This is a genomic window from Polaromonas sp. JS666 (assembly GCF_000013865.1).
In the GTDB taxonomy this organism is placed as follows: domain Bacteria; phylum Pseudomonadota; class Gammaproteobacteria; order Burkholderiales; family Burkholderiaceae_C; genus Polaromonas.
The window spans coordinates 115,344-225,994 of sequence record NC_007950.1; the positions used below are offsets into that span (position 1 = coordinate 115,344).

Genomic DNA, 110,651 nt, shown 5'->3' on the forward strand with positions numbered 1-110,651 from the left:
ACAGACCCTTGTTGCGGCATACCGGCGATATGGCTGGGCCCCGCAGAAGACAATGGATGCACTCAAGGCGCTTTATCTGGGGCACAGGCGACCCAAGGTCATCGGGATCGGAAGCAATACCCAAAAGCCTTCGGAAGGTGAAAAGCCATGAGCGGGGTTTCCAGCTACCCACGTACCCGTGGCACCTATGTGTCACCCGAAGTCATTCGGGCACTTCTGGCACAGGGCTATATTTCTGAGGAAGACGTTCAAGGCTACAACGAATCGCTGTTGGGGACACCCGACTCCGGCCGCGAGTTGATCAAAGAAGTCGTTCAGGTCCTGCTCAAGGACCGCCGCGCGGACGTGGCATTTTTGGACAAGATCAACGCTGGCATTTTGCAAAAGCAATTCGCAGCGGCTACGGACGGAAAACCTGCCCCCGTTACGGTGTACCACCATAGTGGCGCTCGCAACCTCAATGGGTTCAGTTACCAGTCCGTGCCCTACACCAAGAAACTGGACCGGGCGCTTTACAAGCGGGAGCGATACGATTTTGACCGAAAGGAACGTGCCCTCTGGTTACGGGATGTCGGCGTAACGCACGCCCAAGCGTTGCGTTCAGCAGGTATACCTCAACGGGAAATTGACAGGATGGTTGAAGTCGGCAAGCCCCCAGACGGGTATCAGGTCCACCACCGCCTGCCCCTGGACGATGGCGGGGACAACAGTCCGGACAACTTCATTCTGATCAAGGACGATGTTGAGCATCGTGCGCTGCACGGTTATTACAACCCGGCAGAGCTGCGCATCCGTCATCTTGCCCTTGGTGAAACAGCTACCGTGGCCCTGGCGGTTCCGCCCAAGGACACCATTATTTACCCTGATCCGTCCAAGGGATACGTGTCAAATTCCGTTGGATTCTCAGTTTTCATGGAGATGTTTGATGAGCATTGAAACCCTGGTGCAGGACATTCAAAAAAGTCGTGGCAGGTACGACCTCTTCAACCCCGCGCCTGCCTCCGCTGAAGCGGTGGCACGGGTTGCACAGGATTTCGAACATGAGTTTGAACACCCATTGCCTGATGCTTATCAGACGCTGTTGCGGCACACTGACGGCTTAATGGAGGATGGTCTTACGATCTGGCCATGCTCGCCCCATTGGAAGTTTAGTGAATCCGTGGTATCCGCCAACCGTGAATTGCGAGAAAACGTATCTGAGGACTATCTGTATTTCGGCATGCGGGATGATTCTGCGTTTGTGATGGAGCTATCGACTGGACGTTTTTTGGCGGTAGAGCTCAATGGCCTGGCTGAATGGGAAGATTTCAAGAACGCAGAGGCCATGATCGAGTTCATGCTGAAACGCGCACTAGACTGACAGGGATGACCATGCATGCACATCCGATGCTCACACCGCTGCTACCCCTGCAACCACCGCCTACGGTCACACAGGGCTATCCAACGGACGCGGCGGCGGCATACACGCTGATTTGGAACAACACGTTGGGTCACTTGCGTGTGCCCCAGGCAGCAATCGAAGGGTTCAACAGTTATCAGTTGGGGAGCCTGTCCATTGGCGTGCGGTGGTTCTCCACAAGCGATCCCGTTCTGTCTACGCAGCTCAAAGAACTCGATACACGACGCGTTGCAAAATCTCCCGTACCAATAGGCTCGGTCGTTGAGGTTCCTGCTGGAGATTTTGTGGTTGAGTCGGTCACTCCATTCTTTGTGCCGACTCCCGGTTGCAACACGGATGCAGCCGCGTTGATTGAGTGGATGGATAAGCTGGAAGTCGCATCCACCGGGCGGATCGCAGAACTATTAGATGAGCTTGTAATTTCTGGCTGGTCCACATTGGAAGGTGACCAATATCGGTTGACACCTACCGGCAAGACTCAACTGGAGGTTTTGCGCAATTCCAGCTTGAGCAACATCGACGGGGCCACGACTGCCATGTGGCGCGATCTGACAGCAGCGTATCTAGAAAATTCGATTGGTCTTGCTGACTTGGTATCTCGGTCCAACCAACTATTTGGCGTTTCTGTAAGCGTGCCAACTAACGCCGTAGAAGCACTGGTACATGGCGAGCACACCGCCGAAGAGACCTATGCACTACGGGAAAATGTTGCACTGAAAGCCAGTTCAGATCTGCAATTTCCTGCCACGATGGATCCGGATCGCCTTCTGCCCGTTGGTGACCCATTGTGGGCGCAGCGAGATCAATTGGAGGCAGGTTTAACCATGGGCAGAGCGCATCGTTGGCTCTGCCTTTCTCCGTCGGAAAAGGCGTCGATTCGGATGGGAGCACTATTGACCAATCTTGTAACGGATGACGAACGGCAACGATTCTGTTCCTCTTGCGTGTTTGATGTTCGCTCGCGATGGTTGATTGGGTTGGGGCCGGACGCTGCCCCACCGTCTGCATCTATCGCGCTTCGGAGTTATGAGGCATGGGCCCACTCGAAAAGCGATTGAATGACTTTGTCTCAGATCTTGCCGATCTGACAGCAAGCAACCCCAGAAACACGAAACCCCCGTGACCTTTACGGTGCGCGGGGGCGTGTTGTTATTGTAAGTCTGACTTTGACTCGCCTTCTGCGGGATCGGCTTGCTGGAGCTTACGTTCAAGGTCCGGCAGGAAAACCTGCACTGTCTCCCACACAAGATCAAGGTTGGTCTCGAAATAGCCGTGGACCATTCTGTTTCGCATCCCCTTCATTTGGTTCCAGGGGATATCAGATCGCTGCTGAGCAAACGTTCCGTGCTCACCCAGAATTTGGGCTGCTGCCTCACCGATCACGAGAATTTTCAGGATGACGGCATCCTGTGTCTTTCGGTCCTGCATGAACACTTCTTTGGTTGTCCCTGCGATGTAACTGTGTACTTGTCGAGTGGCATCCAAAATATGTTCTATGTAGTCAACGTGTCGAAGTTGCCTTTGTTTTGCATTCATACAGGCACGGCCTCGCTGAGAACCTGATTCCTGAATTTCTTCGGCAGGTCACCTGGTGTCAGAACGTCAACAGAAATCCCAAGGGATTCTTCTAACTCGATCTGGATGGCCCCCAGGTCCAGCAACGTAGCACCGGGCAATGGGTCCACCAATAAGTCCAGGTCGCTTGTTTCCGTGTCTTCTCCACGCAAGACCGACCCAAAGACCCGTAGGTTCTCCGTACGATGAAGCAGCGCAACGCTTCGGATTAAATCCCGATTTTGTCGAAGTACCTCGGAAGGTCTGCGATTCATGGATCGTTCCTTTAAGACGTTGACTGAGCCAGATGCCATAGTACCAAAACCAAGGCGGTGGCAGTCTAATTCTTCAGTGTTCATTGAAGGTCCTTTTGGAAATCGGGAGCAGCACCCCCTTGCGGGCATGTTTCATCCCCGAATGGTATTGAAAAATGATTCTCAGACGACGCCAGCATCGACATCAATCCAAGAAAAGATGTGTCGCGGCGCTTCGGTAAAAAAAAGTCCCCCATGGTCGAAACCAAGAGGGAGTTCCAAAAACCTACGCCCGTAGTTGAGGGCACTCATTGGCGGGATTGACGCGCCAGAAGGGTGCTGCGATTGCAGCCTCTACCGTGATCGGTTTTGGCCAACGAAGTTCATTGGCGAACCGTGGCCATGGTCCATCGTAACCATCATTGCTAGGATTCCCATTGGGTGGGAATGCAGGCACCATGTCCAAAAGTCCGCCATCAAAGGGCAGTATCAATTCGAACTGTTGGCCGTTGGCCTTTAGTTCAACGAAATCAGCGACATCCGCTCCAGAAGGAACGCCATCAGGCTGCAACCGTTGGAAAAGGTCTTCTGCAGTTTCTTTACCGTAGCAATTGCAGACCTTTGGCGCTGTCCCGTCACGCTGCTTGGCGATTCGGTGTGCCAAAAGGTTCAATAGCAATTGCCTGGTGGCTCCGTCAATTTCAATTTGCATGTTATCTCCATAAGTCAAAAGAATCTGGAGACGACGCTGCCCCGAGGGGACAAGGGTCCCCAGCGGGTTGAAATGAAAAACGGACTTGATTTCTCAAGCCCGTTTTTACGGTTGACTAGGGTTTTTCACCCTGATGTTGAAGCTTTTTAAGGTTTCAACATATTTTGTTAACGGCTAGCCACGAGGGGCGGCTTTGGAAGATGGCTCAAAGGCTGTTGGTGCGCCTTGCGGCATCCAGCCAGGCCTGCGCCTGTTGCTCCTTGGGGAAGTAGTCCGAGAAGCGCGAATGAGGCGAGGCGAAACCGTCCTCAGTGACGTAGCAGCCGACGTAATAGCCCGCGGCGCTTTGCATCACCTCGGGCTCGCCGACGACCCGGTCCGATTTTTCCGGAACGGCCGTGCCGGGATTGTGGTCAAAACTCATGGTGTGAACCTCAGTAAGAGTTGATGAAAGTAGACCGCGAGGGCCGCACCTGGAACGAAAGAGTTCCAGATGCCCAGGAGCGAGGTCCCGGTGTACGCGAACTGCTGCAGCAGCAGCTTGTGGAACTTGCCCTGGATTGCGAACACGATCCAGCACACGTTCGAGCAGAGAAAGAGCAGCCAGCCGTAGCGGCTGTACTGACTCATGCTGGCGACCAGCAGAGCGCCGGCGATGCCCGTGAGGGCACCGCAGGTCTCCGCATCTAGCCTGAGTTTCACGCGACAGCCTTGACTGGGTTGAAGCGCGATTCCAGGCCACACTTGACCGCGAGAACGCGGGGATTCTTGTGCTGGCCAACTGCCTCCTCCAGCGTAAGGCCGATGGGGATCGGCACCAGTGCGGGAAGGGGCAGATAGGAACCCTCGCGCGGCAAGGTTGTTGCCGGCGCAGGGTCGAAAGCGAAGCCCGCCGGGGGGCAAGCAACCGGCAAGGGACCGCTGGCAGATTTGGGCATAGTGCTCCTCAAATGAGTTGTTGCGCCTGGTGATCAGGTGCAGGGATTGGCCGTTTCAAAGGCGAGAAGTGCGGCGTCGACCTCTTTGGAAACGCCTTGAGGCAGGACCAAATTGATCAACGTGGTGTAGGGCTTGATGCCCGTCACCTGCTGAAGCGAGGCGCCCAATGCAGCTTCGAGCTTTGCACGGAGCACCTCTGTCAGGAGGATTTCGTCGCCAAAGGCGCAAAAGGTGAAGTGCGGGAGATCGCCGAGCTGATGGACGCCATACTTTTCCCGTATCGCCTTGAGGAGATGGAAAAAAAGGACATCCTCCAGCATGAGCGCAGCCAATGCATTTTGGATTTTCATGAAAGATTCCAGAGATGGAATGAAGAAATGGCCCGAAAGCCATGACGAAGGCTGGTGAAAGGTCCAGCTGACCTCGAAACTTGCGTTATCGAACCGGTACTTTAGCTCAAAACAATCGCGCTGGCGAGCGCGCCCGGCTTTGTCACTCTAATAGTTTGATCAGATGGCAATGCCGTAGGCCTTCGCCATGTCCAGCAACGCAGTGTCTTTCATAAACAGCGGCGCAACTGCCACTGGGGCCTTCGCGGGTGGCTGTTTTGGCCACCGGTTCTCGTCGGTGCATTTCTTGACCATGGTGAGGCAGAAGCGGCGATATCTCTCCCCGTCCGCCAATACCTCAGGCGTCATGATGAATGACCTGGTGACATGGGGCTCCTCCTTCTCGACGGAAAACAACGCGAAGTTCGCGTCGACGCCGAACACAGCCTTTACCCCGGCCCGATAGTGCGCGGCTTGGAGGTCGTAGCGGAAGTTGAATACATCCTGGATGAACGCATGCTCCGCAGCGCACCTTGTCGACTTCAGGTCACCAATCAAAGCCGACATGCCCAAAGTCAACGCGTCAGGACGCGCTTTGCAGAGCAGACCGGTTTCCTCGTCAATCCAGAAAAGGCTCCGTTCCTTGATTGCGGGGGCCACATTTGCGACTCCTTCCAGCCAAGCGTCGAGGGGAAAGTCCTCCATCTGGCGCAATGCGGCCGCCATGCCGAGTGCCGTCTCGTACTGGGCTTCGGTGATGTGCGTTTTACCCAAGTGCTGCACTCTGAACAGGTCCCAATTCATTCCCTGCCGACGGCCCTCGGACCACACGACAAATTCTGAGTTCACCAGATGCGGCTCCAGCACCATGGTGTGCAGGAGGCGCCCGAGGCGGAGCGCGTCAGTCTCTATTGGGGGGCGCTGCAGCCTGAGCTGGTATCTCGCCGGCGAGACGAGCATGTGCTTGAGACGCGACGACGAGAGGCCGGGCGAACCATTGTGATACTCGTCCGCGCTCATTTCGCACCAGAACGAACCGGGAGAAACCCCGGGTGTTTGGAGCCCTGGCAGACGCTGTGTAGGCGCGGCGGCGGCCTTGGCCTTGGGGTTGGTGAGGTTGCCAAGGAACCCGAGATCGAATGTGTTGTTCATGGAATGCCAATAGGTCGATTTCAATTCAATCAGGATGGCACATGAGAGAAGAAATTCAACTGCTCTTGTCACTCGGGGTCTGTCACTCCTGCAGGAATCGACAGATTTGCCATCATCGGGCCATATGCACTATTTGACTCATCCAGAAATTGAACACATTGAGCTACTTGACAACTACCGCGGCGGGATCTTCGCGATGCCGGTGCTGCTCAATCCGCAGGGGTTGAGAGCCTACGGCGGAGATGGCCACGATGTGATGGGGGGAGACCCTCTTCGCCGGCTCGACTATGAAGCCGTGGGTACGGTGCTTCACAAGAGCGGGCTGCTTTCTAAGGACGGTCAGAACGCGACCTTTCTGGCGCATGCGGTTGATGCTAGCTTTGTGAGCAGCAGCCGTGGCGAAGCCCAACCAGGTCTGATGAAGGCACTCGTGACATTGCATCAGTCACTGCCCTCGTCAGACGACATCCTCAAGCACTTTCGAATATCGGGGTTTGACCCTAACGGTGGCGGGCTCGTGTTCATCTTTGGCCTCGTTTATCGGCATGCCTCCGACCTTCGTCCGATCTACCTGCCAGAGCCCAATGAGTTTCTCTTTAGCCGCGAGAGGCTGGACATTGAGGTGGCCCTCTGTGGCAATCAGCCTGGCATGTTCCGGCACCAGGTGCTTGCGCCCTACCCGCTCTCTACGGCGATCGCCCAAGGTGTGGCGAGCGCGGTTTCTTGTCACACGGGAATGACGGACCAGCTGCTGTCCTGCAGCATTGGATTCACTCAGCATGGGGACATGATGATGGAATTGCTCGATGACGAGGGAACGGCGGCAGTTTCGGTCAATTTTGCGAGGGATGCTCTGTCGCCGGCGGACATATCGCACATTCACCAGCAAGCACTCCGAAGTGCCGCGATGGGCGCGGCTGCAGCACCAAACTATTTCCGTCACTAGGGGTTGAAGTCTTTGGGAGATATGAGATTCTGAATCAGCAGTTCGATAGCTCAAACAGCCCAAGCAAGATCCATTTTGTTGGAGAAAAGATGACCGAAACCACACAATCCGCACCGACCCCCGCCGTTGTTGCCACAATGCCGCTGCCAACGCTGCGCGGTCTGCTGGGAGGCCTCACCTATCAAACGCCTGTAATCGGCACGATCCGCATTGGCAGCGTGGAGGACCGGCTGGGCATTAAGACGCCCGTACCCGACGACGAATTCAGCGTCCACGCGCGTTTCAGGAATGAGCAAGGAACATGGGAAGAGCATGCCTCCCACGCGAAGCTCAAGGAGGACGCGGGGCACTTGGTGAACGGGAAATTGCGCAAAATACCCGTGCGACTCGTCTACGACTCGCCGAACTTGAACATGGGCGAACAGTACGCGGCGTTTACGAGCAATGGGCGACCAGCGTGCGTAGGAAACGGGTGCACTGCGCGGCAGACGACTGCCGAAGGCGTGGTGGAGGTTCCATGCCCCGGATCTGATGCCTGTGTTTTTGGCTTGGACGAGGCACACCGGTGTGGCACCCTTACTCGGGCCATCTTCCATCTGGAAGGCCAATCGGAGGCTGAGGGGGTGTTTATCTTTCGCACCGGGTCTTACAACTCGGTGAACGACATGCGCTTTCGGTTGGAAACGCTGCACGCTGGTTTTGGGAAGAAGCTTGCCGGTCTTCCGATGTGGCTCACGATGCGTCTAAAAAGTACCGCTCAGTCGTCTGGCCACCCATTTTTCTACGTTTCTCTTGAGCCGCGGTTTGAGACTCTTGCCGAGGCATCGAAGGCGCTGAAAGATCGGATCGGTAAAGAAGAGGAAGCTGGTTTCAATCGCGAGGCCTACGAAGCGGCTGCAGCGTTGCTTCTCGCGAACGGGGCTTTCGCAGACCACGCGGAAGATACGGCCGAGTTTGAGGAGCTGCTTGTCGGGCGAGTTGCGACCACGCCAACCGGTAGCCGTCGTCCGCAGCGGGTGGCGACGGTGGTGCCGGACCTCTCCAACCTTGTCAGTAGCTATGCAGGGGGTAGCGCAAACGAAGCGGCGCCGGTGGCGCATCCTGCTCGCCAGCAAGCCGCGTAGTTGGGCCCGCGGGGCCCGAAGGCCTCGGAATAGCCTCAATGTTGCTGATTTGGGCCTTTTTCTCGCCGGGATACCGGGCCTAAGCTCTTTATTCTGTGACCATGGAAATCCTGGTTGCCAGAACTCGACTTGACTGTGCGTATGCGCTGGAGAACATCGACACCATAGCCGAAGCCATGGTGGCGGCAAAGGCGGCGCCTGGCCATGCTCAATGCCTCTGCACCTCGCCGGCGAGAAAACTGGTTATTCGCACGGTTGGCAACCGGCACTTCTTGGCAGTCTGGCCGCACGATGGACACCACCACCACTATGCCTGCCCTTTCCACCGCGCCGAGGTAGAGGCCGGGGGCGGTGGTTCGCTGGTCGAGCCGGCGGTTAGGGAGACCGAGGATGGATTCGACATTGCGGCGGACTTTCCGCTAAGTCGAATTCTGAAGCGCGAGCCGCCAGATCCAGCCGCGCAATCAACCGCCCTTCACGCACCCGCATATCGCACCCAACGCTCCCGGATGGGCCTCCTAGGCCTCCTGCAGCACCTTTGGACCGTCGGCGGCCTAAATCGGTGGGGAAGGGGCTGGAAGCGCGACTGGTGGCGAGTGACGCAAGAACTTATTGGCGTGATCGAGCAGGGGTCGCTGGGCGCCAAGCCGATGATCGAGCAGCTGTACCTGGTCCCGGAATTCAGCTTGAAGCGCAAGGACCTGATCGACCAGGCTTGGGATGACTTCAAGAGTCGTCTGGTGCCCAGTGAAGAGCAGGTTCGGATGGGCTTGGTCATCGGGGAGATCAAGGACTTCGGAAGCTCAAGCTTTGGGTACAAAACCACTCTACGGCATTTCCCAACGCCTCTATATCTCAAGCAGGAGCTCCGTCAGAAGCTTTCCGAGTCATACCCCAGGGCTTTCCACAAGCTCAACGCCAGCCTGAACCAGCGCAACATCGGAATTTTTCTGGTCGAGCTCGCGCCTAAAGGCTATCTGAACGTGATCGACGGCGCGCTGATGGCCTGCAGCCTTCAGTACATTCCCGTTGATTCGTCCTATGAGGCGCAGGTTGCGCACAAGCTAGTCGATGAGGGCCGGGCCTTCTCGAAGCCGCTTCGTTTGGAGGTGGACGCGTCCAGCTTGCCAGATTTTGTCCTCACGGACACGAATCCGCCTTGCGTCATGGAGGTATACGGCATGACCACCAGCGAGTATCTCGAACGCAAGGCGCAGAAGCAGGCACGGTATCGCGAAGAGGGGAAACCCGTGTGGGCATGGGATGCCGCGGTGGACAAACACATCCCGCGATTCCCTGAGCGGCCGGTGATGGGGAACACTTCGTCGTGAGCAACATCAACCTGGTGCGTGTGGACGGCCTGGGGCTCAGCTACCTGGAGACCGTGGGCATTCCCGACGGAACTGTTCAAGCCGTGGAGGTGCTTGTCAAAAAAGCTCAGGCACCGAATGCCGTTATCAGGCCGGAACTCCTCGGCATTGCCAAGCAGATCACAACAGACTTTTCCCTTTATCGCCGAGTACCGGAGGTCGCTTCAATCTTGCTCGGGAAGAAAAGCATCACCGGCGGGACGAGATCGCGAATTCGCGAAGCGGAGCGGTATGTCGAGACCTTCTGCCTTTCTGAGTGGCGTTCGGACGAGCTGCAGCTTCTCGACAGCCTTCTTTCGACTGCGAACCACCAACCCTTGGCTGGTTGAACTGTGACTTCTACTGATTTACCTCCATTGGGCCTGATGCCGCTCGATCCCCAGGGGCTCATGATCACACGGAGAGCCCTGGTCAATGCGCTGGCGGCCGCGGCGATGTCGACCAGCCTGCCGGCGTTCGCCGTTACGCCCGAGTGGGGGAAGTCCCCGACGGAGATTACAAGCGACTTCTGGACTCAGCCGCGGTGGGTTTGGCTTAAGCGGGCGGGGACGAACGAGGAAATCAAAGTCGTTTATTGGGCCAACGGGCAGTTGATTCCCGAGGCGTATCAGCAGCTGTCTTGGTTTCTGCGCGATCGGCGATTTGCAGAGCTACTGAGCAGTGACAGTCCGATCATTGCAAAGGCCGTCAGCTCCGGTCGCTTGGCGAAAAATCAGATGACGCCATGGGCCCTCATGGATCCAGTCGTCTTGGATATCCTCTACGCCTACAGCGCCTGGCTTCATGTGTACGGGGTGACTCGCCCTTTGATGGTTACGAGCGGCTTCCGGCACTTCATTTCGAACGAGTTGACGGAAGGCGCCGCGCTTGCCAGCTGGCATCCAAAGGCTGGAGCGGTTGATTTTTACGTACCCGGCGTCCCGGTCGAGCAGACTGCGCGGTTTGGCCAATGGCTGGCGGGCGGTGGCGTCGGGCTATACCTGAAAAAGAACTTCACGCACGTCGATCGCGGGCGTGTCAGGAGCTGGCAGTCATAGCTGCTGGCCCTCTTCCAGGACAGGGGCCGTATTCATTGATGAGTGGGCCCGGAGCATTTGCCGGGGCGATTTTCGGAAAGCGCCGGCCCAAGAAAAAACCCCGTGCTAGAAGCGCGCTTCTACACGGGGTTGATTTTTCGGGTTGCTCTTCGAACGAAGAAAGAACCCTTGTAAGACTATCGCAGTTGCGGTGCGATTCTAATCCTTCATGAGGGAGTGCCATTTCGAAATCAGCGTGACCAGGTGATGGGCAAGTGATGTTGCTCGAGGGCTGGCATCGGCGTAGCTGGAAAGCCAGAGCTCCACCTCCCCCTAGGGAGATGGGCTCGGGACGCGATAGGGCCGGCGCCGGCATTACCAACGGCTACGCGAGGCTTCCACCTCCTTCCGACAGGGCTTCATAGTCCTGCAAGAGGGCGTCGTACTCACGTGCCAGGCGTTGGCCACGCTCCTGCCAAAACAGGTGCTTGGCCCGTTCAGGGTAGCCACTCAGCATGCTGCTGACGGCGCCTAGGATGTCGGTCCCCAGTCTCAGCTCAAGGTCGACGAGGCGCATCTGCGGAGTCCTTTCCCACGGCCGCTTGCGGTACTCATTGAAGAGTGCAATTGGCAGTTGGTAGAAGGCGCGCAGCGTGGCAGCGACAAAAAGGAGCAGCGCTTCCAGGTTGGTGACGTAGGGCACATGCGCCGCTTCCATCAGCTCGATCTCATCGAGCTCGGGTTTGGTCCGTTCCCAGACCTTTTGCGCACACAAGGTGCCCTGCTGGATGATGATGTGAGCGATCAGGCCAACCGCTGCGAAGCAGACCATAAGGTCAATGGCGTCCATTTTTTCTCCAAATGAAAAAAGGCACCAATCCCTACGGAGTTGGTGCCCCGTAGGCAAAGAGGAATCGTATTCACGAGTTCCACAGGCTGATTAGCGGTTCAAGCTGACCGTCGCGACTTTCGCCGAGAGCCTCCAGTTTAGCCGCTTCTGCGGCCTCCGGCAAGGCAGTGACAATCGCGCGGGCTTTCAGGGCTGCTCAGGCGCCGCAGGCCCCTCTGGGTAGAACACCAAGGGCACGGCCGGCGGCACCGTGACTGTTTTCCAGTGAACGAGATCAGCCGTTGTCACTCGCTTTACGAGGTGGCCGGGCACCTGCCCTACTTCTGCGAGTAAGCGATCCCGCTGTTCACTGGGCCTGGTCCACACCCGGAGCGTGGTCAGCTCGATCCACGCAGTTCCTTTGTTCACCGCCAGGGAAATCCCGAGCCAGGGCTGCGATGGGAATCGAAATTGTCCCGGGGTGCCATCACTGACATCCGGCGGCTCGGACAGCAACACGCGCATGTACGCGCCGTGAATCGCGAAGTTGACGCCAGGATCGACGCGGCGCTGATGGCCACCGATGAAGGCCACGGTGCAGGCTGATGCACAGAATGCCTGCGCTTTCCGCACCTTTGGCACGCAGGTGTCGTAGCCGTGGTCATCGAGCCAGACCGCCAGCTCCCTCCCACCCGAAGAGTGACCGCCCAAAGACTCAAAACACAGGGTTTTGACGTCCGCCCGACGCTGCAGCTGGGCTAGGATCGGATTGGCGTTTTCGGGAATGGGGCCACGCAGGACGGCGGCAGCGGAGCAGTTCTTGCCTTCACAAACCCTGCCCCATAGAATTGCCGGCTGTTCGCCGGAGCGGAACGGGAAAAGCTGTGCTGCTGCAGCCACAACCAATAACGCGATCAGCACCCATTTCAAATAGTAGAAGATGCGCGGGCGTTTTTGCTTCTGAGAGTTTTGGACAGTCATGTTGTCCAAGGGTACCTGACCTCGATCGGATTTCAAGCCTCGCGCGCCGGGCGGGTGCATCACAAATTCTCGTACGAGATTCGGACGCCATCTTATGACGTGGTTGAGATACCGCCAATCCCATCGGTGTCAGTGATTGTTTTAGCATTCAGGAGGCGAACATCTTTGTCCAGTATTCCTCGCAATTAAAGTCGTAAACAGCACCGTAGCATCCATGCGGGTTAGCGGCGTTTCGATTTAACAACATGACATCATAAAGTCGTAAACAAGTTTAATTTACACGACGTGCCTTCTCTGTCAACAACGCACCAATGCCCGCTTCAGACCCAGAGCGCCTGTTCAAGTTTGCGCTGTCAGTACCCGACACCGACCTTGGTTGGCTGAGGGCTATGACCTATCGCCCAGCTCGAAGATCGAGTCCATCGATCTCTTCAAGAGTTTGAACCACGGACTCCACCAGGTCGGCGTCGAAGTCGTCCCGGTTCGCTTCTTCGTGCGTACCCTTGTTCAGGTAGGTCCACACGAGATTGGCGGCCGGGATGCCGAGAATCCGGCCATAAGCGGCCGCCAGCAGGGGTTTGTTGGCGTGGGCAAAGGTCGCCGCGTCGTTCAGCCGTTTGAGGATCGCCTCGCAGAGGTTGCGCAAGCCAGGCTCGGCGCCGACGCCAGCAAGTTGCAGGTTCAACACACCGAGGTCATGGCTGGCGAGCCAGCGCCAAACTTTTTCAGACAGCATCTCGAGCCCTTGCCGAGATGAGGCCAGGGCTTCGCGGTCGTCCCGCGCGTTCTTTGACGCTCGCGCCTTCACCACGTAGTTCTTGCTTGGGACGTTGCCAGTCACTCTGGGCTGGTAGTTGCCGGAGTGGTTGCGGAACAGGTAGACCTGGCAATCGTTGCGCCGCTGCGCGGGCAAGTGCTGCTGGATGTCCTTGATGAACTCGTTGCTGTGGCAGGTGACGATGAGCTGCGTTTGGGCGAAGTGGTCGCTCTCGAAGATGGTCTCGCGGATGCCGCTGCGGTGGTCGTGGTCGATGGCGTTGATCGCGTCGTCGAAGACGATCAGCGGGCTTTGGATGCTCTGGCCCTTGGCGAGCAGGATCGCGAGGCCCAGGCATCGGATGTGGCCCTCGCTGAGGATGCGCAAGGCGTCCACACGGACCTGCGGATTCCCTCGGAAGGAAATTTCGATCTTCTGGTCGCCAGTCACTGGCAAGTGAAGGGCCACGAGCTTGTCGGGGTCCAAGTCATTCCGGTTGAACTCGTTGTAGAGGTTCATGGCCGTTTCGTTGAGGCCAGCCATGAGGGTTCCGGGAAGCTGGTTGCGGTAGTTCCTGAGCAAGGTCAGGAAGCGGTCGTATGCGGCCTTGATCGGGGCGTCGCGCTCAATGTCCCGCGCTTCTCGGGCGGCCTCGCCGATGAGCGCCGCGTTGGCCGCATCAAATGCCGCGATCCGGCCCCTTGCCGCCGCCACGCCATCGACAAGCTGTTTCCACTTCAAGTCCTGGGCTTGGACAGCCAGGCGGAATGCATTGAGCCCATCGCGTTCGGCAATGTTGCGCTGTCGCTCCTGGCGGGCAAGCAGCGAGGCAGCATCTTGCGCGGCCACGCGGTCGGCAACAGCCAAAATCTGCTCGAGAGTCACAGCGTTGGCCGCAGCGTTGACCCCTTGCTCGGGCCGCGCGGGATAGACAGCCGCCCACCAGTCTCCGGCAGGCTCGGCCGCCAGCCCGGCCAAGTATCGCCCCACGGGCGTCTCTTGTTCCTCATGGGCCGCGACGAACGCGGAGAGGGTCGCGAGCTGCCGGCGAAGCTCGCGCGAAGCCGTGGCGACTTTGTCCTGAACGGTCTTGCGCTCATCTTGGCGTTCGCCAAGTTCCTTCAACTGCGCGAGGCCGGCGGTGGCCTTTTCGTAGGGGTTGGCAGCGACATGGGGCTGACCAGCGAGGGGCGTGTCGCATGCCGGGCAATGGTCGCCTTCAGTGGCCTGCAGCGCGAGGACTGCGGTGTAGAGATCTTTGAATGACACCTGGCTGCTGCGGGCGTCGAGCTTGGCGATGATGCCAGCGAGCTCTTCATGGCCCTTGCGGGCCGCCTCGAAGCCATCGAGCAGCCCTTGGCGCGCCAGGCCAATAGCCGCAGGCGGCACGGCGTTGAGGATGGCTTCGAGCTCGTGCAGGCGGCCGGGGGCCTCGGCGGTGCCAATGAGCGCCTTGAGTCCCGCATACGTCATGCCCGCGGAGTGCGTGAGTGCGAGGGCGTCCTCTTCGTTTGTCAGGCCCAGCAAGGCTTGGGCTTCGCCGTTGACCGTGGTTTGGTCGGCGGCCAGGGCGGTGCGGCGGGCGGTCAAGAGTTGCTGTTTGGCCGCCACCATCACGAGCTGTTGGTCAATCGATTCGTTGAAATGGCCCACGAATTCGTTGAACTTGTCCATGCCGAACAGCGTGGCGATCAGCTCGGTGCGTTGGGCGGGCGGCCGGGCGGCGATTCGGGAGAACGCGTCGATGCGGTTCTTCTCGATGAAGCAGAACCGGTAGGTGTCGGCGCTGGCCGCCACGGGGACTTCCCGGTTCTGGTGGTCGGTCGCCCTCAGGACCGGCGCCTCAAAGCGCCGCGCATGGACGTTGGCGAGATAGGTTCTGCCGTCAATGCGCTTGGTCTCAGCTTCCTCGACTGAGCCCAGCAGGGCGTATTCCAGGCCTTCGCAAAGGCTGGTCTTTCCGCTGCCGTTCGGCCCGTAAAACAGGATGACCCGCTTTTGCAGGTCAAAGGGCTCTGGCGTGCGAAAGCCCCGGAAAGGACCAAGGGTCAGGTGCCGCAGCCGTTGCCATGGCCAGGTGCCGTCGGCTGCCACCGCTTGGATGTTGGGCGGCCCGTCGGGTGTCTGGGCCAAAGACCTGCGAGCGTGGTCCACCAAATAGATAGACCGCTGGCTGTGCTGGCGAGAGGTTCGCGCCAATCCGTCAAAGTGGGCCAGCGCGAGATTCGCGAGGCGCCGCACATCTGGCGGGGCCTGAGTTTCCGGCTGATGCAGCCAGGCCACGAACCGTTCAAAGTCTCGTTTGGAAGATGCCATGTCGCCCTTTCGATGTTTTCTTCTCTTGTTGCCCTGCGACTAGTCTCGCTAGTCACTTACCCCATCCCGGGGCGTCGGCTGCCCGATGACTATTTTCCCGCACAAAGCCATGACCGTGGCCACCGTGCGTTCCGCCAACGCAAAGGCTTGCGGAACGCCCGAAATCGGCCAGAAATGCCGCTAAAGCACTTGCGCAATAATGACCGCACAAGATTGAGGAGAGGGACATGGCAATTCGCTTTCGCAAGTCGATCAAGCTCGCGCCAGGCATCCGCTGGAACATCTCGGGAAGCGGTTCATCCTTCACGCTGGGCCCTCGAGGATTCTCGCTAGGCGTCGGAACGCGCGGCTCCTATTTGAATACCGGCATCCCCGGAAGCGGCCTGTACTCGCGTTCCAGGCTCACCTCCGGCAGCCCGAACGCCAGTGCTCGGCCGTCCGACAGCTTCGCCCCTTCGGACCCGGCTGCGTTCACCGGCACAAGCGTCAAGATGACCTGTGGCGTTTCCGACGACGGAACGCTGTATTTCCAGGACGCATACGGTCAACCCATGCCGGAGCACTGGGTGGAAAAGGCGAAGAAGCAAAACCGGGAGGCCATACAGAACCTGATCCGCACAACCTGCGAGCAGATCAACTCCCAGGTTGAGGCGCTCGGGTGCCTGCATCACGAAACCCCGGACCCAAGAGTGAAGCCTAAGTTCGTGGCGCCCCCATTCGACGTCAAAAAGCCGGTCCGACCCATTCCAGCCGCACCTGGATTCGTGGACAAGGTTCTGGGCAGAGCCAACAAGATCGCGGAGAGCAATTCCGAGGCGCAGCAGCGATTCGAGCGCGAGTTGCAAAGCTGGGACGGCAAGTACTCTGAGTACGAGAAAGCCGTAGCTCAGAGTCGCGATTTCATCGAGCGGGCGATCTACAACGACCCAAAGGCGATGGAACAGCACTTATCCAATGCCCTTGAGGACATCGGTTGGCCGCGGGAAACTGAAGTGACTTTCGACATTCGCGACGAGGGCCAAGCCGTAGCCTTGGATGTGGACCTCCCAGAAGTCGAGCATATGCCCACCAAGCTCGCAGCGGTGCCGTCGCGTGGCCTGAAGCTGTCTGTCAAGCAGATGTCTGGAGCCAAGGTGCAAGAGCTCTATTCGGACCATGTCCACGGCATCGTTTTTCGCCTCATTGGTGAGGTGTTTGCCGCCCTGCCGACCGTCCAGAGCGTCATCACTTCCGGCTACTCCCAGCGGCCCAGCAAGGCTGACGGCCAAATCCGTGACGAGTACTTGCTGTCGGTACAGATCGAGCGGGCACAGTGGGAAGGCATCAACTTCAAGGGGCTAGCCCAGGTCGATCCGAGCGAGGCGCTTGCCCAGTTCGACCTCCGACGCGATATGACCAAGGGCGCTCTGCTCAGGCCGATCCAGCCGCACCTTGCGTGAGTCCCGCCCCGCGCAGGCAAGAGAAGTATAGGCGTCGGTAGCCGTACGTCCGCCGCCCATGGCGGACAGTCGCTGAATGCGGAAGCGGACGCTTAGCGTTGACGACACCGCTGCGGAAACCTTGCCGCTCTAGTACTTTTCGTGGTTCATGAGCGAACGCAGGTGACGAGCTTCATCTGCGTATCTTTTTGCACGACGCACATCGTCCTCGATGGCTTCAATGGCTCGCTGAGACTCGGGCTCGGTCAGCGACTTTTCGACGTGCCGTACTAGCCCAGACAACGTCCAGGCTGCGATGAGCACCAAGTCTTGAAAGGGCTCGTCGATGTACGCATCGCCCACGGGTTTGTTCCGCTTTACGCCGTGCCAACCGGGATTCTTCATGAATGAAGGCGCGCTTTCGCGGCCGAACGACAGGAGGTAGCCGTGGACTAGGCTGTTGCGGTACTCGTTCAAGTCCTCGGCAGCGTGCGCAGCGACCTTCAGGATGGCGTTGCACTTGTCGCTCACCTTGGGGTTGCCCTCACCGAGACGCTTGAACTGGTCTTCTGACTTCATCTTTTCGGTAAACGGCCGTAACCCGTTGACGTCAGTCTCCGTCAGGGTCCAAAGCGCACGCTCCAGCGTAGTCTCGAACAGGCCATAGGTCACGATAAACGCGCCGATGAGCATCAACCGTTCGGGTGTGAGGCCGAGGCTGAGCAAGCGCGCTTGGACATCGAGCGATTTGGCTGGGTAGTTGTATGGTGGCATGTGGCTCCCTTGGGTCTTGTTGTTGTGGACGTCCGAGCGTAACAATACCGGCTCTAAAGCCGGCGGTGCAAGGAAATGGCTCGCCAAGTGAGCTTCCGCGTCACCAGCCCTCCTGTGCTGGCCTACCCCTCTCCCCCGGTTGCAGCAAATAGAGCACCTTGCCGAAGTGTCCTGTATCCTTTTAAAAAATTAGGGAGAGATGCATGAAACCGAACCACTGCCACCATAGTCGTCGTAAAAAATGAAGACAGTCATCCAACATGCTTGGGAGAACCTCGCAAACACGCTCCGTCTTTATGTAGAAAGCCAGATGGGCTTCAATGACCTGTACGCGGTCGACAGACCCGATGCGGTCCGGTAGTGGTGATCGAGGCGATTCGAGAAACAGAGTGACAAAGGATCCATTCAAACCGGCTTGATCAATTGTCACTTTGAGCTAATCTGCATCATCAATAGCACAGAATGTGTCTCATGAAACTCTCAACAGTTTCCCCGTCGGGCACTGAGTACAGTTTGAGTTATTGTCACAGGCGCCTTTCGGCTTAAATTCTTGTCTACAACTTGGAGAACTCTTTTGAAATTTCGTAGCATCCTCGCTTTGTCCGCCCTTTCCGCTGTTGTCGTTCTGAGCACCGGCTGCGCAAGCCAGCTTCTGTCCGATGAGCGCCTTACCAACAACACGGCCCAAACTCTGGGCGTGCCAGCTGGTGATGTGACCGTGAGCAACCGTCAGGAACAAGGTACCAACACGACGTACACCGCCAAAACCAGGGCCGGCGTCGAATACAGCTGTTCGGTCAACGGCGGCGGCATCCTGGCGGCCGGCATGGTTCAAGGTGCCCAATGCGCCAAAAAAGGCGAGGCCCTCAAGCCAAACCGTCCTTTTGGCAAGTAATTTCGGCGCCAGGCCTCGGCATGCTTAAGGTATGCTGGCCGTTATGCTGGCTCGTTTACAAAGATCTGGGCTTTCGCCCTGTCACCGGCTACCTGAATCACAAACCCAAAAGGCCACCGATCCGTGAGGAAAGGTGGCCTTGAGGGTTTCAAATATAGCCAGTGGAGTTCGAATGGAACTCCACTAGCTCATAGCTTCATGTCACGCACTGCTTGCGCCCAGGAACGGCTCCACAGTAGAGACTGGCTGGAACTGCGAACATCCACTTCAGTTCCTGTAACAGCGGTGAAGGCCATGGCCATCACCATGTTGGCATCGACGAAGTCGTGGCTGTGACAGATGCCAGGATCTGTTTCGGCCTTATTGAGCGCAACTATCTGCAGGTACACATCGTCACCGACCTTGCTGCGAAGTGCGGTCACAAACTGTTTTGCGAGGTCGGCGACCGTTTGGTTGTCGAATTCGATTTCGAGGACCGATCGTCCTTCAGGGCCTGAGGCGCCGGCTTCCACTGCAGCGCAGGCGTCGTCGACCGTGGTGCGATCATTCGGCGAAATGGTTGGGAGCAGCTGGTGCCCATCCGAGGTGGCTTTGAATTCCGAACATTCCTGAACGTATCCATCACCATCCTCGCTTCTAGGCCAGCTCAGAGAGCAGCCGCTCAGCTCACCTGGCACATACTGGAAGTTCTTACACGTGGCGCAGAGGTCGTCGTCACTGACGGATTTGACTCCCCCAGAGAACGCGATCGGCCTCAATGGGTTGTTGACCATTTTTCTATCTCCTGATGAATGGAGAGCACCGGCCCGATTGGGCAGTACCCGCCGGGTTGATGAGTTCAGATCCCGTAGTGGGACCTGACAAGGCGTCGCCGTTCGGCGAACGGGCGCCCGTGCGTTACTTCGATTGGTGCCCGTGCAACGAGCTGCCGCAAGGCTGCTGCGCGCACGCGCGGGTGGTAGTCAGCACTTGACCGCGCTATGCGGATCAGGTGGTAGACGGGCAAGACTTCTGTGGCACGGAGGTGGCCAAAGAAGCGCTGTCGTTTTTCGCTCGCGAGAACACGTTGGGTCGACAACATTTCCCTATCTCCTGGTATGGAGAGCACCGGCCCGGTGGGCATCGAGTGCCCGTCCGGGTGGTTTTGGTAGATCTATCGGGTGGACAACACCAAGGTGTTGTGGCCCACGAGTGTGTACACGCCACGACTGTTTTGTGTAATGCGTCCATTTCCGCGACGTACAGCAGCTCGCATCAATCGCAGGCCTGCCGCGGCTTCGCTTCGGGCAATACGATACGGTGCTGATTCGCGTCCGTTGAATGCGTCGTAATGGTCTGGTTTGGAAACGACCGGAAGCCTTTTCTCCAGTTTCCGACCTGCATCGGGCATCGCATTGGTGATGGATGGGCCACCCGCTACAGAACGTGACAGCTGAGATGGGTTCACTGGAAACCACCAGGCATCCTTATCAAGATATACGAACCGACCGTACTCCACCGAGGGCGCGAACCCAGTGACAAGCTTGTTGTGGAATTTCGCGCCGTAATCATTCGTGAAAGTCACCACGTCACCGACATTGAATTCACACGGCACCGGTGGCGTGTCTTGCAAATCCGTCGCTTGTGGGTATTTAGGCTGCTTCATCAGCATTTTCTGATCTCCTATTGAATGGAGAGCACTGCCTGCATGGGCAGATGGTGCCCGTCCGGGTTGGTGTTAGCTTGAACCTCAATCGGTGCAAACTCAGGCGCTATAACGCAGCGCGAGCGGTGTTGAACAGGGTGATTCTAATCCTGGAACGAAGCTGCCAGAAGAATTTCGGAAAAATCAAAAAAACGGCACCGCCAGGGTGTCTGGTGCGCGACCGGGTTTATTCCTCATGGGTCAATATTCAAGCGGCGCCGACACCTTGGCCTTTAATCGATCCAACGCGGGCGCTGCTCACCCGGTTTGACGTCTATGGGCCCTCGGTCGCTCCAAGCCTGACGGTGAACCTCGATCAGGTGCCTTGCCATCGTCTCGCCGTCTTGCGCGCCGACTTGTACGCGCAAACGGTGCTTTGCAGGTACGCCGAAGCGCCGCACATCGATAGTAAAGCTGACATCCCGGTAACCTGGCGCGTTCCCATACGTGATCAAGTCGGCGATCACGTCCACATCTCCGTCCGCTGCAGACAACGTGGATAGCGCGGACTCATCGCGGGCTGTCTTTGCCACGACTGCTAGTGTCGCGTTTGCTTGGTCAATCATCTTGGCTGCTACTGGGACCAGCGCCGCCCACTCAGGCCCGATACGATCAAGCGCCTGGGGAATTGTGTACCCCAAGTTTGCCAGCCAGTCTGAACGATTCAACACAAGTGCGGCGGCAAGGGCTTCCCCCGTGGAAAGCATGTTGATTCCGCCTGCCGCGGCATCGCGTGTCTTCATTAGCAAATGCTCGATTTCCGACATATTGTTTTCCTTGAGGGTTAGCTAGAGAGCAACAAGCTCGGCGATTTTTGCCGCGACCACCGCCATTGAATCTTCTGCAGTGTCCAGGCCGCTTCGGGAGGCGAGCATGGCGCTGACATTGCGGAGATCGTCATACGTCGTGTTGTGCACAATGGGAACGAGCTGGTTACGCGCCAGGAGTGCCGAAAGCTCTTTGTCGGCGATGCCCTCCTGCGGGAGGCGGCGCAGCAGCGCAGGGGTCACCAGCACAAGCCCGATACGCGAATTCGTTAAGCCCTTGTCGATGGCGCGCATCATCGGCACGCCGAGGCCAAGGTCCTTCTCGCTGAACCAGACTTTGACGCCAGCCACCACGAGCAAATCGTGCAGCTCCTTGGCGGCCCCCTGCCGGTCGTCCCACGCGTGGCACAGGAAAACGTCACGAAGGTCAGGTTGCGCCGCTGCACGCGTCTCAATGGTTTGGCGGATTGGCGTGAGCGACTGCACTTGGGCAGACGTGTACGACACGGACGAACCTGCTCTCGACCAGCGCGGCTTTGAGCTACTGCTGGACCTGCCGCCGCCGCTATAGCCACCCCCGGTGCTGCCCGACGAGGAGTAGGACGATCCGTAGCCGCCGCCATAACCGCCATATCTGTAGCTGCTGCGGGAACTGCATGCAGGGCAGGCCGCCGCCGCCGCCGAAGAGTTGTGTCCACGTACTGGTGCTGTGCATCTAGCCATCTCGTTTTCCTCCTGGTGCCGCCTATCTGACGGTCGTTGTGTGCGGAATGCACTGGGAAACTCGGCCCGCCGGGCTTCACGGTGGAATCTACAGGTTTCCTTCATCAATCATCGTTGGGGGTCAGCAGCACAAGTGCATGCCTGTTGGGGTCAACGGATTCACCCAGCATGCCGGCCACACTACCAGTCAACCCCAATGCCTTGAGATTCGCGTCCGTAGGGTCGAGCGGATAAACTGCCTGGGCGAGCCGCATGCCATACGGCTGGTTCTGCATGCCTTCAGTCGGCGTGAACATCAACCCAAGCGCAGAAACCGCCTGCACATAGGCTCTCACTGTCGGATCGCGTGGCGAGTCCATGGGGGTGTTGTGCCAGGAAAGATCGTGCCGCCAGCCACTACGGTCCTCTCCAGACCAATCAGTTGCCGTCAGGATGCTTTCAAGCATCTCATCCGAAACAGGCAGAGGCAGAATATACGCCCGCAGGGTTCCACAGCTCATGCCGTCAACTTGTTCATCAATTTCAAGCCAGTGGTGCTGGGAGCTTGCCGAGGAGGCGGGGACGCTATAAGACAGAAAAGCCAGGATGCCTGACTTGGTAGAACCCGATCCATTGCCGGGGTAGCCGCCACCAAAAAGCCACCCATCAACTGTGCTCAGCGACATGACTCTTTACCTTGAACTGGTCGTGTTAGTGGGTGCGGGTGGCGATGATCGCCGCAGCGTGCGCGTCAGCGCTTTCGCCGGCGCGCCAGGCATCGAGAGCAGCGTCCATCGAATAGCCGTCCTCGATTGGAGTACAACGTTTCCGAGAGCGCGAGCAACAGAATCAGGCACGCCCTTCGGATTCCGAGCCGTTGCGCCTTCGATCCATACTTCCGGCCAAAATCCAGCCATGTTGCTATTCACACTGGGGATGCCGAAATACAGACCGGTTGGTCCAACTCTATCCAGTGCCACACTGCATTCGCGCTGCAACTCATGGGTGCGGCTACGGATGCTGCCGAACTTAGCGACGATATTGTTGGCCTTTGCACGTATAGACTGCCCGGCGATTGGGTCGAGCGCTTCCAAACAGGCAATATGCGCTTCACAGTGACTAACGCAGTCGAAATTCACGTATTCATGAACCAGACCCGGCTTGACGACTTTCATAATGCTTTCCTCGATGTTCAAAGTGATTTCGGACAGGCCGGCTGTCCGCGCGACCGGATCACGACTGCCACCTTGCCTGTTGAGAAGCTGCAGGCGAAGTAGCCGATGTCTTTCGGGCCTGGGGCACCATCTTTGTCAACGGCAACCGTGCTCAGCGTGTTGAGCAGCCGATCCACCGCGTTCGTCATCGAGGTTGCGCCATTCAACTTCGCCGCAGAATTGAGGCCAGCGGCATCCAAGATAGGGAAGTCAGCGGCAGCCTCCCACTTGGCATGCCGACCTTCAGATTGAGCCCAGCGTTCCACCAACGCGGAAAGTGACTTGTCCTGCGAATTAACCGTCCAGGCAGCGTTTTGGGCTTGCGCGATCGCAGAGAGTGACAACATGGCCGCAGCCAAGAATGTGAATTTTGATTTCATTGATTTATCCTTGTTGATGAGTTTTTCTTCTTGGCGCCGCCTCCATGGAGGTCGGTGTGCGGACTGCACTGAAAAGCCCGGCACGCCAGGCTTCTCGGTTCGGTCTACTTCAGCTCGGCCACCACTTTGTTACCTTTGAGCGTGACAACCACCAGAACACTTCGCGTCTGCTCTGCGTTTGCTACCGTGTAGGCCAAGAGGGCAAATTTCATTCTGCCTCTTCAACTGTTTGTTCAGTTGGCTTTAGTATATATCCCCAATGGGGATATATCAAGAACTATTTGAAACTTTCTTTTTAACCCGCTCGTGGACTGCCTTCAACTTCTCATGGGCGAGGATTTCTCGCACCAAATTCCAGATCGTCTCGTCCATCGTGCGGAAGTCCTTGGACTCCCCTGGAAGCAGCCACTTGTCCAGGGTGCGCCTGGCGCACCCCAGGCGAGCGCAGAACGCATCGCGGGTCATTCCAAGCTCACCCATCGCAGACCGAAGAAATTCCTGCTGCGTGCTCATGCGAATTGAGCTGCCATCCGGCGAATCTTCGGGCGCTTCATCTTTCCTGCCTGGTAGAGGTCGTACTGCATCTGCATACCGGCCCACAGTTCAGCACTGGTGCCAAAGGCATCGCCCAGCCGATAAGCCATGTCAGGGGAAATTCCAGACGATCCCGTCACCACGCGGGAGAGCGTGACCCGGTTTACACCCAACTGCAAAGCGGCCTCAGTCACAGTAATTTCACCCAAATACTCCCGAAGGACTTCGCCTGGGTGCGGCGGATTGTGCATGCGAGTCATATCAAACCTCAGTGGTAATCGCGGTAATCAACGAGCACCGCGTCTGTGCCCTCAAAACAAAAGACTAATCGCCAGTTTCCGTTGACGGTCACTGCCCAATGCCCCTTTAAATCGCCTTTCAGCGGGTGCAAAGACCAGGCCGGGGCGGAAAGGTCTTCCGGCTTTATCGCCTGGTCAAGAGCGGCTAATTGGAGGCGCAGTTTGGGCGCATGGGCTGCTTGTATTCCAGCCTTGCTACCGCTCTCGAAAAAGCGCTGCAACCCCTTGTGTCGAAAATTCTTGATCATTTTTGAGTATTGTAGTGCGTAGCGCATCGGGCTACAAGGTCAGAACGGCATTTGCGAACATGTCGCACAAAACATCCGGTTTAACGTCAATGTACCGCTGCGAACAATCCATGCTGGAATGCCCCAGCAGCTGCGCTACGGTATCCATGTCCCCGGTGGCGGCCAGAACCTTGCCAGCGAAAGTCCGCCGCCCAGAGTGGCTGGAGCCACCTTTGATCCCCGCCTTGGCGTACAACCGGGTTAAGTGACTCAGCGAGTCGCATGCACGGTAATCCCGGCGTTCCCCAGTCTCAAGGGTGCGACGTTTGGTGTTCTGGCTCATGCCGGTGCCGCGACTACTGTAGACCAGTGGCTGATGAGGCAACAGCCCACGATACGTAGATGCGCCCAACTCAGTGCCAATACCACGGGCGAGCCGATAGGCCAAATAAGCGTCTAGGGCCGCAATCAGGGGTTGCGTGACCAGATACGCGCAGCGCTGTCGACAGCCCTTGGTGACCGCCTCACGCAAGCTTATTTCGGTACGCAGCTTGCCGGAGGGAAGCATCACGTCTGCGACCGTGATCCTAGAGATTTCGGTGACTCTCAAACCGCAGTGGTGCCCAAGCATGAGCACCAGAACATCCCGCTCGGCGTAACGCGACGTGGCTTGAGTGATTTTTACAAGTCGGGAGAACTGGCCTTGGTGGAGTGGCTGGGCGCGTTTGATTTTTGACATTTGACCTCTGTAATTCGATGCAGACATGGAAAAACAGAGAGAGCCACTGGCAGGCTCTTTTTCGATGATAACTGGCGTGGAATGGGCTCTAAAAGGAAAGTTGGAAGACGTGGCCAGGTCGTGCAATTTCAGCGCAGCTAAAGTTGGATGGCACCGGCTTGGCCTGTCGCCGCAATATCCTTTAGACTTGAATTTGTGCTCCGGTACAAGGCTTCAACGCCAGGTCCAATTTCTGGCATGCGTCTCTAAAAAAATCTCCATGCGAAAACCTCAGCGTCAGTCCAAACAGCCCACCAAAGGCGCGACCTCAACAGCGGAACAGCAACGCAGGGCTTCCTCTCCAATCGCTGCAACCGTTGGCCAGCTCATTCAGCTTTCCCTCGCTGAATTGCAGGACTTGAGGGGAGAAAGTTTTCTCATCGAAGACCCGGACAAACTGGCCAAAGGGCTGAAACTGAGTCAGCTGGGCGCTGATCTGGCACGCGCTTTTGAGCGTGGCGAGCTGGACGATCCCATGGTAGGCTGGGACACCATATCGCGCGTCGCTCACGAGTTAGGTCCACGCTATCAAGCATTGGTGGCTCGGATTCGGCAGCCAGGGCCGGAACCTACGCCCGCTGGACCGTTGCCACGACTCACGCTCAACGGAGCGTTTGTTCAGGAATTGCTGCTGGCCGGGCCGCCAGCGCTGGGTTTGGGTGTGATCGAGGAAGGCGGCAAGCAAAGCGGTGTATTCGCTTTAAAGCTGGATGGACCTCTTCCCAACGGCGCCAGTGGTTTTCGGTTTGGTCATGCGCTGTACGGAAAGGACTGTGTTGAGGGCATCTATTTCACTTTTGAGTTCTACGGTTTCGCTCACTACCACGCCCTTGTCGATCCGTGCTCGCCTGTCGTACGCGGCGCCATCGCAAAGATGCTGGATGCAGTGGAGCTGCAGTTTCTTGTGATCAACACGCAAGGCCAGGCTAGCGTATTCCGCGGGTCGGACCCTTCGATGCTGCGGAATGACTGGCCAAAGATTGAAGCCGCGCGCGATGTCGATAATGCTTTCGAGCGCGCGAGTGCAGGCTTTGAGAGGCAGGCCGTGAGGAAACCTCTCTTGAATTGGGTATGCCGAAACGATGTCAGTCAACTGGACCTGTCAGAAGACCGGCTGGACTTGAACCCGTGAGCTGAGCCAGATCTAAGGCGGCCTGTGGCGACTCTCGAAGGACAGTTGAAAAACCTCTGGAGTTTATATCGCGGCGGCTTACACCACAGAAGCCCGGTATAACTCAATCAGCAATTCATCCATCGTCGGGTTGGTATGGTGCATGGGATGCACACGCCGGGACCTGGTAAACCGCTGCCACACCCCAATCGACAACAACTCGATCCGTCCATAGCTGACGGACAACCAGCAATCGGCCGCCAGTCGCTGCAGATATTCGGAGACCAGCGTCCTGGAGACGCCGCACAGTGAGGCGATAACATTCTGTTTAACCGGGATTTCTATCCCACCATCCAGGCCGTCCGTTGGCGGGCGCTCCGAGCGGGAAGCCAGCGCCTCTGCAAATTGCGCGATGCCCATCACCACGCGCAAACAGGGGTTGCCCAGTTTCATCAACATCAGCATCTCCGTTGCCTTCTGAACCCGCCAAGCCGTCAGCTTGGCGATATACCGCGAGAACCCCGGCTCAGTATCAAAAATCTCCCACAGCAAGGCCGTTGGCATGGTGATGACCTGGGTCGGTGTCAGGCAGGAAAATTCAAGGTACGACGGCATGCGGTTGAGGATGGGCTGCTCGCCGAACCAGGAGCCAGGCCCGTAAATCTTGATCGGGATAGACTGGGCGCCTTGGGTTGGAGCGGCGGCGGCCACCAGGCCCGACATGATGAATTGCCACGAGTCAATCTGACCGCCCTTGGTCCAAATGATGTGCTGCGCATCATAGGACTTGATTTTGAGTTTTGAGGCCACACTGCGGGCAACAGGCTCGGGAATCCCGGCCCGGCGCAGTGTTTGGACGGCATAGTTTGACAAGCAACTCCTCTAAACGACCCGACATGCCCCCTCGATCAACATCTTGATGTTAGCGCTGCAACACCTTGTAATGCGGGAACGCACTGCTCTTGCTGTGGTTATTCAGTTACCAAAAGCCGCCTCGACCGCTGCTGCCCGTCGCGACAGTTCGCCCTGGTAGTACACCGCCGTGGTCTTGGCGTCGGCGTGCCCCAGGTTTTCCTGCAGGATGTCGATGGCCCCGCCCGCCTCCACGAAGCGGACCGCGTGGGTATGCCTCAGCCAGTGCAAGGTCGCCGCCCAGACCCACTGCTGCACATCTTGGGGCAGGCCGGACGCATTAAGCGCCCGGCGGACCAACGACTGGAACGAGCGCAGAAACACCCGGTAAGACACCGGCGCGCGGGGATCAAGCGTCGAGGCCACCAGCGGCACCGCTTGCGCTCTTGGTTCCCACGCACCAGGCCGCGGGCCGCCAGGTAGGCATCCAGCGCCGCCAGGGCCACCCCCGGCACGGGCACCAGCCTGGCCTTGCCCCCCTTGCCCACCACCGACAACACCACCCCGCTCTCGCCGGCATCGGCCAGATGCCCCAGCTGGGCCGCAATCAATTCCGCGGGGCGCAGCCCGGTGGCCAGCGCGAAGCGCAGGACAAACAGCATCCGCACGGCCGAAGGCTGGGGCCCGGCGCCCACCAGGTAGTCGATGATCGCATCCCACGCCACGCGCGGGATGGAGCGCGACGTCGGCAGCACCAGCGGTGCATCGTCCAGCCGGCGTGACACCAGCACCCAGGGGTTCGAAGCCAGATAGCCCGCGTTGACCAGCCAGGCGAACATGGACTGCAATGTGCTCAAGCTTAATTTCTGCGCGGCGAGGGACAGCTGGCCGCGAAAAGGCGCCCACCCCAAGGCAAAGGGCTGCGCCCGGCGCCGGCTGATCCAGCGCAGCGTAACCGGTAACCCTGCGGCGTTCTTCCTGCGGCGACCATCTGTTTCGACAATGCACGCATCGTCAACAGATGTGGAGCAACAGCGGTATGAAGGCAAACAGAAGGCGGCGGCCGAACGAGCAGGGCTGGATCGAGGTGATGCGGCGCTTTGATGGTGCAGGCACGACGGCTGTGGAAGCAACACTTCGCCGAGCAACCGCTGCGCTCGGACTTGCACCGAGCCGGCGCGTAGACAACGGGCCACCTCGTAACCTACCGGCGGCGTTGGACAATCGTCCCATGACATCGATCTCAAGCCAAATTCTCGTGGAAGCCGTGCTGCGCTTCGATCGCATGACCTTCCAGGATCGCGAGCGGCTGGCCGAAGAAATCCACGCCCGACAGCCAAACCTGTTCTTTTCGGTGCTCGTCCTTCAGCGATATGGAGCCACCCTTGAGCAAATCGAAGTGGTGCTGAACCTGCTACTCGTCTTCTACGAGGCGATGAAGATCAGCGGGAGAGCCTGGCCGATCATCTCCGAAGACGTTCAGGAACGGTGCCTCAGACGCATTTCCGCGCGCGTGCGCTTCATTGAAGGCATGACCCAACAGCAGCAAGTGCAAGCCACTTCGGCCGCCATCGCCGATCATCCCGAGCAGCAGCTGCTGGCATTCGTCTTTGGCAAGTTCAAGGAGCACCACCTGCTCGGCATCGAAACCGAGACGCAAAAGATGCTGATGTTGGCTGCGTTGAACTTGGTCGAGTGCATCGCGGAAACAGCGCCGAGAACAACAAAGTGAAACCGCCGACATCACCGAGAGCATGTCCTTCGTGGCCTGGCCGACACGCACGCACCGATACCGTACATCCTTCACATAATCAATGACGCCGTCGGCTTACCGCTTACGGGGGAATGAAGCGCCCACCAGGTGCGCGCACGGTGATTTTCCCCTTGCTTTGCCGCTTCAATCCGGGCAAATAAGCTCGAATCCGCCTTTTCCCCTCGCCCTTCATGCTCCCCGGCCCCGGCCGGCAGCGCGCAGGTCCATTTTTCAGGCTATTTTTCATTTACAACATTCGTCTTCGTCAATCGAGACCGCGCCCCCTCCTCCTTGGTGACTCTTCGAGCGCCGCGAGGCGCGTCCCGCTTGAGCTGGGGCCGAGGGGATGCGAGGAGAGCGAAAGGGGACGGTCGATCAAGACGGGGGGTAGGAAATAGCGCGGACGGATGAACGGCGGTTTGTTGTAAATGAAATTCTCTCGCTGACAATGGAGGATTGCGGCCGCGCGGGCCGTAGCAGTCGATTCAGGCTGGTGGTTGCCGGCGCCGAGGGACCGGGGCTTGTCGCTCCCTTCCAAGGCGTAGCTTTCTCGGAGAAATCGCGTACTGTTGCGGTTAAATATGCGCTCAACGGAGGTAAGAATGTTCAGGATGCAGGTGTGGAACGAAGGCTCCAGGGTCTACCAGGACGTGCGGGTGCGCGGCGACCATCTCGGAGCGCAGGGCTTCGACGTGGCGCAGCCGGGCGTGCCTGCCACCGAATACGACAGTCCGCATGCGCTGCAGAGAGACAAGGATGACCTGCAGGACGAGAAACATGTTTTCTGCGGCATTGATACCAGCAGTGGCAAGCGCTTCTTTGACAACGCGGACTTCCCGCCGCAATGGGAAACCGAGGAAGGTGGGAGTCATGAAAACGCCTAATGTGACGTACCGGGTGCCGGCCGACGGGTTGGCCGAACGCATCGCCGGGTGCGTGCCCAAGGAAAAGCACCATGACCTGGGCAAGGTGATCCGCGCGGAGCATGGACTGGGCGCGGCAAAGCTCGTGCTGACTGAGGCCGGTTCTACAAGAGCGCGGGAGCGTGTCATAACCGCCGCCGGCGACCACATTGCGAACGACTACGAGTCGTGGTTGCACACCGAGTTGGCCAAGGACGGGGGCAATGCCGCCGAGACGATACGCCGCCTGGCCCCGCTGGGCTACTTGCTCACAGCATGCCAACTGACAGTTTTGAGTTTCGTTCACGACAGAGGCGGCGCCCATCAGGACAATTTCGTGCAGCTCACTGTTTGGCAGGAAGATGAATTCCTGGACCGGCCCGCCTTTGACGCAAAGCCGTGGTTTTCGGTTCGCGACCACTATGACCTGCAATCGGCCGCGGGCCCGCACTTCTCGGGCGAGGCTCGCGCTCGGGTCCGGCCAAGTTCGTACAGCCTGAGGGAAGTTATAGACATGAAGCTCTTCATGGCAGAACTGGACGCCGTCGAAGCCGACCAGCGCGCCGTGGCCAGCCGCAGGCGGTTCGAGCTCACCGACGGCCGTACAGGTGAGACCGAAATCAAAACCTATGCCGAAATGAGCCCGGGTTTTGATCGCTATCCGTCGAAGGAACGACGGCTGTTCAATGACTGGACCGTTTCCAGTGCCGGCCGCAGCGGAGCCAGGCTCTGCGACCACTGGGTGATGAAGACCTGGGACAGATCCGGCGTCAAGCACAATCCGCACGGCGACCGCTCAATCGGAATTACACCCAGCTGGACCTTTTCGTCCAAATTGGCCGAGATCAAGTCGGTAAAGAGCGTGTACGCCTTGCTCGGGAAACTGGAGACGCTGGACCGCCGTGTGAAGGTCCCGTTCGGCTGGTACTTCTTCATGCTGCATGGCAACCGCGTTCGAGACTGGGTCGGGAGTGAAATTCTCACGGCGGCGGAGTCTGGGCTCGTCGTCTTGCCGGAGCATGACTACCGCGTGCTCAAGGCCTGGTCAGAGATGCCGTATGGCTTTTAGCCCCTTGAGCGAATCAAAAGCACCCACCATCCAGCAGCAACATCAAAAACACGGGAGTGACATGAATTCATCCACTAAAAACAACAACTTTCGCAACCAGATCCATGTGGGGCATGCCGGGCCCAAGGGCAGCTTTGGCGAAACTTTTGGGTCGGCAAACGCCTGATTTTGAGTGGGGGCTGGTTAGCTAACTTTACTTTGTTGGGGGTTGGGCAGATTTAGCCATCTTCGCGCTCTGTCCACGGCGCGCTACACGGTTGAATGCGTCTCAGATGTCGGACAAACGAATGGAAGCCTTCGCCGGCGGAAGTTCTCTGATCCCCTCTACCTGACACCAGACGGACTGTTGCGCGGCTTTCCCGAGAGCGACCCCGAACTTTTCGCGGATATGGATCTGGCCTTGGCAGCACTGCGCCTATCCGTTGTCGATGGGGAATGGGAGGTTCGCCGACGACGCTTGCCATCGAGCTGGCAGGAAAGCGATATCTCCGATGGGTTCGCGAGGTGAAAGGCAAGCATTACCAAGAGCCGCGCCGAACTCCGGAGGAGCTCGCCGCCATATTCGCCCAGGGCGGCCTCCCAGCCCTAATGAAGCTCTACAGCAAAGCGCACGCGTTCAAAATCGCCACGCGGCTGCAGGCGCAGCCCTGAGACTTACTTGAAGTTTTTGGGTTCTGTTCTAAGGTGATCTAAAGGGGTCGCGGTTGGCCCCCCGGCACATGCCCAGGTCTGGTGGGCAAAGCGATCACTATGAATTTTCAGCAAGCGGACCTTTTTGAACCCATTCGAGCAGCTTACGAAGCCGGTGGAACCCTGTCGAATGCCGATCTGTATAAGCGGCTAGCTACGGATGATGTCATCCCGGAAGGAGCTTTGCTTGAGCGTATCCCTGTTGGGAAAGCTGGCGACTTGCACAATCCGATGCTGCGTAAAATTCGTTGGGCCCAACAGTCGCTCCGCCGATTGGGACTGCTGGAAAAGGTCCCTGGAGAACGCGGGGTATGGCGCTCAACAAAAGAATCGCGCGGCGACCTCACTCCAGCACCGCCCCGCGCGATTCTTCTGGGCTTTTCCACCAAGTTGGGCCTGGCACTGTGGGGGGATTGCAAGGATGTGTTTTCGCAGATCACAGAACCGGTTCACTGCGTGATCACGAGTCCGCCTTACCCCATCGCCAAAGGACGCGCCTACGGCGCAGTTAGCGAGGTCGAATACGTTGACTTCATCTGCCACGCTCTGGAGCCAGTAGTTCGGCGGCTGGCGGCCGGGGCGTGCGTCGCTCTCAACCTAACAAATGATGTTTTTCTCAAAGGTACCCCGCTGAGGTCGATGTTCAAGGAACGTCTAGTGCTGGCCGTGCATTCGAGACTCGGTCTAAATAAATTGGAAGAGGCTTGCTGGGTGGATTCGACCAAGGCCCCGGGTCCTATCGCATGGGCAAGCAAAGAGCGTTTCCTGCTGCACACCGGCTATGAGCCCATCTTGATCTTCACAAACTCAGACAAGCCCCTTTTCGCGAACAATCAGCGCGTGCTGCTTCCGCACTCGGCGCAGCACCTCAAGCTGATCGCTAAAGGCGGAGAAGCCCGCACAGGCAGCTATGGGGACGGTGCGAATCGCATCCGGCCAGGAGCATTCTCTCGCCCCACAGCAGGCAAGATACCGACCAACGTCCTTTCATTTCCCCACCGGTGCCGGAGTCAGGACGAAGTCCGAAAGTTCGTCAACCGCGAGGGCTTGCCGAACCATGGGGCGACCTTCCCTCTTGCACTGGCAAAATTCCTCGTCGAATACCTGTCAGAAGCTGGTCAATTGGTCGTTGATCCGTTTTCAGGATGGTTCACTACTGCTTTGGCAGCGGAGCTAACTGGCCGACGCTGGATCGGTTGCGAGAAAATGCTGCAATACATCGAGGGCGCGCGCCGGCGCTTCTTTGACTGTGACGGCTACCTTGAAGACTACCTGCTCGCAGCATGACGGTGGAACTTGAAAAAAATGGCAGCGTGTGCATGATCTGCTTTGTCCCCAAACGCCTCAATCATTGCGCAAAGGCAACCCATGTTGAACACCCCTGATCTCTTTGCCGCTGATGCTCCGCTTGCTGTGGCCAGTGCAAAAGCCGACTCGACCCTTTTTGCACAGTGGGAGGTCGCACGCAAGAGCGACCCCTCACGCCCAAAGGCAATCGGTGCCCAGGGCTTGGCCCAGGCACGGCTGGTGTGGAACAAGTGGAGTGAATTTCTCGCACTGCGAGGAAAGAGCTGGTCCGACGCATCTCCAACTGATATTGCCGCCTTCATCGAGGGTATTCAGCCGAGAGCCCGTCAGAACGGTAAGGTGAATCCGCCAACCTCCCCTGTCACAAAGCGACGGTACTGGCGGATCATTCGCGATATTTATGCCTTTGCCGTCCTGAGCTCGCTGCTCGAAGAAAACCCAGCGATGGGCGATAACGTCAGACCCCGAGAAAGTGAGCGTGCCGACTCGTTCGTGCTGCCTTTCCATGCGTGGATATCGCTGATAGACCAGATTCCCGGTGGTTTTACCTTCAAGGATCGCCGCAACCGGCTGGCGCTGATGTTGATGATGCGATGTGGCCTGACGGCCGGCGAGATCGTCAGCTTGAGCGTGGGTGACGTCGCGGCGGTGCCAGCCTTGGAGCATCAGCGCGCAACTTTTGGCCTTCCACTGCTTCAGCCTGAAAGCCCCAACTGGCAAGCTGCCGATGCTTTCCCCGAATACGCGCTTCAGGTGTCGGGGCGTACCGAGGTGCTCTCGCGCACGCTGTTGCTGGATCCGCGCACCAGCAAAGCTCTGCATGACTGGATGCAAGTGCGGGTTATCGGCAAGGAGCGGCCACCGGCGGACCATGAAAAGCTACTGGTGGGGGCCACCGCAGGTGAGAAACTTACCGCGCGCCTGCTGTACAACATCAGCGCGGCTCTCTTCGCCTGCAGTGAAGAAGGCCGGGAGATCAAGATTCGATTCGGACCGAACACGCTCAGGAACACCTGCATAGTGATCTGGCTGAATAACGGAGTGACGACGACTGAGGTAATGAGGCGCTGTGGAGCGAAGGATCCCGGCATCGTGACGCGGCTGCTCAAGCACGTCAAAGCCGAGGTGAGGTACTAGGTGCATCCTGGCCAACGAGTGACCCTTTCCAAGGTCAAGAGCGACTGGCATGCCGCATGCCACCGCCGCGGCCTCTTGCGACCGGATGCGGCCAATCTGTCGCCGTTCCTGGAAGGCCTGGACGTGGCCTGGCTGCAGGCTCTCGAAGCCGCGCTCTGTCGATGCGCGAACGGTACGGAGCAAGGCGGAGATTTTGCCTTCCTAAACTGGGCCGCAAAGAGCACTGCCCCGACTGTTTTCGGCGTGTTGTCGGAGGTCGGCCTTTCGTGCACTGCGACAGAGCTTTTTCTTGCTGGTGTTTCTCTGATGGATCGCGGCTGGGACATGTCGGCACGGCTTGTCGGTTTGAAGGATAAGCCCGACGACATCGAGGCACTACGCGACGCACTTGTCCAGCACCAGGCTCAGCCAGAAGTGGCAGCTACTCCGCCGGCCAGCGCCGGCCCTGACCGAGCACGCCATGTCGAGGGTAGCCCCCTCCCCTATGGGGCCACGCGCCAGCCAGCCAGCGTCCCGCCACGGCAGAACCACGGGGCCGACGTAGGCGACGGGGAGGAGGAGATCGATACGTCGCCGCCTGCGCAGGGTGAACGAACTCGCCTCAAGCTCTACGGCAGGGCCGCTGCGCATACGGTCGAGATTGGACCGCATCGGCGAGGTGAAGATTTTCTCGGTTCCCACGTTGTCACTTTTGAGTCTGCGAAAGCGCAGCCGGGCGGCACCTACGACTGGGCGCGCAAGTTGACCTTCCAGCTTACCCCCGAAGAGATGCCGGCGGCGATCGCGGTACTCATGAACATTCAACCCAGCGTGCGCTTTGAGTATCACGGCAAGGCGAGGGACAAGTTCCTCGAGCTGCGCTGGCAAGGCAGTGGGCTGGCTGTCGCGACGGGCCAGAAATCGCTGCACTGGGTAGTTCCCGTTCAGTCGGCCGCGGTGTATTACCTCCTTTGCCTCTTTTGTCGCGCGATGGTCCATGGTCAACCGGGGATGAATATGACCGACGTGATGGCCATGGTTGGCGCCCTGCCGGGACGCGATCCTGTTCCACCGGTCAGCGCCTAGAGAGAACGCCACGCCGAAATCCGACTTTGGCAGTGTGTTGTGTTCGATTACGATATAGCTGTTCACCTTGAATCGCCCGCGATGCGTTATTTCGCCTGACCACTCCCCTGTGCAGTGGATCCTCTCAACCCTTAACGTCTCTTGACGTCCGGAGTCTTATGAATCTCGGTAGATTGAAATTTAAATCCAGCGCGTGGCCCACGTTTGCTTTTGCCCTCCTTGCTATAGCTGCTTTGGTCGGCGGTATTGTTCTCATTGCTGTCGGCAAGCACAGTCGCGAGTTCACCTTTGGTTTCTTGGGCGCCGTGTCGATCGGCGCTTGCGTATTGTTTACGCTGCTTGCACTGCTCTGGTGGCCACGCAGGGGTGCGGCATGATGGCCACGCAGTGGCGGGCGGCGGTGCTTCTCGCGGTGGCTATCGGAGCTTTAGCCTGGTCGCTTAGCAGTCACGCCGGTCCCTGCAAGGACGAGTTTCGCTACATCCTCAGCGTGCGTCCCGGTGATGACAGCACATATCTCAGCATCGACTCTGAAGGCTCTTTGCCAATCCGTCATATTGGCGGTGAGAAAACACTGGTGCTGTCGGTCGAAAGACTTAGTGAGAACCAGGTGCTAGTCGAAGCAATGTTCGCCACAGACCGCAATCTGGCCTCCTGGCGTGCGACGATCCAAATGGACTCGCAGCACCCAAAGGCATTCGGCCGGGAATTTAGACCCAAGCCCGATATGCCGGTATTCGGCATTGCGTTGATTCCCCTATGCAAGGGGACTTGAGCAGCCGAACTGTATCCATCAAAGCCGCCCCCTAAACCGGGCGGCCTTTTTTTTTGGTCTGCGGGGTGTGCTATCCGTGTGGCTTCAGCGCTCGGCCAGTCTGGGCCTCAGCGCCGTGTTCTTCGTTGAGGAAGGCCTGCATTTGCGCCAGAGCCTCAGGCGTCCCGTCCAACACCCAGGTGGTGTATGAGCAATTTGGGCAGATTGCCCCGCCGGCGAGGCGCATGCCGGTCATCCCCCGAACATCCATGGGCTCTATCTCCGAAATGTCCGTTTCACAGTGATTGCACTTGACCGTCGCGGGGAACTGCGCCCGTGCTGTGGTCTTTGCTTGGGCGGCGCGCTCTTCGTGCGTTCCGCGAATCTTTGCTTGGCCCATCCTTGCGCTCCTCGTTGTGCAGAGAGACCAGTTTATGCTTAGTTCGCAGGCTAGATCGGCTTATTGTCGACGTTCTAACTTGATCGGCATAGGGGGTCCCCCGCAATGGAAGACACCCCTGCCACACCACCGGGCATGCGGGTCCGCACCCGGCGGTTCGAGAGTTTGAGGTCATGAGAGTCGGGGTACGCCCATTCGATCGAAGTAAGCGATTGTCAACACATTGTTCAGCAGCATAGCGCTGTTGCGCCACCAGCGGCGACTGTACACCGCCACCCGTTTTGCAACATCTTCGTCTGCACCAAGTGCTCTGAGCTCTCGGTAAATCGTCCCCGGCCGCTTCCAATGTTTAAGCTGAATCGCCCTTAGTCGGTGACGTAACCATTTGTCCAGCTCACGCCAGACTCTTGGTGTTTGCGCCAGTCCGAAATACGCTTTCCAGCCCAGCACATAGGGCCTGAGCTTTTCCACCACTTGCTCCATGCTGCGCCCGCCCGAGCGGCTCGTGAGTTGTCGGATTCGGGCCTTGAAGTCGCGCAGCGGCTTCTCAGCCACTTTGCATTTGACCTCTTTGCCCTTAGCCACCCACAGCGCGTAGCCCAGAAACTTGCGCCCGAAGGCGCTTGCCACCGCACTCTTGGCTTCGTTGATTTGAAGCTTCAGCCCGGCGTACAACTTCCTGAGCAGCTCCATCACCCGCTGCCCCGCCTTCACACTGCCCACATAGACGTTGCAGTCATCAGCGTAGCGCGCAAAGCTATAGCCCCGCGCCTCCAACACCTTGTCCACTTCGTCCAGCAGCACGTTGGCCAACAGCGGTGACAGGGGCCCACCCTGCGGCGTGCCCTGTTGACGATCCATCACCACCCCTCCATCCATGATCCCAGCGTTCAGGTACGCCCGAATCAGCCGGATGACTCCGGCATCATCGACACGCTTTCTGAGTCTGTCGATCAGGATGTCGTGATTGACCCGGTCGAAGAACTTCGACAGGTCCACGTCAACCACTACACGTTTGCCCGATTGCACGTGCGCCCGCGCGGCCTTCACCGCGTCGTGCGCACGCCGCCCAGGACGAAACCCGTGGCTGTGCTCGCTAAATGTAGGATCGATCAGGGGTTGCAGCACTTGCAGCAGTGCCTGCTGGATCAACCGATCCAGCACCGTCGGAATGCCCAGCTCACGCTGGCTTCCATCGGGTTTGGGAATCATCACCCGTCGCACCGGGCTTGGCCGGTACGTTCCTGCCAGCAGCTCTTGGCGGATTTGGGACCAATGGTTGCGTATTGTCTGAGCAGTGTGCTCGATGTCGAGCCCGTCCACCCCGGCAGCACCCTTGTTGGCCTTGACCCGCTTCCATGCCACTTGCAGGTTCTCTCTTGTCAGCGCCGCTTCCAGCAGGCCACCTGTGCCTGCCTTTGACTTTACCGACCCTATGTCCGGGTGTTCAGAGAGCGGGTCGCAGGCTTCGTCGCTGATGAGATCGCGCACAGCTTCACCGTGCGCTACGCTCACCCGCCCGGATTGGTCCGGCATCTGACGCTTTGCCTTTAACATCTCTTCTGTCCTCGGTCATTCACTCTCGTTCGGTCCTTCGTGCGTTGGCTTGTGCCTCAGCGGCCCGCTACTGGCACTACTACGACCTCAGCTGACTCCTCGCTCCAACATTCGCTGTCGCCCTTTCAGGCATGAGGCGAGGTCTCCCCAGGTAAGAACGCACTCCTTCATCGTACAACCGCCGCATCTACGCCACCTCGCCTTGGTCACAAGAGCTTCGCGGATCGATGCCCGCTCGCCCTGCTTGGCAGCGCCTTCTATGCGATTTTTGTCCATCGGCTCACGATTTACGCTCCACGCTTCCTCCCCACATTCGGTCACCCTCATGCAGTTGCGCTTCACTTCACTCACTGTGACCAGCTCGCGGGAGGACTTTCACCTCCAGGAGTGCGCCCATGCTGGGCGCACATCGGCATAGGGGGCGGCAGTTAGCCGCGCCCCTGCCACACCACCTGGCATGCGGGTCCGCACCAGGCGGTTCGAGAAGTTGAGGTCATGTGAGTCTAGGTATCCCAAGGTCGTCGAAGTATTTGACGGTGAGGACGCGATTCAGGCCCACTTCGCTATGTCCCCACCAGTGCCCAGCACCACCAGCAATTTGTGCGGCCAACTCATGTTTAGCACCGAGGCTTCTCAGGCGACTGTAAACAGTCGTTCCAACACGCCAATGCTTGAGCTGGATAGCACGGAGCCGGTGTCGCGTCCATGAATCCAAATCTTTGAACGTCTGAGGTGTTTGCGCGAGCCGAAAGTAAGACTTCCAACCCGGCAGGTACTCCTTCATTTGTTCCGCGATCTGAACCATGCCTTTGCCACCAACCCGTTTTGTGATGAGCCGGATGCGTTGCTTGAACGTGTCGAGCGCCTTGGGTGCGACAGCAATCTTTACCGTGTCCTTTGACCATCGCCGTAGGCAGTAGCCAAGGAACTTGCGGCCAAAGACCGGTCCCACTTCGGTTTTCTTCTCGTTCACCTTCAGGTGAAGCTTTTCGTAAAGCTTTCTCAGCGACAACAACACTCGCTCGCCCGCCTTCTGACTGCGCACGTAAACGTTGCAATCATCCGCATAGCGTGCAAAGCGATGCCCCCGCCTTTGCAGGTCTAGATCCACTTCATCCAACAGCACGTTGGCCAGGAGAGGCGAGAGAGGCCCACCTTGCGGCGTTCCTTCCGACCTATCCATAACCACACCACCCGCCATAATCCCTGCTTGCAAGTATTGTCGAATCAGCCGCAGAACGGCCTTGTCGGCAATGCGTTTAGCAAGCCTGTCCATGAGGATGTCGTGATTGACCCGATCAAAGAACTTCTCCAAGTCCACATCGACCACTACCTGGAAGCCTTCCTGCACATACCGCTGAGCTTGCAGCACAGCATCATGCGCACTCCGACCAGGGCGAAAACCGTAGCTGAATTCAGAGAATGTCAGGTCAATCATTGGCTGCAGAACTTGCAGCAAAGCCTGCTGAATCAGCCGATCAAGAACCGTCGGAATACCTAATTCCCGCATACCACCTGTCGGCTTCGGAATTTCAACGCGGCGCACGGCTTGAGGCCGATATGTCCCGTTTAAAAGCTCCAGCCGAATTCGTGACCAGTGAGTTTTAAGATATTCCGGGGTTTCTTCAATCGTCAATCCATCGACGCCTGCACTACCCTTATTGGCTTTGACGCGTTTCCACGCCGCTGCCATATTCTCACGCGATAGGACCTGCGTTAGCAAGCTTTCTCGCCCTAAGCCTTCCTGTTGTTGACACGCCGGACGTGCTTCATCACGAGCCAGATTAACGGGGGTTTCACCCGCGCCAATTGTGTCCCGCCCTGGTTTCCCAGGCTTCTGATGCGATGCACTTCCAAGTGTCATAACTTCCAGCTTTCCTTCTCGTTCGGCCCTTGACTGGTTGCCCAGCTACTACGGCCTCTGCTGACTTCTCGCACCGGCTTTCGCCGTCGCCCTTTCAGGCGTGAGACGAGATCTCCCCAGGTAAGAACGCAATCCTTCCCCGCACAACCGCCAGATCTACGCAATTTCACATTGACCACAAAAGCTTTACAGTGACGTGCCTGCTCGCCTTGATCCATCGCGCCTCGTATCTGATTCTTGTTCATCGGCTCACGGTTTCTTTCCACGCTTCCTTCCCACGCTCGGTCACCCTTGCGCAGTTGCGCTTCCATTCGCTCGCTGTGGCCAGCTCACGGGAGGACTTTCACCTCCGAGATCGCGCCCATGCTGGGCGCACACATCCTCCCGGCCCTGAAGAGACCGGGATTCCTGCTGAGTTGACATGAGCGAGATCGCTCATGTCAAAACATCGGAGGGTTCCTGCTTCACAGAGGCTGCATCGGAGCGCTTGCGCGCCGGTCGATGTCTGACCACCTCTCCACAGGCCGTGGCCGGAGAAGATTCTCCAGCCTGTGCCGCGCGCCCCGCGGCCCATTGTTCCTTCGCTCGCTGCAGGAGCACCTGCGCGGCGTTGAGGTCGGCGTTCGCAGCGTGGCCACAGGCCACGCACTTGAACAATGCCTGAGATTTGCGGTTCTCCGCCGCCACGTGGCCGCATGCGGCACACGTTTGGCTCGAGTAGGCCGGTTCAACCAGCACCAGCTGGCCGCCGCGCCACTGCAGCTTGTACTGGAGCTGTCGGCCGAATTCGCCCCAGGCGGCGTCCAGAATTGAGCGGTTCAGGCCTGCTTTCTGACGAATGTTTTTTCCGGGAGCGTCCTTCGTTCCCTTGGCGCTGGCCGACATGTTCTTGATCCGCAGGTCTTCCAGCGCGATGATCGGATGTCGGTCAGCCAACTCAGTCGTCAGCTTGTGCAACCAGTCTTCGCGCTGTCGCGCAATGCGCCTGTGCAAATCGCCGAGCTTGTAGACCGCCTTCTTGCGATTGGCCGATCCCTTGACTTTGCGGCTGACTGATTTCTGCGCCCGACGCACATACCGGGCCTGGCGCCTGAGCGCCAGCAATGGCTTGATCTTGACGCCAGCGCTCGTGGCGGCGAACACCGTCAGACCGACATCAATGGCCAGGCTGGGGTCCAGCCCTGCCGCTGGCAGGACATCTGGCAGCTCGACCTGGATGCTCACATACCAACGTGCGCCTTCTTTGCTCAGAGAGAGGTTCTTGGGCGTTCCGTCAATCACCTGGCTTTGGCGGATGCGCAACCAGCCCAGCTTCATGACCTTGATGCGCTGGTTGGGCTGGTCGATCTGAAAGTGCGCCGCCGCGGGAAATCGCAGACCAGGTTCCTCGCCGCGGCGCTTGAAGCTCGGATAGCCCCCAGCCTTGGCAAAGAAGCGCTGGTAGGCTTCATGCAGGCGCTTGAGCGCCTGCTGCTGCGGAGGAATGGGGGCTTCTGACAGCCAGATCGTCTCAGGCGCGTTGCGCCAGGTCGTCAGCCATTTGCACATCTCGGCGTAGCCGGCGTATTTTTCGCCTGCGGCATAACGCCGGCGCTGCTCTGCGATCGCCGCGTTCCAAATCCAACGCGCACAACCTGCACTGCGTCGCAGAGCTTTTTCTTGTTCTGGTTTGCAGCGAAGTTGGAATCGATAGGCGCGCAACATAGACATCTCACACGAGCGTAACGGATGAAGCAGGAATCACCAAGCAAAATGGCATCGAGCCGTTGTGCTTGGGCCGCTATCCCTCCCCGGCCTGAAGTCCAGGGCTTCTCGCGGAAGATTGGTGACGGGATACCTTGCAAGCCATTAGTTTAGAAATCGACGCGTCCGTCGAGACAGCTTCAGATCGCCTGCTATTGCTTTTAGGTCGCGCACAAGAACTTCTCTTTCTTCTCTTGCGCGCGCGATCTCTTCAGGCGAATCGGAGCCTGGTCCTATTTTCTCGTCGCGCGTGTCTTCTAGGAAACGCGCTGCGAGTGCGGCAAGTTGTGCTCGCGAAGCATTGGGAAACTCCGTCGCAAAAAGTTGCAAAAGTCCTTCAATATCGACATAGAGAATTTCGTCCGAGTCGTCATCCTTCTTGAACAGATTCATTTAGTACCCCCGTAGTGTGAGGAGAAAGGTCTCCCCTTCGAGGAACCAATGTAGTGATCCGTTGAAAGCCGTCAACGGATCGATCTGGTGTATCCGAACCCCTATGACCTGCCATGACACCCTCTGAACCGCTATCACGCCATGCCTGAATTTTCGTCAATGTTGTCCCTTTACGACGAATCGGCCTCCTGGCCGCTGTAGGGGGTTGGTGACGTACTTTGATCTTTGGCCGCAGGTGTTTCAAGCACTTCCGCAATTGAAGTATTGGCTGCAGTTCATGTCACTCTAAAGCCTTGAAACATCGCCTCTGTGTTAGTGGGCAAGGGTCTCCCACTGTGGTACATTCCTTCCATCTATTAGATCGGTTGCGTCCCGTCTGACGCCTGTGCTTCCTCACCGAAGCGATTGCCCCCAAGGGCTTATTTTCCTCAAGAGGTATTTCTATGGAGCAACTCAAGCTCTCGAAAGATTTCGCACGCAAGCCTCCGCCCTCAATGGCGCTGTGCTTTCAAAGAACCCCGCGCGGCCGGTTCGTCGGCACTCTGTCCGAATCGGAGCATGGCTACAGCGGGCACATCCTGGCGCCTTTGCATGCCGTGCTCCCTGAGGGGGCCAACCAGGCCAACCTTGGCGTGCTGCACACAGACAAGGCCAAGGCCCTCGTGCTGCTCGCTCTGACCGTTGCCAAGCAGTCATGGGACGGATCGATCGGTTTTGAGGCAACCTGCCTTCAGGACCACGACGAGTCCATCAAGCTGGCCTTCGAAACCTGGTTGATCGACTTGGTATGCCGCATGCGTGCTTCAGCCAAGTTCTCGCTCTCAACCGAGATTGATGAGCGGCGCGCGATGGCGAGTCGCATCCGTGCGGACGTTGCAAAGGAGCGTTCTAACCTTCTGCTGGCAGCGAGCATTCAGCGCTCCAACGGCCAAGGGAGTGTTCAATGAGCGCCAGCGCACAACACGACGCCATTGTTCTTTGCCAGCCGGCAACGGCTTACGACCCTGCGTTGATGAAGGCAACCCGTGGCGCGCGCTTCGAAGCGGCGCTGCAGGCATTCATCAAAAGCAAGGGCGAGGCCTGGGACGAAAAGTACCGTCGCGCCTTTGCGGCCGACCTGGTGGCGGACATGCTTCACTTCTGCGATCTGCATGGACTGAAATTCGAGGAGATCCATGCGCTGGGCAGCAACCACTACCGCAATGAGTGCGAAGACGACGCGGACGTCGTTCGGCTGAGGGTGATATCCTCGCTTCCGCCGATTCCACCCCACTGATGGGGCTAAGGCTCCCGGGTGATAACGTCACTCGGGGCCTTTAATTTTCACGAAGAGCCTTCAGTCAATCACCCCACCCTAAAGGACGGGGCTTGGAACTGAAAGGAACCAAGCCAGGTTGACCAGGGAAAGCGGTAATCAACCCGCTACGTTAGCAACAGGTCGTTCAGACACACCAGCGAATGCTTCCTCAGTTCGCTGCTCTGTAAGGTCTTGATCATGCTGGACAAAGGTAAAGGTCCGAAGGTCTTGATCGCAGCTCGCAAGGGCTGGAGCCGGTTGCTGACATTCCCGAGGGGAGCGTTCTGGAGCGTCGTGAGGCGCACCAGAGCCGTCACCAGGCCCGTAAGGGCTGACCGCTGGAAAGACGGCCTGGCTGCACAGTTTGCAGTGTGAATTATTGATGTCAGGAGTTGGTGTGGCAGTTTTCGTGTTGGACAACCAGGGCAAGGCATTGATGCCGTGCACCGAGAAGCGGGCCAGGCTGCTGCTGGCACGCGGCCGGGCGCGCGTGCATCGGCTGGTGCCACTGGTGATCCGGCTTGTTGACCGTCAGGCCGCCGCCTGCGACTTTCAGCCGCTACGGATCAAGCTCGATCCGGGCAGCAAGACCACCGGCGTCGCGCTGGTGAGGGATGTGGAATCGGTTGACGCGTCCACGGGTGAAATTCATAGTGGGGTAGCCGTCATCAACCTGCTGGATCTGGTCCACCGGGGCCGGCAGATATCCGAAGCCTTGACGGCTCGTCGTCAGATGCGCCGGCGCCGCAGGAGCAATTTGCGCTGTCGCGCACCCAGGTTCCTGAACCGCGGCAACAAGAAGTCCGGCTGGATCGCGCCCTCCCTGCAGCACCGGGTGGACACGGCCATGGCCTGGGTCAGGCGCATTCAACGCTGGGCGCCGGTGAGGGCCATCAGCTCCGAGCTGGTGCGCTTTGACATGCAGGCACTGCAAAACCCAGAAATTTCCGGCGTGGAGTACCAGCAAGGCACCTTGTTCGGCTACGAACTGCGTGAGTATTTGCTGGAGAAATGGGGCCGCCAGTGCGCCTACTGCGACGCCAAGGACACCCCCTTGCAGATTGAGCACATCCGGCCCAAGGCCTTGGGCGGCAGCAATCGCGCCTCCAACCTGACCTTGGCCTGCCAGTGCTGCAACCAGAAAAAGGCAGCGCGCAGCATCGAAGAGTTCCTGGCCAAAGACAAGAAGCGGCTCACCGGCATCCTGGCGCAAGCCCAGAAGCCTTTGCGCGATGCCGCAGCGGTGAATGTCACGCGCTGGGCCCTGGCCAATGCCCTGAAGGCCACCGGCTTGCCGGTGGAGCTGGCTTCCGGCGGCCGAACGAAGTTCAATCGCTGCACCCTGGGCGTGCCCAAGACCCATGCGCTCGATGCGGCCTGCGTGGGCCAGGTGAGATTCATCCAGGACTGGAGCAGGCCAACCCTAACGCTCAAGGCCATGGGTCGGGGCAGCTACCAGCGCACGCGCCTGGACAGGTTTGGCTTTCCGCGCGGGTACCTGATGCGCGGCAAGCGTGTGCAGGGCTTTGGCACCGGCGATATGGTGCGCGCCGATGTGCCCAAGGGCGTCAAGGCCGGGGTTCACGTTGGCCGAGTGGCGGTACGCGCCAGCGGCAGTTTCAACATCCAGACCCATCAGGGCGGAATCTCCGGTGTGGTTCAGGGCATCAGCCATAAGCATTGCCGGGTGACGCAGCGCAACGACGGGTATGGGTATTTCTTCAACCGGGCCGATCACACAGGGCGTGAGCAGGTATGGCCCAAGGCATCGGATGCTGCGCATCCGGCGCTCTACCTCCCCGCCATGAATGGCAGGGTTTCACGCGCAATCTGATGAAATTGACGACCCTATTTTCGCTGGTGCAGGCCGATGTTGAGCCGGCACTGGTCAAACTGCCAAACGCCCCCGGTGACGCCCTGTGTGTGGGCACCACGCGTTTTGACAGCAACCTGGACATGATCGCCACGATCAACCTCCAGGGAAGGCAGCTCAGCCCCGAGCGCCGCAGCACCGTCTACCGGCTGCTGCAGCTGCTCGGCGAAGCCGTCGCGCCAGAACAGCGCGAGACACTGCAAATTGTCCCGATGAAAGATGCTCCTTGCGTCCTGACCCGGTGATAAGACCCGAGACCCAAAGCCCAGCCCTAACCGGCTGGGTTTTTTTGTCTGGACTTTCAGCGTCAACGCTGGACGTTCTGAAATATACTGAGGGTGCTTAAACGCCGGCAGCTTCCCGTAGAAGCCAGCAACCGAGTAATCGGTTTTCTTCATCTTTTTGATGTTCATATGCCAAAAATCCATGAGTTAGATCGGATGGTGGTCGAGTTCGCCAGTCTTCTGGGGAGCGGAGATCACTATCCGTTGAGTGCAGAGAGCCAAATTTGGCTTGTAAGCGAAACGACCGAGCCAGCTACATCGCCGGTGTGGCGAGCAATCGGCAACATCCAATGGGCCTATTCGTTGATGGCCAGCGTCTGTCAGGAATTGGCCGTTGAAGCCGAACTGAAGCAGCGCCTCGTCAACGGCAAGCCCTTGAAGGCAGAGGATTACATCGGTCAGTGGCGCCTTGCCATGAAAAGCCCCCGAAGCCTCGCCGACCTGTCCGCCTATGGCATTCAGGTGCTGGGCAGGGTCGCCAAGCCCGTGAAGGGCCTGAAGGATGAGGCAAAGCGCAGCCCCGAGAAACACGTCGAAGAAGCGATGGAATCGCCTTTTGTCACCGAAAGGACCGACGACAAAGTTACCTGGACCGTTCCACTGACAAGTTTGGGGAATCTGAAGGCCTACATGGGCTTCGCCTCGATCTGGCTCTCCAGCGAGGTTTACCCTGACCAGGTGAATGAAGTTGCGGTTGGCCCGAGCGGTGCCAGGAACGCAGCCGCATCGGCCGGACTTACCTTCGACCTGTTCGCAGGAATGGAGCTCGCAGCATGAGTTCAGAGATCATTTACCACCAAACCTGCGTGAGAATCCCAGCAGAGCATGCGGGCGCGACCGAGGACCTGTTTGTGCATGCAGTGCAGATGGGAAGCTCCAACTGCTATGAAATCGGCGCGCGCGGCGGATGCGGGCGGCGCTCGAGGCGCTGGCAGGCGATCGGCTTCGGGACAGCGACCGATGTATTGACCTGGGGAATCCGTACGGCCGGAGATACGGAAGGCGGCATGCTCAAGATGGGTAGCGCTTCCAGCTGGAGCACACCGGAGGCCTACATTCGGAAGGTGCGTTCACTGCTTGCGGCGGCCGCAACAACCGACATTCGCCTAGGGCACTCCTACAAAGGTGAGCGGGTGACCATACGCATCGAATGGCGAGAAATCGTCGAAGCAAATGCCAGCAAGAAGGTCACGGACTACGCCGTCAGCCAGTCCGACAGCGTGAAGGCTTTCTGGTCCCGATACGGCGCCGAGGAAGGGGCCAAGCGTTCAGCCTGGAACTTCTTCGAAGTCTCGGGGCCTGAACTGCGCTAACTGCACCGATAAAGCAGCCAGTGGCGCCATCTGGCTGCACAGCAAAAAAACCCTCCCGGCCGCAAGGCTTGGGAGGGTTTTTCATTTGCGCGTGGCGCTCAGTACACGAACAGTTCCGGGTTTGTAATACGCTGTGCCTCGTAGACCGTGAACAGCTCAAGGCGCAGTCTCGCCCCACTTGTGGCCTGGGCTACCGCTGTGCGAATTTGCAGAAGGTCCAAATTTGTCACCTTCCCCGATTCCCCTGATATCAAAAGGGCCGCCCCGCTGGCCATCAGCGTGCTGACCGGGTTGCGGGCTGCGCGTCTACCTCTGCCAGGTCCACAAAGGCACCTGCGCCATAGTCGAAACATTGGGCTTCGCCATCTTGCAATACGGACACGATCAGCATGGCCAAGGTGCCTATGTCGCCCTCAACCAGCTCGGCGGCGAGCTGCTGCATCGCAGCGGTTTCGACCGAAACGTCAGGCGACGTGGCCCGCTTGCTCACATACGTTCTGTCGTCAGCTGACTCGCGCTCGAAAACCACGAGATAGCTTGGCGCATGCGTCACCAGGACCTGGAATGCTCCCGCTGCCCCACGATCGAACGCCCGTTGAATGGCGGCGGTCAAATCAGCTATCGGCCCCGTGGCCTTTACTTCAACGCTGATGAAATATTTCATTTTTAAAACTCCTGAATGTGGAGAGCACCTGCCCTGAAGGGCATCGAAGTGCCCGTCCGGGTGGTTATTTTTCAGTTGCTTCGCACAGCACCACCGCCGATGGCGCTGGTGAGTCGAGCTTCGACAACAGCTCGGTCCGATGCACGGATCCTTTGCCTCGCGTCGAAAGCAGACTTTTCTGATTCAGACATTTCGTCGTAGACCTTGAACTGCGGCTTGTCTGGATCACTGCCTCCAGCCGCGACGCTTTTGGCCTCGGTAACGGCGACTTTCGTCAGTGGCGGGCCTTCGTTGGTTCAAGCGCAGATTTCAACGGTCAATTGACCGCTCTCGTCGAGTTCAAGCAGCACGGCATGGGTACCGATATTTACCCAGCCTTTGCGAGCTTGCGCATCCTCACTCGCTTCGAGCTTGACGATGTCCGATTCTTCGATTGTGAAAAAGCTGTTTTGTGACATTTCCCGATCTTTCAAAAATGTGAACGGGCACCTGACCCATGAGGGCAACTGGTGCCCGTCCGGGTTGATTTCTAGCTTAGTGGCCGACGTAACCAATCAAGAATTTATCCATCAGAACTCGGTAAAAGTACAACTCGTCACCAATTCCTTGGGCGCAATGACTGTGAAATTCTTCCCAGTTCGAGGTTCTGTCTTCTTCGGACAAAGCTTCCCACTCTTCCTCCGTGCCTGATTCAATGACTGAATCAGCCTGGTGTTCTGCTGCTTTCAGCATCCAATACGCTTCTGCGCAGGCATCGTTATGTTTCTCAATGACCTCAGAAACTTCCGAGTTTGTTGTTGTGGCTTGCATTGCTGCCAATGTAGCTTCGCAGGTAGCGAGGTTGACTCGGCAATTTGCGATATTCACCATGTCGTAAAGGTGTTGTCTCATGATTTCCCGATCTTTCAAAAAATGAACGGGCACCTGACCAAAATGGGCAGATGGCGCCCGTCCGGGTTGGTATTTGGTTTGAACCTGCAGAGGTCAAACGTCTCAGGCACTATGACGCAGTGCGAGCGGTGTGAACAACGCGATTCTAGTACGTTATTCGAAATATGTGGCCCCATTTTCTGGGCTAGCGCAACAGCCTCACCCAGTAACGCCCAGCCGCATCAACTTGAATCGAAATTGCGCCAATGGCCAGGCCTCGCTCGGCTGCAGCCTGGCCACCAGGGTCAGTCGGCCACAATCGGCGCCGGCGGCCGGCGAATAGCGCGTCCATGAGCTGGGCATCGATCACATTGACCACATCTGCTATCGGCGGCAGTTGGGGCCGTGTGACCTTCGCGGCGGCCGCGGGCGGCACTCCTAAAGCCTGCTCGACGGCAATACGGCGCGAAGCGAGTTTCGCCAAGAGTGACAAGTCAGCCTGTGCAATGTGAAAACGCCGTACGCCCAGCACCTTCCCCACCAGCTGGTAGACCTCTTTACGGGTAGACGTCTTTTTCCCGCGCCACAGCCGATCAAGCCATCGGTGCGTTTTGACGCGCTCTGCCCGCAATTCGGGGCCAGCCATGGTTCCCAGGGCGAAAGTGGTGCCGGGATGCACACCCACATAGCTGTCACATCCCGGGTAGGCTTCGCACATCCACGCGGGCACGCCGTTGGGCCCTTTGTCGGCGAGAACTCCGGACCCGCCGCAGGAGAGGCAGGTCACCGGCTTGGACCGCTTCTGACGCCGCTTTGCCTTGATGGTTTCCAGCTCGACCACTACGCTCCCGCGGTTTCCGCCATCTCTTCAAGTTCCGGCATCGTCACTTCCTGCAGGACGAAGTCATGAGCCGTCGGCACGAGGACAACCGGGATTTCTCCACCCATCACCCAGGGCCACCAGATCCTGGCGTCGGCTGCGGTCACGCCCGCCGGCATCAGCGCGGCTGCGCGCGGCAGGAGGCCGTCGCCGGCCGCCAGTGACGCATCGCGAATTACAACGATTTGGCCGGTAAGGCGAATCTGGGCCAGAGTCTCATCCGACGGCACGCTGTTCAGGATGATGGCGGATTCAAAGGTGTTGCGCAGCCAATCTGGCTGGACCTGGCGGACATCGGCCCATTGCGCGCCATTGAGTTGCGTAGCCGGCGAGCATTCTGCGGTAATGGCGGACCAGCAGAGCCCCGTCATGAACTCGAGCTGCAGGTTGAGCTGGCGTGTGAGTTCGCCGTTCTCGGCGACCAGGCCGCCCATCCGCACCTTCGAATAGGTCGTTTCGATCACCTGCTGGTTTGCGGACAGGCGCGACTCGATCATTTTCAGGCGCGTAAGGCCGTCATTGAAGTCAATCACCGTGGGCGAAAAAGAATTGCTGAATTCAGAAAAATCTTGCTTCACAAGCATGCTCCTTTAGTTGAAATAGCCCCGGCCTGGCAAGGGCTCGGGTAGGTGTTCAAAGCTCCAGATATTTTCAGGCATCATCCTTTGGCAGCCCAGCGTAATCCACCTTGTGCTGCACGGGGATGACGTCCTTGCGCTGGGTGCCACCGCCATCACGGTCTCGGCGCAGCGCGGCGCTTTGCTGATGGTCCGCCACCGCCATGGCGCGTTGGTCGATGGTCGCATCGTCCTCGTACGCGTCCTCCAGTGGAATCCAGTCTTCAATCTCAAGTTCCTGGCGCCAGGAGGAGCCGCCGCCGGCGGGTGGCTGCGCACCGGCCTCGGCCTGGCGTGGATCGCGCTGCTGGCCACCTTCCTGCCGGTAGCGGGCCTGTTTGGCCTGGATTGTGTCCATAGCCCAGCGATCCAGCTCCTGCGGCGTTTCTGTCGGCGCCAGCGGAAAGGGATAGTCTTCCAGCGGTTTGTTGTCCTCTGGATCCCATGCGACCGTGAGGCAGCGCTCGATCACGCCCAGGCCAATCACCCCGTGCGCATGTTGCTGCATCGACTTCAGCAGCCGTTTTGCAAGCCGTCCGCTCGCCGCCAGGTATGCCTCCGTGGAAAGTTCAACCGGTAGAACTACGGTCGCAGGATCCCCGCGAAGCATCCGCTTCTCCCCTTTGTCGGTATTTTTGGCTGCGGCAAAGGTCGCGACCGCCACCCGGCTGACGGCCTGGGCCAGCGCCTCCAGGTGGCCAGGCTCCTTACTGTCCACTGGCACCGGGTCAATCGGCTCATTTCCAATGTCCAGGTTGAAGGTCCAGAATCCCGCCTGGTCATTGGTAAAGGTGAGCCCCCGGCGATAAAAGCCCGTCTTGTTCTTTTGCCAGAACCGGGCGAGCGCCTTGCGCCGCGCGGCCATGGCACGGATTTTGGTCTTGGAGGCCGCCTTCTCATGCGCCTGGATCTGCTCGACTCGTTCCGCCCCACGAGGCCCGGACCACAGTTTCACATCCTCGGCGATTTTTTTCGATCCGGTTGTTTCGAAAGCGTGCATCGCCTGGGCTTTGGAAATGGCTCTGGGGTCGATAGCCCCACCCCCATCGTCGAGGAGCGTCTTCACCCGCTTGACCAGAAATGGTGCCAAGGCAAAGGCCAGGTCCGGCACCTCCACGAGCCTGCCCGAGATGGTCTCCACGGCCGTGGTCTCTCCTTCAAACGGCCGCTTTGGGTCCCCGGTCATGTACCGATGCAACGCACTCAGGGCGACCTCGAACGCAACCTCTTCGGCCGGCTTGTTCGCGATGTCGTCTCGGGAGATCCGGAGCAGCTCGACGTTGCAGACCCAGCGGTGCGGGGGCCAGCGATACATCACCAGCCCGCGAACCGGGAAGGAGTTTTTTTCAGTGACCCATTGACGGGTCATCGGTGCAGGAGGACGCATTTCAGATTCTCTAAATTAGGTGGAGTCCGGGTCTCCCCGAAACTGGCTGAAGCATCAGCTTTTCTCGATTATCGTTCAGTCGAGGATTGCCGCTGGAGTGACCGAATTTTGCGGCTTGTGCGCCGTGCCGTAGTAGTCAGCGCCGAAGGCCATTGAAGTTTGCGCAATGGACGGTACTCTGAAAATATGAAAATAGACACCATCGCATTGCTACGCCACTTCCCTTACGAGTTCGCGCAAACTGAGGACATCGAGGGCAACGCCCAAATTGGCTTTCTCCATGCCGAATCGGGCATGTCCATCAGCGACGTCACGGAAAGCTGCTATGGCCGCTTTGCCGGTACACCGGAGATGTACGACCTGACCAAAGAACAGTTTGAGGGGTTCCAGGTGCTCGGGAAACTCGTTGATTCCGCCACAGTGGCCGGCGTTACCGCGCTCACGGAGCGGGCCCACGCAGGGCTGTGTCAAACCGGAGACGACTTGGCCGGCATTGGCGCGCATTTCGACGACGCCGGGGTGTCCATCAGGGTAGTAGCCGTCCGCTACCTGGTCGCCGAGCTCAATTACGCGCGTGGTCGAGCCTAATTCTCAGACCGCTTCGCAGCATCTCGTCCCATTGTGGCTACCGCGCCGCCGCGCGCGCGTATTGACCCCTACAGGATCTCAGCCTGCAGCCACTCCGGTGGAGTAGCCCGGTGGAACCGGACGTTCTCCCAGTAGACACGTGCTTGGGCGCGCACAGCTTCCCTGTGATCTTCCCTGTGATAGCGCCAGCCAAGGTTGGACTGGCGGCGCGGAAGATCTCCGGCCTCGGCCCAGCGGATCAGGGTCGTGGTGCAGACGCCCGCCTCCGCAGCCCCGCCATTGAGCATCAACCAATCCTTGCTCAGCGGCTTTTCCCGTCTCGGGCGCGCCAAGGCCTCCTTCAGGCGCTGAATCATGGGTTCGGTGATGTACAGGCGCCGGCGGTCCCATTTCGCCCTTGTCACGCGGATGGTGCCGTCCTGGATGCGCTCATGCACCCACTGTTCGGTCGTTTTGAGCGCCGCAGCCGCGCCCTCTATGGTGTAGCCCTCGCGGGACTCCAGCCGTTTGATCAGAATGCATGGGAACGCTGCGGCAACCTCGGTCACATGGCCCTGCCCCGTGAGAAGATCCTCAACTGCCCCGCCGCACACGTGCAGTGCAAGGCGGACGCCGGGCTGTTCCTGGGCCTGCAGGGCCAGTTTGCTGATCCAGGACAAACTTGGATACTGTCCCTTTCCCTGCTTCGAGGTGCTGTACAGCACGCCGAACTCGACATAGCTGTGCCGGCGGGAGACTTCCTGCAGCGTCTCGAAGGGGACGCCCGCATCAATGCCTGTCAGCGTGCAGCAGACCAAGCGCGGCCTGAGCGAGTGGCTCGACTTGGCGGCAACGCCGGGTGCCGGCGCAGCGCGGGCCTCCAGCGCGGCCCAGTGTTTCTGGAATTTGTGATTGGTGATGACGGTCATGGATTTCAGGATCCCTTATTTCCGAGAAATGGATTTGCAGTGGTCGCCGGTGCGGCCGTGACGACGTGATCTGGAAGCCCCGTCTGTTGCTGCAGGTGCTGCAGCACAGGCTGCAGCAGGGCGAGGAGCGCCTCCGCCTTCGCCAGCCCTTCCTTGTCATGCGTGATTTCAATCGAGCCGGTGACGATGACCCGGTCCAGACGGTTCTCGACGGTCATCTGGTCGACCGTGACCACGGACGATTCATCCGCAAAGGGTTTAAATGAGAGTGGCATCAATATCTCCGATTTGTGATTGAGCGAACCATCTGGGCCATCAGTGATGCGCCCGAGGGAAGGTGGGGAAAATCTGGCTGGCTGGGCGCGGCTTTATTCTTGCCTTGAGCCCCGCCATAGCCGTGGGGGGTTGGCGCCGGCAACGACATCGCCGATGCTTTGACCTTTGCGGGCACGCCCGGCAGCAGATCGAGCCCCGCGCGGGCCTCCAGCGCGGCCACGCTGATGACCTGGTAGTCCATCGTGGCGGTATTGCGGGCGACATAGGCACCGGCCTGCTGGCGCGCCGGGTCATAGACCAATTTGTAAAGCGATGTCGGCACCATGACGCGGTTGTTCAGCGTCAACAGCCTGTTTCCCTCGAAAAGTGGGCCGGTGATGACATAGACGGTACCGCGCTTCTTCGCATAGGTCCTGACGGCCGACTCGACGCCTTCCCAGAGGCCGCGGTTCATGTTGGAATCCTGCGGGACCATGTTGGCCATCGTGAAGCTCTGCTGCTGGGCGCGCGGCGTGGGCATGTTTCCGGAAGGGCTCATGTGCCCACGGTCATAGCCGGACCTGCTGTAGTCACGCAGTTCGGCCCGCTCCGAGGCCGGAAGCTGCGTTTCCGGGTGGAAGTTGTTCTGTCGCACCATGCCGCGCGCCTGGTCCAGCTGGCCGGCCGACAGCTTTTCCGCAGACCAAAGCGGCGTGCGGGTAATGCCGGAGTGCAGCACGGCAAACTGGTCGTAGCAGAGCGTTCGTGCCTGCTTGGACATGGCCGGGTTCGTGATAGTCGGCGGCTGGCCCCCGGCAAAGTGCTCTGCGCACGCAAATGCCCAGGTGGAAGCGGAAAGCAGCAGCGCGCCGGCGGCCGCTAGGATGCGTTTTAGGTTCATGGTTGCTGGCTTTCGTTTTGTTTGGTAGCGTGGCTCGATTCGGTGGACAGGTGGGCCGCAGGCATGCTGTCAGCCCCGGGGGCCCCATCTGCGGTAAAGAAATAGGCGGCAGTGACCAGAAGGACTGCGGCGAGCATCCAAAGCGCGCCGCCCGATTCAGCCGATTCGTCCAGTCCTGGATATTGGGCTGCGCTGGTTTTTGTTGAAACAGATTTCATAAATTCAGAATAGTTGGTTGCGTTGAAACTTCAAGTCACTCGGTCTGCCGGCGCGGTCATGCCGCCGCTCGCGGGCCAAAATCCGGAGATGGTCGAAACAGCCAGGAAAACAAATCATCGTTCTCAGCGAGCCCCGGCGCCTGCGGAGGGAATGCTGTTGCGCCTGCCTGCGGCACTTCTGGCAAATGTGTTTGCTTCGAGTGTTTGGCCGCGTACCGGACACGCTTGGCCGCAGTCGAAGGGCTGTTCGTGTAGCAGGCCTTGCACCACGAATGCGGCCTTCCCTTCGTGAAGAAGAAGAAGAACTCCGGGTCGCGCGGCCAGAACTCCTGGCTGCGCGAGCAGAAGATTTCCGTGCCCAGCTCAGTTTCTATCGTCGCTCGCGTCATTGCCCAAGATCCTCGGCCGCGTTCAGCCACCGGTGGGGAGCGCTCCCATACCCGAGGCGCACATGTGCGCGAACAGCAACGATGGTCTTCATGATGGATCCCTTAAAAAAGAGCCCACGTTGGGCCAGTTGGAGATCACCAACCCAAAGGTCAGCGACAGGCTGCTAAAAGCGCAGCTGGCTACGAGGCATTTCTGCCCCGTGCGGCAATTATGCCGAATTTCTTCCCAAAATCTGTACCACTTGGAGTGACAAGCTTCGCGATTGAAACCTCAACTCGCTCTGCGACCCTGACCGTGTCTGCTGGGACAGTTACGAAATGCGCGTCAACGGGCTTTGGAAATGGCTTTCATGATGTCGCTCCAAATGCCAATTCGCTCCCATAGGGCATGTTTTCGCAAGTATGCAATGCAGGGAAGAATGTCGGTGACTCGATACCCTCCCAGGTCTAAATCTGGGTTACCAACTGACGGCGGAAGCGCCTCATCCCACCCATCAAACGTCGGCCACGGCATCACACGCTGGCTCCCGTTGCCATGCATCACACGAATCCATCCCTGACCGTCTGGCCAGTGGAAATATGCCATTGAGGACATTGGCTTCACCCATCCCCACGGGATGGCCTTCGCAGTGGCTTGAGCCGGCACTTCGGCCGCACGAAGCTGTCGCAGATATGCGCTTCTTGCGTCAAACCTCGCTTGACGATCCGCAATCGCTTTACGGGACCGTTCAAGCACTTCAAGCCGCCTTGCGCGGATGGCGTTTTCCTCATCTTCGAAAATGGCGAGCAGCTGAGCGGTGTTGTGCACAAGCAATAGACGCTGCTCTTCAGTAAGCCTTCGCCCAGCTCCATTTGCCGTATACGCGGGCTGTATGTGCGGTGCGGAACCAAAACGCTTTTCAAAGCAGGTAGAGCCCATCACCATGATCTGGCCGCCACCAACGTCCACAACATGGATGCGTTTGTAGACGCCATGGCCGCAACCAGGCTCCTGACATTGAACCTTTTGCGCTTCGTCAACTTCAACGATCGCGAGCAGTTTTGTTGGGTTATCGGAGGCGGTTGTGGAATGCATGATTTTCGGCGTCGGCCACGGCGGCGTTATTGGTCGCTCGCTTGTTTCGCTTGCAGCTTGGCGGCCGCCCCTTCCTTGCGCCGTGCAAACGGGTGCGTCTCCAGGTGGTTCAGCAGCCGTTCCTTCTGCGCGTCCAGCATCTGACTGTCGCGGATCATGTCGGGCCACAGATCCTGCGCCCGGGCCACGGTTTCACGTATGACTTTGGAGCAAGGTTGTTCAGCAATGCCCAGCAGGTTGCAGAAATCGCGAAGCGCCGCTGGGCCCAGAGTCCTGGATACCTTGTGCTTTGCTGGATCCTCGGTACGGTAAAGCGCGAGCGCGTTGCCCTGGCCGGTGATGTAGACCGACCAGGCCACGATGTCAAAGGCCTTGGAAAGTACCGGGTTGCGCCCGTCCGGGTACAGCAGGCAGAAATTCTTCAAATGGGCATCCAGATTGCCCATCAGCTCATTGATGGCAATCAGGCGCAGCATCTCGTGCACTGCGGTCAGCCCCAGGGTGTCTGGATATCGAAGCATCAAACCGGCCATGGCGGCGTAGGTGGCGCCGGTGTACTTGTTGCCTGGATCAACGCCCAGTGCCTGCGCGAAATCCTCGCAGTGAATGCGCTTGCCGCCGTCCCGGTCAAATCGGGTGACGGCCAGGAAATTGCCGCTGCCGCCCAGTGTGTAGCCATGCTCAAATTTCAGCATTTCCAGCGACACCAATTTGTGTTCGCACACATTGGCGCCCGCGGCCTGGGCCAGTGACAGGCTCAAATCCTCGACTTCGGGCAGCATGGGCCGGTCCACCTGGGGCAGCTTGCCAATGATGCGGGTCACGCCATGGCGCTTGCGCGCCACGTAGCGCCCACCCTGCTCGATCAGGCCCACCTTGGGCTGCATGCCAGAAATCGACACGCCAAGCGGCAATGGATCCGCAGTGACTGACATTTCCAGCGCGTCGTTCTCCTGCGTGACGAGGCGAGCCAGTTCTTCGCGGGACAGCACTGCCGGCATCGCCTTCACCGCGCCTGGCAGATCCAGTCCGCTGGCCGCAAACAGGGCGAAGTGATCGTCTTCCCTGCAACCGCGCTCCTGTGCCAGGTGGGCGCGGAACAGCCCCTCTGGCAGCATGTTTTGGCAAAATACGGGCAGGCGACCATCGGCGCCATTGAAGATCGGGGCGCTGATGTCTTTCCACAAGGACGCTTGTTGCGCCGGATCGCGGGCGCGCATGCTGACCGACAGGGTGTCCTGTTTGGGATCGTCGGCAAAGGCATCGTCTGCCACGAACCGGACAATGGGACTGGTGGTTCCGTTGGCAAAGCGGAAAAGTTTGCCGGCAGGCCGGTCGTTCAGGAATATGTTGAGGACTTCGACGTTGAGCATCACAGGCTCCTGAGTTCGTCAGTCATCGTCGATACGCCCTGGCTTCGGGGTTGGTTGGCGCCCGCCAGTGCGCGGGCCATTTCACGCGGCACCAGCATCACTACCTGGTCGTTGGTTTCTGCGATGGCCAGCAATGTGGTCACGTTGAAGTTGTGCACGCCACTCAGGGCGCGGCTCACACTCTGGCGGGTCAGGCCCGCCTTGGCGGCCAGATCCACGTCGGTCACGTCCTTTCGCCCCTGGCGAAGGCTCTCGGCGATGTCTTTCAGTGTGTTCATTTAAGTTAACAAATTCTGATAGTGTTTCATTAATATAACATGACTGACCCTAAACCATCAATCAGTACTGTTAATTAAAAATAACATATTTTGATTTTGTTAGCTGGATAGAACAATCTAAATACATGCCCGGATGCCGGGTAAACCGTCCCTCCAGGGCGTCGATGGAATGCGCTGGGTCTGACTGCCAGCGAGACGCAGCTGGGCAGCTATGCCGGGAAATTGCGCTGGATCTGGAGCAAGGTCACGGCCGAGCGGCGCGGCGCGCGGGGGCGAGTTGTACCCGACTCGAGCCTGGCTGCTGTACCGGGTGCTGGCATGCTTATCGTCCATTTCAAAGTCCGCCGCCGGCTTCCAGCTCATCAAGCCCCTTGACGCCTGCAGGAGCGATAGCGATTCCTTTAGTTCGGCTGGCGACCCTTTGCGAGCCAGGCACCCGCAATGAGCTCCTGAGGCCCATGGTGATCGTCGGGGACATCCTGATGAACGCCCACAGCATGGTGATTCACGGGACGGTAGTGGTGGGACGCAGCGAGCGGCCAAAGGCCAAGGTGGAACACTTCACCGTCCGCTGGCTATGCAAGTTCCCGGGCGCGCCGGCGGTCCTGAATACAGAGAAGCTCCGGTCCCGCCGGGACAAGATCAAGGCCGACATGCTCCGGGATGGTTTTCACAAGGCCTACGACGACATTGCCGACCGGCAAAGCACGTATGGCCCGGTGGACGACTCGATAGCGTCTTGAAATCCCACCCACCGGTATCAGCGCTGGATGGTCAGGCGAAAAGCCCAAGCCGGAGTTGATCCCCAAATGTTGTTTCATGCTCTGAGTTGCCACCGACATCCAGCGCGTCATCTCCGCCGAGCGGTGTGAAATCCTGTTGGCGGCCCGCACAGTGGGCCATTACGCGCGCGCCAAAGTCATTTCCCATCGAATCTCAGTAGTGTCCGGTTAAAAGTTGAACAGATTCAACTGGTTATCACCAAGCGGTGTTTCTGGAATTGGGAAACCGAGCTGCAGGGCGCATGAGAGCTGAGTTTTCTCGAAGATCGAGACGGAAAGAATCTGTAGCAATGTGTAGAGCGAGGCATCGAGTTGAAGCTCCTTCTTGACGATGGCGATGAGCACGTAGGTGCAGACGGCGCACCAGATTTGCGTTTTCACGGCGTTCTCGCTCGTGCCCAGAAATTTCTTGATCCGCAAATGCTGCTTGATCCACTTGAAGAACAACTCCACCTGCCAGCGGCTCTTGTACAAAGCGGCGATGGTCAGCGCTGGCAGGGTCGTGTTGTTGGTCAGGAACACCAGCGTCTTGCCCGTCTCGGGGTCTTTGAAGCGAATGCGGCGCAACTGCTCGGGGTAGTCCTTGCAGACGTAGAAGCCATTCATCGCAATGCTCTGATCGCAGATCACGCCAGTCGCCCTGTCGGTCTGAGCCGAGTACACCCGCCTGGCGTTCATGCCGCGCTTGGCGCGTGTGACGAAGAAGGCGCCGGCCTGATGCATCTTGTACAGGCGAGCGAAGTCCAGATAGCCACGATCCATCACGTAGAAGGCGCCCGCCTCGACGGGCAGGAAGTCCAGCACGTTGACATCGCCCATCTTGCCGTCGCTGATGTGGATGAAGGCGGGAATGGAGCCGCGCAAGTCCAGCAACGTGTGCATCTTCACGGCTGCCTTGGTGCTGCGAAACGGGGCCCAGTCGAACAGGCTCAAACACAGATCGATCGTCGTTGCATCCAGGGCGTAAACCGTATTGGTCAAGTCCAGCCCCAAGTCCTCTTCGCGGTAGAGCTTGCGGGCTCGTCGAATGAGCAAGGCCGCGAGGTCGGACCAAATGCGCCAATCCCGCGAGTCGTTTGCGTCGGCCAAAGTGGATCGATGAACGCTGTGGCGCAAACCCATCGAATAGAGCTTGCCGGCGTTCGCTCCCAGCGTCACCTCGATGTCGCGCAAGGACTCGCGCCAAGTCAACTGCGCAAACGCCATGACGCGAAACTGTTCGGCGCAATTCATCCTGCGTACCCCGGCGTCTCCACCGTGGCGCTGCACGATGCGCGAAAAACTCGTCCATGGAACAAACTCCATGACCTGCGCAAACAGCGTCTTGCCGACATTCATGGCCAATCTCCCAGGGCATCAATCCCGGGAAATTACACAAAAATGAGAAATCAAGTTTCAAATCGGCACCAAACAAAATCGGCCTCCAGGCCGCGCCAGTATTGGCTTTCACGTGAATCCAGACGGATTTAACCGGACACTACTGATCGAATCTGCGGATGCGACGCAATCCAGCAACTTCAAATCAGCCAGGCATGCACCCTTGACGCTAAATAGGTGAAAACTTGACTTCCCGGGCCTGCTAATTGACAGGGAGACGGCATCCCAACATCATGCGGCCAATTTCAAAGACAGCTGCACGTCGAGGGTCGGTCACCACGCCCAGGACCCGATCTGTGCTGATTTCACGATAGGTCTTGCCGTCACAACGCACACGCTGCAACAGAGGTGTCATGTCAAAGACCTCGGTGGCCACGACTTCGCCCTCGCTCATCAGAATTCCGGCCGTAATGGAGTGGTTGCCGCCACTCACAAAGCCGATGCGCCATGGCAGCAGGAGAGAAATCGTGCGGTTGTCTTCATCCTGACACCAGGGCCCAAGACTTTTGCCCGTACCTATCGATGCCAGCGCATTGAAATAACTGGAGCGTTTCCAAACCGTAGGCAGCAGTACATCACGTCCGAGGGTCAGCACCTCCCGTGGCTTGTTTCGTAGGTAGTAGTCCGACTGGTTTTCAATCCGAAAGAAGAAGTCCCAATACCTGATTTCAGCCGGTGCAGCATGCTGCACCCGTTCAACCACTGCGACCATATGCTCAGCCTGCAGGGGCAGGAGCAATGCCCGGACAAGCTCACGAAGGCCTAAAGGCGACTTTTGGGCGATGCTGTTGGCCATACCCATGATGTGATCGAACTTGTTGTCTTCGACCGCGGAAGGCACTGGTTTTGCCCATAGGGTCTTGAGTTTTTGAAGCATGCCTTTGTCCTGTCAGATGCCGTAGTTTTCAGGGTATTGGCCGGGTTTCACAATGAGATTCAGAAAGTGATGGGGCTGGAGCGTCATCTTGTTTTTGCGTGCTCGCTTTACCAGCGTGAACTGGCCAGCCTTGACTTCAACCAATAAACCGACTTCTTTGGGCAGTTCGTGGAGCTGGATCATGCCTTCTGGAGCGACGTAGTAAACGGCCTGCGCCAGCATCGCGTAGGCTTGGCGTTTTTCTGGCTTGGCTTTGTCGCTCAAAAAGTCTGCCCGCGACACCTTGACTTCATGAACGCACGGGTTTGCGGTCTTCATATCCAAAGTGGGGGCGATGGAAAACACATCCGGACGGACATGTTTCCAGAACTGGTAGGGTTCGCCCCCGGACGTCTTGAGGTCTTCGCTGGCCATCAGATTCTTGAATTGGATGTTCTCCCAGGTGATGCGGCCCTGCTCGCGCAGGTATTCAGCAACCCTCCCCCCCAAGTCATGGTGGACTTGACGCACAGACAAGTCATTTTGTCGGCGCTGGTGCAATGTAGCCAGCCCCAATTCCGTTATCTTGATCTTGGTGTATCCGCTGCCGGTGGCTTCCAGGACGATGGTTTTGAGGGCGATCAGATCCAGATCGATGGAATCCGGGGTGTACGAGAGGGAATGCCTGCCTTGCTGGAAGTAGAAGCGCAACCGTTTAACTTGATGGCGATTGAGGGGGGCCACTACAGGGTCGGCGGCGCTCGCGGCGCTGAGCACCCCGGGATCAGCCGCAACATCAAGGCCGATATCACCAGTCAAGGGGCGTCCTTCCCAGGTCGTTCACATGTGGCTTACGACGCCGCATAGTGCCCTGCCGATCAAGGTAGAGTACCCCGTCCAGCTTGGCTTGTTGCAGTGCCTGCATTACGTTTTTTTCTGCACCGTCAGGCTGATCCTGGACCATGGCTACATACTCCAGGTCTTTGAGGAGCAGCCGGACATCAGCCATTTCACCGACAAGAGCGCGGGGGGACTTGTCAGCGAATATCTCGCTCGGATAGACCGTGCAGCCTTGGAGGTAGCCCTGTTTCATCGCCTGATTGGCCAGTGCATCAACCACAGTGGCCAAGATGCCGCCAGAATCCAGCCCAGCCGACAGGCACAACTCGACCATTTCCTCCATGGCGCGTGCTGCAACGGCCGCAACAGTTCGTCGTGGACCAGAATTTGCCTCATGAAGGCTGTCCACCAGCTCGCCAATGTCGCTGGGTTGAGGAAGGCATGTTGCTGCCGTACTACTGCCCATGGTTGGCTGACTTGGGTTCATAAATGATTCCTCCCGGTAAGTTGCTCGATGTGATGTGATGTGATGTGATGACGAATATCAGCGCCGGGCGATCAGGCGAAAAGCCCAAGCCGGAGTTGATCCCCAAATGCTGGTTTTATCCTCTGTGCTGCAGCTGACATCCAGCGTGTCATTTCCGCCGAGCGGTGTGCAATCGTGTTGGAGCGGCCCGCACGGTGGGCCTTTACGCGCGCGCCAAAGTCATATGCCATCGAATCGGCCGAAGCGACGAAATCCAGCATCTTCAAATTAGCGAGGCATGCGCCCTTGACGCCAAAGAGGTGCAACCGGGAGTCCGCAGGAATCTGGCCTTCGAGGGAAGCCAAAATGGCGTGAAGACCGTGCGTTGGGTGATTGAGCGTGCGCCGGCACATTGAGCCGACACCGATCAGCGCCGGTGTGGCAAGCCACGGCTGCCAGCGCTCCCAGACCTGCATGAGGAGGTCAAGGCTTCGGAGATAGTCCCCAGAACTCCATCCTTGCAGAACTGGAACCGGTGGTTTGACCATGTTGGCCACCGTCGTTGCCGTGCAGGATCTCGCCAGGGCGTTCTGCCACTCGTAGACCATTCGCAGCGACCCTTCGAGCAGAGTTGCCGTCGCGGCAATTCGGTAGTCGATTTCAGCCTGGCTTGTTGCGATTTCAGGTTCGCAGCACAGATCCGGCTGAGACCACCAACTGACGCCCATGAGAGATGCCAGTTCGACGTATTGCTCGAAGCGCCATGGGAAGACTTTGGCGATACCTGCCTGATCGCCTTTTGCCTTCCACAGCTTCATGGCCGTAAAACCAGCCGAATCAAGGGCAAGGTCGAGTTCATGCAAATTGGACGCATCGGGGATCTGAAAGCTTGATGTTGCCGGGTTCCAGAATGCACTGGCGCTGACCATAACCGGGTAGCCTTCGTTGAAGGCATGGAAGGCAAGGCTCCCACCCCTGTTCGGAAGACCAACGCGCATCATCATGTCGTCTGCAAGATGTGCATTGAGCTGACCAACAGGCATGCCAAACATTTCCATCCTCGATCCCTCAATACTTGAACACGCAGGCGTGGTACTGCCGCCCGAACTGCAAACCGGACGCAATCACATCTGCCGGCTCACATTGCTTTTGCGGCCAAAAGCCGCCGTTGTAGGTGTCATTGGTGTCCTGCATAGGCACGTGGATAGCAGGCCGCTTCGCCCAAGCCGGGTCAAGGCCCCAGGCGCGATGCCGAGCAAACTCAACAGGGGTGAATGGCCCGGCCACGTCAGCCAGGTCAGGCAACAGCATCATTTCAAACCAGCGCGAGCCGTCTCCAAAGCGATCTTGCTGCTCGACCCGTTTGCCATCAATGAAGAAAGTGGTGTTAGGCATTGGAGTCCTCCCAGCCCCGCTCCACGCAGGCAAGTGCGGGCTGGCCGTTCAAAAAGCCTCGCCTTCTTCATAGTTAAAAGTGCACACTGTCGGCGGCCTGCGGCATGACAGCTTGCGATTTGGTGCAAGTTGCGCTTTTTGGCAAGTCCTGCGGATCTGGAACCTTCCAGCGGCCGTCTTCATGCCCCGCAACAGATGTCCGTTGTCCAAGCCGCCCCGATTCCCGCGACGCTGGCCCATGGTCACTCTCCCTCCATCGTGTCTTCGGGTTGCTCAAGGCCTGCAGGCCCACCGCCGGCATCCTTGATGGCCTTCTGGCTCATCAGATAGGCATAGCGCTGCAACACGGCCTCGCCGGTGAGGTGCTGGGCCTCGATGCCCACCAGCCCCGCCACGGAAACGCGGATATCGGCCAGCAGGTTTGCCTCTTCGCGAGTGGGCATGACCGTCGGCCAGCCTTTCACGTAAAGCAGATGTTTGGGGATCCGGGCCTCCAGCTCGACCCGCATTGCGGCCGCCAGCTTGGCTCCGGCGATCCGGCTGACCAGGTCGGCGGGTAGCAGGTCCGGCCGCAGATCGGCCAGCCAGCGGTTGCCCTGGAATGCATAGGTGCTTTGGGCTTCCAGCTCGACCATCTCGACGTAGATCGCGTGGTTGTCCTCGCAGCTCGCGGATGCCTTTTGGTCGGCGAGGGAGCCGAGGATGCAAAATGCGCAGGAGATCCGGGACGAGCCGTATTTGGTGTAACCCTCGTGCAGCGCCAGGCCGGCATCCCCGATGACCTGGTAGACCGCCTCGATTTCCATTTCATGGATGGCATTCCATGACATGCCAGCCGTGTTCTTGCGCTGCAGCTTGAGCTCGACCTTGGAGACCGGCATTTTCTTGCGGGCAGAGCTCTCTTGAGCGCGGACACCGGTCACATTGCAGATGTCCGACGTTGGAAAGCGCTTTCGCAGCGCTGACATGATCACGCTACCCTTCAATTCCGAGGTGCAGAAGCGCATGGCCGGAGTACTCCATGGCAGGATGAGCTTCACGCAGGACAGGTCGGCGTAGCGCGCCACGTTGTTGCGCCACCGCACCTGCCACCGGTCCATCAGGTCACCTGCAGCCCGCTTGACGACCATCAGCTCCCAGCCGAGGTGATCGGCCAGGCGCTGGCAGCTGGGCAGGCTGTCTTTCCACTCGACGCGGCCGAGATCCGCGTGCACCAGGACACGCGGGCCCGTGTGCCCGATACGGTCCAGGTACTGGGCTACCTGCAGCGCCGCGGCGGTTCCGTCTTTGCCACCACTACAACCCACCGCCACGACGGCATTGGATGCGAGCAGCTGCTCGATTGCCGGCGTCATGGACAGCCCCAGGTCCTGGCCGGTGGCCAGCGCCGCGCGCGGCATGAACACAAGCGGCGCTGAAGCGACGGAGGATTGCGGCTGGTCGCCGGGCAGATCCATCACGCGCCGCCTTTCTTGCTCGTGGGCGGCACCTTCGCGGATGCTTCTTTGCCAGGCTTGTCCGGCTTCGAGGCCTTGGCGGCTGAGGGCGGTGGATCGTCCGTGGGCGGAACAGTATCTGGCGCGCCCTTCGGCGCCTTCTTCATGAGGCGCTGCTTCTGGCGCTCCAGCCGGAGGGCTTGTTCCGCGAGCGTTTTTTCGCTGCCGGCGGCGATGTCGGTCGCAGCCAGCTTGTTTCGCCCGAACTCGGTCATGGTGATGGGCAGGCCGCGCCCGGCGGTCTCTACCCAGCCCCGGTCCTCTTCGCGTTTCATCATCGCGGAGAGGCGGCGCGTGTCGCGCGGCTTGGCGTTGTCACCCAGCATGAGCGCGCCCAGACGCGCCAGGGTCAGGCCTTCAGGGATAGTCGCCAGCTTGGCCAGGACCGTCAGGCGGTCCAGCACCACCCAGTCTTCGCTGGTCTGGCGCTGGTTGGCTTCGAGCAGGCGGCGCTCGCTTTCGGCGTCCCGCGCCACTTCGGCTTCATCCGAGACGACAGGATCCTTGGGCGCCGCGGCGTAGTTGTCATCCGCCGCCGTGTAACGCCGGCGCGGCGTGTCCGAACCGGAATCGTTTCCGCCACCATCGTCGGCGCGGCGCATGAAGCCGGAGAAGCTGCCCGCGCTGCTCATAACGCGTGCCCTTGGCTGATAGTGCTGAAGCGCGAGTTCTTGCTTCTCGATGCTGGCAAGGCGGTCTTTGGCGCGCGCGAGGCGCTGGTCCAGGCTTTCACCAGGCGGGCCGCCCTTGAGTGAACGCAGCGCTTCGAGCTTGCGTGCCACGCTGGCGTTGATGTCGCTTTGGGTCCAGGGTACGGGTTGCATATTGATGTCACTCCTAACGCTTTGCTTGCATTCATGTTTGTCACTCGATTCATGGTTAACCAAAAGGGGAGAACTTCAAGGGGCAAACAAGGCCTAATTGCAGGTCTTTTTTAGTACTCGACGCGGGGTGCGCCAAGTGGCGTTACTCGAACAAACCAGCGCCGAGTGGCTGTCCTGGGCCGTTTCCGGCGCGGGCGCGGTCATGCGAAATGGCGTCACCGCACGCGCGGGTTCTGGCCGGCCCAGGAGGGCACATGGAATCACGCGATGTGCGTCATCAAAGCCCTTGGAGGCGATGAAGCGAGACGGATCCACCGCAGTGCGGTCCACATTGCCGCCGGTGGCGAAGGGAACCATGAGCAGCACCGCCGTATTCACCTGGTGACCGGGCCAGTGCAGTACCGCCGCGCCCTGCCGCCCTTCGGCGATCACCAGGCCTTCGACGCCCAGCTCGTGGGCCAGCGCGGTGCCGTCGCGCGCCACGCGCTCCAGTGACCACCAGCACCAATCGCTGTCGGCCAGCATGGCGCCGTGCGGGTAGGCCTTCCACATCGTGCTCACGGCCGTACCCGGCTTGAATCGCGACAGGCAGCCGGCCCACCAGAAAAGGAAATGGGCATAGGCGATCTGGTCGACCACCTGTTCCGGGCTCATGCGCTGCTCGGCGCAGAGGCTTTCGACCGTGAACTCCGAATCGGCCAGCGCGGCAGGCAGGCCGGTGCGCTCCAGAACGAGACTGATGACTTCAGACATGGCTGCTCTCCTTGATGCTTGCCTTGCGGCTGGGGTGGGTGGAACGGGTGAACCCATGACCACGCCGGGCGGGCGCGTCATGCGCGGCCGTGGTGCCGCTGGCCAGCTGCTCTGAAAAAGCCACGGCGCTGTGATCGAGTGACAGCGCAAAGGCGATCCAGACGGCCAGCGCGCGGGTGGGCTGCGAGCGCGTGGCCTGCCAGTCCTTGGTGCGAGTGATCAGCGCTTCCAGCCGCACCAGCAGCTTTTGATCTGCAGCGGAGCCGAAAAGCCCCACCTGGCGCGCGATCTTGATTTGCTTGAACTGGGCGCACCAGCGGTCGATCCGCAGCAGCTCGGCGCGCCAGCAGTCTCTGAAAGCGGTACCGGGCCGTGGCGATTCAGGCGTGATCGGGTTTTCCGCCTGCAGCGCCTCGAAACCGCGCATCTGCTGCATCGCGTCCACCGCCCACGTCGGCATGCCGCCCAGGGCGGCCTCCACCTCACCGCAGGTCAGTTCCAGCATGGCGATGTCCACCGCGATCTGCTGGGCCAGCGGCGCCATCTTCATGGCTGTGGACACCCAGCCCGGCGGGCGGGAACTGGCCCGGGGCGCGCCGGTGACGGCAGCCGACGGGTCCCCGCCTTCGGCATCCGGCGACACCAAATCACCCTTGCCAAGCCATTTGCGCAGTTCCTCGCTGCGCCACACCATCTGGTGCTGCAGCCAGTCGGTGGCCTGGTCCAGGCGCTGCGGATCCGCGAGCTCGATGGCGGCATCCCGCGCCGCGTCGCGCAGCCACTGGATATCCACTGCCAGCGGCTCCAGCAGGCTCAAATGCCCCAGCGCCTCGAAAACCTCTGAGGTAGGCAACATGAGTGCGGAGCCTTGCCCCACCTGGTCGGAAAGCCGGACGCTGCCCAGGCCGCCCCAGTCCAGCGCCGGCGCATCCGTGTCCGAGGCCTGTGCGCTGCTCGCTGCATTGTCAGAATCCTCGCCCGCGGTGCCGTCGACGGTCTCAATACCAGCGCGGGCAGGTGCCGAGCCGCGCGGCGCGGGCGCAGATGCGGCGCTGGCGACCTTGTCGCCTTCAGGCTTTTCAGGCTTTTCAGGCTTGAGCATGGCGAACAGATCGAACGGGGCCAGCTCCAGCAGGCGCGGCCCTTTGCCGGTACCGGCCTTGTGCTGTTCAATAGCAACACGCACCTGGTGCGCGCGCGGCCGGCGCGGGCTCGCTGGTCCGGCGCCCGAGGCAATCGCAGTTTTCTCGACCTTTCCAGCATCGAGAGGTTGGCCTTCCAGGTCGGCGGGCATTTGCGCGATTTCGCCGGCACCAGCTGGCCCACCAGGTGCAACATCGCCCACCACGTCGCCGGCAGCGGCATGTTGTGCGACTGGGGCCACCCCGGTCTGGGCGCTGGCCAACTCCAGCGGATCCGCCAGCTGCGATTCCTGCGACGGTCCAGCCTGGCGCATGCGGGCGACGATATCTTTGGCCTGATCAGCCGCGACAACCTTTTCCGAGGCGCTGGCCAACTCCTTTCGCTCGCCGGTTTCATGGTTCACGGTGGTAGTCGCATCGAGCACCGACTGCACGATCTTGGGCTTGGCGATGCGGCCTGGCTTGCCGGCACCGCGCTTCTTCCCGCTGGCCAGCCCTTCCCGGGTTTCGTTGAGGCGGGCGATTTCCTCCGGAGTCGCGCCGTCATGCAGGGCGTTCAGATCCACCTTGTCACTGTCGGCCTTCCAGATACCGGCAGCTGCTGCGGCATCGCGCTCGAGCTTGCTGGACTTGGCGATTTCCTTGAGCCGAGCCTCGGTGTATTTGCCCTCCCACAGGCTGAGCAGCTCGGGCACGCGGTCGGCCACCAGCTGGTCGGGCGTGACCTTTAACTTGAAGCTGAGCTTCGGGGATTCCTGTTTGGTCAGGCCTCGCAGCTCCGGCACGCCGGCGGGCGAGCGCGGCAGGCAGGCCAGAGCGCGGCGCTGCACCGGGTCCAGCCTGGCAGGATCGAACTCCAGAACGCAAGGAACCGTGCCTTGCATGTGAACGGCAATCAGCTGAATCATGGTGAGACTCCTTGGGCGGGGGATGCGGGAACAGGGATTTGCTCGGTAGGGGTTGCTTCTGGTGAGCGGAGTTCGGACGGGGTGCTCTCGCTGCAGGCACCTTCGACCGGCTGAAGCGGGCCGAGCGCTTCGATCTCAGCCAGGCGGCGCGCGGTGGCATCGGCCTTGGCTTTCTTGCGGGCAGAGTACGGGCTGACTGCACCGGCATAAGCGCCGACGACAGAAATCCGCCCGTGGCCCATTGCCTCAGTGAGCTGCTTGTAGGTGACCAGCTGGTGGACAGGATCGGCATGCTGGCCGTCGCCGCCGCGCACGGTTGGCGTGATGCCAGCGGCTTCCAGGCGATCACAGGCAAAACCAGCGCGCAGCCCGTGCCCTGTCACGCCGAGCGCCTTCTTCGTGATGCCGAAGCGGGCCATGACGCTCTCATACCGGTATTGGTTCTGCGCGAGAGTGAACTGCGGTGGCGGCAGGAACTCGCGATCATCCAGATGCTTGATTTCCTCGCGCAACAGGAGGGCAGCGCTGACGCCGAGCGGATCACTCACATCAACGACGCGCGGGCGGCCTCCTTTGGTGCCGTCCACCAGGTGGATATGGACCATCGACCAATCGGCCTCGCCGGTACCAGCCACCCGGGCAGGGCCGATGTCCCGCATTGGCCTCAGGCGGAGCGCTTCCATCTTGCGCAGACCGAACGCATGCTGGGCGAGCAGCACCAGCCCAACCCAGCGCTCGAACCGGGCAACCTCAAGAATCAGCTTGTCAGGGTCAAGGCCATTGCCCTCCCACGATTTGTCCACCTGGGCGACCAGTTGACGCTTGCAGACGCTGCGGCCGAGCGTTTCGCTGAAAACCGTCACGAATTCGGGTTTTCCGATCCAGCGCGCAAGGTGCCGGCAATAGGTGGCATAGCCTGCCGCCTGGGCCGGACCGAAATCGCCGCGCTCGACCTTCGCGCGGATGTGACCAGCCAGCGCCTTGAAGTGACGCTCATCGAGTGACATGGGATTGGCAAGCCGGGTGAAACCGAGCTCGCGGCGCAGCCACTCAAAGACGTGCATCACATTCTGAAAAGCCCTCTTCTGGGTGATATGGGACGTGGTGCGGGAGTCGCCCTTGACCTTCGTCTTGCAGTGCTTGGCAATCAGGGCTGACAGCCGGAGCCGCCAGTCACCCGACTCCACCCGCGCTAGCCCGGCCCGAGCGCCCATACCCGGAGTGACAGCCACCGAGTTCACTCTTCACCCCCTTGCTGGCCGGTCTTTTCCGCGTTCTTCGGGAAGAGGACGCGGCCGACATAGACCAGACGGTCCTTGTATTTCGTGACTGCATCCTCGATGTCGAGTCCGGTCCAGCACAGCGAAGTGCGGTTGCGCTGTTGCATGAAGTCGACCATTTCGGCGAACAGGACCTGGTGGCGTGCCATGTCCTTGTAGACCTTGGCCCCGCCGCCGTGGCCGCAGCGAAGCAGCTCATAGCCTTGGACGATGCCGTGAGCGGCGTTCAGTTCGATCTGGAGCGCATCCTCGCGGACCATGCCGGCTTCGCGGGCAAGCCTGTCCACGAAATAGTGGGTTTTGTCGCGCTGGGCGCGCAGGTAGTCACTGCGCTCCTGCAATTTCTGGGCGGTAAGTTGTCGGCCACCGGTGCGATCACGCACATTGGCGCTGAAATCCGGCCAGAACTCATCGATGGAGCCGAGCATGCCGTGCTTGTTGAGAGCCAGGGTCCAGCTGCGCAGGGTGCTCCAGCGGTTGTAAATAGTCTTGCGGGACAACTCGCGCTGTTTCCAGTTTTCCAGCAAGGCGCGGGCGTGCTTGAGCCCGAAGCTGGTCACATCGGTAATCTGAAAGCCCATGGCGCGCAACTCGGTGTATGCGGTGACCAGGCGTTCGATGCGCTCACTGAGGACGCGGCGCGAGGGATATTCACCGAGGAACCGGGCGCGGTCGGTCAGGATGGCGCTGATCTGCTCCCGAATGGGCAAATCGCGTATTTGGTCGGAAATGGCGTGGCCGAGCGGGGCCATTGGCGCGTGCGCATGTGGCAGCGGTGCGGCCTGGCTGCGGTTGTATTGAACTGGCGCAGGTGTGCGTGACTCGCGAAGTGCCAGCGAGGCGGTCAGCGTTGTAGTTTGATTCGACATAGCAAGCTCCATCCGGTTAAAGGGTTCGTCCCGATCCGGCTGTCGCAAGCGTCTTTTCTCTGTAGGCGGGCAGATACCCGGGCGTGGAGCTTCAGACAAGGGATGCCATCCCGCTATCTGCCAGTTTGAAACGGCTCTGGTGCTGTGGACTTGCTGTTACGTCGAGGAATCTAGCTCCGGAGTCCTCACTCCCCTGTACATCAGGTCAGCAATCAAGTCGTGTTGAACTTGACTGCCGTGGCACCGTTTCGCCGGTGAACGCGTCTCTATCCCAATCAACTCCCTTACTCCCGCATAGACGATGCAGGAGCGCCCCATGTGCTTTGACAGCTACGTGCTGTCCCTACGAGTGGTAGGCCTACGAGTGGTAGGTGTGATGAGGATGGACTCAGCAAAGCCGCGATCTGGCGCTGGCTGCTGTGATTGTTTAGAGATCTGCCACGTATGGCAGCGGTGAGTACCTGTCGTTGTCGCCGTGTCCTGGCGACGACCCTTTATCCCCGGTCGCTGGCGTGCGTTCGGGGGGTCGCAGTTCGTGAAGGTGCGCGTCTCCAAAACCTCATAGGAGGGCCATGGGACGGCGATTTTCACGCTGCAACGGGTGCGACTAAATTTGACGGTTCCGCCTGCTTTCCCCGTCTCGCAAAGGCGAAAAACGAGTGGAAAGCCTCGCAGATACTACGTTCTACAACACTCTGTCTGGTTCAAAGGCGAAAAATGTTGTTTCAAAGACTGGATTCTTGGTGAATCCATCGCGCAGAACTTGCGCCCTGCTGGTTGAGATCTTTGATCTCTTGGCTCCTCAAAGTGGAGCTGACTTGCTGCGACAGCGATTGAAATATAGCACAGCCCAATTTCAAAGCGCAAGAACTGTGTTGGGGCCGCAACAATCTCTTTTTCAAAGGCGAGTTTTACATTGGGCTGCCAACGCGTGACGCCTTGCGCGTCATTTCACGGCTCCGAGGCGAAATAAGAGCACTGCACTGACGCAAGGTGACGCGATTGTGTCGCCATCTTGCACACTGCGCGTCGTTTCCGCCTGTTTTCCCCGGAGTTTGAATGTGACCATGCGTCCATCTTTAACTTTCAAGGGGAATTCGAATGCCTGAAATCGTAGCCATCGACTTGGGATACGGCCACACAAAAGTAGTGAGCCAGGGCCGTGACGGAGAAATCAAACGCATGATTTTTCCGTCCGTCGCGCCGATCACGACGCGCGAACGGACTGCCGAGTCGAACGGCATGGGGGCGCTTCGCACCGTGACCGTGTGTGTGGGTGCCAACAACTATGTCATCGGGAAGGACGCCTACCTCGAGGCGGACTCCAACTACTCGCGGTCGCGCCTGGACGAGTATTCGCAGACCGATGGTTACCACGCCCTGATGCTTGGCGCCCTCGCTCTGTCGGGTCTTCGCGAAATTGACCAGCTGGTGATCGGACTTCCCCTCACCACCCTGGACACCTACCACTCCGTGATGAGCTCAAAGTACCTTGGTGAGCACAGCATAGGCGCCACCTACGCGAGACGGAAGGTTGAACTCGCGGTACGCAATGTCCTGGTCACCTCGCAGCCGGCTGGTGCCATGATTAACGCGGTGGCCGGTCAGCCTGGGCTGAAGAAAGCGACCAACCTGGCGATCGACATGGGTTATTTCACGATGGACTTCCTCATGTGCGAGGGACTGCGTCCGTTCTACAAGCGCTCTGGCGCGGTCCAGGGCGGCATGAGCGGCTACTACGACCACCTGAATGGTATGGTGGCTGAGAAAATCACCAGCGAAGGACTCCCAGCCCAAAGCACCGTCGATCACTTTCGCCTCGAAGAGACGCTGAGCAATGGCATCCAGGGTGAAAACGGTCGCACGATCTACAGCCTTCGGATCGGGAAGTTGGAGGTTGATATCACGGAATGCGTCGAGCGCGCGTCCACCAGGCTGACCGAATATCTCGACCGCATGATGACCACGCTGGGCGGCGGCAGCTCCATGGGAATCATCAGTTCCGTGGTGCTCGCCGGCGGCGGCGCGCGGATGATCCTGCCGGCGGTCAAAGAGCGCTTTGGCAAAACCCACGACATCGTCATGCAGGATGCGGCGCAATACGCCATTGCCAACGGGTTCCTGCACTTCGGCCTAGCCAGCGCGAAGCGTGCCGCAGCCCAAGTCTGAAACTGCCCACCTTACGACTGGACCGCAAATGACTGCACCCATCAAACTCAGAGGCACGATCTCGGACAAGCACAGCGTCTTCCAGGCTTGCATTGACATGCCGCCGCGGGCCTGCTTCCAGCTTCTGATGACGCTGGCCGAAGAGGCCTGGGCTTCCCGAAGTAGTCTGGCACGGCTGCTGCACGACGGACACCCTTTGAAGGCAACGCTGCAGCACCTGAGTTCCCATGAAGCGCTTGTGCTGTTGATCGGGCTTACCGGGGTTCGGCCCGGCTGGGAACAGCCTGCCTCGGAAATAGCTCGCACCTTTCCTGCCCCGCCATCAACTTTGAGTGACAAGCCTCCTTCTGTCACCCCGAAACCCTTACTGGGTGTGCCCCGCGCCAATAGTGAGGTGGAATTTGACGATGGCGACTTTGAAGTCTTGGGAGGTCGCCCCGGCTAGTTTTGTCACTCAAGCAGGATTTTCGGAACGTCACAGAATAGAGACATCTGAACTTAGAAGGAGTACTCGATGAAAGAACTGCTGAAATCCTACTCGACCAAAGTCTACGGTGTCGTGGCCACCTGCGACGCCTATATCAACGCCGCCGCCTACCAGGTCGGCCAAATCGACCTCGCCCAGTACGAACGGAGCGTGAAACTGGAGAAATACCGCAATAAGGTGGTTTTCCCCGCCAATCTCGGGACACTTCCCGTGGCAGTATTCAGCCTCGGAGTGACATATCGCGTGGTCGTTGGGATCTTCGCCTGCGTCATGCTCCGAGGTATGCGTGCCCTGGTGGTCAAGGCCGAAGGGGAACATAAGCTGCGCAAGCTACCCTTCGTTGACCTGCAGGATCGCGCACGAAACTGAGAGGATGTTGTGATCGACGAAGTGAAATCTGGTAGGGCAGTGACAAATCAGGCGCATCTACGCGGCGCCTGGCATGCAGCCGGGATCCTGGCGGTTGCATGCGCGTCGCAGTTTCCAACTACCGCCATGGCCACGGACCTCGCCCAGCCATTCTCGACACCGTCCGAACAATGCATAGTCCCAGCATCGACTTATCACACGGTCAACCCGTATGTCCTTCGCTCGATCCTGACCGTGGAATCGGGACTGAAGTCGAGCGCGATTGGGAAAAACCGGAACGGCTCGGTCGACATTGGGATTGGCCAGATCAACTCGATTCACCTGAAAGAGCTCTCGCAATTCGGGATCGGCCCAACCCACCTTCAAGATGCCTGCATCGGGACCTATGTTGCGGCCTGGCACCTGAAGAAGGCCATTGCAGAACGGGGCAACACTTGGGAAGGTGTGGCGTCGTATCACAGCCGCACGCCGTATTTCAACAAGCGGTATCAGGCCTTGATCGTCAATGAGATGATCCGAAGTGGTGCCATGCAAGGGCAGCTGCTTCCAGTGCCTCCACTGAATCCCTTAGACCTCGGTGCTAGCGGTTCCCGTGGGGGGTTGAAAGCCGCTGCAGCCGGCGACTCCCAAGGATCGAGCGTCATCATCTTCGATACCCGCCAATAAAGACTGAGCGGCGCTTTCGCACGAAAGCGGCCTCGCGATCTCAATCAATGCCTGAAAACCAGAAATCGTGCACCCGAAAAGTTGAAAAGCAATGCAATCACGGAGCCGACAGCCAGCGGCAGAAGCGTGTGAGTGATAGCAATTGGAAACCAGAGGATCATCAGATAAAAAACCAGAAAATTGATCGCAATGCCTCCGGCCTGCACCAGCAAATACCTAAGATATTCCTGCATCAAAAATACCATGGCGCCGGTTGGCGGGCGAAAAGTGAATAACCGGTTGGCCCACCAGGTAACAAGCGTTGCGGGAAGGAAGGCCAATGCACGTGTGACCATGATGTCGATACCGAATATCCGCAGGAAGACAAAGAATAAACCGGCATCAACCACGAAGCCGAAACCACCCACCACCAGAAAGGTCATCAACTGGCGCCCTGAATTTTTTTCCGGTGCGCTCTTGGACATCAGGTTCTATTCGTCATGGACACGATCATGAGTTCGTACCTCATCCTGTGCTGCTGCGCGATGCTGTCGAGCATCAGTGCCACGAAACAAAAGATCACCGCCACGATTTCCAGCGCCGCAGCAAGCACCGCCAGCGGGACATGGTAGATATATTGGTACGTAAACCAGTCAACCAACACTGGAAAACCGGCAATAAAACCGAGCACCATGAGTAGCATGGAAACCGTACCAAAAAACGCAAACGGCTTGTAATAGCGCAGTATCTGGAAGATTGCAAAAATGACCTTGGCGCCATCGGCCAAAGTGTTGAGCTTGGAAAAGCTGCCTGCCGGCCTGTCCACATATTCCACAGGAATTTCCATAACGCGAAAACGTTTATCAAGCGCATGCAGGGTCATATCAGTTTCGACTTGAAAGCCCGCAACCATTACTGGATAGGTCTTCACAAAGGTACGGCTGAAGGCACGATACCCGCTCATGATGTCCTGCAAAGTGGATCGGAAAAACAAATTGATCATGTTTTTGACAAGATCGTTGCCGAACCCATGAAAGCGGCGTTTGTTGTGGTCCTTGTAATGCCCACCCGAATGCCGATCGCCTACCACCATGTCGGCCTCGCCTAGCGCAACAGGTGCGATCATGTCGGCGGCGCGAGATGCCGGATAAGTCTGATCGGCGTCAGCCAGCAAATAAATGTCGGCGTCCACGTCGGAAAATGCACGGCGTAATGCATTTCCCTTGCCTTGCCGGTACTCGCGAATCAACCGCCCCTCGCAGCCCAACTCTTCAAATGTCGTTTCAGTGATTGCGGAGGTACGGTCGCTGGAGTTGTTGTCGATCACGCATATGGTGGCGTCAGGCAGCGCAGCATGGAAGTCCAGGATGACCTGTCTGATCGTCAACTCTTCGTTGTAGGCAGGAAGAATGACGGCAACGGTGTGATTGGCAGAACTCACAGAGACCTCTTGAAAAGACTGAATCACGACTGGCGGGAAATACGGCAGTACTGGTAGCCGTCCTGGTGGTTGCCCACCCAAGCACGGTACGTCACACAAGATGCCAGATCGACGCGCAAGCCGTAACGTGTTTTTGCAAGTTCATCACTGGCGCGCGCAATGGCCTTGTCCTCCTCAGCCAGGTCGCGCCGCGCTGCGGAATCCATCACGACACCGCAGTACGCGCCGTTGCTGCTGTCGGACATCTTGGCGTTCAGGCGGGAATTTCGCTTGAGACCCCAACGTACAACATCGCAGCCGAAACCGCTCTTGCCCACACCCATACTGGCAAGAACGCGATTGATTTTTGCGATTTGTGCAGGCTGTGTGTCCTTGCTTGCTTCGAAAATAACATAGGCATTCTCTGACCGGCTGTCGATCATCCGCATGGCCTGGGACACAAATTTCGGCGACTCGGGGAAACTTGCCAGCGAGGCGACTTCGATTTCAGGCGGGAAAAACGGGATCAACCAGGCATGCTTACCGCCCTGCAATATCATGACAGCAGTTTTTTCCGGTTGAGCCAGCGGCGGCAGCTCAACCCGGAAAGCGGTTTCGCCAAAGCCAACATTGCCCCATGTTGTCCGGAATAGCAATACAACAATCACCGAGGAAAGCAGTACCTTTTTGCCAAGCGATTGTGCCAAAGCTGGCTTGAAGAGCCGATGCAACAAAAGCCAGATTGCCAACGGCGCAATCATTTCCAGCGGCACCAGGTAGCGGTGAATGCTGAAAATGCCGAGCCAAGTCAGGTAACTTGTAGCAGCAAATGCCAGCAGAAAATGTGCCCTCGAGGGTTCTTCAAGAGGGAAAACATAAGCATTCCGGGCTGGTGATAAGCTGAAAAATCGGGTACGAATTGCTGCGATGGCCCAGAGCGCGAACAATGAGTACAGCACAGGCAGTGCAATCTGATAAAGCGCCGACTCACCAACCCGCGCTGGATTCAGCGCAAATATAAATGGGAAAAAAAGCGCTTCAGCTACACCCTTCGGCCGCCAGCGAGTGTCGCCCACACCGATCGAGCCAGCCATGTCCGACTGGAAATAGGTATTGAACTGCGGGAACAGCGGATTGCCGTAGAGCTCCCAGAGCATGAGAAACCAGTAGCCCCCGGTCAAAGCGATACCCAGCACAACGCCCGCGCTGAATGCCGATGCGACGCGCAACCGATGAACTGCGCCGCCGGGACAGGCCAGCAGAAGTGCCAAGGCGCCGGCCACCGCATAAACCGCGTTTGTGAGCTTTGCGCCGGCGCCCATACCTATCAGCAATCCCGCCAACATGATCCACAGCAGGTAGTGTCCGCGCGCACGTACAACATCACCCCATCGGGTCACAGCGACCGCCACACCTGCCAGCACAAACACCGATGAAGTGTTGTCGCCCATGGTGTTTCCAAGTTCCGATACAAAAACAGCACTCAGGCACCCGGCCAGCGCGAGCAGAATCACCGTCGCGTTGGGGTGTTTCGCACGCTCAACAAAAGGCTTCACAATCAGAAGCAAAAACACAAAATTAAGGCCGTGAAACAAGCCCATCGCGAAGGCTATTGCACGAGGCGGCCAGTGCTGAATCATCAGAAAATACGGCAGATCCAGCACCGGATTGAAATAGCTCTGCATAGCGGCTGGTGCTAGGTCAATCCCGACGCGGCCATTGAGCAGCGCATATGCGTTATAGAGGTGATAGTTAAGCAGATCCCAGTTCGCATCCTGGCCGATCACAAATACGGAAGCCAGCGCAAACAAAAGGGGAACGGCGACAGCAGCCCAACACGGTGCCGACGCATGATCCAGACAGCCCGTCAGCCGCGAACGGAGCTTAGAGAAAAATCCCATGACAACTTCCTGATGCTTTCCTTCCACGCCCTAAACGGCCAGAAGCAGACAACGAACCCAATGGACATCCCGCTCGGCATAGCGCGATGTGGCCTGGGTGATTTTTATGAGGCGTGAGAACTGGCCCTGGTTGATTCAACCGGTTCCACCGCTGAGGTAATGAAACTTCAGGCCGGCTTAATGCCACCCACAATGATTGTTCTCCCAAGCAGTACATCCAAGAAATTTATTTGCCGCACAAAATACTCGTTGTGAATGTCAATGGTTTTGTAGCGCGACTTTTCTTTTCTGGCTGTAAGCTTGGAGAAAATTTTGATGGGAACATAAAGGAACAAAAGCCAAAGTTTCGATGTGCCTTGACGCTTGTCGATGGTTAGCGCAATTTTCTCGAAACCAGCGTCTAATAGTGAGTGAGTCAAGTAAAAAAGAGAAACTGGATTTATATGACCGCCAGTGGTGTGGAGTTCACTCTCTTTTATATGCAGTGGCCCAAAGAGATTAAAAAACCCAAAGATTAAAAATCTAATCCTTGACTTCAAATTCAAAACATTAGGCGTTGATATCACAACAACTCCAGCAGGCTCTAACACGCGATAAATTTCGCGTATTGTTTTTCTGTAATGCTCTAGATGTTCGATTACCTCGGTGCAAGTCACCAAATCAAAGGCTCCGTCTTGGTACGGTAACCCATGCTCATTTAGATTAACCTCGGTCACTTTGATGTCGTCAAGCTTCATCAGACTATCAGTATAGTCACACGCGCTCGATTTGTTAATGAATTCAGCTTCCCTTAGCAATTGAATCAGATCGCCATGACCTGAGCCAATATCCAAATGCTTGATGGAGCCGCGAGGTTTCAATTGCTTGGCCATTCTCAAAGTGCCGGAAAGGATTAGAGATGTACTGAGCGTCATAAACTATCTTGCTGCTGATCGGCTATTAATAAGGGGATCCGGATTTGGCTATGTTTGCCCTGCAACGTGCAGGACCTGACGTGCATCCTGCAGTGCCCGTATGGGACCGACGCCAGGGCCCTCGAGCTGAAAGTTCTTTTGTGCTGCTAACCGCAACTCGATATCAGACTCTGTGTCGTGGCAGGTCAAACCCCAAGAACTCAGATACGCGATGAGTTCTTCTCTGGTGCCGTACAGAACTTCCGATGCCAATTTCATGAAGCCACGACTCCAAAAGTGTTTCAAAACTTGGTTGGGTGGAACGTCCCCACATTAAACAAGGTGGGATACCTGATCGTATCGACTTGAAAAGATAGCAATCGCCGAATTGCACGCCTGCGGACAAACTCTGCACCTTTTCTAGGCAATTGGGGTCGGGTTACCTCGCCGATGCCCCGGCATTTAATAGGTAACCATCCGCACAGCACGAGCCCATCATGTTCATAGCGGCGCACACCAGGCAAAGCCGATGTCATAGCTGCTCACATAATTCCGCGTACTCACCCATGGCTGATCCGACCAGCGGACGGAGTAAGGAGGGCAAACATACAACTGAGTTCCACCGGCAGCTTTCCACAGACCGTTTACACAACTCAGAGTTTTCCCGTTCCAAGCCCAGCCATCGGAGAGGGTATAGGCTGCTTTGGCTATCTGACCCGTAGCGCATCCCCAAGTCTCCACGGCCCACCCAGGATTGAGGCGGCCAGAACCTAAGTCGCCGGTTTGATCAAGCGTCAGGTTTCCTTGGGTATCCGAATAACTCAACCAGCGGCCCGTCGCCGCATCGTAGTAACCCATGTTGCTGCGGTTTGTCATCTGGTTGATCTGATAGTTTCCGCTCGAATCGCGGAACTCAAGACCAGTCCATCCGTTTTTCTGCCCCGATACCGTCGTCGCGCCATAAGAACCTTGCGAGCCCGAGCCAAGAATTTGGTTATTAGCGATATTGATACTTGGATCGGCCTGCTGCACCCAGGCGCTCCACCCCCCAGCTTGCGTTCCTGACTGCTGATTGCGTTGCCACACCCTGCCCACCGCGGCGCCAGTCATGCCGACCACCCTCTGAGCAACGTAATAGTTAGCGCTGTTGATATGTCGATAGACCTCCACGAAAACCCAGTCCCCGCCTGCTGGTGAGTTGGGTAGCGCCACTCCGTTGTAGCATCGGCCATCAGTTTGTAAATTATTTAGGTCCGCCGACGTGGAAACACACTTGCCATCGCCAGGGGCCTTCCACACCCCGCCCTGGCAACTCAAAATGCCGCCGGCACCATCCTGTGCAATGGCACCGACGCTAGAGCATGCGGCGTTTACTGTCTGAACCGAGTTCATCACGATGGGTGTGTTCATCTGGTTCAGCTCCGGGCGACCAGGTATAGGGTCGCGAGCCAAGAACGCTGACGACGTATCACCGTTCTCAAACCACAGCGCCATCGCCGGGCGACCAGCTGCAACCCGGACGTTACCGGCAGTGCCATCGCACTTGCGGTTCACGTTGTTGACGAGGTTGTCAAAGGTTGCCGTAGCAATGGCCCAACCTCCGACTGCACCGCGAATAGTGGACGGATCGGAAGCGTAGGTTCCGCCACCACTGCCGCCGATAACAGCCGCCAAGCTGCCCAATGAAAGGTCGTCAATGGTCTGCCCACCTTCACTCACTACCATTGCCTGCAAGCGGTTGGCGGTTGGCTCAAGGACCAATGCACACATGCTCTGGCTGTAGGCATTGGTGGCCAGGAATCCCGTCGTCAGGTTCCCTGCGGCGATGAGCGTCGAAACGTCAATAAGCGCTGGTGTCGTTGGCGTGGCGACCGCCTGGATGGCCGCGTAGTTGTCCTTGATGTATGCGCGCGCGGCGTCGCCGAAGGCTTTGACCTGACTCGCAGCCACGGTAACCTTGGTGTCATTGGAAAACTGATCAGCGACTGCATACAGGCCAATAGAAGCGGACGACATAATGGCCAAACTGACGATGACCTCAAGGAGAGTAAGGCCACGCTGCGACTTCGGTTTATGAACAATTGACATAGCTCACGCCTTTACGGTATTCAAACGCTCGTTCACTTGCTTCCAGACCGCACCCTGCCCCGCAACGCTTCTCAACGCTTCAGATTTGGAAATCTTTGCCGCCTTGACCAAATCAACCAGGCTTGCGGCCATGGAACGGGAAATCTTGTCTTTCGGATCCTCAAGCTCCATCTGTACTTTGTGCGAATCGGCAAGGATTGTTGAAAACGCTTGATGATGGTTGAACAGGAGCTCGGAGGCCAATACGCCGGTCAATTTATCGACCGTGGGGACGATTGCATGGTGCACAACGCCCATTAAGGAGGTGGCCAGGCTGGCAGTCCTGGCCAATTCTTCGCCAGGGAAAAAAGAGACCAGTTTCTGCACTGCCCCATAGGCAGAACTGGCGTGCAGGGTTGCTATCACGAGATGTCCAGATTCACCGGCGAGAATTGCATTTTCAGCTGTATCTCGGTCACGAATTTCACCGATGACGATCACGTCCGGCCGTTGACGCATTGCCCCACGAACGCCCTCAAAAAAAGATGGTGTATCGACACCAACTTCGCGCTGTGAAAAAACCGAATTGTTGCGAACGAACTCGTATTCAATCGGATCTTCGATCGTAACCACATGAGCGTTTCTAGTGGTGTTGATGTAGTCGATGAGCGCAGCCATGGTGGTTGTCTTGCCGGAGCCAGTGGGCCCGGAAAGCAAGATCAAACCCTTAGGGTTCTCCACCATCAACTTCACGGACGGGGAAAGACCCGTCTTTTCAAGCGGCATGGGGACTACAGGTGTTCTCCGTATGGAGAGCATTTTCTTATTACCGCGGCCGGCCAAGTACGCAGTCACGCGCAAGCGCCAATCGCCAACCAGATACGGACGGCTGAAGCCACCATTAATAAGGTGGGTCGACCAGTCTGGCTCCATGGAAGTCAGAATGAACTCGATATCGTCATTGGAATACGCACTGTCAGGGAACGGGGTCCATCCGCTGGCGTTGCGAAGCATAACGGGTTCATCAGCAGCCACAAGAATGTCGCTAAAAGGCATTTTGCTGTCGACCACGGTGAGAATTGCTCGAATTGTGGCCGCGGCGGCAGCGGTATCTGTAGGAATATCGTGATCCATGTTTACTTTCCAACAATGACAATTGAACCGTTCGGGACCGAAGCAGGAATAGTGATTCCCGTCGAAAGGCCATTGGCGCTTACCAAAGTGCCTGATGAATTGCGCCCCACCATGAATGATCGCGCCGTCTTTCGGTAAATCTTGTCGAGCAGTAATGCCTCCGGTGATGGAGTGACTTCATAGACAAACATTGTTCCGTTTGAAACGATGTTGGACCAATTGGTCCTTCGCTGATGCCCCCAGAGAGGGGTGATCTGGCTATCACTGACAGCACCCGAAAAGCCGGCATTTGAATTGATAAAATTAATAAGCTCTTCTCGATAGGCAAGAACATCAGTTGCCGCAACATCGGCCTTTGCTGACATGAACTGTTTGTCTTGCTCAGGCACATGGATGGCGACCAGAAGAGCCATCATGGATATGAAAAACGTCGTCACTAGCAGCGGCATAATCAGGCCTTACGTTGACCTGATACGAGCATCCTATTTTTCTGGAGCTGCGTCACTGACTTCAACTGCTCAAATCGTCGCTGCCGGATCATGCCGCGGGCTCCTGGTCCATCCTCTGCTGTCATAAAGAGGGGCTCGACCATCAACTTCTTTCTTGAACCCACCTTCTCAAGGCGTTGGTGAAGGACCGCAGTGATGCCTGTTGCGAGCATCGACAGCACGTCATCGGAGGAGCCTCCATCGGAACCTCCGTTTGCAAGAGCGAACACCCTTTCAATGGCCATCGCTGGATTGTCGGAGTGTGCGGTACAGATCACCAGCTTGCCATTAATGGACGCCCGTAGCGCCTCAATGGCAGTCTCAGAATCTCGAATCTCGCCAAGAAATATGACGGACGGCGCCCATCGAGCAGCTTGCCGGCAGGCGTAACCAAACCCGCCCCGCTCCACCGGGGTCTGAAAGCAGACACCTTCACCATGGCGGCCGTGCAAAGGCATTTCCGGGGGGTCCTCAATAGTGACAGCCACCCCCCCAAACTGGGAGATCCTAGCCTCTACGAAGGACGAGGCGGTGGTCGTTTTCCCATGGCCAAAGGTGCCACTGATGATGAAAAGCCCCTTCATGTTGGGCTCAAGCATCATCTGAAGAAAGGCAGGAGGAATACCCAGCTCTGCAAGCTTCTGGATTTTGTCGCCAATACGACGCAGGACAAACACCATCTCCCGAATCGTCTTCATCACCGAAACGCGATAGCTTATGTCGCAATGACGGAGCGGGAAGTCCTCACGATCTGGATTCTTCTCGAAGTACTCCTCGCACGCATGCCGCAGTGTTTTAACCTCTCCAAGATGCTCCTCCCCGGGCGCGATGGGATCAGAGGTGTTGGGAACCCCCGACAACCATGCAGATCCATCGGTGCCCAAATAGACGTCAGAAAAAACTAGATCTTTGAGAGGCATGACAACAATTAGGCAGAAGTAAAGACAAGAGTCTGCGTCGCAGCAGCTGCACATTGGGTCGAAGCGGTGGCGGGTCCAACGGGGAATGAGGTAATCGCCGCCTGAGAACCGACTTTCACTGAAACCCAACCAGCAGTCGTAGACAGCACGCTGGTGCAAATGTCAGTTGGCACGCTGGTGGTAGTGATCGAGAAGTTCGCGGTGGCGCCAACCACCGAGACGGTACCGTTTTGGCTGTTGGTAAGGGTGGGCGGCGTACCCGCCGTAACCACAATGGTCGATGGCACCTTATTGGCGCTAACCAATACCTGATTCAAGTTCGCGGTACCGTACCCGCCCTGGCCGTAGAACAGCGATTTTGTTGCCGCACGAATCGCACTGAGCTCTGACGTCATTTGGGTCGATCCCTGGCTGCTTGTTGCGCTTGAGTACAGTGAAAGGGAACCGCCAATGACGAGCGCCAAAATTGCCAGCGAGGCAATCAGCTCGATGAGGGTAAGACCTGCCTGGGATTTGAATTTGGAAACGGATTTCATAGACACTTTCATAGTTACCTCCGGGTTAAAAAACAAACAAAATCCATTAATGAACGCCTCGCTGCAGCAACTGCGTCAGCTGAAGTTGCATCGCAATGAGGCCAGACACCACAAACGCAATAAGCGAACCGACGAGCATCAGTGCAATACCAAATATGATCTTCATCAGGGCCTGAATACGCTCAACCGACTCTGTGATCCAGTCGTTCCCGATGATGCGCAAAGCTTCATCGAATCCCGACTTGGTTGCGTAGATGCGTATGTCTGAAATAATTTCCCTGTCAGGGAACTCATATCCAGATTTCTGTAGCGACTCACCAAGGTCGCGACCTGCACGGAGTCCCTTCAGCGCAGCTGCCGACCTGGTTGCAGCCCACGCAGAGGCGCCTTGGCCTAGTTGCTCAATGGCCGACTCAACGCGCGTGCCGGCCTGGACAAGCGCCGAAAGCGCGATCAACCAGGAGGAGCCCTGCATAACGCGGTAAATGCTGTAGGGCGGATAACGATCCAGCTTGGTGCGCAGCGATGAATTCCACAGAGGAAGTGAGACGAAGAAGGCGATCGTAATAATGATGAGCAAAATTACCATCCAGACGAGCCAGTTCTGAACAAACGATGACACGTCAATCATGAGCCGGGCCGCACCGAACCATGAATCAGACTTCGCAGCTTTGGTAAATGCTGGGATGATCTTGAAGGCAAACAGATAGAGAATGCCAAATGACAAGACGGCCAGAAATGCTGGATATGCAATGCCACTTACAACGGCAGTGCGTATTTCCAATTTGGCCTTAGACACCCTCACGACAGAAAGAAGGGAATCACTGAGCTTGCCCGACTGTTCCCCAGCTACGATCAGCATGTATTCCTCAGTAGAAACCCAGGGCCTGACGACATCAGAAATCTTGCGCCCATTGTTCAGCCCACGGATCCAGTCAGCCAGCGCAAGAGCGAGCGGGGACGTGGGTTTATTCAGGGCCTTGAGCTCCTGCAAGGCCGGAATAATCGAAATGCCGTCGCCAAGCAGCTTGGACATTTTTTTCCATAGCCGTTGGCGTGCTTTGGCATCATTCCGGAACTGGAACCGCGCAAAGTCGATGCTGAGCTGCTCAAGATTCATGGGATGCAACCTCCCGCCCTAGCGCCGGCTCCGGGAGCAGATTCAACGGTCCAACCTCCTCCTCAGCCCGAAACGGGTCAACTAGTCCCCTGTTGATCTTGATGATCGCCTGCTCCAACATTGAGCTGCCGCCAGTGGACCGCCAATAATCGATTGCTAATTGCCGATCCCCTTTACGAATGAGATCCATGAGTTTGTGATCGGGCACGACGACTTCGGCAACCACTGTGCGGCCAGCTACGCCACTTCCCGAACAGTGTTCACAGTCGGTGCCTGCCACATGCACCTGGGCACTTGCCACGTCGATTGACCCCATCACACGCATCTGATCTTCGTGGCTGAAGTTGTCAATGACCTCTCTCAATGGCTTCTTGCAGTGAGGGCAAAGAACTTTCAGTAACCTCTGACAAATCATGCCCGTGACAATGGACGGATCCGCCATGATGTTCAACGAAACGCCCAAGTCCACCATGCGGTCGATGATCGCAAAGGCATTGTTGGCGTGAACCGTGGACCAGACCTGATGGCCAGTCATTGCTGCTCTTACGGCGAGTTGCACTGAGGGCGTATCGCGCATCTCACCGATCATGATGATATTCGGGTCAAGCCGCATGGTTGCTTTGATCGCGGCCTGAAAAGCATTTGACCGGTCTTCTTCGGTTTCAGCATTAGCGACTGGCGTCTGCACGATGCCTGGCATCGGGTATTCAGGCGGGTCTTCTACTGTGATGATGTGCTTTTGCCCATTGCACTCCGAATGGATTGACAGAAGGGTTCGCTGCAGAGTGGTGGATTTGCCCGAACCAGTAGGCCCGGAAATAATGTTGATCCCCGTGGGCCTGCGCTTCATGGAATCAACCTGGGCCTTCTGTTGCGGCTCATATCCAAGGGCACATATATCAGTCGACTTATCCGCGTCGTTATAGAGCAGGCGAAGTACCATGACATTGCCGTCAACCTGCGGCGTGGTAGCTACCCGAATGCCGTCCAGGCCCGGGGGAAGTTTGTCCCGCTCAGAGATGCGCGCATCTTGACGATTGTTCACGTCAAATGTCGCATCTGCGACGTCACACATCGACGTGTAAATAGCGGAACACATGAGGTGGCCCCAAGTCGCAGTGTCTTCTTGCACAAGATGCAAATCGTTGTGAATTCGGAAGAATACCTTCGTGCCACCTTTGTTGAAGACTCGAATGTGAATATCCGATGCCCGGCGCTCCACCGCCTTTTTGAACACCGTCTTGGCAGCCTTCTGCATCTCACTTGCTTGCGCGACGAACTCATCAGCGTGCGAATTGTCGTGATGCATCTTTGCAATGACGTCCATCGCGACTTGCTGCACCACCGGAGGTGGTAGACCACCCTTGGCGCACTCGCCCTTTACGCGCTCGGTGTAGCTACGAACAGTCGCATTGAAGAAGTGATCCTTCGACACCAGAAGCCGACCGGCTTCCCGATCAAAATAGACCAGTTTGTTCAGATCTGCCGATGCAGAGATAGGCTTTATGGCAGTGGGTGCCATTTGTCCAGGTGATTTAGCCAGTGTCAACATAGGTGATCCCTGTCGGTTATCGCTGCATGGAGGGGACTGGAGGAAACTGCCCAAGCTGCCCTGGCAAAGTGTTGGTACCGGCCGTAGAGCTGGAGTCCTTCGTGACCGCACTCGACCCGAACGCCAGGCGCTGGATGTTTTTCCCCTTCAAGTCAGTCAGCACCACCTCATTGAGGGCGACTGAGGCAACCCTACGGTCACCAATAACATCGCCTGACTTGACGCGCTGCACCTGGTTGCCGGGAAACACAAGGACAGCTTCAAGCTGGCCCTTGAGCCCTGCAACAGAGACTACCGATGGCGAGCCCGCAGCGCTGCCGAGGGGCGACGAGTAGGAGCCGGTGTCAAGTGTTGAAAGCTCTTTTTGCTTGGCCGCGATCTTCGTCTTGAGTTCCAACTGGCTCAAGCGCGCATTCAGGACCGTCATTTCCTCGGTAATGCGCTGAATTTCCGCAGCGCTGGTGGCGCTTATGGATGAGGATGGCAAGGACAAGGTTGCAGCTTGAGGCGCCGCTGCCGCCGCCGCTGGCTGCGCCTGGGCCGGCGTAGCTGGCACCTGGTTTTGTGCTTGCACGGTGAATGTGCTTGCCGCGACAAGGGAAGTGAGGAATAGACTTTTAACGCTGAACATACTGAACCCCCGAAAGTGAGTACTGAAATGCGCCAGATACGACGCTGTAGGTGATCTTCTGGATCCGGAGTCCAGGTGAATTGATAAGCGAGGCCATTTCAACTGGCCCGATGCCGGTTTTGAACTCAATTGGCAGTGCAGTCCACGGTGGGGGTTGGGTCGAAGGCACCGCCCCCTGCTGGCCAGGTAGGGTTTTAGGCGGTTCTGGCTCGACTGGCGTGTCAATCTTTACTGCAACGCCATACCTCGAAGAGAGGTCGATCATCCGGAGCACGGCGTCTTGTTGGTTGGGCAGTTGCTCCGTAAAGTCGTTCGGTCCCGCCACGGTGAATGGAACCGACACAGAGGCGGTATTCCCATCTGAAGACAGTTGCGCTTCCGGTCGAATCAGCTTGAGATGGCTAATCCACGCATATTGGCTAGAGCGAGTCCAGGTGGCCTCAAGACCATCCGAAGAGCACACCTTCGATGCAAAGCTCCAATTACCCAATGTGTATCCGGCCTTGGCCGAAGCCACTTGGCAAGCTGCAGCAAAGGGCCCAGGGAGCGGCATAGTTGGCCACGGTTTGACCGGTGCGGCAGCCGTTGGGCGTTGGCCGCGCATGACCTCTTCATTTTGAAGGCGAAGGGCTTCAGCAGCGGCGATCTTTTTCAAGTTCCAGAGACGAAATCCATACAACCCGCCAAAAAGCAAGGCGAGAAGGAGCAAAGTTGGAACCAGAAACTTCTTAATGCGTAGCGAGACATCGCTTAACGCCCACCGGCGAGGCTTTTTTAGGTTCGCCTCATTGAAGAAGTCATCAAACCCACGCTCTTCAGAGTTCGGGATGTTCCAATCACCAGGGCAGACGATTGCATCCCAGTTGCCATAGGCGAAATCTTCACTGAGTCGTACCCGAATTTCGTCACGAGTCCCAACTGCGTCACCATCGGCCAAGATGACGCCCGCATGCGATACAACACGAAGGTACTGATCCTTATCGTCCGGAATTGGGATGGCGACCAGAAAATTACGATGGGCGTCATTCGCACCAACGATGTCCGCAATGAGAGCCGCGGCCGAAATCTGGCCGGATTTTGCACCGTCACTGCGACGCGCAAAGCCAACATGAGGGGACTCGGAACCTCTGAGAACCTTGAAGTCGAATTCCGATTCATCCGCGAAATGTCGGATCTCCTTTGAGCGTGCTCCGCCAGCGTTGTGAAGCGGGTGCCAGACGAGCCCAGCAACCAATTCCAGCTTTCTCTTGCCCAGGGTGAATTCAATGATTCTCATGGTCGGTTCTAAATAGAGCTTTAATGAGCGATATTTGGCTGGATCAACACCACGAGGATTTGTCTTTTTGTTGAACCGGTTCGGCTGCCCAGCAGCTTGTTCTCCGCGGCACCAACACCGTTGGCGACGGCCGTCAGGTTGTCCTGATCAAAGCCGGCGACAACAAGGGTTTCACCGCTTTTCAAGCGCACCCTCTGGATAAAGTTGCTTGTTGCTACATCAGGAGCCTGGATGGAACTGGTCCCAGACGAAATCGTGTTCAACTTGAGCAGGGAGGAAAGGTCAAGCGAGTACTGCAGCAGCAATTCGTTGCCATCGATGATGTGAGGAACAATCGTCATCGAGAAGCCCGTCTGTATAACGCCTGGCGTGAGAGAGACCGTTGACCCGACGTTGGCCGTCTGTGTCTGCGAACTTGAGGCTAAATACGACACCTTGCGCCCAACGTTTACGGGAGCCGGTTGGTTATTCAGTGTCACCAGCGTTGCAGAGGTCAACTCACTGACACGACCTTGCATCGAGAGTGCCGACAGCATGGCTGACGAGCCCGCCCAGCGGCTGTTCGAACCAGCGGGCGCGGAGATGATGAGATTTCCAGCGCCGGTCGCCGTTGGGAAGGCTGTCTTCAGAGCCAGCGAATAGGGGTTTGCAGCTGAGAGGTTTGCGTAGACCGCATCCCAGTTGATGCCATAGTCGTCGCCTTCTGATATCTCGACAGAAAGGACACGAACATTGACAGAAACAAGCCGGTTCAATGCTTGATTCTGAGCGGTCACGAAATCGGCTACTTTCTCCATCACCGCCGGCGTGTCTGTCACCGTGATCGTGCCGGTTGCGGGGGACGCGCTTACCTTTCCAGCGTTGCTGAGCATCTGCTTGATGCCACTTTCAAGGGCAGTCCAAACAGATAATCCAGCGAAGCCAACACCAGTCGAATTGGTCGAGCTGCCGCTCTGCGTGGGTCCAGCCAAGCCTGCACCACCCGACGCAGAGGAACTGCCGCCGGAGGACGACGTCGACTCGACAGCACTGCTCAGGCGAGTATCGCCAGGGAGTGCCGCAATTCGGAAGGTCCGAGACTCCATCAGGAAGAAGCGCAGTCCATTGCCTTCGACGCGCCAACTGATCCCATAGTAGGCGGACACGAAATTCATGAAACCCGCCAGATTGCCGGAATAGTTGGTTGCCAGCGGTGAGGCGGCAGAAACTGGGCCGGACGGGGTGCCGCTAGGCGAGTAGCCTTGGGCAGCGCCCATGGGAAACGGTAGTGGCCCTCCGGCCGCCCCCCCCATTGGCAAGGGAGCAACGGCTGCAGGGGTTGTGCCGGCCTGTTGAGGGCGGGTCGACACATCGGGATCTACCGCGACAGGCAGCCCCGTCATTGACGCGACCAAGCCAGCAACGTCGTTCAGGCTGTTGAACCGTTGGTTGATTTCGACCTGAATCGCGTCAGTTTTTGCATTTGCCTTGTCGCGCTCCGAGCGCTCGACCTTTCGGAGTGGTATCCAGCTCTGTTCGCTAAAGGAAACCGGGCCAGATTCAGCCACCGGGCGCGATGCCAGCAGCTTCTCGGCGCGCTCCCTCGAAACCTCCACCTTTGGCCGGATGGTTTCATTTGAACCTGGGGTGGTGACGCAACCAGCTGTGAGAGCTGCTGCTGCAACGGACATGATCGACAGTGCAAATTTCATCAGATTGCGCGTGAAACCCTGCCATTCATGGCGGGGAGGTAGAGCGCCGGATGCGCAGCATCCGATGCCTTGGGCCATACCTGCTCACGCCCTGTGTGATCGGCCCGGTTGAAGAAATACCCATACCCGTCGTTGCGCTGCGTCACCCGGCAATGCTTATGGCTGATGCCCTGAACCACGCCGGAGATTCCGCCCTGATGGGTCTGGATGTTGAAACTGCCGCTGGCGCGTACCGCCACTCGGCCAACGTGAACCCCGGCCTTGACGCCCTTGGGCACTTCGGCGCGCACCATATCGCCGGTGCCAAAGCCCTGCACACGCTTGCCGCGCATCAGGTACTCGCGCAGCTCATAGCCGAACAAGGTGCCTTGCTGGTACTCCACGCCGGAAATTTCTGGGTTTTGCAGTGCCTGCATGTCAAAGCGCACCAGCTCGGAGCTGATGGCCCTCACCGGCGCCCAACGTTGAATGCGCCTGACCCAGGCCATGGCCGTGTCCACCCGGTGCTGCAGGGAGGGCGCGATCCAGCCGGACTTCTTGTTGCCGCGGTTCAGGAACCTGGGTGCGCGACAGCGCAAATTGCTCCTGCGGCGCCGGCGCATCTGACGACGAGCCGTCAAGGCTTCGGATATCTGCCGGCCCCGGTGGACCAGATCCAGCAGGTTGATGACGGCTACCCCACTATGAATTTCACCCGTGGACGCGTCAACCGATTCCACATCCCTCACCAGCGCGACGCCGGTGGTCTTGCTGCCCGGATCGAGCTTGATCCGTAGCGGCTGAAAGTCGCAGGCGGCGGCCTGACGGTCAACAAGCCGGATCACCAGTGGCACCAGCCGATGCACGCGCGCCCGGCCGCGTGCCAGCAGCAGCCTGGCCCGCTTCTCGGTGCACGGCATCAATGCCTTGCCCTGGTTGTCCAACACGAAAACTGCCACACCAACTCCTGACATCAATAATTCACACTGCAAACTGTGCAGCCAGGCCGTCTTTCCAGCGGTCAGCCCTTACGGGCCTGGTGACGGCTCTGGTGCGCCTCACGACGCTCCAGAACGCTCCCCTCGGGAATGTCAGCAACCGGCTCCAGCCCTTGCGAGCTGCGATCAAGACCTTCGGACCTTTACCTTTGTCCAGCATGATCAAGACCTTACAGAGCAGCGAACTGAGGAAGCATTCGCTGGTGTGTCTGAACGACCTGTTGCTAACGTAGCGGGTTGATTACCGCTTTCCCTGGTCAACCTGGCTTGGCTCCTTTCAGTTCCAAGCCCCATCCTTTAGGGTGGGGTGATTGACTCTTAGAACTCCGAAATGCGGACCGTCTTGTTGCCGCGGTAGAAAACAGCCTGAAGCCGCGCTCCGGCCTCATTGGCACCCTTGAGCAGCGTCGTCACCGACTCTTCGAAGCCCCCAGGAAGAGTCATGTTCTGATCGAGCACATATTCGGGAGCCTGCCAAATGAGGTTCCAGCCGGCGCGCTTGCCAAAGTCCCTCAGTTGCTCGTCCACGCGCTTTCCTTTGACGATTTCCATGAGAGGCACTTCCGGCGCCGCCGGCGCAAGTGGCACTGCTGCAGCAGGGCGTGGCTGATTCGGCGCAGCGAATGGCAAGGCGGGCTTGTCTACGAAGGGCTCCGTAGAGACCTGAATGGTTTGGGCGCTGGCGGCGAATGGCGCGCAGGCGATCACGATTTGCAGCGTGCTTTTGAGGATATGGTTGGTATTCATTTCAATCGCCCGTGATTACAAGAACTTGATTGCTGTATGCAGTGGCCTTGATGTGGTAGCCCACCGACTTCGCCTGCGTAACTACGTAGTCGGCAGCCTGGAGGAAATCGGGATGCGACAGCGGTCGCTCCGCGTCGGCGGTAATTTCCACAGTCGGCGCGCCCTTCCAAACCACCTTCCAACCTGCGTCCTTCGCCCAACGACCCAGCATGTTTTCAATGTTCTGGTCGGCCTTGCGAATGGACCAGGCTGAAACTGCTGGGAGGCTTTGGGCGGGCGCCGGGGCGCCTGAGTGGCGAGATGGCGCTGCCCCTTTCAGCCGTTGCACTGCCTCGGATGGGGTGATTCGCCCGGCACGGAGCGCTTCCACCACGGCAAGGTCGGAGTCGCCTTGGCCAAGGCGAGTTGTGCTGCTTGGCGTCTGGACGCGCGCCGGCGCAGCTTCCGACCAGGTGATAGTGGTCGGATTAAGTAACTTCTTCCCGCTGTTCTGGAGTTGGTCGTCGAAAAGGAAACCGACCTTGACCGATATTGCAGACGGAGTCGCACCGGCCGCGACAAGAGCGTTCCGAACTACCCGGGCCCGTTCCGTTCCTCCGACGTCGGCCGGATGAGTGTCATCCGCAGACGAGATGACAATGCGCAGTGAGCCTGCGAGCGTCGCGGCGAGCTGTTTGAGCCGTTTTTCGCTTTCCTTGTCCAGCTTCGCCGACCCGCGCTCGAACAGTATGCTTTTGGTCTGTTCCGTTTCTGCTGAAGCCCACGTGACCTGGTCACCGCGGGCAGGCTGGGCGTACGTGTTGTCCGTCCAATCATTGCGCTTGGTATAGGTCTGCGCAAATGAAGAGGCGCCTGCTGTCGGTGAGAGAGAGGCTAAGGTCAGCTTTTCGACTGGTGTCGCACCTTGTGGCGTCCCGCGCTGCTGATACTGCGGAGCCGAGCTAAGCGCCGAAGAATGGGTGATTCTCGCGCTCGATGCCCCTAACTGAGCCACAAAATCTCCGGGTGTGCCGTTGAGAACCGTGTAGGGCCCTTCCTGCCTTGGGATCAGGAGCTGGGCCGTGCGCGTCGAAATGAACGCGGGAATGTCGTCCGACGCACGGTATTGGAGATATGTGCGCTGCCCGTCGTCAAAGACTTGCAGTGGCTTTGCCCGCGAATCCCCTTGCACCGCGTAGTCGAAGTTGAAACGGTCCATTGCAGTGGGACCTGAGGCCGACATGCCGTTGGCCGCAGTGAGCGCAAGGACGGTTGTGACGAATGTGAGCTTGCTCATTTGAACTAACCTCGAAAGGGAGAAGGGAAAAGCATGTCGCGCCGGACTTCAATAACGACCCTCGCGCCCGAGGGGATGCTGATGGTCGGTGCCACTTCGCGGTTCCGCTCAAGAATGGACTTCGCGGTGTCGGTCAGGATCTGGCCGGTCGCCGACAGCCCGCCGGCTTGACCATTGGTTCCCTGTGGAACGGCCTTCGTCGATACGACGCGGTCTGCCAGAAGACCGATCAGGAGGCTTGTTCCAAACAAGCGAAAATAGTGGTTGTCAACGTCGCCTTTCACCCCCGCTCGGCCGGCTGCATCCCCGCCGTTGAAGGATCCAAGATCGAACGACTGACCGTTGGGAAGCACAAGCCGGGTGAAAGCAAACAACAGCCGTTCCTGGCCCATGCGCACGTCCGATGAGTATTCGCCAATTGCCAGCGTGCCCTTCGGCAATACCAGGTTGCGCTGGGTAGTGGAGTCATAGATGTCGCGCGTGGTGCGCGCGGTGATGACGCCCGGGAGGTCGCTGTTGATCTCCCGAAGTGTCACAGCCTCGATCACGCTACCTTGAGTCAGCATCAAAGGTGCTTCAGGGAGCGACGGAAGAAGACCAGGGTCTTTCCGTGAAGGGGCGAATTCTTTCAACCAAGACTTGTCTGCTGCACGGCCAGCGGGGGCCTGCTGCGGCCGCTGAGAATTGAGAAGGCCCGAGACCTGGGACAGATCTCCTGCTTTAGCCGACGCTGCTTCCCTTCGCGCCTGCGCGATCTTTTCCTGTTCGATGAGTTGGGAAATCGGGTCCAGCTTCTCGGAGGGAGCTTGTGCCGGCGCGAGCGCCTGGTCAAATACCACCGGCTTGGCATTGGAAATCTCTGTCTCGCGGACGGCTTCTAGTGAAGCCGCAGTGCCAAGTTTGGAGCTCGCCGGCGGACTGCCAAGATCGACCGGGAACGGCTGCGGCCGCACACCCGTGTCAGGAGCTGAAGCGCTGGGCAGCGGTGCCTTGGCGGCCGCGTCTCCGCGAAGCGCAGCTGGCACACCCGCCTTGTCAGCAAATGCGGTCACATCCTTCGGGTCGCCCTTGACGCCAGCGTCTTTTGCCGCGGTTGCTTCCTGCAACGTGACCTTTTTGCTAGCGTCCTCACCTTTCGTAGGTGTAGAAACGTCGCTGTACCACGAATAGCAGCCAATGGCCAATAGGATGCCAATACCCAAAAACGCCAAGATGTTCTTGGGCGGGACGCCCGTCGGCGCGGTGGTTTTGGGGGAAAGGAGGTTATCGGCCATTGATCAATCCACCGAAGAAGTTCCGGCGCCCCTCTTTTTCCACGCGCACTTCCTGCTTACCCAACTTGAGCAAGAAGATCCCGCCCACGCCCTGGGCTATCAGGTAGCCGTCCTTGACAGCGTAGTTCACCAGTGAAGCTTCGCTGTCCTTGAGGGTGAACAGTGCGGGCATTTCCTGCATACCCTCAGGGATCCGGAAATAGGTCCGTATTCCGTCATCGAAGACCTGCGATGGTTTGATGGCGTCGGTCCCAGTGATGAGGTAATTGAACTGGAGCTTGTCGATCGCAAGCGCTGACTCGCCGCCGCCTGCAACGCGGACGGGCTGTTCAGACTGCGCGGCTATCTCCCTCTGCGGCGCGCCTCTTGAGGAGGCCGCTACATCCTGAAGGACCATCTCAGGGTTGTTCCATGTGACTCGTTGGTGCCACTTCCCAGTCTCATTCGCGCTTCGAAGAATGAGTTGATAGGTGGTTTTGTTCGTCACCAGGCTAGCGCTGGTCGTCAGTCCTTCAAACTTTGGCTTGATGAAGATGTGCTCGCGGCTCGCGGACACCTGAAATACAAAGTTGACCGTGTCGCCGGCGACAAGTGAAAGGACCTGTTCCCCTGGTGCAAGCATCACGTCTGTGACTGATTTGGGGCGCGTAAGAATCAAGTACGTGACATCTGGGTCGAAGTCGAATGTCACCAAGCGTGTGTCGCCATTCACAGGAGTGGCGATCTGCTGGGCATTGGCAGCTGGCCCAGCCAAGTGGAACAGACACGTCGCGATGGCTGCAGCTAGAAATCTCATTTCACACCCTCTTTGAAGCGCTCGAAGTACGAAAAGGTGATGCCGAGTGGGTTGTCCATAAGTTGGGCCTCAGACTCCGGAGGGACGGTTTTGTAGTGGATGGTGAAGCGCCAGTTCTCCACGATGGGCGGGTTCTGGCTGATCCGCTCGTTGGTGGTCACAGTCGCAAAGATCAGGCCCGGCTGCGAGGTGTCCACGGAAGAAACGATTGCCTCACGGACAAGCCCGGGCTGCTTGGCTAAGCGCTCGAAGGGCTGGTCACTTGCAATTAGGTCTTTGACTTTACCGATGGCTTTGTCACTGGAGCGACCCATGGCGGTTTCAAAGTTGCCCCTGGTGAGGTAGGGGTCGATCGTCATCAGGTTGCGGATATAGTTCCTCGCCTCTGCCTTGACGAAACGCGCGTCCGGCCGGAACTGTTCAGCTTTGAACGGCTGCGCGACCAGGAGTTTTTCCGAGTTGGTCTCAACAAGGTAAACAACGACCTGCTTGAGAGGAATGAGGAACGCGAGCGAGAACGACTGGAGGATGTTCATGAAAAGCAGGAACACGGCCACCACGAACCATCGCGAGCCGTGTGTCGCGGCGTTCCCATAGAGCTCAGAGAATTTGCGGGAAGCATCTATCTCAGCGATCGGTGGGGTGTTGAGCAAAGAGGGGGGCTTTTTTCCGAACATGCCCTCACTGTAAAAAGCAAATGCATCAAAAATTTCGGAGAAATAGGCCCCAATTCGCAGTTTTGTCCCTTTCTGGGCCCGAAAACGCAAAAGCCCACCCGTTTTAAGGGGTGGGCTTTTCGTAGGCTGTCAGCTTAGGGGCGGTATCCGTTTTCCAGGCGGTCCTGCCAGGATTGTTCAACTTCAGTTCGTGAAGAGTCCAATTCTTGCTGGGCTGCGTTTTGAGTCAGGAGCTCATCCTCCTCACGCTCTTCGGCCATAACACGAGCCTCCTCAGCAAACAATGCTGCGGCGTCGTGCCCTTCAGTCGGAGCAGGCGCAGAAATTTCAGTACCTTCCGCCGTCTCATTCTGACCCGCTGGGGACTGACTATAGCGGCTGACGGAAGATGGCTGGCCAGCTCCCCAAAGCGTTGAAATGAAGAGGTAGGCGACGTAGCAAAGTCCCATCAAAATGCTCACCCCTGGAAACACAAGGAGCATTGCAGCCGCAAATCCCCAATAGAGCAGTTTGAACATTTATGCCTCCAGCGCCTTTCGAGCCAAAATCGATCGCCAAGCCAATTCCACTGCAAAGACGTAGACCTTGCTTGGCATTTCCAGAAGCTTGGACTTTACGACATCGTAGACGGCAGACCGCTTGAACGGATCAGTTGCTTTTCCAACTCGCACCAGTTCCTTGCGCTCCACACGAGCGACTTTCACTCGAGGCTTGCCATTGAAGAATGACCCGTCAACGACGATGCTTCCTTCCGGCAGTGGCCCACTTTTTAGCCGAATGTGGCCACCAGGGACAATTGCAAAGCGGATTTTCGTCGAACGAAGATGCCCGCGATTAAAAAATACTTGTTCCATAACGGTTCTCCAAGAAAACCGGAAAGGACATCGCCCCAAAGGGGATGTACCCCCCGAGGGATTAAAAAGAAGCACTTGGCTCCTGCAGGCTTGATGAGGCACAAGCAACGCCACTAAAAGTGAATGAACTTTAACCGAATTTCCGCACTTCGGCAATTGACCCAGAATTTACTTGCTTGCTTCCTTTCGCATCTTTTGGAGCTCCGTGATGAACGCCTCAGTGGCGGCCTTGTCCTGGGCAACCAAAAATAGCCCATAACCTCGCGCCGGATTGGCGCATGCGGACTCGCTGTTTTGCGATTTGCCTTCCTTGCGGCACTTCTCTAGCTTCTTCACCGCTTCATCCGGATGAGCGGTGTAATACTCGACCGACTTGACATCTGTGCAGCCAGTGAATGCAACGCAGGCCAGTGTGGCAACGACGATCAATGTAGTTTGAACTTTCAAATCAACTCTCCTTGACTGAGTACGATTCTAGATATTACGAAAGCATCAGTTGGTCACGTGCACGCAAGAGTACTTCCTTCGTAAATGGATTGCTGCGATCAATCCCACCCTTGGCGGTAAGCGTCATGTTCCAGGCTTGCATCAGAATGCCGTGGGCGTCAGCAATGGAACATCCCTGCAATACGTCCGACACTTCCTCCCAGGACACGTCCATGACGGCTTGGCGCTTGCTGTCGCCAAGAAAGGCCTTTGCAAGCTTCAGCAAGGATGCGTCGCCTGGCTTGTGGAAGCGGACTTTCTCGGTAAATCGGCCGGACCGCAATACCGCTGCATCTGACATATCTGCGAAGTTCGTCGATGCGATCCAGAGCACATCGTTGAGGCGTCCTGTCGCGCCGTCCATTGCCTCCAGCAGTTTGTTCGTTGCAGCCTTGTAAGGGCTGTTCCCACGATCAGCAAGAAGGTCGTCTGCCTCATCAATGAAGATGATCGCAGGCCGGGCATTTCGGACTTGTTTGAGAGTCTTCTCCAGGATAGCCGGATCCCGCGCAATGTCGGACCCCGATAACGGGAAGAACGCCCAGCCGGTCTCCTTGGCAATCATTCGGGCAGTCTCAGTCTTCCCGGTGCCGGGGTCTCCGTAAAACAGAACACCGGATGGGGCCTGTCCACCTGATTCTTCAATCTCGAATGAGCTCGCAATTCGGGAGATCAGCAATTTAATCGTATCCGACTGCTCTGCTGGGTAGCTCATCTCAGCAAATGCCTTTGTGGACTCTGGCACACGATTTGCGATCCCCTGCTGCAGCCGTAGCATTGCCATGAAGTCAGAGAATCCCAACCGCCCCTTCCCTGTATCCTTCACATACTGCGGTATCCGCTGCGGCACCGAAAGCACTGTTGCCGTGCTAAACCCATTCCAGCGCTTCGCCAAGGACTCCACGACACCCGCCTCAACAGGGACGCCGCAACCGTGCTTGGAAATTCCAGATGTCAGCAAGCCCACGCGAGCTTGAAGGTCGGGATTTGGCACCTCAAAGATAAAGTCGAAGCGGCCCGCGCGGCGCACTGCCGGGTCAATGCGGTCAATGAAATTCGTCGCCGCAATGAATACCACGCCGCTACGTCGATAGTCCACCAGGTAGGTGAGAAGGCGATTCAGTATCGCATTGGTTTCATTCAAGTGCGAACTCTGTCCACTATCCGACCGCGACCCCAGGATCGAGTCAGCCTCATCAAGGAAGATCACGCAAGGCGACCGGGCAATGGCTTCATGCAGCTGATTGAAAAGGTGCAGAGACTCCTCACCGACCCACTTGCTCATCACCTTTTGAATTGGGATGAACTCCAGACCGAGCTCGCCGGCGAGTGCCTTGGCGAAGACTGTCTTGCCATTTCCCGGCTCACCATGAAGAAAAATGCCGTTTCGATCAGCAGGGCCAGCACACTCGAGTCCAGCATCGCGTAGTTTCTTCTTGAAGTCTGCCATGCCCTGGATCTGCTTGAAGTCTTTTTCCCAGGTCGGCTGAATGTATTTGGGTGCGGCAAGGTGCGCCTTCCTGGCCTTCTGCCGCACGGCCATTTTCTCGCCCATCGACGGAACTGGCGAATTGGGAGCGGCCATCGGACCTGCGTCATGGAGCACCTTCTTTCGGATCATCAGTGTCGCGATTGCGCCGGCCAACATGGCCATTCCAGTTGCCAGGAATGCTACGAACTCGGCCTTTGTGCCCACATAACGGTATGCGCCACCGGCCGCTACGAGCATCAAACCACCCAGCAACAAGCATGTCTGACCAGGACTAAGGTAGCCCTTTGAGTAAAGTACCGAACCCAGGAGGATCGTGGCGAAGAGGAGCCAGTTCACGATCCCGTTAAACGGCAACGCCAAAGTGATGGCTGCCAGTCCGAGAATAGGGAGTGTGCTGGGAACGAAGAGCCTTAAGGCGCGTGAACCGATTGCATTCATTTTTTTGCCTTTCGAGGTTGCGGCGCCACAGGAACAACGCCCCCTTGCGGCAGCGGGTCTAATTCAGAGAACTGGGCTAAGCTGGACCAGGGGATCGGTGCAGCTGGGAATGAATGCCGAAATGCATCGACATCGCGCGACTGCTTCACATTAAATGTAGCGCCGCCTACAAATTCGGGGTGAGACAAACATTTACCTGTTGACTCGCACCACGCCCGGACGTTCTGAACGTATTGCAGACGAAGCCCCAAGGCCTGACCAGCAAAAACGACGATCAATCCGACGATGACTAGGGCGACATTGCAGGCCAACCTCTTTTCCAGAGAGGGGAAGGCGTGTGTGGAATGGGTCTTTGGATCACTCATGCCCTTATTAGACAAGATCGGTCGCTGTTTTCAAGCGCCGAGTGACAAAAACCAACCAACCACTCAAAACAGGTATTTAAGCGCCAATCCTGCGGCCAAAAGGGGAAGAAGTATCGGGTAAGCGCGGTGTATATCCGCAATCGCGCAGAGGATGCTGACCACAGCGCTACGACCCCTTAGTCCCTGCAGTTCAACCAGAATGTCTTCGCGCTCATCGTCTGAACTGGCTTGGCCCAGCCTGGCATGGATGCCAATAAGCTCCCGCATGTCCCTCCGAACTCCAGAGGCAATGCCTGGCCCTCTCATTGCTTGTCAACCTTGGGCGGGGCGGCCGTACGGGTCTTTTCAAAGACTGCTCGGGATGCCGTCCCGTTTCCAAACGCTTTCTGTGCCAATTGTTTCCCTGCGCCACTCAGTTCCCTCCCTTTCATGAGTTTTCCGGCAAGCCCAGCACCCCCCATTTTCGCTGCCGACCCGGCAAGCCCAGCCGTCGCGGAAGCCATACGCACCGGCGACATTGCTGCAGCACCTTTTGCGACCGAGCTGAGTTGTCCAATTCCAGTCGCATTACCACTGATGATGCCCTCACCGATGTCCGAACCTTTGAGCATGAGGTAGGTGAAAATAATAGACATTGCCGCCATGACTCCAAGCGTCATCACCCCTGAACTATCCGCTTTCACGGTGGTAATCAAATTGGACATATTTTGAGAGCCCTGGACCACCACGGCGCTGACAGCGAATACACCGACGAGACCAAAGCCTGCTTTCAAAAAGAAACTCAGCCACCCACTGAAAAGGAACTCAGTCGGCTTGAACACAATCCACGGAATGAGTAAGGGGGCGAGTGCAATGGCCAATGCCAATTGAAACTTAGCCACCAGAATTGCTGCCACCCCTAGACCGGCTGCGACCAGGATGAGGAGGATCACGGCGATCCTCAAGATTAGTAACGCCACCGTCATAAGTGGTGACGTAGCCATCTCTAATACTCCTGAAGAGGCCCTTTCTGCATTCCAAACACGCGCAGCCGCCTCTAGCAAGTTTGTCGCGAGGCTGGTTTCAAGGCTTGACGTTGTCCCGGCGCCGAAAATCCCTGCGATCTTTGTCACTGACGATTCGATGACTCCAGGAAGTTTCTCCAGTCCGGCGCCCAACACAAATGACGCAATGATCAGCGGGAATACGAGGTCACCTAGCAGCTGTGGCAAAGACTGCTTAAGTGCGATATTTTTGCCAATGCCCCACAGGATCACAATCCCAGTCAGCATCACCGTGAGACGCTGCCCATACTGCAACAAAGTGGAATTTGACCGGATCGAATTGATACTGTCGTTGGCAATCTTGAGCACATTCGTGAATGCTGCGATTGCATTCTTCACCATAACGGCGGCAACGCCTGGGTCCTGCTCTTCAACTTTTTCGGTTTGGTTGGTGCAGACTCCCAATTGATCGCAGTAGGGATTATTGCCCTGAGCGAGCACGTGCCAGGTCGCGGTGAAAAACAATGCGATTACCACCAGCAACACACGAAACGCAGGGGTTTTAAGAAGGGTCATTGCTCTTTTCTCCAAGCCTTGAATGCATCCTCATCTGCCTTACGCTGTGTCTCAATATTCTTCAGCCGGGTGCGCCGGTCGTCGGCTGCGCGCTGCTTCGCCTGCTCCTCTGCCATGACGTCATCCGGGGACTTAGAGTTCATTGCAGAGGTCAGGCCCTTGTTGACCTCCGCCAGCTGCGTAACCACACGGTTCATCTGCGTATTCATGATCGCCATCGACTGCTGCACGCCCTCAGCTTCCGGTATTTTCTGCGCCATGTCCTGTGCAAATTCGTAGTCACGTTTCACCCGTTCCACCCGATTGATGTCCTCTTGGGCACGTGCAGCGGCCGAGGAGACTCGTGAACGGATCTGTAGGTCCTCTTGGGCTGCGTATTGTTCCCAGGTCAAGTTCAGTCGCCGGGCCTCTTCGAATCGCTTTGAATAGGATTCTTGAAGGCCGCCCATACTTTGTTGCAACGCGATGAGCGAGGTCACGCTGGACTTCGCGCTTGTGATCGATCCTGAAATACGGCCAATCTCGTTAGAGATGGATCCGATGTCACGAATTTTTTCAAGGCCGCCCATATTCTTCATCAGCTCGGTCTGTCCCTGCGTGAGAGAACCTAGGGCGCTATTGAGCGCACCCTGCGGAAGCTGCTTGAGGTTGATAAGCATCGTCTTATACTGCTGCAACTGCGCGACGTAGGCCTGTGCGCGCTGCGCCGTTCCCGTGACCGACTCAGCTGCCGTGATCGCGCTCTGTATGAAGCTGGTTGGGTCGAAGACGATCCATTGCGCACCGGAGACGCCCGGCATCGACGCTCCGATGAGCACAAGCGCAGAGAACAGGCATGATTTGGCTGTCTTGGTAAAGCGTATAAATTTCATGAGGTCTCCTGGATCAGTGGTTCAATAGGGTTTTGACATAGGCTTGGGACAGTTCCTGGCCTTCAAAGCCCTCATCGAGAAGCTTCTTGAACACAAGTTTCGCCCGCGGATCGGACCGGGTATGTGCAAGGATTTCTGGCGGTAACGAGACATCGATCAAGCGAATACGACCGTCCTGCTCGATCATGTAATGGCGCTTGGGTATGGCGTTCGCGAGCACGTCGACGTGCTCAGCTGTGAGACCCAGATAATCGATATATACCTTCGCGGCAGATTTAGCCTTTGCGCTTGGCAGGTAAATTCTGGTGCGAACGTTGTCGTTGAACGCAGCAGAGAGCTTTACCTTCTCGATGTCAAAAACCGACTGCGTAGCGAGGCCAATGATTGCCCTCCGCTTCCGTAATGTCCTCAAGTAGTCTTCGTAGACACCCTTGAAACGCTCATTTTGAAGCAGATACCACCCCTCCTCCAGGTAGATCATTGTTGGCGAGAGTCCATCGATCATCTCGTCAATCGCCATGAAAAGATACTCGATCACACACGGCGCAAGCTTTTCATCTTTCAACAAAGCATTCACGTCAATGCCGATGATTCCGCTTGAGTCAGCGGCGAGTTGCGCTGCAAACCCATCTTCATAGCCATCGAAAAGGTGGGCGTACTTCGACCCTGAGCTTTGGGTATTCGCGGATCCGGCAACTGCAACGAACGGTGCGAGCCTCGCGGCGAGATCCTGGTTCAGTCCGTTCAGTTGAGCATGGAAGTTGCCGAGCGTGTGCCGGTGTGGTTCGCGCGTAGCAAGTTGAGAAATAACTTGGGTTATCAGCGTTGATTGCTGCGCCGTGATGGCCTCGTTTCCATAAACTGACATCGCACCCTCGATCCAGGACGCTACCTTCGCCCATGAATTTGGGTTCTTTATCCACCGAAGGGGATTCATCTTTGCACGGGCCTTCTCAGGGTCAATGCTGATATATGAGCCTCCCATCGACTTGATTGTGATGAAGCAACTCTCATCCTTGTCGATCACAATTGTTCGAGCACCTCTGTATTTCTGCCACATCATGATCAGCAAATTCAGCAATGTGGTCTTGCCGGCACCGGTCCCACCAATGATTGCAAAATGGCCGACGTCACCGACGTGGAAATTGAAATATTCCGGCACTCCACTGGTCGTAGGGAAGAGGCAGAGGGCTTCCTGAGGAGAGCCCAGCTGTTCCGTCAAATACTCGTTCTGTGACGATCCCGACTTTATCGACCGGACCAGGGACATGTCGGACAAGTTCCGAGTGGATACCATAGAGGTTCGCACGGTTGAGTCGCCGCCCCCTGGAATCGTTGCGCAGAAGGCGCCCACCTGGTTCACGACCTCCCGTACCACACCGTAGCCCAAATTTGAATAGAGGCCCGCTATTCCCTTTAAGGTAATGTCCAGGTCCCGGCGGTCCCGCCCAATCGCCATGACAGCCATCGTGTGGTATCCAAAATTGACCCCATCGCCCGTCAATTCCGCCAGGGCAGCCGATGAATCTTCCGCAAGGGCTAACATGCCCATGTCAATCGAGTCGGACTCGTTGCCGCTTAGGCGCTCGAAGGCCTGTGTCATCGGTGACTTGATTGAAGACCGGTAGTGATGTTCGCAATCGTTTATGTATGCCTTTGCCTTCTCCCGGTCAAGGAAGCGATATTGCTGCACGACGGAAAAATCGCCTTGAAGGGACAGCAGGGCTTCGACGTCTTCGTTGTTGATGACCTGCGGCAGACCTTTCACACTCAACATCTGAACGAACTGCGAGCGCGTAGCCCCAACGAACTCCAAAATGCCGCCGTCTGCCCTCTTCAGGGTGTCGGTGACGAGCAACGTATTTAGGTAGCTCGGAAGTGGCCCACACGACACCTTGGTGCGAGGGGTCGCAAGATTCACGCGGTCGCTTAGACTACAGAGAAGCTCTTGATCGGTAAGGCGCCGCGCGTTCAAGGTCGTAAGCGTCCCCATGAATGAAGATATCTGCGACTCAAATGCAGCCGTCGCACCGATAATTTTGCCTTGCATCTTCTCGATGCCCTTCTCCATCCTAAGCTTGGACGAGATCGTTTTGGCAATAGCAGCAGGAAGGCTCCTGTGCTCGTCCATCATGGTCGATGAAATCTCGTCAAAGAAACCCATCGTGCCGCGAAACGGCCGAAATGCTATCGCAATATAGTGGCGAATCTCCGAAAGCGAGCCATCGTCAACGGATTCCCGCCAGGCGTCGTCCACACCGCGCGCAACCACGTTCTCCCCAGTCGCGGCACCAAGGAAGGTGCGCCGGCGCTTGTCCACGTAGAACCAGCCGATATTTCGATCATCGAACGCCCGCAGTGCGATCTCCATCGAGTTAGAGGCCTGATCATGCTGATCGCCCTCGGTACTTTGGAGGTCGATGCCGTCGTACTCAAACATGGCCAGCAAGGAACCGTCCATGCATATCACCAAGCCGGGCGTGATCTGGCCGAACCAGGGTACAAGTTCAGGGTAGGACCCAACCTCTTTGTTGTAGTCGCGAATCAACGATTTCAAATTCAGCATTGAAGGTCTTTCCCGTAGCCGGCAGGGCGCTTGGTGGTCGTTGCCGGCCGATGCCAGGGGTCGTAGACGTCTTGCTCCCGCATGTAGGTGAACATGGCCTCAAACGCTCCGTCGTCGCGCGAGTGCATCCACCGGGCGGAGAAATGGATGGGGAGGAGAATCAGCAAAAAGGCGTACATCCCGCCGCCCAACATGAGAACAAGAAGCAGCGACTCCACCCCGAATATGGTGATCGGAACCCCCATGACCGCCCGACGGCGGTTGAGGCTTGAGTGGATTAGGGATGCACGCATGCGGCTTTAACGGATAGCTGCGCACTGCACGTCGAACGAACCAAGTGAGCTCAGGACCGAGCCCAGACCCTGGGCAATTCCGATCAACAGCGCGATGACGAAGAGCGTGCCCCACACGCCCTTGTCCATCTTCAGCAGATAGGCCAGGATACCGACGATGGCCACGATCAGCGCCACATAGAAGAGGATCTTCTTGGCGAGATAGGTGTAGATGCCACAAAGCACATTGTCCAGGCCCGGAAGAGAGAAACTGGTTGATTGAGCATAGGCATGCTCTGGTGCCGAGGTCAGGATAAAGGCCGCCAGCAGCACGATAAAGAGCCGGATTGCCTGGTCGAGGGATTGCGCGGGTTTGTTAATGGACGAAAACATGGATTGCTCCCTAGTGGTTAAAAAAGATTGAGTTGATACTCGAAATTGAGTTTGGTGGGTAGATCGTGATTTAGGTAAATGGCAGGGACGAATGGCCCTCGAAGCTAGGCATCGGGCTCGTATCCAAAAATGAGTTTGGTGGCGTAGTTGCCGTCGGCATCGAGGCCAATCACTTCGCGCAGCTCGCACAATCGAAGTTCATTGCCCTTGGCAGTAGTCACCTCAGACATAAACCCCAAGACGTGGGCGGCCGAGGCAATGCGCTTGCGGTGAGATATGAGCGGCAGGCTGGGCTGGCCCTCAATGCACATGTCTTCCAGCTTCTCCAGGATGCTTTGGGCGTCGTCTGCATGCAGCGTCGCCACAGTGCCAGGATGCCCCGACTTGGCGGCATAAATGAGGTCGTATGCTTCTTCGCCTCGAACCTCGCCAACAATGATCCGGTCTGGAAAGCCGCGCATGGCGGATTTGATCAGGCGTCTGACCGAGACTCCCTGCTCGCTATCAGCCTCGAAGTAGACGACGTTTTCTTGCCGGAGATTGAGCTCGTGGATCGTCTCGATCACGATCATTCGCTGGTCGTCGGGAATAACCGCAAGCAAGGAATTCGCGAGGGTAGTCTTCCCTGAGCCGGTCCCGCCCGCGAGGAAGATATTCTTCTCCTCAAGCACCGCATTCGTCAGGTATGCGGCGACAGCCTCGGTAAGTAGGCCCCGGCCCACCAATTGATCGAGGGTGAACACGCTAGAGCCCAGCTTCCGAATGGTGAGGCACGATCCCATCACTGCGACCGGCGAAAGCCATGCCTCAATCCGGTAGCCCGGAAGCTGCGCACTTATGATCTTGTGCCCGGTGGCGTTGCCAACGCCTACCTCGCGAAAGCTGATTGAGGCGAGATTGGTGATCGCAGACGAGATTTCCTGGTCACTGATCTTGATGTCGACCCGGTGCTTTTTAGACCCATATCTCTTGACGAAGACTTTGTCCGCGCCGTTGATCATCACCTCTGTGACATCAGCCGCGCGCAGGAGCTCCATGACAGGAGCCAGATAGTCGAGTGCCAAGGATTGCGATTGCATGGCACAAATTTAGAGGCGAAAGGGCCTCTAAATTTTCTAGAAATACCCCTGAATTCACCGATTTCCCCTTTTTAAGGAGATCAGCGATCAGCGCGTGAAGATCGGCTGAGTGTGGCGAATAGCGAAGCTGAAAGGAAGCGCCGTGGCGATCACCCAGAACGGCATGAAGAGTGGAGTGACAACATAGGTCGGGATGATGATGCTGAGCAACGGTACCGCGCAGAGGAGGATGGTGATGTGAAACCCGAGGCTAAAAGCGGTAGGGTTCTGATGTCCCAAGCTTGCAAACTTCACATGTCGCATCTGAAACCCGTCAAATATCACCGCTACAACAAAGGGCAGAAGTATCAGAAGCCAGGCGAGAAGGACTATGAGCCGCAAAATTACGCTGTAGAGCTGCACTGAAAGCGCCCGCACTTTTGAGTCTGCTTCCTGCGCGAAATACGTCGCCACATTGCTCCCAACCTGGTGAGCCAATCGCGTGTCATCCTGGGAGTGCTGCAGGTTGTTCAGACCGGCCTGAACACCGGTGGTGCCGAAGATAAGCGAGTGAGCGAGATTTGCCGCGCTGGTAATCTCGTCGGTGTAGTGGTCACCGAACACGCGCGCAATTGACGCCTGCTCGCGCTTGAGGCTTGTTAGAAGGTTCTCAGCTGACACCAGAAACGGGACGACGAAGATGCCAACAAGGGCAAGGATGATCCAGAACCCTATGTGTGATGTGCTTTTCATAGAACGCCAAGTCCTGAGTTTTGGGGTCTGAACAGCAAACGGGCGGCCTCGGCCGGCGTCATTATTTGGGCTGCGATAAGGTATTTGCCCATCACATACTCACCCTCGTCGGCCCTTATCGGGTAGCTGCTGATCAGGTAGTCTTCTGGCAGCCGGTCTGCCCACTCGCCATAGGGACCGCTCGACGGGTCCCAGACGAGAACGTCAGCCTTCTGGTTTGGGGAAGCGGCTTCAACTCTGTTGGTCACCACGATCTCGCCGCTCTCCAACAGCACTTCCAGATAGCTTGCCGCAGCCCGGTCGGGGGGAGCACCAAGACTGCGTTTCATACGGAAATTTGCAATTGCTCGGGCCACCAGCTCTCCCACAATCGGCTGATCCCCAGGACCTTTCAGGTCTTGGCCCATCAAGCGAGCGAGTTTCAGCGATGCCGTCTGAAGCGGTGGCCACATGGCCCATACCGCCTTTCTTCCTTCAAGGTGCCCTTTGGAGTCGAGCCAGGGTATCAGCCATGAGGAATGATCCTTCTCAGCCTTGGCAGCCGGCGGGGAGCTAGATTTCGGGATGAGGCGAAGGATGTTTGAAGACATGGATGCTTAATTTTGAAATTCGAGAATTGGGATGCGGCCTTTGAAGATCTTGGCCCTGTTTACGACTGCAACATACTGGAGGTCAGGCATAGACATCAGCACGCTGCGTGGGATCATCACGCGATTCTTTTCGCTAAAGCTGATGCTCTTCGTCGCCGAGTACTCCAACCCAACGTCCTCCGTTTTCTGACCGGAACCCTGCGAGCGATTGGCCGAAACGACGTCGACCTCGCCGAACTTGTCCGAGATCAGGTCCAGGGTGTCGGTGTCCTGTGTGGCGCCCACAATCAGGTTGTTCATGTTGGCCATGAATCGCTTTGCGGCGTTCACATCCCCGCCCATTTTGGTGACGATGTCGCTGAACGCCTGGAACGCAAGGTAGACGTGGATGCCAGCGCCGCGCCCCTTGTTGCAGATCTCAATGAGCGGCGCGCAGATCGCATTCGACCCTTCGTCGATTAGAAGGTGAACGCGCTTTTGGCGCTTCTGCCCGGGCTCGGTGTAGTTGTAGAGAGAGCCCGCTTCGGCGGCAAGATCCGAAATCGCAAATGCGGCGATTGCGGAGGCCACGGCCGGATCCGATAGGGCGTCCGTGCCCATGTAGAAGATCTTCCCCTCCTGAATGACCTTCCCCATGTCATAGATAGGCCGGAGATCCGTCGGATCGTCATAGTCCGGCGAGAGCATCCCGCGAAGGTCTCCGGTGGACAGCTTTGTCAGCGTTGGCGTCAGGGCAACGATCATCTTCCCGAACCACTCGCGGTTTGACTCCAGATTGCCAATGAGGCTATCGATCTCCGCTGGTTTCGGACCCTGGTATTCCTTGAAGAAGGCGATCAAGGCCAACAGTCGCGGTTCAGCCTTCTCTGCGAAGGTGGACTTGGCTCTGCCGCCCTTCGCGTTCTGCGCGGACGTGATGCTTTGGATCTTCTCGTTGATTTGCGACGAGAAGTTGTCGACGCGAGGCGTGAGCCACTGGACCAGGACGTCTTCACACAGCTTCTCGGAGTTATCCAGGGCGCGGATATGGTCGAGGATTGACGCAATCGTCGGCCGGCGCCCAATGATCTTCATGCAGGCCACAATGCTCGTAATAACCTGCCAGCAAAAGTCGATGAAGTTGTTTCCTTCTTCACCGGCGCTGATGATCTGCGTGATTCGAGAAGCTACCTGGGATTCACGCTCCCAGTTCTTCAGGCCGTCGAAACGCACACCTTGGCTTGGAAATGCCGGATGGAAACTGATGAAGCGCGAGGGATCCCCGCAGGCGGTCGCCGCGTCCTGTCCAATCGCTTTCAAATCCTTGTCCCCTTTCGGGTCGATGATGATGACCGTGTCGCCCGCGCGCACGAATTGGTAGACGAGCAGTTTGTACAAGCTGGTCTTGATCGCACCTGTCGTCGCCGCAATGGCCGTGTGGCCAGCAAAGCCGGTGAACGGAACAATTACATCTTTTTCGGTGCCGAGTCCGTGCACCCACTGGCGGCCCTTCATGCCGCGCGGATCGAACTTAACGCCTTTCAGCCTGAGGAACCAGTTGGGGGGATAGATCTCCTCGGTGTCCCGTTTCAGGATGTCGTAGGCCTGCTGTGTATGGCTAGGCTGCCACTCCCATCCCCAGCCGAGCCATACGCTGTCCTGCAGCTGCTTCTGCACGCCGTCCAGCTGCGAAGTGCTGACTTTGTCGATCGCGGCCCCGGACAGGCGGACTTTGTAGTCCCATACCTGCGCAGCCTGGTAGTAGCGCAGGACCATCATGAACATGGCGAAAAACAGCATCATCGCCATAGCCGTCCCTGACAGGTTGGAAAACAGCGCGAGTCCCACGATCCAGAGCAGCGCGAGGGACCAGGCCAAGGCTGCCCGACCTTCGAAAACGGGGCGAAAGAGTGAGTCGGCTTTCAGTTCACGCATCGTCAAACCTTTGCATCAATGGCCATCCCGACCTTGGCGGCGAAGTCGAGCTTCACCGCGAATGCCATACGGGGAGTTGGCGAGTCAGAAAACACAACCTTGGAGACTAAGGCCACACCTTTTTCCTGAGGATTCCTTGCAATCACGCCAACTCGTTCGAGCGGGTTCAACACATCTGCCAGGTCATAGCCTGCCGTGTTCGTGAGCCAGTTGACACAAATTGCCACCCCCCAATCAAGAACCTTCACTCGGTCTCCGCGATATGCAAGACTTTGCTCGATGACCATGCCCAAGGCGTTGGCCGTGTCATCGTCATCTTTCATCTTCAGACGCTTGAGCCAGTCTTGAGGAACACGCTTTCCTGGGTGTGGACTTGAATCGCCTCCCACCTCCACTGAATCGGTCGAGACTACGAGCGCCGGCGGCACCTTGTGGGCGGAACTCTCTTTATTGGCCGAAGGGCTTGCTGCCGATGTAGTCACCTTCACCTGCGTGGTCGGCGCGTCAGCAACTAGTGCGGATGGCTGCTCTGCAGCAGCGCCGGCCGCGCGAGGCGTGTTCACCGCATCCACCGTACGGGCGGCAGCCAGGGTCAACTGCTCGGCCTGAGCCTCAACCATAGCCTTCCCATAGGGGGACGGAACGGGTTGGAAGTCGAGGTGACCCAACAGCACAGCCGGATCTTTGAAACGCATGGCCGACACAACATACTTCTCGGCTCCGACCACAATGTCGTGCACCCACACGCCTGTATCCTTGCCAATGACCACACCGCTTTGACCCAACATCTCCGCAAGCGTTACCGAAGAAAGCGGCATTCCCTTGAGCTGCCGCTTCGCAAAAATCGAAGTTACGTCCTCAAGCCCGCGTGGCCACGCCACGTAGAGTCCATCGGACCCCCAGAACAGGCAACCGTTTGGATCATTGAGCTTCCACTCCCTCTCTTCGATCAGCTCGCGCAGCGCATTCAGGAGGTGAATCTCAAACTGGGTGCCGATGGTAAGGCGCCCGAATCGTGCGGGATGTTGCAGGGCCTCGACCTCTTTAACCCGCCCAATGACGCCGTTCAAGACCTTTCCAAGAATGCTGTCGGCAGCCAGCATTTCCCGAGTTGCTGCGACATTCAGATCTCGAATAATTTGGGAATCTGTCTGGGACAACCAGTTCATGATTTCGGGAGGGACGATCGCAGAAAGGACCGAAGCGCCCTCAGCGCCGGTAACGCGCGCCTTCTCGTGCCAGATTACGAAGTATCGATCGGCAGATCGCTCCTTCAGCCACGTGAGAAGTGGAACACCATACTTTGGCCACTGAGTCCCGTCGGCGACGGTCACAGTCATTTGTCCTACGGGAAGGTGCAACTGCGAAAGCAGCCCGGCCAAGAAGGCGGAGTATCTCCATGCACCGATGGTCCGGTGGCGTTCCTCAATCGTAGATTCAGGGACGAAGATCTTTCCCTCGGCCGCCTGCCTGGCCATCAGCGCGATGTCCAGGCTCATGTTGAAAAGTCCACCTGGTCCGCTGTAGTGCGACGAGGAAGTGGCGGGCAGTAGGTGGACATGACTGGCCAGGAGCCGAATCGGTGTCATGTAAAGCCGCTCGAACTCGCTCGCCGTACCGCCGGCAATCTCGACAAGACGTTTTAGCTTCGCCTCCGCACCGTGCAGGAGCTGCTCCGCATCGATTACAGGCAGGCCAGGGTCTAGCGGAGGATAAATCGCCTCAAGACTGGCCTTGGACGCCTGCCAGCGAGAGCTGTTCGCAAGAGTGGCCCGTTGTTCGACGATTGGAGCGAGTGGCGCCGCTGCCTTGCGGGTGAAAATATTGAAGATGGACATGACACATAAGTGTGATGTCCTGCGGCCGAATTTCGGGGGATGAAATCAC

The 110,651-nt window shown here is 57.9% G+C and carries 121 protein-coding genes (1 of these 121 only partly in view); 31 read left to right on the plus strand and 90 right to left on the minus strand.

Features of this window, described 5'->3' with window-relative positions; all coding sequences use genetic code 11:
• The 4 genes in view from BPRO_RS26755 to BPRO_RS29105 are tightly spaced (at most 5 nt apart) and all read left to right on the plus strand, a layout consistent with a single transcriptional unit that may run on beyond the window.
• Positions 1-151, plus strand: the end of a protein-coding gene (locus BPRO_RS26755; RefSeq protein WP_157046063.1) for an AAA domain-containing protein. 4,094 nt of this gene lie to the left of the window's left edge; the window shows 151 of its 4,245 coding nt (coding positions 4,095-4,245); its start codon lies beyond the left edge, outside the window; the stop codon is at positions 149-151.
• Entirely contained in the window at positions 148-936 is a 789-nt protein-coding gene (locus BPRO_RS26760; protein WP_011486183.1) for an HNH endonuclease signature motif containing protein, read from the plus strand. Before BPRO_RS26755 ends, BPRO_RS26760 begins: the two co-directional genes overlap by 4 nt.
• Positions 926-1,360, plus strand: a complete 435-nt coding sequence (locus BPRO_RS26765; RefSeq protein WP_011486184.1) for a YrhA family protein — start codon at positions 926-928, stop codon at positions 1,358-1,360. Before BPRO_RS26760 ends, BPRO_RS26765 begins: the two co-directional genes overlap by 11 nt.
• A gap of 5 nt (positions 1,361-1,365) precedes the next feature.
• Positions 1,366-2,457 (plus strand): hypothetical protein, encoded by a 1,092-nt coding sequence (locus BPRO_RS29105; RefSeq protein WP_011486185.1) that lies wholly within the window; start codon positions 1,366-1,368, stop codon positions 2,455-2,457.
• Between the two features lie 91 nt (positions 2,458-2,548).
• Here BPRO_RS29105 and BPRO_RS26770 read toward each other — a convergent pair whose 3' ends face one another.
• From BPRO_RS26770 to BPRO_RS26800, 7 genes are all read right to left on the minus strand, one after another.
• On the minus strand, positions 2,549-2,935 hold the full coding sequence (locus tag BPRO_RS26770) for a HepT-like ribonuclease domain-containing protein (RefSeq protein WP_011486186.1): 387 nt from the start codon (positions 2,933-2,935) through the stop codon (positions 2,549-2,551).
• A complete protein-coding gene (locus BPRO_RS26775) occupies positions 2,932-3,228 on the minus strand; it encodes a nucleotidyltransferase family protein (RefSeq protein WP_011486187.1) in 297 nt (98 codons plus the stop codon). The genes BPRO_RS26770 and BPRO_RS26775 overlap by 4 nt, the downstream gene beginning before the upstream one ends.
• Positions 3,229-3,493: 265 nt before the next feature.
• Positions 3,494-3,919, minus strand: coding sequence for a hypothetical protein (locus BPRO_RS29110; protein ID WP_157046064.1), 426 nt, complete (start codon positions 3,917-3,919; stop codon positions 3,494-3,496).
• A gap of 205 nt (positions 3,920-4,124) precedes the next feature.
• Positions 4,125-4,343: a hypothetical protein gene (locus BPRO_RS26780; RefSeq protein WP_011486189.1), complete on the minus strand. Its 219-nt coding sequence runs from the start codon at positions 4,341-4,343 to the stop codon at positions 4,125-4,127.
• On the minus strand, positions 4,340-4,621 hold the full coding sequence (locus tag BPRO_RS26785) for a hypothetical protein (protein ID WP_011486190.1): 282 nt from the start codon (positions 4,619-4,621) through the stop codon (positions 4,340-4,342). Before BPRO_RS26785 ends, BPRO_RS26780 begins: the two co-directional genes overlap by 4 nt.
• Before the next feature lie 269 nt (positions 4,622-4,890).
• Positions 4,891-5,208, minus strand: coding sequence for a hypothetical protein (locus tag BPRO_RS26795; protein WP_011486192.1), 318 nt, complete (start codon positions 5,206-5,208; stop codon positions 4,891-4,893).
• A 159-nt stretch (positions 5,209-5,367) separates the two neighbouring features.
• Positions 5,368-6,339, minus strand: coding sequence for a PD-(D/E)XK nuclease-like domain-containing protein (locus tag BPRO_RS26800; protein ID WP_041390640.1), 972 nt, complete (start codon positions 6,337-6,339; stop codon positions 5,368-5,370).
• 124 nt (positions 6,340-6,463) lie between these two features.
• Between BPRO_RS26800 and BPRO_RS26805 the strand changes: the two genes are divergently transcribed.
• The 5 genes from BPRO_RS26805 to BPRO_RS28265 all read left to right on the plus strand — a co-directional run bounded on the left by BPRO_RS26805 (position 6,464) and on the right by BPRO_RS28265 (position 10,816).
• Positions 6,464-7,285 carry a hypothetical protein gene (locus tag BPRO_RS26805; protein WP_011486194.1) on the plus strand — a complete coding sequence of 274 codons (822 nt, stop codon included), beginning with the start codon at positions 6,464-6,466 and terminating at the stop codon, positions 7,283-7,285.
• A gap of 89 nt (positions 7,286-7,374) precedes the next feature.
• A complete protein-coding gene (locus BPRO_RS26810; protein WP_011486195.1) occupies positions 7,375-8,409 on the plus strand; it encodes a hypothetical protein in 1,035 nt (344 codons plus the stop codon).
• 101 nt (positions 8,410-8,510) lie between these two features.
• Positions 8,511-9,740: a DUF1173 family protein gene (locus tag BPRO_RS26815; RefSeq protein WP_011486196.1), complete on the plus strand. Its 1,230-nt coding sequence runs from the start codon at positions 8,511-8,513 to the stop codon at positions 9,738-9,740.
• Positions 9,737-10,108 (plus strand): hypothetical protein, encoded by a 372-nt coding sequence (locus BPRO_RS26820; protein WP_011486197.1) that lies wholly within the window; start codon positions 9,737-9,739, stop codon positions 10,106-10,108. The genes BPRO_RS26815 and BPRO_RS26820 overlap by 4 nt, the downstream gene beginning before the upstream one ends.
• Before the next feature lie 36 nt (positions 10,109-10,144).
• Positions 10,145-10,816 carry a YcbK family protein gene (locus BPRO_RS28265; protein ID WP_049764339.1) on the plus strand — a complete coding sequence of 224 codons (672 nt, stop codon included), beginning with the start codon at positions 10,145-10,147 and terminating at the stop codon, positions 10,814-10,816.
• 364 nt (positions 10,817-11,180) lie between these two features.
• Here BPRO_RS28265 and BPRO_RS26830 read toward each other — a convergent pair whose 3' ends face one another.
• The 3 genes from BPRO_RS26830 to BPRO_RS26840 all read right to left on the minus strand — a co-directional run bounded on the left by BPRO_RS26830 (position 11,181) and on the right by BPRO_RS26840 (position 15,678).
• Complete coding sequence (locus tag BPRO_RS26830; protein WP_011486199.1) at positions 11,181-11,645, minus strand: hypothetical protein; 465 nt, start codon at positions 11,643-11,645, stop codon at positions 11,181-11,183.
• A gap of 186 nt (positions 11,646-11,831) precedes the next feature.
• Positions 11,832-12,605: a hypothetical protein gene (locus BPRO_RS26835; protein ID WP_041390642.1), complete on the minus strand. Its 774-nt coding sequence runs from the start codon at positions 12,603-12,605 to the stop codon at positions 11,832-11,834.
• 394 nt (positions 12,606-12,999) lie between these two features.
• On the minus strand, positions 13,000-15,678 hold the full coding sequence (locus BPRO_RS26840; protein WP_011486201.1) for an AAA family ATPase: 2,679 nt from the start codon (positions 15,676-15,678) through the stop codon (positions 13,000-13,002).
• Between the two features lie 227 nt (positions 15,679-15,905).
• Between BPRO_RS26840 and BPRO_RS26845 the strand changes: the two genes are divergently transcribed.
• The gene (locus tag BPRO_RS26845; RefSeq protein ID WP_011486202.1) at positions 15,906-17,117 is read left to right on the plus strand and encodes a DUF4236 domain-containing protein; all 1,212 of its coding nucleotides are present in this window, start codon (positions 15,906-15,908) and stop codon (positions 17,115-17,117) included.
• Between the two features lie 129 nt (positions 17,118-17,246).
• On the opposite strand, the gene BPRO_RS26850 is transcribed toward BPRO_RS26845, so the two are convergent.
• Positions 17,247-17,957: a hypothetical protein gene (locus BPRO_RS26850; protein ID WP_232291623.1), complete on the minus strand. Its 711-nt coding sequence runs from the start codon at positions 17,955-17,957 to the stop codon at positions 17,247-17,249.
• A 487-nt stretch (positions 17,958-18,444) separates the two neighbouring features.
• Between BPRO_RS26850 and BPRO_RS26855 the strand changes: the two genes are divergently transcribed.
• Positions 18,445-18,765: a hypothetical protein gene (locus BPRO_RS26855; RefSeq protein ID WP_232291624.1), complete on the plus strand. Its 321-nt coding sequence runs from the start codon at positions 18,445-18,447 to the stop codon at positions 18,763-18,765.
• Between the two features lie 188 nt (positions 18,766-18,953).
• Here the strand turns inward: BPRO_RS26855 and BPRO_RS26860 are convergent, their stop codons facing one another.
• The 11 genes from BPRO_RS26860 to BPRO_RS26900 form a co-directional block, all read right to left on the minus strand.
• Positions 18,954-19,538 carry a hypothetical protein gene (locus BPRO_RS26860; protein WP_011486206.1) on the minus strand — a complete coding sequence of 195 codons (585 nt, stop codon included), beginning with the start codon at positions 19,536-19,538 and terminating at the stop codon, positions 18,954-18,956.
• A 380-nt stretch (positions 19,539-19,918) separates the two neighbouring features.
• A complete protein-coding gene (locus BPRO_RS30285) occupies positions 19,919-20,416 on the minus strand; it encodes a hypothetical protein (RefSeq protein ID WP_011486207.1) in 498 nt (165 codons plus the stop codon).
• 266 nt (positions 20,417-20,682) lie between these two features.
• Positions 20,683-21,216: a hypothetical protein gene (locus BPRO_RS29355; protein WP_157046066.1), complete on the minus strand. Its 534-nt coding sequence runs from the start codon at positions 21,214-21,216 to the stop codon at positions 20,683-20,685.
• Positions 21,217-21,237: 21 nt separating this feature from the next.
• Positions 21,238-21,939 carry a toll/interleukin-1 receptor domain-containing protein gene (locus BPRO_RS26870; RefSeq protein WP_011486209.1) on the minus strand — a complete coding sequence of 234 codons (702 nt, stop codon included), beginning with the start codon at positions 21,937-21,939 and terminating at the stop codon, positions 21,238-21,240.
• A 104-nt stretch (positions 21,940-22,043) separates the two neighbouring features.
• The gene (locus tag BPRO_RS26875; RefSeq protein ID WP_011486210.1) at positions 22,044-22,604 is read right to left on the minus strand and encodes a hypothetical protein; all 561 of its coding nucleotides are present in this window, start codon (positions 22,602-22,604) and stop codon (positions 22,044-22,046) included.
• 6 nt (positions 22,605-22,610) lie between these two features.
• A complete protein-coding gene (locus BPRO_RS29130; RefSeq protein ID WP_157046067.1) occupies positions 22,611-23,093 on the minus strand; it encodes a hypothetical protein in 483 nt (160 codons plus the stop codon).
• Positions 23,094-23,110: 17 nt separating this feature from the next.
• Positions 23,111-23,512: a hypothetical protein gene (locus tag BPRO_RS29135; protein WP_157046068.1), complete on the minus strand. Its 402-nt coding sequence runs from the start codon at positions 23,510-23,512 to the stop codon at positions 23,111-23,113.
• Positions 23,513-23,782: 270 nt separating this feature from the next.
• Positions 23,783-24,025 carry a hypothetical protein gene (locus tag BPRO_RS26885; protein ID WP_011486213.1) on the minus strand — a complete coding sequence of 81 codons (243 nt, stop codon included), beginning with the start codon at positions 24,023-24,025 and terminating at the stop codon, positions 23,783-23,785.
• On the minus strand, positions 24,022-24,306 hold the full coding sequence (locus BPRO_RS26890; protein ID WP_011486214.1) for a HigA family addiction module antitoxin: 285 nt from the start codon (positions 24,304-24,306) through the stop codon (positions 24,022-24,024). Before BPRO_RS26890 ends, BPRO_RS26885 begins: the two co-directional genes overlap by 4 nt.
• An 8-nt stretch (positions 24,307-24,314) precedes the next feature.
• On the minus strand, positions 24,315-24,593 hold the full coding sequence (locus tag BPRO_RS26895) for a type II toxin-antitoxin system RelE/ParE family toxin (RefSeq protein WP_041390650.1): 279 nt from the start codon (positions 24,591-24,593) through the stop codon (positions 24,315-24,317).
• A 31-nt stretch (positions 24,594-24,624) separates the two neighbouring features.
• The gene (locus BPRO_RS26900) at positions 24,625-25,311 is read right to left on the minus strand and encodes a tyrosine-type recombinase/integrase (protein ID WP_011486216.1); all 687 of its coding nucleotides are present in this window, start codon (positions 25,309-25,311) and stop codon (positions 24,625-24,627) included.
• 25 nt (positions 25,312-25,336) lie between these two features.
• On the opposite strand from BPRO_RS26900, the gene BPRO_RS28270 reads away from it, so the two are divergent.
• Entirely contained in the window at positions 25,337-26,482 is a 1,146-nt protein-coding gene (locus tag BPRO_RS28270) for a hypothetical protein (RefSeq protein WP_157046069.1), read from the plus strand.
• Between the two features lie 78 nt (positions 26,483-26,560).
• On the opposite strand, the gene BPRO_RS26910 is transcribed toward BPRO_RS28270, so the two are convergent.
• The 3 genes from BPRO_RS26910 to BPRO_RS30290 all read right to left on the minus strand — a co-directional run bounded on the left by BPRO_RS26910 (position 26,561) and on the right by BPRO_RS30290 (position 28,170).
• Positions 26,561-27,334, minus strand: a complete 774-nt coding sequence (locus BPRO_RS26910) for a Crp/Fnr family transcriptional regulator (protein ID WP_011486218.1) — start codon at positions 27,332-27,334, stop codon at positions 26,561-26,563.
• Positions 27,335-27,436: 102 nt separating this feature from the next.
• Positions 27,437-27,709, minus strand: coding sequence for a tyrosine-type recombinase/integrase (locus BPRO_RS29140; RefSeq protein WP_369794734.1), 273 nt, complete (start codon positions 27,707-27,709; stop codon positions 27,437-27,439).
• Positions 27,592-28,170 (minus strand): tyrosine-type recombinase/integrase, encoded by a 579-nt coding sequence (locus BPRO_RS30290; RefSeq protein ID WP_198141074.1) that lies wholly within the window; start codon positions 28,168-28,170, stop codon positions 27,592-27,594. The genes BPRO_RS29140 and BPRO_RS30290 overlap by 118 nt, the downstream gene beginning before the upstream one ends.
• Before the next feature lie 182 nt (positions 28,171-28,352).
• On the opposite strand from BPRO_RS30290, the gene BPRO_RS26920 reads away from it, so the two are divergent.
• The 7 genes from BPRO_RS26920 to BPRO_RS26960 all read left to right on the plus strand — a co-directional run bounded on the left by BPRO_RS26920 (position 28,353) and on the right by BPRO_RS26960 (position 36,012).
• Positions 28,353-29,045: a hypothetical protein gene (locus BPRO_RS26920; RefSeq protein WP_011486219.1), complete on the plus strand. Its 693-nt coding sequence runs from the start codon at positions 28,353-28,355 to the stop codon at positions 29,043-29,045.
• A 623-nt stretch (positions 29,046-29,668) separates the two neighbouring features.
• The gene (locus BPRO_RS26925; RefSeq protein ID WP_011486220.1) at positions 29,669-29,950 is read left to right on the plus strand and encodes a hypothetical protein; all 282 of its coding nucleotides are present in this window, start codon (positions 29,669-29,671) and stop codon (positions 29,948-29,950) included.
• Positions 29,937-31,037 (plus strand): hypothetical protein, encoded by a 1,101-nt coding sequence (locus BPRO_RS26930; protein ID WP_011486221.1) that lies wholly within the window; start codon positions 29,937-29,939, stop codon positions 31,035-31,037. Before BPRO_RS26925 ends, BPRO_RS26930 begins: the two co-directional genes overlap by 14 nt.
• Positions 31,038-31,787: 750 nt before the next feature.
• Positions 31,788-33,014, plus strand: a complete 1,227-nt coding sequence (locus tag BPRO_RS26940; RefSeq protein ID WP_041390657.1) for a site-specific DNA-methyltransferase — start codon at positions 31,788-31,790, stop codon at positions 33,012-33,014.
• An 81-nt stretch (positions 33,015-33,095) separates the two neighbouring features.
• On the plus strand, positions 33,096-34,172 hold the full coding sequence (locus BPRO_RS26945; RefSeq protein WP_011486223.1) for a tyrosine-type recombinase/integrase: 1,077 nt from the start codon (positions 33,096-33,098) through the stop codon (positions 34,170-34,172).
• Positions 34,173-34,190: 18 nt separating this feature from the next.
• Positions 34,191-35,237, plus strand: a complete 1,047-nt coding sequence (locus BPRO_RS26950; RefSeq protein WP_041390659.1) for a hypothetical protein — start codon at positions 34,191-34,193, stop codon at positions 35,235-35,237.
• Between the two features lie 373 nt (positions 35,238-35,610).
• Positions 35,611-36,012: a hypothetical protein gene (locus BPRO_RS26960; RefSeq protein WP_011486225.1), complete on the plus strand. Its 402-nt coding sequence runs from the start codon at positions 35,611-35,613 to the stop codon at positions 36,010-36,012.
• A 550-nt stretch (positions 36,013-36,562) separates the two neighbouring features.
• Here BPRO_RS26960 and ltrA (BPRO_RS26970) read toward each other — a convergent pair.
• The 4 genes from ltrA (BPRO_RS26970) to BPRO_RS29160 all read right to left on the minus strand — a co-directional run bounded on the left by ltrA (BPRO_RS26970) (position 36,563) and on the right by BPRO_RS29160 (position 41,948).
• Positions 36,563-37,948 (minus strand): group II intron reverse transcriptase/maturase, encoded by a 1,386-nt coding sequence (gene ltrA, locus BPRO_RS26970; RefSeq protein WP_011486227.1) that lies wholly within the window; start codon positions 37,946-37,948, stop codon positions 36,563-36,565.
• 493 nt (positions 37,949-38,441) lie between these two features.
• Positions 38,442-39,812, minus strand: coding sequence for a group II intron reverse transcriptase/maturase (gene ltrA / locus BPRO_RS26975; RefSeq protein WP_011486229.1), 1,371 nt, complete (start codon positions 39,810-39,812; stop codon positions 38,442-38,444).
• A gap of 435 nt (positions 39,813-40,247) precedes the next feature.
• Complete coding sequence (locus tag BPRO_RS26980) at positions 40,248-41,522, minus strand: RNA-guided endonuclease InsQ/TnpB family protein (RefSeq protein ID WP_041390661.1); 1,275 nt, start codon at positions 41,520-41,522, stop codon at positions 40,248-40,250.
• A gap of 138 nt (positions 41,523-41,660) precedes the next feature.
• The gene (locus tag BPRO_RS29160) at positions 41,661-41,948 is read right to left on the minus strand and encodes a hypothetical protein (RefSeq protein WP_011486232.1); all 288 of its coding nucleotides are present in this window, start codon (positions 41,946-41,948) and stop codon (positions 41,661-41,663) included.
• Between the two features lie 443 nt (positions 41,949-42,391).
• Between BPRO_RS29160 and BPRO_RS26985 the strand changes: the two genes are divergently transcribed.
• The 6 genes from BPRO_RS26985 (at position 42,392) to BPRO_RS27015 (ending at position 46,715) form a co-directional block, all read left to right on the plus strand.
• A complete protein-coding gene (locus BPRO_RS26985) occupies positions 42,392-42,895 on the plus strand; it encodes a hypothetical protein (RefSeq protein ID WP_011486233.1) in 504 nt (167 codons plus the stop codon).
• A complete protein-coding gene (locus BPRO_RS26990; RefSeq protein ID WP_011486234.1) occupies positions 42,892-43,224 on the plus strand; it encodes a hypothetical protein in 333 nt (110 codons plus the stop codon). The genes BPRO_RS26985 and BPRO_RS26990 overlap by 4 nt, the downstream gene beginning before the upstream one ends.
• A 418-nt stretch (positions 43,225-43,642) precedes the next feature.
• Complete coding sequence (iscB, locus tag BPRO_RS27000) at positions 43,643-45,079, plus strand: RNA-guided endonuclease IscB (RefSeq protein ID WP_041390665.1); 1,437 nt, start codon at positions 43,643-43,645, stop codon at positions 45,077-45,079.
• Entirely contained in the window at positions 45,079-45,363 is a 285-nt protein-coding gene (locus tag BPRO_RS30005) for a hypothetical protein (RefSeq protein ID WP_041390666.1), read from the plus strand. Before iscB (BPRO_RS27000) ends, BPRO_RS30005 begins: the two co-directional genes overlap by 1 nt.
• A 168-nt stretch (positions 45,364-45,531) precedes the next feature.
• Positions 45,532-46,179, plus strand: coding sequence for a hypothetical protein (locus BPRO_RS27010; protein ID WP_011486237.1), 648 nt, complete (start codon positions 45,532-45,534; stop codon positions 46,177-46,179).
• Entirely contained in the window at positions 46,176-46,715 is a 540-nt protein-coding gene (locus tag BPRO_RS27015) for a hypothetical protein (protein WP_011486238.1), read from the plus strand. Before BPRO_RS27010 ends, BPRO_RS27015 begins: the two co-directional genes overlap by 4 nt.
• A 274-nt stretch (positions 46,716-46,989) precedes the next feature.
• Here the strand turns inward: BPRO_RS27015 and BPRO_RS27020 are convergent, their stop codons facing one another.
• The 6 genes from BPRO_RS27020 to BPRO_RS27040 form a co-directional block, all read right to left on the minus strand.
• A complete protein-coding gene (locus BPRO_RS27020) occupies positions 46,990-47,379 on the minus strand; it encodes a hypothetical protein (protein WP_011486239.1) in 390 nt (129 codons plus the stop codon).
• Between the two features lie 296 nt (positions 47,380-47,675).
• Complete coding sequence (locus BPRO_RS30010; RefSeq protein WP_157046071.1) at positions 47,676-47,837, minus strand: hypothetical protein; 162 nt, start codon at positions 47,835-47,837, stop codon at positions 47,676-47,678.
• A gap of 76 nt (positions 47,838-47,913) precedes the next feature.
• The gene (locus BPRO_RS27025; RefSeq protein WP_041390670.1) at positions 47,914-48,270 is read right to left on the minus strand and encodes a hypothetical protein; all 357 of its coding nucleotides are present in this window, start codon (positions 48,268-48,270) and stop codon (positions 47,914-47,916) included.
• Between the two features lie 184 nt (positions 48,271-48,454).
• A complete protein-coding gene (locus tag BPRO_RS28275; protein WP_011486242.1) occupies positions 48,455-49,090 on the minus strand; it encodes a zinc-finger-containing protein in 636 nt (211 codons plus the stop codon).
• Entirely contained in the window at positions 49,090-49,707 is a 618-nt protein-coding gene (locus BPRO_RS27035; protein WP_011486243.1) for a hypothetical protein, read from the minus strand. The genes BPRO_RS28275 and BPRO_RS27035 overlap by 1 nt, the downstream gene beginning before the upstream one ends.
• Before the next feature lie 73 nt (positions 49,708-49,780).
• Positions 49,781-51,133, minus strand: coding sequence for a hypothetical protein (locus BPRO_RS27040; RefSeq protein ID WP_011486244.1), 1,353 nt, complete (start codon positions 51,131-51,133; stop codon positions 49,781-49,783).
• Positions 51,134-51,319: 186 nt separating this feature from the next.
• On the opposite strand from BPRO_RS27040, the gene BPRO_RS27045 reads away from it, so the two are divergent.
• Positions 51,320-51,721, plus strand: coding sequence for a hypothetical protein (locus tag BPRO_RS27045; RefSeq protein WP_011486245.1), 402 nt, complete (start codon positions 51,320-51,322; stop codon positions 51,719-51,721).
• Positions 51,722-51,789: 68 nt separating this feature from the next.
• Here BPRO_RS27045 and BPRO_RS27050 read toward each other — a convergent pair whose 3' ends face one another.
• The 8 genes from BPRO_RS27050 to BPRO_RS27085 form a co-directional block, all read right to left on the minus strand.
• A complete protein-coding gene (locus BPRO_RS27050; protein WP_011486246.1) occupies positions 51,790-52,629 on the minus strand; it encodes a hypothetical protein in 840 nt (279 codons plus the stop codon).
• A 5-nt stretch (positions 52,630-52,634) separates the two neighbouring features.
• Entirely contained in the window at positions 52,635-52,904 is a 270-nt protein-coding gene (locus BPRO_RS27055; RefSeq protein ID WP_011486247.1) for a hypothetical protein, read from the minus strand.
• Positions 52,904-53,785 (minus strand): DNA/RNA non-specific endonuclease, encoded by an 882-nt coding sequence (locus BPRO_RS27060; protein WP_011486248.1) that lies wholly within the window; start codon positions 53,783-53,785, stop codon positions 52,904-52,906. Before BPRO_RS27060 ends, BPRO_RS27055 begins: the two co-directional genes overlap by 1 nt.
• Entirely contained in the window at positions 53,782-54,003 is a 222-nt protein-coding gene (locus BPRO_RS27065) for a hypothetical protein (protein WP_041390675.1), read from the minus strand. Before BPRO_RS27065 ends, BPRO_RS27060 begins: the two co-directional genes overlap by 4 nt.
• Positions 54,004-54,059: 56 nt before the next feature.
• Entirely contained in the window at positions 54,060-54,392 is a 333-nt protein-coding gene (locus tag BPRO_RS27070) for a hypothetical protein (protein ID WP_011486249.1), read from the minus strand.
• Positions 54,393-54,717: 325 nt separating this feature from the next.
• Positions 54,718-55,467: a hypothetical protein gene (locus tag BPRO_RS27075; protein ID WP_011486251.1), complete on the minus strand. Its 750-nt coding sequence runs from the start codon at positions 55,465-55,467 to the stop codon at positions 54,718-54,720.
• Between the two features lie 26 nt (positions 55,468-55,493).
• The gene (locus BPRO_RS27080; RefSeq protein WP_011486252.1) at positions 55,494-56,840 is read right to left on the minus strand and encodes a type II toxin-antitoxin system HipA family toxin; all 1,347 of its coding nucleotides are present in this window, start codon (positions 56,838-56,840) and stop codon (positions 55,494-55,496) included.
• A complete protein-coding gene (locus tag BPRO_RS27085) occupies positions 56,840-57,118 on the minus strand; it encodes a helix-turn-helix domain-containing protein (RefSeq protein ID WP_011486253.1) in 279 nt (92 codons plus the stop codon). The genes BPRO_RS27080 and BPRO_RS27085 overlap by 1 nt, the downstream gene beginning before the upstream one ends.
• 458 nt (positions 57,119-57,576) lie before the next feature.
• Here BPRO_RS27085 and BPRO_RS30015 point away from each other — a divergent pair, with 458 nt between their 5' ends.
• Positions 57,577-57,861 (plus strand): hypothetical protein, encoded by a 285-nt coding sequence (locus BPRO_RS30015; protein ID WP_041390677.1) that lies wholly within the window; start codon positions 57,577-57,579, stop codon positions 57,859-57,861.
• A 207-nt stretch (positions 57,862-58,068) separates the two neighbouring features.
• Here the strand turns inward: BPRO_RS30015 and BPRO_RS27095 are convergent, their stop codons facing one another.
• The 12 genes from BPRO_RS27095 to BPRO_RS27150 form a co-directional block, all read right to left on the minus strand.
• The gene (locus BPRO_RS27095; RefSeq protein ID WP_011486255.1) at positions 58,069-59,238 is read right to left on the minus strand and encodes an IS4-like element ISPosp4 family transposase; all 1,170 of its coding nucleotides are present in this window, start codon (positions 59,236-59,238) and stop codon (positions 58,069-58,071) included.
• A 241-nt stretch (positions 59,239-59,479) separates the two neighbouring features.
• Positions 59,480-60,154 carry a DUF6710 family protein gene (locus BPRO_RS27100; protein ID WP_011486256.1) on the minus strand — a complete coding sequence of 225 codons (675 nt, stop codon included), beginning with the start codon at positions 60,152-60,154 and terminating at the stop codon, positions 59,480-59,482.
• A gap of 12 nt (positions 60,155-60,166) precedes the next feature.
• Positions 60,167-60,952, minus strand: a complete 786-nt coding sequence (locus BPRO_RS27105) for a hypothetical protein (RefSeq protein WP_011486257.1) — start codon at positions 60,950-60,952, stop codon at positions 60,167-60,169.
• On the minus strand, positions 60,942-61,460 hold the full coding sequence (locus tag BPRO_RS27110) for a hypothetical protein (protein ID WP_011486258.1): 519 nt from the start codon (positions 61,458-61,460) through the stop codon (positions 60,942-60,944). Before BPRO_RS27110 ends, BPRO_RS27105 begins: the two co-directional genes overlap by 11 nt.
• Before the next feature lie 71 nt (positions 61,461-61,531).
• Positions 61,532-62,497 (minus strand): DUF7221 family queuine tRNA-ribosyltransferase-like protein, encoded by a 966-nt coding sequence (locus tag BPRO_RS27115; RefSeq protein ID WP_011486259.1) that lies wholly within the window; start codon positions 62,495-62,497, stop codon positions 61,532-61,534.
• A gap of 10 nt (positions 62,498-62,507) precedes the next feature.
• Entirely contained in the window at positions 62,508-62,834 is a 327-nt protein-coding gene (locus BPRO_RS27120; RefSeq protein WP_011486260.1) for a hypothetical protein, read from the minus strand.
• Positions 62,835-63,076: 242 nt separating this feature from the next.
• Complete coding sequence (locus BPRO_RS27125; RefSeq protein ID WP_011486261.1) at positions 63,077-64,291, minus strand: hypothetical protein; 1,215 nt, start codon at positions 64,289-64,291, stop codon at positions 63,077-63,079.
• Positions 64,291-65,154 carry a hypothetical protein gene (locus tag BPRO_RS27130; protein WP_011486262.1) on the minus strand — a complete coding sequence of 288 codons (864 nt, stop codon included), beginning with the start codon at positions 65,152-65,154 and terminating at the stop codon, positions 64,291-64,293. Before BPRO_RS27130 ends, BPRO_RS27125 begins: the two co-directional genes overlap by 1 nt.
• 93 nt (positions 65,155-65,247) lie before the next feature.
• Entirely contained in the window at positions 65,248-65,907 is a 660-nt protein-coding gene (locus BPRO_RS27135) for a hypothetical protein (RefSeq protein WP_011486263.1), read from the minus strand.
• Entirely contained in the window at positions 65,900-67,957 is a 2,058-nt protein-coding gene (locus BPRO_RS27140; protein WP_011486264.1) for a hypothetical protein, read from the minus strand. The genes BPRO_RS27135 and BPRO_RS27140 overlap by 8 nt, the downstream gene beginning before the upstream one ends.
• Positions 67,954-69,198 (minus strand): integrase domain-containing protein, encoded by a 1,245-nt coding sequence (locus tag BPRO_RS28280; protein WP_049764345.1) that lies wholly within the window; start codon positions 69,196-69,198, stop codon positions 67,954-67,956. The genes BPRO_RS27140 and BPRO_RS28280 overlap by 4 nt, the downstream gene beginning before the upstream one ends.
• Positions 69,195-70,106, minus strand: coding sequence for a phage integrase N-terminal domain-containing protein (locus tag BPRO_RS27150; protein WP_011486266.1), 912 nt, complete (start codon positions 70,104-70,106; stop codon positions 69,195-69,197). Before BPRO_RS27150 ends, BPRO_RS28280 begins: the two co-directional genes overlap by 4 nt.
• Positions 70,107-71,207: 1,101 nt before the next feature.
• On the opposite strand from BPRO_RS27150, the gene BPRO_RS27155 reads away from it, so the two are divergent.
• The 4 genes from BPRO_RS27155 (at position 71,208) to BPRO_RS27170 (ending at position 73,797) form a co-directional block, all read left to right on the plus strand.
• Entirely contained in the window at positions 71,208-72,275 is a 1,068-nt protein-coding gene (locus BPRO_RS27155; protein WP_011486267.1) for a PRTRC system protein D, read from the plus strand.
• A gap of 28 nt (positions 72,276-72,303) precedes the next feature.
• Positions 72,304-72,720 (plus strand): hypothetical protein, encoded by a 417-nt coding sequence (locus tag BPRO_RS27160; protein WP_041390682.1) that lies wholly within the window; start codon positions 72,304-72,306, stop codon positions 72,718-72,720.
• Positions 72,721-72,789: 69 nt separating this feature from the next.
• A complete protein-coding gene (locus tag BPRO_RS27165) occupies positions 72,790-73,131 on the plus strand; it encodes a hypothetical protein (RefSeq protein ID WP_011486269.1) in 342 nt (113 codons plus the stop codon).
• A 9-nt stretch (positions 73,132-73,140) separates the two neighbouring features.
• A complete protein-coding gene (locus BPRO_RS27170) occupies positions 73,141-73,797 on the plus strand; it encodes a lytic transglycosylase domain-containing protein (RefSeq protein WP_157046074.1) in 657 nt (218 codons plus the stop codon).
• Positions 73,798-73,841: 44 nt separating this feature from the next.
• Here BPRO_RS27170 and BPRO_RS27175 read toward each other — a convergent pair whose 3' ends face one another.
• From BPRO_RS27175 to mobH, 35 genes are all read right to left on the minus strand, one after another.
• Entirely contained in the window at positions 73,842-74,261 is a 420-nt protein-coding gene (locus BPRO_RS27175; protein WP_041390684.1) for a GtrA family protein, read from the minus strand.
• Positions 74,261-75,217: a glycosyltransferase gene (locus BPRO_RS27180; RefSeq protein ID WP_011486272.1), complete on the minus strand. Its 957-nt coding sequence runs from the start codon at positions 75,215-75,217 to the stop codon at positions 74,261-74,263. Before BPRO_RS27180 ends, BPRO_RS27175 begins: the two co-directional genes overlap by 1 nt.
• A gap of 23 nt (positions 75,218-75,240) precedes the next feature.
• On the minus strand, positions 75,241-77,097 hold the full coding sequence (locus BPRO_RS27185; RefSeq protein WP_011486273.1) for a hypothetical protein: 1,857 nt from the start codon (positions 77,095-77,097) through the stop codon (positions 75,241-75,243).
• 167 nt (positions 77,098-77,264) lie between these two features.
• Positions 77,265-78,011, minus strand: coding sequence for a class I SAM-dependent methyltransferase (locus BPRO_RS27190; protein ID WP_011486274.1), 747 nt, complete (start codon positions 78,009-78,011; stop codon positions 77,265-77,267).
• Positions 78,012-78,491: 480 nt separating this feature from the next.
• Complete coding sequence (gene pilV / locus BPRO_RS27200) at positions 78,492-80,078, minus strand: shufflon system plasmid conjugative transfer pilus tip adhesin PilV (protein ID WP_041390690.1); 1,587 nt, start codon at positions 80,076-80,078, stop codon at positions 78,492-78,494.
• 3 nt (positions 80,079-80,081) lie between these two features.
• Complete coding sequence (locus tag BPRO_RS27205; protein WP_011486276.1) at positions 80,082-81,191, minus strand: type IV pilus twitching motility protein PilT; 1,110 nt, start codon at positions 81,189-81,191, stop codon at positions 80,082-80,084.
• A 2-nt stretch (positions 81,192-81,193) separates the two neighbouring features.
• On the minus strand, positions 81,194-81,640 hold the full coding sequence (pilM, locus tag BPRO_RS28285) for a type IV pilus biogenesis protein PilM (protein WP_011486277.1): 447 nt from the start codon (positions 81,638-81,640) through the stop codon (positions 81,194-81,196).
• 2 nt (positions 81,641-81,642) lie between these two features.
• Positions 81,643-82,599: an ATPase, T2SS/T4P/T4SS family gene (locus tag BPRO_RS27215; protein ID WP_011486278.1), complete on the minus strand. Its 957-nt coding sequence runs from the start codon at positions 82,597-82,599 to the stop codon at positions 81,643-81,645.
• Between the two features lie 8 nt (positions 82,600-82,607).
• The gene (locus BPRO_RS27220; protein ID WP_232291612.1) at positions 82,608-83,135 is read right to left on the minus strand and encodes a type 4 pilus major pilin; all 528 of its coding nucleotides are present in this window, start codon (positions 83,133-83,135) and stop codon (positions 82,608-82,610) included.
• A gap of 46 nt (positions 83,136-83,181) precedes the next feature.
• Positions 83,182-84,255 carry a type II secretion system F family protein gene (locus BPRO_RS27225; protein WP_011486280.1) on the minus strand — a complete coding sequence of 358 codons (1,074 nt, stop codon included), beginning with the start codon at positions 84,253-84,255 and terminating at the stop codon, positions 83,182-83,184.
• Positions 84,245-85,807, minus strand: coding sequence for a GspE/PulE family protein (locus BPRO_RS27230; protein ID WP_011486281.1), 1,563 nt, complete (start codon positions 85,805-85,807; stop codon positions 84,245-84,247). Before BPRO_RS27230 ends, BPRO_RS27225 begins: the two co-directional genes overlap by 11 nt.
• Positions 85,808-85,823: 16 nt before the next feature.
• Positions 85,824-86,438: a type IV pilus biogenesis protein PilP gene (pilP, locus tag BPRO_RS27235; protein ID WP_011486282.1), complete on the minus strand. Its 615-nt coding sequence runs from the start codon at positions 86,436-86,438 to the stop codon at positions 85,824-85,826.
• Positions 86,425-87,714 (minus strand): type 4b pilus protein PilO2, encoded by a 1,290-nt coding sequence (pilO2, locus tag BPRO_RS27240; protein ID WP_011486283.1) that lies wholly within the window; start codon positions 87,712-87,714, stop codon positions 86,425-86,427. The genes pilP and pilO2 overlap by 14 nt, the downstream gene beginning before the upstream one ends.
• 20 nt (positions 87,715-87,734) lie before the next feature.
• Positions 87,735-89,405 carry a PilN family type IVB pilus formation outer membrane protein gene (locus BPRO_RS27245; RefSeq protein ID WP_011486284.1) on the minus strand — a complete coding sequence of 557 codons (1,671 nt, stop codon included), beginning with the start codon at positions 89,403-89,405 and terminating at the stop codon, positions 87,735-87,737.
• Positions 89,405-90,343 carry an RNA-guided endonuclease IscB gene (gene iscB / locus BPRO_RS27250; protein ID WP_041390694.1) on the minus strand — a complete coding sequence of 313 codons (939 nt, stop codon included), beginning with the start codon at positions 90,341-90,343 and terminating at the stop codon, positions 89,405-89,407. Before iscB (BPRO_RS27250) ends, BPRO_RS27245 begins: the two co-directional genes overlap by 1 nt.
• Positions 90,344-90,700: 357 nt before the next feature.
• Positions 90,701-91,129, minus strand: coding sequence for a TcpQ domain-containing protein (locus BPRO_RS27260; protein ID WP_011486286.1), 429 nt, complete (start codon positions 91,127-91,129; stop codon positions 90,701-90,703).
• Position 91,130: 1 nt separating this feature from the next.
• Positions 91,131-92,405 carry a TcpQ domain-containing protein gene (locus tag BPRO_RS27265; RefSeq protein ID WP_011486287.1) on the minus strand — a complete coding sequence of 425 codons (1,275 nt, stop codon included), beginning with the start codon at positions 92,403-92,405 and terminating at the stop codon, positions 91,131-91,133.
• A gap of 5 nt (positions 92,406-92,410) precedes the next feature.
• On the minus strand, positions 92,411-93,679 hold the full coding sequence (locus BPRO_RS27270; protein ID WP_011486288.1) for a TrbI/VirB10 family protein: 1,269 nt from the start codon (positions 93,677-93,679) through the stop codon (positions 92,411-92,413).
• A complete protein-coding gene (locus BPRO_RS27275) occupies positions 93,669-94,475 on the minus strand; it encodes a TrbG/VirB9 family P-type conjugative transfer protein (RefSeq protein ID WP_011486289.1) in 807 nt (268 codons plus the stop codon). Before BPRO_RS27275 ends, BPRO_RS27270 begins: the two co-directional genes overlap by 11 nt.
• Positions 94,472-95,242, minus strand: a complete 771-nt coding sequence (locus BPRO_RS27280) for a type IV secretion system protein (RefSeq protein ID WP_011486290.1) — start codon at positions 95,240-95,242, stop codon at positions 94,472-94,474. Before BPRO_RS27280 ends, BPRO_RS27275 begins: the two co-directional genes overlap by 4 nt.
• Positions 95,243-95,286: 44 nt before the next feature.
• Positions 95,287-95,670, minus strand: a complete 384-nt coding sequence (locus BPRO_RS27285) for a hypothetical protein (RefSeq protein ID WP_011486291.1) — start codon at positions 95,668-95,670, stop codon at positions 95,287-95,289.
• Entirely contained in the window at positions 95,671-96,006 is a 336-nt protein-coding gene (locus tag BPRO_RS27290; RefSeq protein WP_041390697.1) for a hypothetical protein, read from the minus strand. It lies immediately after the preceding gene.
• 168 nt (positions 96,007-96,174) lie between these two features.
• Positions 96,175-96,453 carry an EexN family lipoprotein gene (locus BPRO_RS27295; RefSeq protein ID WP_011486293.1) on the minus strand — a complete coding sequence of 93 codons (279 nt, stop codon included), beginning with the start codon at positions 96,451-96,453 and terminating at the stop codon, positions 96,175-96,177.
• Positions 96,454-96,487: 34 nt separating this feature from the next.
• Positions 96,488-98,422, minus strand: coding sequence for an ATP-binding protein (locus BPRO_RS27300; protein WP_049764349.1), 1,935 nt, complete (start codon positions 98,420-98,422; stop codon positions 96,488-96,490).
• Complete coding sequence (locus tag BPRO_RS30020; protein ID WP_157046076.1) at positions 98,419-98,787, minus strand: hypothetical protein; 369 nt, start codon at positions 98,785-98,787, stop codon at positions 98,419-98,421. Before BPRO_RS30020 ends, BPRO_RS27300 begins: the two co-directional genes overlap by 4 nt.
• A gap of 302 nt (positions 98,788-99,089) precedes the next feature.
• Positions 99,090-100,346 (minus strand): type IV secretion system protein, encoded by a 1,257-nt coding sequence (locus BPRO_RS27310; protein ID WP_011486296.1) that lies wholly within the window; start codon positions 100,344-100,346, stop codon positions 99,090-99,092.
• The gene (locus tag BPRO_RS27315) at positions 100,343-101,218 is read right to left on the minus strand and encodes a hypothetical protein (protein ID WP_011486297.1); all 876 of its coding nucleotides are present in this window, start codon (positions 101,216-101,218) and stop codon (positions 100,343-100,345) included. Before BPRO_RS27315 ends, BPRO_RS27310 begins: the two co-directional genes overlap by 4 nt.
• Before the next feature lie 13 nt (positions 101,219-101,231).
• Positions 101,232-103,784: a VirB4 family type IV secretion system protein gene (locus BPRO_RS27320; RefSeq protein ID WP_011486298.1), complete on the minus strand. Its 2,553-nt coding sequence runs from the start codon at positions 103,782-103,784 to the stop codon at positions 101,232-101,234.
• Positions 103,778-104,077 carry a VirB3 family type IV secretion system protein gene (locus tag BPRO_RS27325; RefSeq protein ID WP_011486299.1) on the minus strand — a complete coding sequence of 100 codons (300 nt, stop codon included), beginning with the start codon at positions 104,075-104,077 and terminating at the stop codon, positions 103,778-103,780. The genes BPRO_RS27320 and BPRO_RS27325 overlap by 7 nt, the downstream gene beginning before the upstream one ends.
• A gap of 6 nt (positions 104,078-104,083) precedes the next feature.
• Positions 104,084-104,449: a TrbC/VirB2 family protein gene (locus BPRO_RS27330; protein ID WP_011486300.1), complete on the minus strand. Its 366-nt coding sequence runs from the start codon at positions 104,447-104,449 to the stop codon at positions 104,084-104,086.
• Positions 104,450-104,553: 104 nt separating this feature from the next.
• Positions 104,554-105,528, minus strand: a complete 975-nt coding sequence (locus BPRO_RS27335) for a CpaF family protein (RefSeq protein ID WP_011486301.1) — start codon at positions 105,526-105,528, stop codon at positions 104,554-104,556.
• A gap of 87 nt (positions 105,529-105,615) precedes the next feature.
• The gene (locus BPRO_RS27340; protein WP_011486302.1) at positions 105,616-106,260 is read right to left on the minus strand and encodes a DUF4400 domain-containing protein; all 645 of its coding nucleotides are present in this window, start codon (positions 106,258-106,260) and stop codon (positions 105,616-105,618) included.
• The gene (locus BPRO_RS30025; RefSeq protein ID WP_041390705.1) at positions 106,257-106,850 is read right to left on the minus strand and encodes a hypothetical protein; all 594 of its coding nucleotides are present in this window, start codon (positions 106,848-106,850) and stop codon (positions 106,257-106,259) included. Before BPRO_RS30025 ends, BPRO_RS27340 begins: the two co-directional genes overlap by 4 nt.
• 6 nt (positions 106,851-106,856) lie before the next feature.
• A complete protein-coding gene (gene traD, locus BPRO_RS27350; RefSeq protein WP_011486304.1) occupies positions 106,857-108,764 on the minus strand; it encodes a conjugative transfer system coupling protein TraD in 1,908 nt (635 codons plus the stop codon).
• A gap of 2 nt (positions 108,765-108,766) precedes the next feature.
• Positions 108,767-110,602 carry a MobH family relaxase gene (mobH, locus tag BPRO_RS27355; protein WP_011486305.1) on the minus strand — a complete coding sequence of 612 codons (1,836 nt, stop codon included), beginning with the start codon at positions 110,600-110,602 and terminating at the stop codon, positions 108,767-108,769.
• Positions 110,603-110,651 lie beyond the last annotated feature (49 nt).

Bases quoted from the DNA above. Each gene is read 5' to 3' on its own strand.
- BPRO_RS26760 (WP_011486183.1), top strand. From the start codon at position 148: ATGAGCGGGGTTTCCAGCTACCCACGTACCCGTGGCACCTATGTGTCA.
- BPRO_RS26765 (WP_011486184.1), top strand. From the start codon at position 926: ATGAGCATTGAAACCCTGGTGCAGGACATTCAAAAAAGTCGTGGCAGG.
- BPRO_RS29105 (WP_011486185.1), top strand. From the start codon at position 1,366: ATGACCATGCATGCACATCCGATGCTCACACCGCTGCTACCCCTGCAA.
- BPRO_RS26770 (WP_011486186.1), bottom strand. From the start codon at position 2,935: ATGAATGCAAAACAAAGGCAACTTCGACACGTTGACTACATAGAACAT.
- BPRO_RS26775 (WP_011486187.1), bottom strand. From the start codon at position 3,228: ATGAATCGCAGACCTTCCGAGGTACTTCGACAAAATCGGGATTTAATC.
- BPRO_RS29110 (WP_157046064.1), bottom strand. From the start codon at position 3,919: ATGCAAATTGAAATTGACGGAGCCACCAGGCAATTGCTATTGAACCTT.
- BPRO_RS26780 (WP_011486189.1), bottom strand. From the start codon at position 4,343: ATGAGTTTTGACCACAATCCCGGCACGGCCGTTCCGGAAAAATCGGAC.
- BPRO_RS26795 (WP_011486192.1), bottom strand. From the start codon at position 5,208: ATGAAAATCCAAAATGCATTGGCTGCGCTCATGCTGGAGGATGTCCTT.
- BPRO_RS26800 (WP_041390640.1), bottom strand. From the start codon at position 6,339: ATGAACAACACATTCGATCTCGGGTTCCTTGGCAACCTCACCAACCCC.
- BPRO_RS26805 (WP_011486194.1), top strand. From the start codon at position 6,464: ATGCACTATTTGACTCATCCAGAAATTGAACACATTGAGCTACTTGAC.
- BPRO_RS26810 (WP_011486195.1), top strand. From the start codon at position 7,375: ATGACCGAAACCACACAATCCGCACCGACCCCCGCCGTTGTTGCCACA.
- BPRO_RS26815 (WP_011486196.1), top strand. From the start codon at position 8,511: ATGGAAATCCTGGTTGCCAGAACTCGACTTGACTGTGCGTATGCGCTG.
- BPRO_RS28265 (WP_049764339.1), top strand. From the start codon at position 10,145: ATGCCGCTCGATCCCCAGGGGCTCATGATCACACGGAGAGCCCTGGTC.
- BPRO_RS26830 (WP_011486199.1), bottom strand. From the start codon at position 11,645: ATGGACGCCATTGACCTTATGGTCTGCTTCGCAGCGGTTGGCCTGATC.
- BPRO_RS26835 (WP_041390642.1), bottom strand. From the start codon at position 12,605: ATGACTGTCCAAAACTCTCAGAAGCAAAAACGCCCGCGCATCTTCTAC.
- BPRO_RS26840 (WP_011486201.1), bottom strand. From the start codon at position 15,678: ATGGCATCTTCCAAACGAGACTTTGAACGGTTCGTGGCCTGGCTGCAT.
- BPRO_RS26845 (WP_011486202.1), top strand. From the start codon at position 15,906: ATGGCAATTCGCTTTCGCAAGTCGATCAAGCTCGCGCCAGGCATCCGC.
- BPRO_RS26860 (WP_011486206.1), bottom strand. From the start codon at position 19,538: ATGGTCAACAACCCATTGAGGCCGATCGCGTTCTCTGGGGGAGTCAAA.
- BPRO_RS30285 (WP_011486207.1), bottom strand. From the start codon at position 20,416: ATGCTGATGAAGCAGCCTAAATACCCACAAGCGACGGATTTGCAAGAC.
- BPRO_RS29355 (WP_157046066.1), bottom strand. From the start codon at position 21,216: ATGTCGGAAATCGAGCATTTGCTAATGAAGACACGCGATGCCGCGGCA.
- BPRO_RS26870 (WP_011486209.1), bottom strand. From the start codon at position 21,939: ATGGCTAGATGCACAGCACCAGTACGTGGACACAACTCTTCGGCGGCG.
- BPRO_RS26875 (WP_011486210.1), bottom strand. From the start codon at position 22,604: ATGTCGCTGAGCACAGTTGATGGGTGGCTTTTTGGTGGCGGCTACCCC.
- BPRO_RS29130 (WP_157046067.1), bottom strand. From the start codon at position 23,093: ATGAAAGTCGTCAAGCCGGGTCTGGTTCATGAATACGTGAATTTCGAC.
- BPRO_RS29135 (WP_157046068.1), bottom strand. From the start codon at position 23,512: ATGAAATCAAAATTCACATTCTTGGCTGCGGCCATGTTGTCACTCTCT.
- BPRO_RS26885 (WP_011486213.1), bottom strand. From the start codon at position 24,025: ATGAGCACGCAGCAGGAATTTCTTCGGTCTGCGATGGGTGAGCTTGGA.
- BPRO_RS26890 (WP_011486214.1), bottom strand. From the start codon at position 24,306: ATGACTCGCATGCACAATCCGCCGCACCCAGGCGAAGTCCTTCGGGAG.
- BPRO_RS26895 (WP_041390650.1), bottom strand. From the start codon at position 24,593: ATGATCAAGAATTTTCGACACAAGGGGTTGCAGCGCTTTTTCGAGAGC.
- BPRO_RS26900 (WP_011486216.1), bottom strand. From the start codon at position 25,311: ATGTCAAAAATCAAACGCGCCCAGCCACTCCACCAAGGCCAGTTCTCC.
- BPRO_RS28270 (WP_157046069.1), top strand. From the start codon at position 25,337: ATGGAAAAACAGAGAGAGCCACTGGCAGGCTCTTTTTCGATGATAACT.
- BPRO_RS26920 (WP_011486219.1), top strand. From the start codon at position 28,353: ATGAAGGCAAACAGAAGGCGGCGGCCGAACGAGCAGGGCTGGATCGAG.
- BPRO_RS26925 (WP_011486220.1), top strand. From the start codon at position 29,669: ATGTTCAGGATGCAGGTGTGGAACGAAGGCTCCAGGGTCTACCAGGAC.
- BPRO_RS26930 (WP_011486221.1), top strand. From the start codon at position 29,937: ATGAAAACGCCTAATGTGACGTACCGGGTGCCGGCCGACGGGTTGGCC.
- BPRO_RS26940 (WP_041390657.1), top strand. From the start codon at position 31,788: ATGAATTTTCAGCAAGCGGACCTTTTTGAACCCATTCGAGCAGCTTAC.
- BPRO_RS26945 (WP_011486223.1), top strand. From the start codon at position 33,096: ATGTTGAACACCCCTGATCTCTTTGCCGCTGATGCTCCGCTTGCTGTG.
- BPRO_RS26960 (WP_011486225.1), top strand. From the start codon at position 35,611: ATGATGGCCACGCAGTGGCGGGCGGCGGTGCTTCTCGCGGTGGCTATC.
- ltrA (WP_011486227.1), bottom strand. From the start codon at position 37,948: ATGTTAAAGGCAAAGCGTCAGATGCCGGACCAATCCGGGCGGGTGAGC.
- ltrA (WP_011486229.1), bottom strand. From the start codon at position 39,812: ATGACACTTGGAAGTGCATCGCATCAGAAGCCTGGGAAACCAGGGCGG.
- BPRO_RS26980 (WP_041390661.1), bottom strand. From the start codon at position 41,522: ATGTCTATGTTGCGCGCCTATCGATTCCAACTTCGCTGCAAACCAGAA.
- BPRO_RS29160 (WP_011486232.1), bottom strand. From the start codon at position 41,948: ATGAATCTGTTCAAGAAGGATGACGACTCGGACGAAATTCTCTATGTC.
- BPRO_RS26985 (WP_011486233.1), top strand. From the start codon at position 42,392: ATGGAGCAACTCAAGCTCTCGAAAGATTTCGCACGCAAGCCTCCGCCC.
- BPRO_RS26990 (WP_011486234.1), top strand. From the start codon at position 42,892: ATGAGCGCCAGCGCACAACACGACGCCATTGTTCTTTGCCAGCCGGCA.
- BPRO_RS30005 (WP_041390666.1), top strand. From the start codon at position 45,079: ATGAAATTGACGACCCTATTTTCGCTGGTGCAGGCCGATGTTGAGCCG.
- BPRO_RS27010 (WP_011486237.1), top strand. From the start codon at position 45,532: ATGCCAAAAATCCATGAGTTAGATCGGATGGTGGTCGAGTTCGCCAGT.
- BPRO_RS27015 (WP_011486238.1), top strand. From the start codon at position 46,176: ATGAGTTCAGAGATCATTTACCACCAAACCTGCGTGAGAATCCCAGCA.
- BPRO_RS27020 (WP_011486239.1), bottom strand. From the start codon at position 47,379: ATGAAATATTTCATCAGCGTTGAAGTAAAGGCCACGGGGCCGATAGCT.
- BPRO_RS30010 (WP_157046071.1), bottom strand. From the start codon at position 47,837: ATGTCACAAAACAGCTTTTTCACAATCGAAGAATCGGACATCGTCAAG.
- BPRO_RS27025 (WP_041390670.1), bottom strand. From the start codon at position 48,270: ATGAGACAACACCTTTACGACATGGTGAATATCGCAAATTGCCGAGTC.
- BPRO_RS27040 (WP_011486244.1), bottom strand. From the start codon at position 51,133: ATGCGTCCTCCTGCACCGATGACCCGTCAATGGGTCACTGAAAAAAAC.
- BPRO_RS27045 (WP_011486245.1), top strand. From the start codon at position 51,320: ATGAAAATAGACACCATCGCATTGCTACGCCACTTCCCTTACGAGTTC.
- BPRO_RS27050 (WP_011486246.1), bottom strand. From the start codon at position 52,629: ATGACCGTCATCACCAATCACAAATTCCAGAAACACTGGGCCGCGCTG.
- BPRO_RS27055 (WP_011486247.1), bottom strand. From the start codon at position 52,904: ATGCCACTCTCATTTAAACCCTTTGCGGATGAATCGTCCGTGGTCACG.
- BPRO_RS27060 (WP_011486248.1), bottom strand. From the start codon at position 53,785: ATGAACCTAAAACGCATCCTAGCGGCCGCCGGCGCGCTGCTGCTTTCC.
- BPRO_RS27065 (WP_041390675.1), bottom strand. From the start codon at position 54,003: ATGAAATCTGTTTCAACAAAAACCAGCGCAGCCCAATATCCAGGACTG.
- BPRO_RS27070 (WP_011486249.1), bottom strand. From the start codon at position 54,392: ATGACGCGAGCGACGATAGAAACTGAGCTGGGCACGGAAATCTTCTGC.
- BPRO_RS27075 (WP_011486251.1), bottom strand. From the start codon at position 55,467: ATGCATTCCACAACCGCCTCCGATAACCCAACAAAACTGCTCGCGATC.
- BPRO_RS27080 (WP_011486252.1), bottom strand. From the start codon at position 56,840: ATGCTCAACGTCGAAGTCCTCAACATATTCCTGAACGACCGGCCTGCC.
- BPRO_RS27085 (WP_011486253.1), bottom strand. From the start codon at position 57,118: ATGAACACACTGAAAGACATCGCCGAGAGCCTTCGCCAGGGGCGAAAG.
- BPRO_RS30015 (WP_041390677.1), top strand. From the start codon at position 57,577: ATGGTGATCGTCGGGGACATCCTGATGAACGCCCACAGCATGGTGATT.
- BPRO_RS27095 (WP_011486255.1), bottom strand. From the start codon at position 59,238: ATGAATGTCGGCAAGACGCTGTTTGCGCAGGTCATGGAGTTTGTTCCA.
- BPRO_RS27100 (WP_011486256.1), bottom strand. From the start codon at position 60,154: ATGCTTCAAAAACTCAAGACCCTATGGGCAAAACCAGTGCCTTCCGCG.
- BPRO_RS27110 (WP_011486258.1), bottom strand. From the start codon at position 61,460: ATGAACCCAAGTCAGCCAACCATGGGCAGTAGTACGGCAGCAACATGC.
- BPRO_RS27115 (WP_011486259.1), bottom strand. From the start codon at position 62,497: ATGGAAATGTTTGGCATGCCTGTTGGTCAGCTCAATGCACATCTTGCA.
- BPRO_RS27120 (WP_011486260.1), bottom strand. From the start codon at position 62,834: ATGCCTAACACCACTTTCTTCATTGATGGCAAACGGGTCGAGCAGCAA.
- BPRO_RS27125 (WP_011486261.1), bottom strand. From the start codon at position 64,291: ATGGATCTGCCCGGCGACCAGCCGCAATCCTCCGTCGCTTCAGCGCCG.
- BPRO_RS27130 (WP_011486262.1), bottom strand. From the start codon at position 65,154: ATGCAACCCGTACCCTGGACCCAAAGCGACATCAACGCCAGCGTGGCA.
- BPRO_RS27135 (WP_011486263.1), bottom strand. From the start codon at position 65,907: ATGTCTGAAGTCATCAGTCTCGTTCTGGAGCGCACCGGCCTGCCTGCC.
- BPRO_RS27140 (WP_011486264.1), bottom strand. From the start codon at position 67,957: ATGATTCAGCTGATTGCCGTTCACATGCAAGGCACGGTTCCTTGCGTT.
- BPRO_RS27150 (WP_011486266.1), bottom strand. From the start codon at position 70,106: ATGTCGAATCAAACTACAACGCTGACCGCCTCGCTGGCACTTCGCGAG.
- BPRO_RS27155 (WP_011486267.1), top strand. From the start codon at position 71,208: ATGCCTGAAATCGTAGCCATCGACTTGGGATACGGCCACACAAAAGTA.
- BPRO_RS27160 (WP_041390682.1), top strand. From the start codon at position 72,304: ATGACTGCACCCATCAAACTCAGAGGCACGATCTCGGACAAGCACAGC.
- BPRO_RS27165 (WP_011486269.1), top strand. From the start codon at position 72,790: ATGAAAGAACTGCTGAAATCCTACTCGACCAAAGTCTACGGTGTCGTG.
- BPRO_RS27175 (WP_041390684.1), bottom strand. From the start codon at position 74,261: ATGTCCAAGAGCGCACCGGAAAAAAATTCAGGGCGCCAGTTGATGACC.
- BPRO_RS27185 (WP_011486273.1), bottom strand. From the start codon at position 77,097: ATGGGATTTTTCTCTAAGCTCCGTTCGCGGCTGACGGGCTGTCTGGAT.
- BPRO_RS27190 (WP_011486274.1), bottom strand. From the start codon at position 78,011: ATGACGCTCAGTACATCTCTAATCCTTTCCGGCACTTTGAGAATGGCC.
- pilV (WP_041390690.1), bottom strand. From the start codon at position 80,078: ATGTCAATTGTTCATAAACCGAAGTCGCAGCGTGGCCTTACTCTCCTT.
- BPRO_RS27205 (WP_011486276.1), bottom strand. From the start codon at position 81,191: ATGGATCACGATATTCCTACAGATACCGCTGCCGCCGCGGCCACAATT.
- pilM (WP_011486277.1), bottom strand. From the start codon at position 81,640: ATGCCGCTGCTAGTGACGACGTTTTTCATATCCATGATGGCTCTTCTG.
- BPRO_RS27215 (WP_011486278.1), bottom strand. From the start codon at position 82,599: ATGCCTCTCAAAGATCTAGTTTTTTCTGACGTCTATTTGGGCACCGAT.
- BPRO_RS27220 (WP_232291612.1), bottom strand. From the start codon at position 83,135: ATGAAATCCGTTTCCAAATTCAAATCCCAGGCAGGTCTTACCCTCATC.
- BPRO_RS27225 (WP_011486280.1), bottom strand. From the start codon at position 84,255: ATGAATCTTGAGCAGCTCAGCATCGACTTTGCGCGGTTCCAGTTCCGG.
- BPRO_RS27230 (WP_011486281.1), bottom strand. From the start codon at position 85,807: ATGTTGACACTGGCTAAATCACCTGGACAAATGGCACCCACTGCCATA.
- pilP (WP_011486282.1), bottom strand. From the start codon at position 86,438: ATGTTCAGCGTTAAAAGTCTATTCCTCACTTCCCTTGTCGCGGCAAGC.
- pilO2 (WP_011486283.1), bottom strand. From the start codon at position 87,714: ATGAGAATCATTGAATTCACCCTGGGCAAGAGAAAGCTGGAATTGGTT.
- BPRO_RS27245 (WP_011486284.1), bottom strand. From the start codon at position 89,405: ATGAAATTTGCACTGTCGATCATGTCCGTTGCAGCAGCAGCTCTCACA.
- BPRO_RS27260 (WP_011486286.1), bottom strand. From the start codon at position 91,129: ATGAATACCAACCATATCCTCAAAAGCACGCTGCAAATCGTGATCGCC.
- BPRO_RS27265 (WP_011486287.1), bottom strand. From the start codon at position 92,405: ATGAGCAAGCTCACATTCGTCACAACCGTCCTTGCGCTCACTGCGGCC.
- BPRO_RS27270 (WP_011486288.1), bottom strand. From the start codon at position 93,679: ATGGCCGATAACCTCCTTTCCCCCAAAACCACCGCGCCGACGGGCGTC.
- BPRO_RS27275 (WP_011486289.1), bottom strand. From the start codon at position 94,475: ATGAGATTTCTAGCTGCAGCCATCGCGACGTGTCTGTTCCACTTGGCT.
- BPRO_RS27285 (WP_011486291.1), bottom strand. From the start codon at position 95,670: ATGTTCAAACTGCTCTATTGGGGATTTGCGGCTGCAATGCTCCTTGTG.
- BPRO_RS27290 (WP_041390697.1), bottom strand. From the start codon at position 96,006: ATGGAACAAGTATTTTTTAATCGCGGGCATCTTCGTTCGACGAAAATC.
- BPRO_RS27300 (WP_049764349.1), bottom strand. From the start codon at position 98,422: ATGAATGCAATCGGTTCACGCGCCTTAAGGCTCTTCGTTCCCAGCACA.
- BPRO_RS30020 (WP_157046076.1), bottom strand. From the start codon at position 98,787: ATGAGTGATCCAAAGACCCATTCCACACACGCCTTCCCCTCTCTGGAA.
- BPRO_RS27310 (WP_011486296.1), bottom strand. From the start codon at position 100,346: ATGACCCTTCTTAAAACCCCTGCGTTTCGTGTGTTGCTGGTGGTAATC.
- BPRO_RS27315 (WP_011486297.1), bottom strand. From the start codon at position 101,218: ATGAAATTTATACGCTTTACCAAGACAGCCAAATCATGCCTGTTCTCT.
- BPRO_RS27320 (WP_011486298.1), bottom strand. From the start codon at position 103,784: ATGCTGAATTTGAAATCGTTGATTCGCGACTACAACAAAGAGGTTGGG.
- BPRO_RS27325 (WP_011486299.1), bottom strand. From the start codon at position 104,077: ATGCGTGCATCCCTAATCCACTCAAGCCTCAACCGCCGTCGGGCGGTC.
- BPRO_RS27330 (WP_011486300.1), bottom strand. From the start codon at position 104,449: ATGTTTTCGTCCATTAACAAACCCGCGCAATCCCTCGACCAGGCAATC.
- BPRO_RS27335 (WP_011486301.1), bottom strand. From the start codon at position 105,528: ATGCAATCGCAATCCTTGGCACTCGACTATCTGGCTCCTGTCATGGAG.
- BPRO_RS27340 (WP_011486302.1), bottom strand. From the start codon at position 106,260: ATGAAAAGCACATCACACATAGGGTTCTGGATCATCCTTGCCCTTGTT.
- BPRO_RS30025 (WP_041390705.1), bottom strand. From the start codon at position 106,850: ATGTCTTCAAACATCCTTCGCCTCATCCCGAAATCTAGCTCCCCGCCG.
- traD (WP_011486304.1), bottom strand. From the start codon at position 108,764: ATGCGTGAACTGAAAGCCGACTCACTCTTTCGCCCCGTTTTCGAAGGT.
- mobH (WP_011486305.1), bottom strand. From the start codon at position 110,602: ATGTCCATCTTCAATATTTTCACCCGCAAGGCAGCGGCGCCACTCGCT.